General features: G+C 25.9%; 105 protein-coding genes and 1 other annotated feature. Of the genes, 73 read left to right on the forward strand and 32 right to left on the reverse strand.

All coding sequences use genetic code 11. From position 1 onward, the window contains the following. Positions 1-157 precede the first annotated feature (157 nt). From thiD to thiE, 3 genes are read left to right on the forward strand one after another with little or no spacing between them, the layout of a single operon-like run. On the forward strand, positions 158-943 hold the full coding sequence (thiD, locus tag ACYUE0_RS04735) for a bifunctional hydroxymethylpyrimidine kinase/phosphomethylpyrimidine kinase (protein WP_460269683.1): 786 nt from the start codon (positions 158-160) through the stop codon (positions 941-943). Between the two features lie 10 nt (positions 944-953). Continuing rightward, entirely contained in the window at positions 954-1,754 is an 801-nt protein-coding gene (gene thiM / locus ACYUE0_RS04740) for a hydroxyethylthiazole kinase (RefSeq protein WP_460269684.1), read from the forward strand. Then, on the forward strand, positions 1,747-2,382 hold the full coding sequence (gene thiE, locus ACYUE0_RS04745; RefSeq protein ID WP_460269685.1) for a thiamine phosphate synthase: 636 nt from the start codon (positions 1,747-1,749) through the stop codon (positions 2,380-2,382). Before thiM ends, thiE begins: the two co-directional genes overlap by 8 nt. Before the next feature lie 48 nt (positions 2,383-2,430). On the opposite strand, the gene ACYUE0_RS04750 is transcribed toward thiE, so the two are convergent. The 3 genes from ACYUE0_RS04750 to ACYUE0_RS04760 form a co-directional block, all read right to left on the reverse strand. Next, positions 2,431-2,577, reverse strand: coding sequence for a hypothetical protein (locus tag ACYUE0_RS04750; RefSeq protein ID WP_155844767.1), 147 nt, complete (start codon positions 2,575-2,577; stop codon positions 2,431-2,433). Positions 2,578-2,767: 190 nt separating this feature from the next. Beyond that, complete coding sequence (locus ACYUE0_RS04755) at positions 2,768-3,010, reverse strand: AbrB/MazE/SpoVT family DNA-binding domain-containing protein (RefSeq protein WP_010296157.1); 243 nt, start codon at positions 3,008-3,010, stop codon at positions 2,768-2,770. 566 nt (positions 3,011-3,576) lie between these two features. Next, positions 3,577-4,068 (reverse strand): YajQ family cyclic di-GMP-binding protein, encoded by a 492-nt coding sequence (locus tag ACYUE0_RS04760; RefSeq protein ID WP_061996041.1) that lies wholly within the window; start codon positions 4,066-4,068, stop codon positions 3,577-3,579. A 249-nt stretch (positions 4,069-4,317) separates the two neighbouring features. Here ACYUE0_RS04760 and ACYUE0_RS04765 point away from each other — a divergent pair, with 249 nt between their 5' ends. The 7 genes from ACYUE0_RS04765 (at position 4,318) to ACYUE0_RS04795 (ending at position 12,145) form a co-directional block, all read left to right on the forward strand. Next, entirely contained in the window at positions 4,318-6,822 is a 2,505-nt protein-coding gene (locus tag ACYUE0_RS04765; RefSeq protein ID WP_460269686.1) for an ABC transporter permease, read from the forward strand. 14 nt (positions 6,823-6,836) lie between these two features. Then, a complete protein-coding gene (locus ACYUE0_RS04770; protein ID WP_460269687.1) occupies positions 6,837-7,532 on the forward strand; it encodes an ABC transporter ATP-binding protein in 696 nt (231 codons plus the stop codon). 210 nt (positions 7,533-7,742) lie between these two features. Further along, entirely contained in the window at positions 7,743-8,678 is a 936-nt protein-coding gene (locus tag ACYUE0_RS04775; RefSeq protein ID WP_460269688.1) for a dipeptidase, read from the forward strand. A gap of 125 nt (positions 8,679-8,803) precedes the next feature. Beyond that, on the forward strand, positions 8,804-9,259 hold the full coding sequence (locus ACYUE0_RS04780) for a DUF1499 domain-containing protein (RefSeq protein ID WP_061996037.1): 456 nt from the start codon (positions 8,804-8,806) through the stop codon (positions 9,257-9,259). 153 nt (positions 9,260-9,412) lie between these two features. Continuing rightward, entirely contained in the window at positions 9,413-10,294 is an 882-nt protein-coding gene (locus ACYUE0_RS04785) for a polysaccharide deacetylase family protein (protein ID WP_460269690.1), read from the forward strand. Positions 10,295-10,345: 51 nt separating this feature from the next. Next, positions 10,346-11,689 carry a CCA tRNA nucleotidyltransferase gene (locus ACYUE0_RS04790; protein ID WP_460269691.1) on the forward strand — a complete coding sequence of 448 codons (1,344 nt, stop codon included), beginning with the start codon at positions 10,346-10,348 and terminating at the stop codon, positions 11,687-11,689. 195 nt (positions 11,690-11,884) lie between these two features. After that, positions 11,885-12,145 (forward strand): DUF1292 domain-containing protein, encoded by a 261-nt coding sequence (locus ACYUE0_RS04795; protein ID WP_010296135.1) that lies wholly within the window; start codon positions 11,885-11,887, stop codon positions 12,143-12,145. A gap of 49 nt (positions 12,146-12,194) precedes the next feature. On the opposite strand, the gene pdaA is transcribed toward ACYUE0_RS04795, so the two are convergent. The 11 genes from pdaA to rsxC form a co-directional block, all read right to left on the reverse strand. Further along, positions 12,195-12,974 carry a delta-lactam-biosynthetic de-N-acetylase gene (gene pdaA / locus ACYUE0_RS04800; protein ID WP_460269773.1) on the reverse strand — a complete coding sequence of 260 codons (780 nt, stop codon included), beginning with the start codon at positions 12,972-12,974 and terminating at the stop codon, positions 12,195-12,197. Positions 12,975-13,273: 299 nt separating this feature from the next. Further along, entirely contained in the window at positions 13,274-14,761 is a 1,488-nt protein-coding gene (locus tag ACYUE0_RS04805; protein WP_460269692.1) for a Na+/H+ antiporter NhaC family protein, read from the reverse strand. Positions 14,762-15,128: 367 nt separating this feature from the next. Further along, entirely contained in the window at positions 15,129-16,631 is a 1,503-nt protein-coding gene (locus ACYUE0_RS04810; RefSeq protein ID WP_157450898.1) for a Na+/H+ antiporter NhaC family protein, read from the reverse strand. A 709-nt stretch (positions 16,632-17,340) separates the two neighbouring features. After that, positions 17,341-18,009, reverse strand: a complete 669-nt coding sequence (deoC, locus tag ACYUE0_RS04815) for a deoxyribose-phosphate aldolase (protein ID WP_061996031.1) — start codon at positions 18,007-18,009, stop codon at positions 17,341-17,343. Positions 18,010-18,183: 174 nt separating this feature from the next. After that, on the reverse strand, positions 18,184-18,603 hold the full coding sequence (locus tag ACYUE0_RS04820; protein WP_061996030.1) for a SoxR reducing system RseC family protein: 420 nt from the start codon (positions 18,601-18,603) through the stop codon (positions 18,184-18,186). A gap of 308 nt (positions 18,604-18,911) precedes the next feature. After that, the gene (locus tag ACYUE0_RS04825; RefSeq protein WP_082761233.1) at positions 18,912-19,739 is read right to left on the reverse strand and encodes an RnfABCDGE type electron transport complex subunit B; all 828 of its coding nucleotides are present in this window, start codon (positions 19,737-19,739) and stop codon (positions 18,912-18,914) included. A gap of 24 nt (positions 19,740-19,763) precedes the next feature. Further along, positions 19,764-20,339, reverse strand: coding sequence for an electron transport complex subunit RsxA (rsxA, locus tag ACYUE0_RS04830; RefSeq protein ID WP_061996028.1), 576 nt, complete (start codon positions 20,337-20,339; stop codon positions 19,764-19,766). Between the two features lie 19 nt (positions 20,340-20,358). Next, the gene (gene rsxE / locus ACYUE0_RS04835) at positions 20,359-20,976 is read right to left on the reverse strand and encodes an electron transport complex subunit RsxE (RefSeq protein WP_010296115.1); all 618 of its coding nucleotides are present in this window, start codon (positions 20,974-20,976) and stop codon (positions 20,359-20,361) included. Positions 20,977-20,978: 2 nt separating this feature from the next. Then, a complete protein-coding gene (locus ACYUE0_RS04840; RefSeq protein ID WP_061996027.1) occupies positions 20,979-21,539 on the reverse strand; it encodes an RnfABCDGE type electron transport complex subunit G in 561 nt (186 codons plus the stop codon). Beyond that, on the reverse strand, positions 21,540-22,481 hold the full coding sequence (locus ACYUE0_RS04845) for an RnfABCDGE type electron transport complex subunit D (RefSeq protein ID WP_061996026.1): 942 nt from the start codon (positions 22,479-22,481) through the stop codon (positions 21,540-21,542). It abuts the gene before it with no gap. Between the two features lie 15 nt (positions 22,482-22,496). Further along, on the reverse strand, positions 22,497-23,813 hold the full coding sequence (gene rsxC, locus ACYUE0_RS04850) for an electron transport complex subunit RsxC (RefSeq protein WP_061996025.1): 1,317 nt from the start codon (positions 23,811-23,813) through the stop codon (positions 22,497-22,499). Positions 23,814-25,147: 1,334 nt separating this feature from the next. Between rsxC and ACYUE0_RS04855 the strand changes: the two genes are divergently transcribed. The 3 genes from ACYUE0_RS04855 to ACYUE0_RS04865 all read left to right on the forward strand — a co-directional run bounded on the left by ACYUE0_RS04855 (position 25,148) and on the right by ACYUE0_RS04865 (position 28,762). Continuing rightward, the gene (locus ACYUE0_RS04855; protein ID WP_460269693.1) at positions 25,148-26,245 is read left to right on the forward strand and encodes a PfkB family carbohydrate kinase; all 1,098 of its coding nucleotides are present in this window, start codon (positions 25,148-25,150) and stop codon (positions 26,243-26,245) included. Between the two features lie 53 nt (positions 26,246-26,298). Further along, positions 26,299-27,216, forward strand: coding sequence for a pseudouridine-5'-phosphate glycosidase (locus tag ACYUE0_RS04860; RefSeq protein WP_061996023.1), 918 nt, complete (start codon positions 26,299-26,301; stop codon positions 27,214-27,216). 184 nt (positions 27,217-27,400) lie between these two features. Next, positions 27,401-28,762, forward strand: coding sequence for an MATE family efflux transporter (locus ACYUE0_RS04865; protein WP_061996022.1), 1,362 nt, complete (start codon positions 27,401-27,403; stop codon positions 28,760-28,762). Between the two features lie 161 nt (positions 28,763-28,923). On the opposite strand, the gene ACYUE0_RS04870 is transcribed toward ACYUE0_RS04865, so the two are convergent. After that, the gene (locus ACYUE0_RS04870; protein WP_061996021.1) at positions 28,924-29,151 is read right to left on the reverse strand and encodes a DUF378 domain-containing protein; all 228 of its coding nucleotides are present in this window, start codon (positions 29,149-29,151) and stop codon (positions 28,924-28,926) included. A gap of 163 nt (positions 29,152-29,314) precedes the next feature. Between ACYUE0_RS04870 and purB the strand changes: the two genes are divergently transcribed. Then, positions 29,315-30,745: an adenylosuccinate lyase gene (gene purB, locus ACYUE0_RS04875; protein WP_460269694.1), complete on the forward strand. Its 1,431-nt coding sequence runs from the start codon at positions 29,315-29,317 to the stop codon at positions 30,743-30,745. A 90-nt stretch (positions 30,746-30,835) separates the two neighbouring features. On the opposite strand, the gene ACYUE0_RS04880 is transcribed toward purB, so the two are convergent. Beyond that, positions 30,836-31,552: a nuclease-related domain-containing protein gene (locus tag ACYUE0_RS04880; RefSeq protein WP_460269695.1), complete on the reverse strand. Its 717-nt coding sequence runs from the start codon at positions 31,550-31,552 to the stop codon at positions 30,836-30,838. Positions 31,553-31,810: 258 nt separating this feature from the next. Between ACYUE0_RS04880 and ACYUE0_RS04885 the strand changes: the two genes are divergently transcribed. The 4 genes from ACYUE0_RS04885 (at position 31,811) to ACYUE0_RS04900 (ending at position 37,026) form a co-directional block, all read left to right on the forward strand. Then, positions 31,811-32,416 carry an acetate uptake transporter gene (locus tag ACYUE0_RS04885; protein WP_061996018.1) on the forward strand — a complete coding sequence of 202 codons (606 nt, stop codon included), beginning with the start codon at positions 31,811-31,813 and terminating at the stop codon, positions 32,414-32,416. 262 nt (positions 32,417-32,678) lie between these two features. Beyond that, positions 32,679-33,389 (forward strand): hypothetical protein, encoded by a 711-nt coding sequence (locus tag ACYUE0_RS04890; RefSeq protein WP_460269696.1) that lies wholly within the window; start codon positions 32,679-32,681, stop codon positions 33,387-33,389. A gap of 77 nt (positions 33,390-33,466) precedes the next feature. Continuing rightward, the gene (locus tag ACYUE0_RS04895) at positions 33,467-34,366 is read left to right on the forward strand and encodes a glycoside hydrolase family 73 protein (RefSeq protein ID WP_460269697.1); all 900 of its coding nucleotides are present in this window, start codon (positions 33,467-33,469) and stop codon (positions 34,364-34,366) included. 92 nt (positions 34,367-34,458) lie between these two features. Beyond that, the gene (locus ACYUE0_RS04900) at positions 34,459-37,026 is read left to right on the forward strand and encodes a 3'-5' exonuclease (RefSeq protein WP_460269698.1); all 2,568 of its coding nucleotides are present in this window, start codon (positions 34,459-34,461) and stop codon (positions 37,024-37,026) included. A gap of 508 nt (positions 37,027-37,534) precedes the next feature. Here the strand turns inward: ACYUE0_RS04900 and ACYUE0_RS04905 are convergent. Then, entirely contained in the window at positions 37,535-37,690 is a 156-nt protein-coding gene (locus tag ACYUE0_RS04905) for a hypothetical protein (RefSeq protein ID WP_010296079.1), read from the reverse strand. A 183-nt stretch (positions 37,691-37,873) separates the two neighbouring features. On the opposite strand from ACYUE0_RS04905, the gene ACYUE0_RS04910 reads away from it, so the two are divergent. Both ACYUE0_RS04910 and ACYUE0_RS04915 read left to right on the forward strand, forming a co-directional pair. Next, positions 37,874-39,103 (forward strand): hypothetical protein, encoded by a 1,230-nt coding sequence (locus ACYUE0_RS04910; RefSeq protein WP_460269699.1) that lies wholly within the window; start codon positions 37,874-37,876, stop codon positions 39,101-39,103. A 37-nt stretch (positions 39,104-39,140) separates the two neighbouring features. Next, a complete protein-coding gene (locus tag ACYUE0_RS04915) occupies positions 39,141-39,680 on the forward strand; it encodes a flavodoxin family protein (RefSeq protein ID WP_061996013.1) in 540 nt (179 codons plus the stop codon). A gap of 553 nt (positions 39,681-40,233) precedes the next feature. Here ACYUE0_RS04915 and ACYUE0_RS04920 read toward each other — a convergent pair. Continuing rightward, entirely contained in the window at positions 40,234-41,418 is a 1,185-nt protein-coding gene (locus tag ACYUE0_RS04920) for a dicarboxylate/amino acid:cation symporter (RefSeq protein ID WP_061996011.1), read from the reverse strand. Positions 41,419-41,818: 400 nt separating this feature from the next. Between ACYUE0_RS04920 and ACYUE0_RS04925 the strand changes: the two genes are divergently transcribed. Both ACYUE0_RS04925 and ACYUE0_RS04930 read left to right on the forward strand, forming a co-directional pair. Continuing rightward, entirely contained in the window at positions 41,819-42,316 is a 498-nt protein-coding gene (locus ACYUE0_RS04925; protein ID WP_061996010.1) for a TspO/MBR family protein, read from the forward strand. 118 nt (positions 42,317-42,434) lie between these two features. Then, on the forward strand, positions 42,435-42,851 hold the full coding sequence (locus tag ACYUE0_RS04930; protein ID WP_061996009.1) for a hypothetical protein: 417 nt from the start codon (positions 42,435-42,437) through the stop codon (positions 42,849-42,851). A gap of 51 nt (positions 42,852-42,902) precedes the next feature. Here the strand turns inward: ACYUE0_RS04930 and uvsE are convergent, their stop codons facing one another. Further along, a complete protein-coding gene (uvsE, locus tag ACYUE0_RS04935) occupies positions 42,903-43,865 on the reverse strand; it encodes a UV DNA damage repair endonuclease UvsE (RefSeq protein ID WP_460269702.1) in 963 nt (320 codons plus the stop codon). 151 nt (positions 43,866-44,016) lie between these two features. On the opposite strand from uvsE, the gene ACYUE0_RS04940 reads away from it, so the two are divergent. The 7 genes from ACYUE0_RS04940 (at position 44,017) to ACYUE0_RS04970 (ending at position 50,151) form a co-directional block, all read left to right on the forward strand. Next, positions 44,017-44,661, forward strand: a complete 645-nt coding sequence (locus tag ACYUE0_RS04940) for a protein kinase (protein WP_460269703.1) — start codon at positions 44,017-44,019, stop codon at positions 44,659-44,661. 70 nt (positions 44,662-44,731) lie between these two features. Beyond that, a complete protein-coding gene (locus ACYUE0_RS04945) occupies positions 44,732-45,223 on the forward strand; it encodes a hypothetical protein (protein WP_061996006.1) in 492 nt (163 codons plus the stop codon). A gap of 521 nt (positions 45,224-45,744) precedes the next feature. Next, a complete protein-coding gene (locus tag ACYUE0_RS04950; RefSeq protein WP_010296053.1) occupies positions 45,745-46,008 on the forward strand; it encodes a metal-sensing transcriptional repressor in 264 nt (87 codons plus the stop codon). Positions 46,009-46,109: 101 nt separating this feature from the next. After that, positions 46,110-48,551, forward strand: a complete 2,442-nt coding sequence (locus tag ACYUE0_RS04955) for a heavy metal translocating P-type ATPase (RefSeq protein ID WP_460269705.1) — start codon at positions 46,110-46,112, stop codon at positions 48,549-48,551. A 56-nt stretch (positions 48,552-48,607) separates the two neighbouring features. Then, positions 48,608-48,823, forward strand: coding sequence for a heavy-metal-associated domain-containing protein (locus ACYUE0_RS04960; protein ID WP_460269706.1), 216 nt, complete (start codon positions 48,608-48,610; stop codon positions 48,821-48,823). Positions 48,824-48,996: 173 nt separating this feature from the next. Beyond that, positions 48,997-49,140, forward strand: coding sequence for a hypothetical protein (locus tag ACYUE0_RS04965; protein ID WP_157450857.1), 144 nt, complete (start codon positions 48,997-48,999; stop codon positions 49,138-49,140). 351 nt (positions 49,141-49,491) lie between these two features. After that, complete coding sequence (locus ACYUE0_RS04970) at positions 49,492-50,151, forward strand: peptidylprolyl isomerase (RefSeq protein ID WP_460269707.1); 660 nt, start codon at positions 49,492-49,494, stop codon at positions 50,149-50,151. Between the two features lie 544 nt (positions 50,152-50,695). Here the strand turns inward: ACYUE0_RS04970 and ACYUE0_RS04975 are convergent. Further along, positions 50,696-50,965 (reverse strand): DUF1294 domain-containing protein, encoded by a 270-nt coding sequence (locus ACYUE0_RS04975; RefSeq protein WP_061995163.1) that lies wholly within the window; start codon positions 50,963-50,965, stop codon positions 50,696-50,698. Positions 50,966-51,204: 239 nt separating this feature from the next. Between ACYUE0_RS04975 and ACYUE0_RS04980 the strand changes: the two genes are divergently transcribed. From ACYUE0_RS04980 to ACYUE0_RS04995, 4 genes are all read left to right on the forward strand, one after another. Beyond that, positions 51,205-52,890, forward strand: a complete 1,686-nt coding sequence (locus ACYUE0_RS04980; protein ID WP_460269709.1) for a flavin monoamine oxidase family protein — start codon at positions 51,205-51,207, stop codon at positions 52,888-52,890. Between the two features lie 229 nt (positions 52,891-53,119). Beyond that, a complete protein-coding gene (locus ACYUE0_RS04985) occupies positions 53,120-54,880 on the forward strand; it encodes a methyl-accepting chemotaxis protein (RefSeq protein WP_460269710.1) in 1,761 nt (586 codons plus the stop codon). A gap of 130 nt (positions 54,881-55,010) precedes the next feature. After that, positions 55,011-55,760 carry a M15 family metallopeptidase gene (locus ACYUE0_RS04990; RefSeq protein WP_460269711.1) on the forward strand — a complete coding sequence of 250 codons (750 nt, stop codon included), beginning with the start codon at positions 55,011-55,013 and terminating at the stop codon, positions 55,758-55,760. Between the two features lie 269 nt (positions 55,761-56,029). Then, positions 56,030-57,241: a redoxin family protein gene (locus ACYUE0_RS04995; protein WP_460269713.1), complete on the forward strand. Its 1,212-nt coding sequence runs from the start codon at positions 56,030-56,032 to the stop codon at positions 57,239-57,241. A gap of 112 nt (positions 57,242-57,353) precedes the next feature. On the opposite strand, the gene ACYUE0_RS05000 is transcribed toward ACYUE0_RS04995, so the two are convergent. Further along, on the reverse strand, positions 57,354-58,082 hold the full coding sequence (locus ACYUE0_RS05000; RefSeq protein WP_460269714.1) for a trimeric intracellular cation channel family protein: 729 nt from the start codon (positions 58,080-58,082) through the stop codon (positions 57,354-57,356). Between the two features lie 151 nt (positions 58,083-58,233). Between ACYUE0_RS05000 and ACYUE0_RS05005 the strand changes: the two genes are divergently transcribed. Further along, positions 58,234-58,296, forward strand: a complete 63-nt coding sequence (locus tag ACYUE0_RS05005; RefSeq protein ID WP_460269774.1) for a hypothetical protein — start codon at positions 58,234-58,236, stop codon at positions 58,294-58,296. A gap of 279 nt (positions 58,297-58,575) precedes the next feature. After that, positions 58,576-60,528: a YgiQ family radical SAM protein gene (locus tag ACYUE0_RS05010; protein ID WP_460269715.1), complete on the forward strand. Its 1,953-nt coding sequence runs from the start codon at positions 58,576-58,578 to the stop codon at positions 60,526-60,528. A gap of 46 nt (positions 60,529-60,574) precedes the next feature. On the opposite strand, the gene ACYUE0_RS05015 is transcribed toward ACYUE0_RS05010, so the two are convergent. Continuing rightward, a complete protein-coding gene (locus ACYUE0_RS05015; RefSeq protein ID WP_460269716.1) occupies positions 60,575-61,426 on the reverse strand; it encodes a hypothetical protein in 852 nt (283 codons plus the stop codon). A gap of 117 nt (positions 61,427-61,543) precedes the next feature. Next, positions 61,544-61,978, reverse strand: a complete 435-nt coding sequence (locus ACYUE0_RS05020) for a DUF2691 family protein (protein ID WP_460269717.1) — start codon at positions 61,976-61,978, stop codon at positions 61,544-61,546. 295 nt (positions 61,979-62,273) lie between these two features. On the opposite strand from ACYUE0_RS05020, the gene ACYUE0_RS05025 reads away from it, so the two are divergent. From ACYUE0_RS05025 to ACYUE0_RS05065, 9 genes are all read left to right on the forward strand, one after another. Further along, the gene (locus ACYUE0_RS05025) at positions 62,274-62,786 is read left to right on the forward strand and encodes a DUF2179 domain-containing protein (protein WP_061995171.1); all 513 of its coding nucleotides are present in this window, start codon (positions 62,274-62,276) and stop codon (positions 62,784-62,786) included. Positions 62,787-62,954: 168 nt separating this feature from the next. Next, on the forward strand, positions 62,955-66,206 hold the full coding sequence (locus tag ACYUE0_RS05030; protein WP_460269718.1) for a DEAD/DEAH box helicase: 3,252 nt from the start codon (positions 62,955-62,957) through the stop codon (positions 66,204-66,206). A gap of 355 nt (positions 66,207-66,561) precedes the next feature. Continuing rightward, positions 66,562-67,068 (forward strand): GNAT family N-acetyltransferase, encoded by a 507-nt coding sequence (locus tag ACYUE0_RS05035; protein WP_061995173.1) that lies wholly within the window; start codon positions 66,562-66,564, stop codon positions 67,066-67,068. 346 nt (positions 67,069-67,414) lie between these two features. Next, entirely contained in the window at positions 67,415-68,311 is an 897-nt protein-coding gene (locus ACYUE0_RS05040) for a glycoside hydrolase family 73 protein (protein WP_460269720.1), read from the forward strand. Positions 68,312-68,609: 298 nt separating this feature from the next. Then, positions 68,610-70,061, forward strand: coding sequence for a catalase (locus ACYUE0_RS05045; protein WP_460269722.1), 1,452 nt, complete (start codon positions 68,610-68,612; stop codon positions 70,059-70,061). A 1,138-nt stretch (positions 70,062-71,199) separates the two neighbouring features. Further along, entirely contained in the window at positions 71,200-72,504 is a 1,305-nt protein-coding gene (locus ACYUE0_RS05050; RefSeq protein ID WP_460269724.1) for a Na+/H+ antiporter family protein, read from the forward strand. Between the two features lie 203 nt (positions 72,505-72,707). Further along, positions 72,708-72,968: a binding site (T-box leader), on the forward strand. Positions 72,969-73,112: 144 nt separating this feature from the next. Further along, a complete protein-coding gene (locus tag ACYUE0_RS05055) occupies positions 73,113-73,658 on the forward strand; it encodes a tryptophan transporter (protein WP_061995176.1) in 546 nt (181 codons plus the stop codon). A gap of 225 nt (positions 73,659-73,883) precedes the next feature. Further along, positions 73,884-74,516, forward strand: a complete 633-nt coding sequence (locus tag ACYUE0_RS05060; protein WP_199870922.1) for a superoxide dismutase — start codon at positions 73,884-73,886, stop codon at positions 74,514-74,516. Between the two features lie 128 nt (positions 74,517-74,644). Next, positions 74,645-75,805 (forward strand): MerR family transcriptional regulator, encoded by a 1,161-nt coding sequence (locus ACYUE0_RS05065; protein ID WP_460269725.1) that lies wholly within the window; start codon positions 74,645-74,647, stop codon positions 75,803-75,805. 229 nt (positions 75,806-76,034) lie between these two features. Here the strand turns inward: ACYUE0_RS05065 and ACYUE0_RS05070 are convergent, their stop codons facing one another. Both ACYUE0_RS05070 and ACYUE0_RS05075 read right to left on the reverse strand, forming a co-directional pair. Beyond that, the gene (locus ACYUE0_RS05070; protein ID WP_460269726.1) at positions 76,035-76,367 is read right to left on the reverse strand and encodes an SdpI family protein; all 333 of its coding nucleotides are present in this window, start codon (positions 76,365-76,367) and stop codon (positions 76,035-76,037) included. Between the two features lie 155 nt (positions 76,368-76,522). Next, positions 76,523-77,632, reverse strand: a complete 1,110-nt coding sequence (locus ACYUE0_RS05075) for a Coenzyme F420 hydrogenase/dehydrogenase, beta subunit C-terminal domain (RefSeq protein ID WP_460269728.1) — start codon at positions 77,630-77,632, stop codon at positions 76,523-76,525. Between the two features lie 227 nt (positions 77,633-77,859). Between ACYUE0_RS05075 and ACYUE0_RS05080 the strand changes: the two genes are divergently transcribed. From ACYUE0_RS05080 to ACYUE0_RS05110, 7 genes are all read left to right on the forward strand, one after another. Further along, complete coding sequence (locus ACYUE0_RS05080) at positions 77,860-78,267, forward strand: GNAT family N-acetyltransferase (RefSeq protein WP_460269729.1); 408 nt, start codon at positions 77,860-77,862, stop codon at positions 78,265-78,267. A gap of 87 nt (positions 78,268-78,354) precedes the next feature. After that, on the forward strand, positions 78,355-79,476 hold the full coding sequence (locus tag ACYUE0_RS05085) for an oligosaccharide flippase family protein (protein WP_460269730.1): 1,122 nt from the start codon (positions 78,355-78,357) through the stop codon (positions 79,474-79,476). 51 nt (positions 79,477-79,527) lie between these two features. Next, complete coding sequence (locus ACYUE0_RS05090; protein WP_460269731.1) at positions 79,528-79,941, forward strand: CGGC domain-containing protein; 414 nt, start codon at positions 79,528-79,530, stop codon at positions 79,939-79,941. A gap of 83 nt (positions 79,942-80,024) precedes the next feature. After that, a complete protein-coding gene (locus tag ACYUE0_RS05095; protein WP_460269732.1) occupies positions 80,025-80,573 on the forward strand; it encodes a GNAT family N-acetyltransferase in 549 nt (182 codons plus the stop codon). Between the two features lie 464 nt (positions 80,574-81,037). Then, on the forward strand, positions 81,038-82,351 hold the full coding sequence (locus ACYUE0_RS05100; RefSeq protein ID WP_460269733.1) for an HAD family hydrolase: 1,314 nt from the start codon (positions 81,038-81,040) through the stop codon (positions 82,349-82,351). A 549-nt stretch (positions 82,352-82,900) separates the two neighbouring features. Continuing rightward, positions 82,901-83,434 carry a GNAT family N-acetyltransferase gene (locus ACYUE0_RS05105; protein WP_460269734.1) on the forward strand — a complete coding sequence of 178 codons (534 nt, stop codon included), beginning with the start codon at positions 82,901-82,903 and terminating at the stop codon, positions 83,432-83,434. 439 nt (positions 83,435-83,873) lie between these two features. After that, complete coding sequence (locus ACYUE0_RS05110; protein WP_460269776.1) at positions 83,874-84,695, forward strand: alpha/beta fold hydrolase; 822 nt, start codon at positions 83,874-83,876, stop codon at positions 84,693-84,695. 129 nt (positions 84,696-84,824) lie between these two features. Here the strand turns inward: ACYUE0_RS05110 and ACYUE0_RS05115 are convergent, their stop codons facing one another. The 4 genes from ACYUE0_RS05115 to ACYUE0_RS05130 form a co-directional block, all read right to left on the reverse strand. Further along, positions 84,825-86,774: an FtsX-like permease family protein gene (locus ACYUE0_RS05115; RefSeq protein WP_460269735.1), complete on the reverse strand. Its 1,950-nt coding sequence runs from the start codon at positions 86,772-86,774 to the stop codon at positions 84,825-84,827. Further along, a complete protein-coding gene (locus ACYUE0_RS05120; RefSeq protein ID WP_460269736.1) occupies positions 86,761-87,528 on the reverse strand; it encodes an ABC transporter ATP-binding protein in 768 nt (255 codons plus the stop codon). The genes ACYUE0_RS05115 and ACYUE0_RS05120 overlap by 14 nt, the downstream gene beginning before the upstream one ends. Before the next feature lie 174 nt (positions 87,529-87,702). Then, complete coding sequence (locus tag ACYUE0_RS05125; RefSeq protein ID WP_460269738.1) at positions 87,703-88,755, reverse strand: sensor histidine kinase; 1,053 nt, start codon at positions 88,753-88,755, stop codon at positions 87,703-87,705. A gap of 21 nt (positions 88,756-88,776) precedes the next feature. Beyond that, the gene (locus ACYUE0_RS05130; RefSeq protein WP_061995191.1) at positions 88,777-89,472 is read right to left on the reverse strand and encodes a response regulator transcription factor; all 696 of its coding nucleotides are present in this window, start codon (positions 89,470-89,472) and stop codon (positions 88,777-88,779) included. A 501-nt stretch (positions 89,473-89,973) separates the two neighbouring features. Between ACYUE0_RS05130 and ACYUE0_RS05135 the strand changes: the two genes are divergently transcribed. From ACYUE0_RS05135 to ACYUE0_RS05180, 10 genes are all read left to right on the forward strand, one after another. Continuing rightward, the gene (locus ACYUE0_RS05135) at positions 89,974-90,519 is read left to right on the forward strand and encodes a GNAT family N-acetyltransferase (protein ID WP_199869453.1); all 546 of its coding nucleotides are present in this window, start codon (positions 89,974-89,976) and stop codon (positions 90,517-90,519) included. 320 nt (positions 90,520-90,839) lie between these two features. Continuing rightward, positions 90,840-91,565: an HAD family hydrolase gene (locus ACYUE0_RS05140; protein ID WP_460269739.1), complete on the forward strand. Its 726-nt coding sequence runs from the start codon at positions 90,840-90,842 to the stop codon at positions 91,563-91,565. Positions 91,566-91,768: 203 nt separating this feature from the next. Next, positions 91,769-92,482, forward strand: coding sequence for a GNAT family N-acetyltransferase (locus ACYUE0_RS05145; RefSeq protein WP_460269740.1), 714 nt, complete (start codon positions 91,769-91,771; stop codon positions 92,480-92,482). A gap of 528 nt (positions 92,483-93,010) precedes the next feature. Further along, entirely contained in the window at positions 93,011-93,436 is a 426-nt protein-coding gene (locus tag ACYUE0_RS05150; RefSeq protein WP_061995194.1) for a GNAT family N-acetyltransferase, read from the forward strand. A 493-nt stretch (positions 93,437-93,929) separates the two neighbouring features. Further along, positions 93,930-94,355, forward strand: coding sequence for a GNAT family N-acetyltransferase (locus ACYUE0_RS05155; RefSeq protein WP_061995195.1), 426 nt, complete (start codon positions 93,930-93,932; stop codon positions 94,353-94,355). 250 nt (positions 94,356-94,605) lie between these two features. Continuing rightward, the gene (locus ACYUE0_RS05160; RefSeq protein WP_061995196.1) at positions 94,606-95,301 is read left to right on the forward strand and encodes a response regulator transcription factor; all 696 of its coding nucleotides are present in this window, start codon (positions 94,606-94,608) and stop codon (positions 95,299-95,301) included. 88 nt (positions 95,302-95,389) lie between these two features. Continuing rightward, the gene (locus tag ACYUE0_RS05165) at positions 95,390-96,313 is read left to right on the forward strand and encodes an ATP-binding cassette domain-containing protein (protein ID WP_061995197.1); all 924 of its coding nucleotides are present in this window, start codon (positions 95,390-95,392) and stop codon (positions 96,311-96,313) included. After that, a complete protein-coding gene (locus tag ACYUE0_RS05170; protein WP_199869448.1) occupies positions 96,306-97,046 on the forward strand; it encodes an ABC transporter permease in 741 nt (246 codons plus the stop codon). Before ACYUE0_RS05165 ends, ACYUE0_RS05170 begins: the two co-directional genes overlap by 8 nt. A gap of 15 nt (positions 97,047-97,061) precedes the next feature. Beyond that, positions 97,062-97,961, forward strand: coding sequence for a sensor histidine kinase (locus ACYUE0_RS05175; protein ID WP_460269741.1), 900 nt, complete (start codon positions 97,062-97,064; stop codon positions 97,959-97,961). A 312-nt stretch (positions 97,962-98,273) separates the two neighbouring features. Beyond that, positions 98,274-99,200: a transposase gene (locus ACYUE0_RS05180; RefSeq protein WP_460269777.1), complete on the forward strand. Its 927-nt coding sequence runs from the start codon at positions 98,274-98,276 to the stop codon at positions 99,198-99,200. A 486-nt stretch (positions 99,201-99,686) separates the two neighbouring features. On the opposite strand, the gene ACYUE0_RS05185 is transcribed toward ACYUE0_RS05180, so the two are convergent. Beyond that, positions 99,687-100,172 (reverse strand): GNAT family N-acetyltransferase, encoded by a 486-nt coding sequence (locus ACYUE0_RS05185; protein WP_460269742.1) that lies wholly within the window; start codon positions 100,170-100,172, stop codon positions 99,687-99,689. A gap of 147 nt (positions 100,173-100,319) precedes the next feature. Here ACYUE0_RS05185 and ACYUE0_RS05190 point away from each other — a divergent pair, with 147 nt between their 5' ends. From ACYUE0_RS05190 to ACYUE0_RS05200, 3 genes are all read left to right on the forward strand, one after another. Then, positions 100,320-100,817: an LURP-one-related/scramblase family protein gene (locus ACYUE0_RS05190; protein ID WP_460269778.1), complete on the forward strand. Its 498-nt coding sequence runs from the start codon at positions 100,320-100,322 to the stop codon at positions 100,815-100,817. Positions 100,818-100,940: 123 nt separating this feature from the next. Further along, positions 100,941-101,375 (forward strand): MarR family winged helix-turn-helix transcriptional regulator, encoded by a 435-nt coding sequence (locus ACYUE0_RS05195; protein ID WP_061995203.1) that lies wholly within the window; start codon positions 100,941-100,943, stop codon positions 101,373-101,375. Between the two features lie 49 nt (positions 101,376-101,424). Further along, positions 101,425-102,264, forward strand: a complete 840-nt coding sequence (locus ACYUE0_RS05200) for a DUF6544 family protein (protein WP_460269743.1) — start codon at positions 101,425-101,427, stop codon at positions 102,262-102,264. A 381-nt stretch (positions 102,265-102,645) separates the two neighbouring features. Here ACYUE0_RS05200 and ACYUE0_RS05205 read toward each other — a convergent pair whose 3' ends face one another. Continuing rightward, on the reverse strand, positions 102,646-103,299 hold the full coding sequence (locus ACYUE0_RS05205; RefSeq protein WP_460269744.1) for a glycosyltransferase: 654 nt from the start codon (positions 103,297-103,299) through the stop codon (positions 102,646-102,648). Positions 103,300-104,004: 705 nt separating this feature from the next. Between ACYUE0_RS05205 and ACYUE0_RS05210 the strand changes: the two genes are divergently transcribed. The 6 genes from ACYUE0_RS05210 (at position 104,005) to ACYUE0_RS05235 (ending at position 109,555) form a co-directional block, all read left to right on the forward strand. Next, a complete protein-coding gene (locus tag ACYUE0_RS05210) occupies positions 104,005-105,042 on the forward strand; it encodes a S66 family peptidase (RefSeq protein WP_460269745.1) in 1,038 nt (345 codons plus the stop codon). A 124-nt stretch (positions 105,043-105,166) separates the two neighbouring features. Continuing rightward, positions 105,167-106,213 (forward strand): MerR family transcriptional regulator, encoded by a 1,047-nt coding sequence (locus ACYUE0_RS05215; protein WP_460269747.1) that lies wholly within the window; start codon positions 105,167-105,169, stop codon positions 106,211-106,213. A 163-nt stretch (positions 106,214-106,376) separates the two neighbouring features. After that, positions 106,377-107,123 (forward strand): DUF5694 domain-containing protein, encoded by a 747-nt coding sequence (locus ACYUE0_RS05220; RefSeq protein WP_460269748.1) that lies wholly within the window; start codon positions 106,377-106,379, stop codon positions 107,121-107,123. A gap of 156 nt (positions 107,124-107,279) precedes the next feature. After that, positions 107,280-108,011 (forward strand): flavodoxin family protein, encoded by a 732-nt coding sequence (locus tag ACYUE0_RS05225; protein WP_460269749.1) that lies wholly within the window; start codon positions 107,280-107,282, stop codon positions 108,009-108,011. Further along, entirely contained in the window at positions 108,008-108,532 is a 525-nt protein-coding gene (locus ACYUE0_RS05230; protein WP_460269750.1) for a GrpB family protein, read from the forward strand. Before ACYUE0_RS05225 ends, ACYUE0_RS05230 begins: the two co-directional genes overlap by 4 nt. A gap of 201 nt (positions 108,533-108,733) precedes the next feature. Continuing rightward, positions 108,734-109,555, forward strand: coding sequence for a hypothetical protein (locus tag ACYUE0_RS05235; protein WP_460269752.1), 822 nt, complete (start codon positions 108,734-108,736; stop codon positions 109,553-109,555). 51 nt (positions 109,556-109,606) lie between these two features. On the opposite strand, the gene ACYUE0_RS05240 is transcribed toward ACYUE0_RS05235, so the two are convergent. Further along, positions 109,607-111,025 (reverse strand): oligosaccharide flippase family protein, encoded by a 1,419-nt coding sequence (locus ACYUE0_RS05240; RefSeq protein WP_061995211.1) that lies wholly within the window; start codon positions 111,023-111,025, stop codon positions 109,607-109,609. A gap of 239 nt (positions 111,026-111,264) precedes the next feature. Between ACYUE0_RS05240 and ACYUE0_RS05245 the strand changes: the two genes are divergently transcribed. From ACYUE0_RS05245 to ACYUE0_RS05255, 3 genes are all read left to right on the forward strand, one after another. Continuing rightward, entirely contained in the window at positions 111,265-111,402 is a 138-nt protein-coding gene (locus tag ACYUE0_RS05245; protein ID WP_010295694.1) for a clostri-philic family protein, read from the forward strand. A 243-nt stretch (positions 111,403-111,645) separates the two neighbouring features. Further along, a complete protein-coding gene (locus tag ACYUE0_RS05250) occupies positions 111,646-112,644 on the forward strand; it encodes a leucine-rich repeat domain-containing protein (RefSeq protein ID WP_460269754.1) in 999 nt (332 codons plus the stop codon). A gap of 158 nt (positions 112,645-112,802) precedes the next feature. Beyond that, the gene (locus tag ACYUE0_RS05255; protein WP_460269755.1) at positions 112,803-115,253 is read left to right on the forward strand and encodes a M6 family metalloprotease domain-containing protein; all 2,451 of its coding nucleotides are present in this window, start codon (positions 112,803-112,805) and stop codon (positions 115,251-115,253) included. Positions 115,254-115,343 lie beyond the last annotated feature (90 nt).

The following is a 115,343-nucleotide window of genomic DNA, read 5'->3' on the forward strand; positions in this document are numbered from 1 at the left end:
TAAATAGATACTTATATATGTACCGTTGGCTAAATGGGAATTTAAGCCTGTGGAGTGCTATATAAACCAAAGTAGCTTCGGCAAAATGGAGTACATTGAAACAGGAAAAATCTCAATATGGGTATTTTTGTCCATATTTTGAGTAGCAGTGTTGAAAATGAAAAAAGTACTTACAATAGCAGGATCAGATAGTGGTGGAGGTGCAGGAATACAAGCGGACTTAAAGGCTTTTTCTGCTAACAGAACTTTTGGTATGAGTGTTATAACAGCAGTTACAGCCCAAAACACATTAGGAGTAAAAGCTATACATGATATACCAGCAGATATTGTAGAATCTCAGATTGAAGCTATATTTGATGATATAGAAGTATCTGCTACTAAGATAGGAATGGTTTCTAATGAAAAAATTATAAGAAAAATAGGAGAAAAGTTAAGATTTTATAATGCAAAGAATATAGTAGTTGATCCGGTTATGGTTTCTACAACTGGTTATGATCTTTTAAAAATGGAATCTAAAAGAGCACTTATAGAAGAACTTTTTCCAATTGCAAAAATAGTAACGCCTAATTTAAGAGAAGCAGAAGTTATATGCGATATGAAAATAGATAATTTAAAGGAAATGGAGCAGGCTGCTTTAAAAATATTAGATATGGGACCAGAATATGTACTTGTAAAAGGTGGTCATCTAAAAGGAAAAGCTACTGATTTACTTATGAGTAAAGACTCTACAATAATTTTAGAAAAAGAAAGAATAGATAGTAAAAATACACATGGAACAGGATGTACTCTTTCTTCTGCAATAGCAAGTAATTTAGCTAATGGTTATGATGTTGAAGAGGCAGTAAAGTATGCAAAAGAGTACATAACAGAAGCGATAAAGAAAAGTTTTGATGTTGGGCATGGAAGTGGTCCAGTAAATCATTTTTATAAATTTTATAAATAGAGGAGATATTATGAATTCAATATATAACTATTTAGAAGAATTAAGAGAAAAAAACCCACTAGTGTATCATATAACTAATATGGTCACAATAAATGATTGCGCTAATATAACATTAGCAATAGGTGGATCACCACTTATGAGTTTTAACGAGGAGGAACTAGAAGATATTTTGAAGTTTTCCTCAGCATTAGTTTTAAACATAGGGACTATGGATAATTCTATGATGAATATAGCTATTAAAGCTGGACAAATAGCAAATAAATTAAAGGTACCAATAGTTTTAGATCCAGTAGGTGTAGGTGCTACAAAAGAAAGAGTAAAATTTGTTGAAAAGCTTATAGAAATGGTTAAGTTTTCTGTTATAAAGGGAAATATGGGAGAAATTAAAACATTAATAGGTGATAGTGCAAAAGTAAAAGGTGTAGATTCCAATGAAGATATGAAAGATGGAAAATATATTGGATGTAAACTTTCAAAAAAATTAGGATGTACAATTGTAATTACAGGAAAAGAAGATTTAGTTTGTTATAAAGATAATATATATACTATAAAAAATGGACATAAACTTATGAGCAAAGTAACAGGTACTGGATGTATGACGGCATCTTTAATTGGAGCCTACTTAGGGGTTACAAAAGATAGTTTTACTGCTGGATTCTTAGGAACATTATCTATGGGAATATGTGGTGAAAAAGCAGTAAAAAATTTAAGAAATGATGAAGGCACTGGTACTTTAAAAGTAAAAATTATAGATAATATATATTTATTAAATAAAAATGATTTAAAGTTAGGGGATGTTATTTTTGAATAAAAATATAGATTATAAATTATATTTAGTTACAGATAGAGATGTTTTAAAAGGTAGGGATTTAAAACAAGCAGTTGAAGATGCTATTTTAGGTGGAGTGACTTTAGTTCAAATTAGAGAAAAAAATTGTAGTGGAAAAGATTTTTTAAAATATGCATTAGAGGTGAAATCTGTTACAGATAAATATTCAATACCACTTATAGTAAATGATAGAGTGGATATAGCTTTAGCAATAAATGCACAAGGTGTGCATATAGGACAAAATGATATGGATGCTAAGGCGGTAAGAAGGATAATAGGGGATGATATGATACTTGGAGTGTCTGCATCAAACAAGGAGGAAGCTATAAAGGCTGTTAAGGATGGTGCTGATTATTTAGGAATAGGTGCTATGTATACTACAAATGTAAAGAAAGATGCTATTAATGTAAATTTGAATAATTTAAAAGAAATAGTTGATAATGTATCAATTCCAATAGTAGCTATAGGGGGCATAAATTTCGAAAACTCTTCGGAAGTATTAAATGTAGGAATTGATGGGATAGCAGTTGTATCATCTATATTGGCCAATGAAGATGTTAAAAAAGCAGCTAATATTCTTTTAAATGAATGCAATAAATATTTAAAGTAAAAAATTAAAGGGAAAGGATTTAAAAACCCTTTCCCAATATACTTTCTATTAACACCAGTCGCAATCCCAACAGTTATTGCAACCACAACAATCATCATCAAAGTCCCCGCATAAAAGAAGTAGTATGATTATGCCACAAGGACCTATAATTGGCCAGAATAATAATAATAATACTAATAAACAAAGTTCATCCATTTTATAACCCCCGATTGTTAATTTGAAATAATTAACATATTTTTGCTGTTAATACTTAAGCTAAGATTTAAATTGTTAGCTATATTGTATATTATGAAAAAAATATATAAAGGGTTACTTTTCATAACAATAAAGAAAAAATATTCTAAAAGATAATTTAAATGTTATTAGTATATATTAAATATTATATTTATTTTGAGCCAAGATCTTTAAGACAGTCTTCACATATATTTTTTCCTTTATAATTTGTAACGTCTCTAGCGTTTCCACAGAAAATACATGCTGGTTCATATTTCTTTAGAATAATTTGATCACCATCTACATAAATTTCTAATGCATCTTTAATCTCGATATCTAAAGTTCTTCTTAGTTCTATAGGTATTACTATTCTACCTAATTCATCTACTCTTCTAACTATACCTGTTGACTTCATTTTTATCCTCCTAATTGCTTTTATAAATTTATAAACACCTTATAAAAAATGTTTATAGTACATATTATCAAAACTAACATGATTAAGTGTTAGTATTTATATGAAAAATATAGAAAAATTTTATAACTTAAAACATATTATTAAATTATCCAATTAATCTAAAAATATACATAATGTATATTTAAATTAAAAAAATTTTCAAATTTATATAGTTATTTTAATAATCTCTTAGAATAATATTATATGTAAGAAATTATTAAATGGCACTCAACTTCTTACAAAAAATATATATAAACAAAGTTACAGTTTAATGACATTTTGTCAAAAAATAAAAAATAACATAAAATATTGATATGAAAATAGATAAAATCTTAATTTGTTTATAAGTTTTATAAGAGGTTTATCTAGATGTATTGTAAAATTTAAGTTGAATTTTAGCATATAATTAAATTTGAGCTTGTTTCCCTATAAAGGTTCCCAATATGTAAGTAAAAGATAAGTTTTAAAATTTATATTAAAAAATAAAAAACTTAATTTTATGTAAAATTAAGTTTTTTAAAATATTATTATCTATAATTTGTAAATTGAAGGTCTATATCAAAATCTTTTGATTTCAATAGTTGTATAGTTTGTTGAAGATCATCTTTGTCTTTTCCAGTTACCCTTAATTGATTATCTAGTATTTGAGTTTGAACTTTGATTTTACTAGATTTAATTTCAGATACTAATTCTTTAGCTTTTTCTTTTGAAATTCCATTAATTATTTTAGCGTTAGCCTTAGCAGCACCTAAAGAACCATTTTCTATTTTACCAAGTTCTAAAGCCTTTGGTGAAACACCTCTTTTTATAAATTTGCCTTTTAAGATATCTATTACAGCATTTAACTTATATTCATCATCAGAAACTATTTTAATTTCATCTTTTCCAAGTTCTATAGCTGTTTTACTTCCTTTAAAATCATATCTTTGAGATATTTCTTTTAATGCTTGATTTATAGCATTATCTACCTCTTGCATATTAACTTCTGACACAACGTCAAATGAATAATTACTTGCCATTTTAAAAACCTCCTAAATTTAAAGTCTAAATTTAACACATTCTATATAATTATACACTAAGGGAAATATAAAACAATAATTTAGTAGCTTTTTAAATAATAGTAAATGAAATTATTTAAGAAATTTTATAAAAATTTTTAAGAAACAATAATTATTTTAAAGAAAAATTAAAAAAATATACACAATTTTGATTTTTAATACTTTAATATGATAAAATTAATGAAAAATATAACAATAAGGAGAAAAATAATGCATATTTTATTCAAATTTATGATGAAAAATATATTTGAAAAGAAATTAAGGTTTGTTTTAATTGTATTTTCTATTGCAGTGGCCACAGCTATGACTTTTGCATCTATGGGAGTATCTAATTCGTACAATGAAATGATACTTGAAAAAATGAAAGCAAAAGTTGGGGATGCAGATTTAATTATTTATAGCAATGATAAAAATAAAAGTACATTCTTAGATAGAACAGAAATTGAAAATGAAATAACAAATAATAAAGCAGCCTATATTTTTGATGGTGAAGGGATTTATAAAAGTGATAATAATATTTTAAAATTAAATATTAAAGGATGTGAAATTGAAGATTTAAATAAAATAAGTTCTATAAAATTGATTGGTAGTAGTGATGAAGGTTTAAGCTTAAAAGATAATGAGGTTATTATTTCTAATAATATTAGTAAAAAGTTAAATTTAAGTGTTGGAGATAATATAAATTTAAAAGTTGAAGGGAAAGACATAACTGCAAAGGTGAAAAACATTGCTATAAATAAAGGTCCTTTTTTAGAGAGTGCAGGTGAAATGAATGTAATTATAGATAATAAGGGACTTTCGAAGTTATTATCTAGAGAAAAATTAATAACATCTGTACTTGTTAACGTTGATAATAAGGAAAAAATTGAAGAATATAAAAGTCAATATAAAAATAATTTACCTAATTATGATATTAAAGAAACAATTAATAAAGAAGATCTACAAAATCGTGTAAAGCAATTTACATTGCCATTTTACCTTATGTTAATAATTGTATTAATAATGGCAGGATTTATAATATATTCTGCATATAAGGTGATAATAATTGAAAGAATGGCAGTGATAGGAACATTTAGAAGTATAGGAGCTACTAAATGTTCAACTAATATAATTTTAATAATTGAAAGTCTTATTTATGGCATATTAGGAGGCGGTATAGGTCTAATACTAGGAATACCAATTTTGAATTATTTATGTGATTCCACTAATGTTTTAAAAAGCTATGGGGTAGAAACTATAGTTAAAATAAATAATATAAATTATATATATAGTTTTTTATTAGCTATAAGTATTTCTTTTATAAGTTCAATTATACCTATAATGAATTCATCTAAAATATCAGTTAAAGAAATTATACTTGGTACTTTTAGTGAAAATAAAAGGTTAAAATTAGAAAACTTAGTACTGGCATTAATATTTTTAATTATACCTACAATATATTTATACAAATATAAATTTACAGGAGTATTTTTAATATCGATTTCATGTCCATTTTTAATTTTTATAGGTGCAGCATTAATATGTCCATATTTTATGAAGATATTTTCTTATTTGTTTAAAGAATTATATAGAGTATTTTTAGGTAATTTAGGTGCTATAGCTTTAGACAATATATCAAGTTCTAAAGCGCTTATAAATAATGTTGTATTACTTATGAGTACGTTATCTGCTGTTATTGCAATATATGTTGCATCTAACAGCGTCAGTGGCTTAATTATAACTCAGTATGAAGATATGAATTATAATTTTAAGATACAGGGAAGTAAATTAAAATATGCAAAGGATGATATTTATAATTTAGATTATGTAAATAATTATATGGAAGAGATTATCTTAAATGGTGTAGAGGTTAAAGATAAAGATTTTGATATAAAAAGGCTAGAAGGGATTGAGGAAGATAAATTTTTGGATTTTTATTCTAATGTAGAGATTTATGATGATAAAGGTGGATTACAAGATGAAATTTTGAAAAATTTACAGTCAGGAAACAACATAATAATAAATAACATTCTAGCTAAGAAGAAAAATATAGAAATTGGAGATAAAATTCAATTAAAAATAGAGGATAAAGAAATAATTTATAATGTAATAGGTTTTGTAAAAGGAGATTATATAAATAATTTAGGAGTAGCTTTAGTTGATAAAGAATTATTAAAAGAATATATTAGCATAGGTTATGAAAATAATGTACTAATAAAAAATAATAATACTTATGATGTTACAAGTAATAAGTTGAAGGAAGATTTGGAAAGTTACAATTTAACTATAAGTAGTAAAGAAGAAGAACTAAAAGTGGATTTACAGGAAAATGAAGGGCTTATGAATTCATTAGAAAGTTTTTCACTTATGGCACTATTAATAGGCAGTCTTGGTATTATGAATAACCTTATGGTTAGTTTTATGTATAGGAAAAAAGAACTTGCTGTCTTATCATCAGTAGGTATGAGTAGAGTTCAACGAGGTTATCTTTTACTTATTGAAGGGGCAACCATTGGAATAATTGGTGGAACCTTAGGAGCTTTGGAAGGAATTTTTATATCTAACTTTATAGAAGATATAACTTATTCACTTGATGCGTATTTAAAAGTAGAAATTTCTATTAAGCTAGTAGTTTTACTTGGAGCATTAGGTGCAATATTAACAATGTTGGCATCAATAGTGCCTATAATAAAATCATCCAAATTATCAATAGTTGAAGAAATAAAATATGAATAGAAGGTGTACATAAAATGGAAACAATAATAGAAATTAAGAATTTACATAAAAGTTTTAAAGTTGGTAGTGAGGATATAAAAATATTAGACAATATAAATTTGAAAGTTGCAAAAGGTGAATTTTTGTCTGTTATGGGTCCATCAGGCTGTGGTAAAAGCACATTGTTATACTTGTTAGGAGGACTTGATGCTCCAACATCTGGTGAAATATACATAAATAATAGAGAAATTTCAAAACTTAAAGATAAGAGTATAAGTAAAATAAGAAGAAGAGAATTGGGATTTGTATTTCAATTTTATAATTTAGTTCAAAACTTATCAGTAGAAGATAACATATTACTTCCCATACTATTAGATGGTGGTAAGCCTAAAAAGTATGAAAAACAATTAAAAGACATATTAAATATAATAGAAATGCCAAGTAAAAGAAAAGCACTGCCAAGAGAACTTTCAGGTGGCCAACAGCAAAGGATAGCTATAGCAAGAGCTCTTATAAACAATCCTGAGTTAATACTTGCAGATGAACCAATAGGAAATTTGGACTCTAAAACTGGTAATGAAATTATGAAACTTTTTAAAAAAATAAATAAAGAGAAAAATGTAACAATTGTAAATGTAACACATTCTAGGGAATCAGCTAATTATGGTACTAATTTAGTTAATTTAAAGGATGGGAAAATATTAAGTTGTGAAAAGATATTTAATCTTTAGCTATACAGCTTTTAGGAATAAGTGGTAAAATTATATGGATACAAGCTCAAATTTAGAGTTATTTAATAACTTGAAAATATTTTTATAAAGTTAAACACTAAATTCATTTGTTTAGAAGCCTGTATCACTCTTTAGATTATCCAAATTTAAAAACGCAGGTAAGGTGAAACCTTATAATTAAAATTATTTTAAAAGAAGGGGATGGATTATATGGCATTTATTGATTTACATTGTGATACAGCAAGTAGAATGTTATATGAAGGTTTAGATTTAAGAGAAAGTGAATGTAAAGTAAGTATAGAAAAATTAATAAAAGGTGGCGGACTAGCCCAATTTTTTGCCTTTTTTGTAGAATTAAATAATAAAAAAGATCCATTTTTAGAATTCAAAAATCAGTATGATAATTTTATATATGAAGTAAGTAAAAATAAAGATAAAATTGAGATAGTTACTAATCTTAAGGAATTAGAAAATTGTAATTTAGAAAATAAGGTAGGGGCTTTCTTGACTATAGAAGAGGGTGAAGTTCTAAAAGGGAATATCGATATGGTAGAAGAGGTTTATAAGTTAGGAATAAGACTTATAACTCTTACATGGAATTATAAAAATTCCTTAGGATATCCTAATTTTGAATTTGTATATAAAGATAATGGATTAACAGATAAAGGAAAAGAAGTTGTTGAGGCTATGGAACACTTTGGTATTATACCAGATTGTTCTCATTTATCTGATAAAGGATTTTATGATTTAGTAGATATATGTAAAAAGCCATTTATAGCATCACATTCTAATGCAAGGTCTATTACTAATCATCCAAGAAATTTAACTGATGATATGATAAGAAAACTTGCTTTAAAAGGTGGAGTTATGGGAATAAATTTTTGCAGTGTTTTTTTAGGAGAAAGTGAAGAAGCTAAAATATCTCAAATGGTAAATCATATAAAACATATAGTAAATATAGGAGGAATAGGTATAGTAGCACTTGGTTCGGATTTTGATGGTATAGAAAATGAAGTTGAAATAAGAAATACAGGTGAAATGAATAATTTAGCATATGCTCTTAAAAAAGAAGGATTAAAAGAAAGTGATATTGAAAAAATATTTTTTGAAAATGTAAAAAATGTTTTAAAAGAAACTTTAAAATAATATTATAATTAACTGAATATAGCCAAAAATATATTTTTGGCTATATTCAGTTATTTTTTTATAATTTTTAAATAAATGAGCACATTAATAGATATATATATTTTTTATTAAAGGTGTGATATTAATTGAAAAAAAGAAATTTAATTTTATTAGGATTAGGTGTAGCATCAGTGTCAACAATAATAAGTCGAAATATAGTAAAACCTAAAAATTTAGGTGTAGTTAAGGGTAGATTACATGAGATACCTAATAGGCCAAGTGCAGTATCAACAGAAACGATTTACCATAATAAAAGGGTTGAAACTTTGCCCTTTAAAGGAGACTTAGAAGAGTCAAAAGAAAAAATAGTAAAGGTATTAAACTGTATAGGAGGGATATTGGTATTAAGGGTTGAATATGATTATATTTATGCAGTATCAACAACACCACTATTAAGATATCATGATGATATAGAGTTCTATTTTGATGAAAAATTACAATGTATTCATTATAGATCTTGTGCTAGAGTACCATATTATGATTTTGGAACAAATAAAAACAGATACTTAAAGATAAGGGATTATTATTTTCATTTAGTATAGTCCATAGAAAGTTATTTAAGAATAAAAGTAAATTTATTCTTAGGTAACTTTTTATATTATTAAGCATATATGAAAAGAATAAATTAATATAAATTAGGTAAACTAAAAAAGAATATTTAATATACAAAATAAAAATTGAAAAGAAGGGATTATATGAGAAGAAAAGATTATAATATTTTAATTATTGCTATAGCATTTTTAGTAACTTTATTTGGAATAATAAATTATAAAAATTTAGATGAAAAAAGGTTGAAAACCACTAAAGTTTTTAATAATGATTTATATAAATATAATAAAGAGATATGTAAACCTAAAAATAGCAAAGAAATTATACAAGCTATAAAAGCAAAGGATGAGGACAGAGCTGTTTCATATTATATATGCAATGAAAAGGATGAAAAAATTGTATATCTAACTTTTGATGATGGTCCAAGTGATAATACATCTAAAATATTAGATATATTAGATAAATATGATGCTAAAGCTACATTTTTTGTTATTGGTCACGAGGATGAACCATCTATAAACACATATAATGATATAATAAAAAGAGGTCATACTATAGGTAATCATACTTATAGTCATGATTATAAATATATTTATAACTCTGTTGAAAATTTTTCTCAGGATTTTGATAAAATGCAATGTTTTATTAAAGATAAATGTGATTACGATATAGAAATAGCTAGGTTTCCAGGAGGAAGCAATAATACGGTTAGTAATAGATATCATAATGATATAATGATAGACCTTAGTAAATGTTTAATAGATAAAAATATAACATATTTTGATTGGAATGTTGATTCTGGTGATGCTAATGGAACTACAATGGATGTAGATTACATAATTAAAAGAACTTTAGAAGGAGCAAGAAAATTTGATTCTCCAATAATATTAATGCATGATGCACCTACGAAAAAAACAACAGTATATGCATTATCCTACATAATAGAAACCCTTAAAAATGAAGGGTATGAATTTAGGGCTTTAAATTGTGATGAATATGTAATACAATTTTTAAGAGCAAAATATTAGTAAATAATCAGTAATAAAATATATAGTTATTGATTAATAGGGGGGATTTTTTTGTTTTTACCTAAAGATGTAGAATTTATAATAGACACTTTATATAAAAAAGGATATGAGGCTTTTGTTGTAGGCGGTTGTGTTAGGGATGATATTTTAGGGAAAAAACCTAATGATTATGATATAACCACTAGTGCTAAACCTAATAAAGTGAAAGAAATTTTTCAGAGTTTAAAATTAAAAGTTATAGAAACTGGTATTCAGCATGGAACAATTACTTTAGTTTTAAATAATATTAATTATGAAATTACAACTTATAGAATTGAAGGGGATTATTTAGATAATAGAAGACCTAGTAAGGTATTCTTTACAGAAAATTTGAAAGAAGATTTAAAAAGAAGAGATTTCACGATAAATGCAATGGCTTATAATAATTATGTTGGATTAGTAGATTTTTTTCATGGTAGAGAAGATTTAAATAAAGGTATAATAAGAGCTATTGGTAATGCAAATGATCGTTTTGATGAAGATGGGCTTAGAATGTTAAGGGCAATTAGATTTAGCACCCAGCTAAATTTTAAAATAGAAGAGAAAACTAAGGATGCTATATTGAGTAGAAGCTCATTAATAAAAAATATAAGTATAGAAAGAATTATAGAAGAATTAAAGAAAATTTTAATAAGTGCTATACCATCTAAAGGGATAAATGAATTAGTTAACTTAAAACTAATGGAATATATTATACCAGAGATAATAAATCTTGTAGGGTTTAATCAACAAAGCAAATATCATGATAAAGACATTTATTATCATACTATGGAAGTGTTAGATAATGTAGAAAATAATATTTCTTTGAGATTAGCAGCATTACTTCATGATATAGGTAAGCCTAATACATTTACTTTAGATGAAAAAGGTGGACATTTTTATTTTCATGAGGCTGAGGGAGCAAAGATTTGTAAAAGTATATTAGAAAGGTTAAAATTTGATAATAAAATTAAAGAAACAGTAGTAATTTTAGTGAAAAATCACATGAGAGTTATAAAAGGGAATAATAAATATAAGATTAAGAAATATATAAATGAAGTTGGACAAGAAAATCTGAATTTAATTTTTTCACTAATGATAGCAGATAGGTTAGCATCACATAAAGATTATAGAGGATATGATGACATCTTAAATATGAAAAGTATGTGTAATAAAATTATAACATCAAATGAACCGCTTAAAGTTAAGGATTTACAGATAACAGGAGACGATATTATACAATGTGGTATAAAGCCAGGAAAAGAAATAGGAAATATTTTAAATAATCTTTTAGAAAAGGTTTTAAAGGATCCTTCATTGAATGAAAAAAACATATTAATTAATGAAATATTAGTTTATACAAATAATAATAAGTAGATAGAGGATTTAACATAATTGTAATAAACTCGTTGTTAAATAAATACTAATAGTATATAATTGTTACTATGATTTAAAAAGAAAGTTAGGCATGAAAAAGTAATAGAAGGTTATAGAATCTATAAGTGATTTAATCTATTATTTCATTGAAATTGTCTTATATTCAAATTATATATACATAAAGGAGAAATAAAAATGGAATTAAAAAAGAGAATGAAATTCATAGACCCAGAGACAAAGGAAGTTGTGGAATTAGAAGAGGTAGATAGAATAGAATTAAATGGCAATACATATTTATTATTAGCGCCACTAGACAACTCAGATGATGCTTACATATATAAAATTGTAAATATGGAAGGTGAGAAATACGAGCTTACTGAAGTTGAAGATGAAAAAGAATTTGAAGCTGTAGTAGCTGAATATGATAGATTATTTGATGAAGAAATGAACGAATAATAAAAAAGATGCCTAGGAAAATGAATAAACATTTTTAGGCATCTTTTTTCTATTCTAAAAGTTCAAAAGTATAACCTTGTTGTTTTGCTTCTTTTATAACATCTCCTAAAATTTCATTATTTGTTTTAGAAACAGCATGTATAAGCATTATAGAACCATTATGTAAACCATCTAAAATTTTTTTCTTTGCTTTTTCAGGTTCAGGTTGATTATTAATATCCCAATCATGATAAGCAAAACTCCAAAATACAGTTTTATAACCTAAATTTTTAGTCATAGCTAAACTACGTTGTGAATATTTACCCATTGGTGGTCTGAAAAATTTAGGCATTTCAGTTCCTGTAATTTCAGTAAATAACTCTTCTACATCAGTGAACTCTTTATTGAATTTACTTTCATCAGTGGCTACTTCAGGCATAGAAGGGTGGTGGTTAGAGTGGTTTCCAACAATATGACCTTCATCTACCATTCTTTTTATGATATCTTGATTATCTCTGATATAAGGTAAGGTAACAAAAAAGATTGCTTTTACATCATTTTCTTTTAAAGTATCAAGAATTTTATCAGTATAGCCATTTTCATAACCTTCATCAAAGGTTAAATATAAAACTTTTTTAGAAGTATCTCCAAGGCAATGTGCATCATAATCTTCGAATTTGAAAGATAATTTATCATTCAGACGTGGAGTTTCATGATTTCCATTGGGAACAAACCACCAGTCAATACAGGTGTTGTCTACACTAGTATCCATCTTTTCAGCTTTTTTTTCTTTTTTCTCAAGTGGTTTATTATTTTTATCCTTTTCTGCTTTTATGGTTTGCATTACCATTTCATATTTTTCATTATTCTCAGGTAAGTATTGTTTACAGTATGAAAAATATGAAAAAGCACAAGAACCAATAACTGCAACTGAAAGGGTAAGTGGCAGTAATTTACTTATTTTTTTCATTTAAGTACTCTCCTTTCTACACAATATAATATTAGTTTACACAGATTTAAAGAATTTTATTACAATGAGAAAATATTAAGCTTTTACAAGTAGAAAGTAGAGTATAGTTTATTTTTTATATAAAAAGGTACTTGAACTTTTAATTTCAAGTACCTTTTTAAAAATATTATATTTAAATTTTAATTTATTGAAATTGAATTATCATTATTCAATGATTTTTTTTTTAATTTAACTTCAGGTTCACGTGGTAATTTAAATAATGGTATAAATCTATCAAGGCCAGTAAGAGTAAGTAAAAGTATAGAGATTACTGCAACAAAGGCCATAATGTTATATTTTATAAAATCAGTTGCTGCAAATTGACGAAGAGGATATACAGCAGATGCTATGCCAGCATAAAAACTTAAATATACATGCCATGGTATTAGTTGAGATCCAAAAACACCTAATGCATCAGAAAAAGTAGCGTTTCTTAAACGAAGCTTGTACATAGCTTCTTCATCACCTTCAACATTCTCTTCAACTAATCCTTTAATAATAGGTCCAATAGTAACTATTTGTGCCATTTCATCTGCAAGAAGTGCATTACCAGCTATTGAAAGAACACCGTTCCAGAACATAAGTTGGCGTACATTTCTTGAAAATAAAACTATAAGTTTTGATAGAGGTTCAAAGGCTTTCATTCTAGCCATTATACCACCGAAAGCACCAACCCACATCATCATTACAATAACCCATTTTCCAGCTTCACCAAATCCACCTTCTACTAAAGCTAAGAAGTCTGTTAAATTTGTAGTTCCAGCAAATAATCCGAAAACTAAAGAAGATATAATACCTATAGATAAACAAGCGAGCGTTGGTATACCTTTAACAGCTGCTGCTATAACAAGGATTAATGGTATTATCATATAATATGGAACTCCAGATTTAACTTGGTTTAGTAAATCTACAGCTTCTGGTTTTTGTGCTTCTAAAACACCCCAAACTTCATTAGGAATTGCATTTATAGCAGCACTTCCTGAAGATACAGTTGTAGGTAATTTTAATGAAATTATATAAAATAAGATTGCTGTTACAACTAAACAACTTAAAGACCAAACCCCTTGATGTTTAATTCTATCAATAACTTCAACATTTTGTATACCTGAACTAACAACAGTAGTATCAGATATAAGACCAATATTATCACCAAAACAAGAACCACCGGCTATAGCTGCCACTGTTATAAGTATATTGCCATCAACAATGTGAGAAAGCCATAAAAATATAGGAGCACAGGCTGCAAAAGTTCCCCAAGAAGTACCTGTAGCAATTGAAAGTATTGCAGTAACTAAAAATCCTGTAACAGCAACAGTTCTAGCAGTAAGACCAAGTTCTAATGCTAAGTTAACTATTGATGCACCAACACCAGTAGACATAAATGCAGATGCCATAGCGTAGGCAAACATTAAAATAAAGAAAACAAGTTGCATTGATTTTACATTATCTACAGCACAATCAACAAGTTCATCAAATTTAATTTTTTCTGTTATTGTGGCAATTATAGCTGCATAAAGAGTTGAAAGCGGTGCTGCCATTAAGGCATTCATTTTCAGCATCATTAAACCAGCTAAAAGAAATACTGGAGATAATTTTAAAAAACCAATTATAATTTTTTTAAAAGTCAATATAAACTCCCCCTTTTTATAACGTCAAAGTTTGGTTAAAGCGTATATTTGTTTTAGAATTAAAAGTAGAGTTAAAATATTTCATATATTTTATGTTAAATATATATTAATATTTATAAACTAGTCATTTAATGCTAAAACAAGGTTTGGTTATAAGTAGATTATAATGCCATACAAAAAATAATTCAATATCTTTAGAAAATTCTAACAATTTGTTAATAAAGTTATAAACCTATAATTAATAGGGGAGATTTATGTTGAAAGTGAATTTTTATATGTAATTTTATAATGAAATAAGAGGGAAAAGTTATATATTAAAATAATAAAAAAGCTAGCATTTATATAATGCTAGCTTTACATACATATATTATGAAGTTGCTTCTAACTCATTGTTATAATTGTCATCTGTAGAAGCAGATTTCTTTTTAAGTCTAACCTGTGGCTCTCTTGGTATACCGAAATAAGGTATAAATCTATCAAGGCCAGTAAGGGTAAGAAGTAATAATGAGAATACTGCAACAAATGCCATTACATTAAATTTTATAAAATCAACTGGTGTAAAAGTATATAATGGATATACGGCATTGGCAATTGCTACATAAAAGCCTAAATAAACATGCCATGGAATTAATTGAGAACCAAAAACTCCTAATGCACTTGAAAAACTAGCATTTCTTAAACGTAATTGATACATATCTTCTTCACTAGCTTCAACATTTTCATCAACTAATTCTTTAATAATAGGTCCAATAGTAACTATTTGTGCCATTTCATCTGCAAGTAATGCATTACCGGCTATAGAAAGTACACCATTCCAGAACATAAGCTGACGTACATTTTTTGAAATATAAACAACTAACTTAGAAATAGGTTCAAAGGCTCTCATTTTAGCCATTATACCACCAAAAGCACCAACCCACATCATCATTACAATTACAGTTTGTCCTGCCTCAGAGAATCCACCTTTTACTAACTCTAAAAACTCAGGTACAGAAGTAGTTCCTGCAAATAATCCTAAGATTAGTGAAGAAATAATTCCTAAGAATAAACAAGATAATGTAGATAAACCTTTTATAGCAGAACCTATAACAAGTATTAAAGGAATTACCATGTATATAGGAACACCTAATTTAACTTGGTTTAATAAGTCTACAGCAGCAGGTCGTTGTTCTTGTAATACACCCCATACTTCTTTAGGAATTGCATCTATAGCTGAAGCTGCATTGGTAGAAGCAACATTTGAAAGTCCAAAATATGCACTTAAGAAATAGAATATTATAGCAGTTATAACTAGACATATAATAGACCAAACACCTTGGTTTTTAAGCCTGTCTATAACTTCTACCTTTTGAATACCTGAACTAACAACGGTACAATCAGATATAAGTCCAATATTGTCACCAAAGCAAGAACCACCTGCAGTGGCAGCAACTGTTAATAAAACATCCCCACCAACTATATGAGAAAGCCATAAGAATATAGGTGCACAAGCGGCAAAAGTACCCCATGACGTTCCAGTAGCAACGGATAAAATACAAGTAACTAAAAAACTTGTAACAGCAACTGTTCTAGCTGTTAATCCTAATTTTAATGCAACGTTAACTATAGCAGCACCTACGCCAGTAGCCATAAATGCAGCTGCCATAGCATATGCAAACATAAGTATAAAGAAAACAAGTTGCATAGATTTTACATTTTCAACTGAGCAATCAATAAGTTCATTAAATTTAATTTTCTCTGTAAAGTATGCCATCAATGCTGCCCAGCAAGTTGCAAGTGGAGCAGCGATTAAAACATCCATTCCAGACATCATTAAACCTACAAGAACTCCAACCGGTGAAAGTTTTAAAAGTCCAATTAAAAAAGTCACTATAAATTCCCCCTCTACGTTAACCATTTTATAATGGTAACTAAAAAAATAAAATAATAAATAAAAATTAAAAAAAAGTAGATTTATAAGTTTTTTGAAATAATTTTGTATGTTTAAGTAAATTATAGAATGAAAAAATAAACAATTCAATGTTTTGAGAAAATTCTAATACTTTATTAATAATTTATATACATATATTAAAAAATCTACTTATATATTCAATGAAATTTTAATCGAAATTTAAATTTATTTAAATTTTAAACCTTTTAAATTTATTATATCATATTTTTTTATATATATTTAAAATAAAAAACAATAAAATATATACCAAATCTAATAATATAAGCCATTTGGTTTAAAATTGTCAAGGAAAAACTAGTTTAGTTAAATGAAAATGTAAAAAAATTAACAAAATTAAGATATAAAAAATATAAAATTAACACTTTATTAACGTAATGTTCATAAATAAAGCTTATTTGTTGAAATCTTTTTTTATTATAAATAATAAAGTCAAAATTAACAAGGCATTTTTACAAAAAAATTAAATTACTTTTAACAATGTGTAAAATAAATGAATAACATACAGTTATTTTAAATTGTTGTCAAAATAGATATAATTGCCTATATTTTATAGTAAATATAAGTATTAAAAAATAAAAATGGTGTGTTATTTTTTAATACTTAATAAAATAACACACCATTTAAGATACTAATAATCAGATTTTACAGATTTATCATCATTTACAATTGCAACAGAAGCACTAGCTCCAATTCTATTAGCACCAGCTTCGATAGCATTTAATACATCTTCTTTGGTTCTAACTCCGCCTGATGCTTTAACTCCAACATTTGGACCTACAACTTTTCTCATAAGCTTTAAATCCTCGACATTAGCACCACCAGTACTAAAACCAGTTGAAGTTTTAACAAAATCAGCACCAGCTTCTACAGAAAGCTCACAAGCTTTAATCTTTTCATCATCAGTTAAAAGGCAAGTTTCTATTATAACTTTAACAAGTGCTTTTCCTTTTGCAGTTTCAACAACTTCTTTAATATCATTTAGAACTAAATCATAATTTTTATCCTTTAAGGCTCCTACATTGATAACCATATCAATTTCATTAGCTCCAAGTTCTATAGATCTTGCAGTTTCAAAGGCCTTTGCTTTAGAGTCCATAGCACCTAAAGGGAACCCAACAACAGTACAAACTAGAACTCCGGAATCTTTTAATTGTTCCGCAACAAATTTTGTGTAACAAGAGTTAACACATACAGATTTAAATTTATATTCTTTTGCTTCATCACATATTTTTTTTACTTGATCTAATGTAGTATCAGCTTTTAATATAGTGTGATCGATCATTGATGCAATATTCATATTGGTAACCTCCAAAAATTATATATTTAAATAATAATTAATATAACATATTAACTATATAAATATTTATATTATATTAAAAAACAAAAATATACTTTATTTATACAGTATATTTGAAAATATATTATATACTGTAAAGAAAAATATGTCAATTAAGTATATCTCAAAAAGATATTAATTTTTTTTAATCATTTTAAAATCATAGCTTCCATCTTTAGATTTTTTATTTAATTTTGATGAAAGTAAAAATGAAACTACTAAAAATACTAATCCAATTATAGCACCAAAAAGTTCATAGTTTGATATATTTAGTGCTTTGAAAGTAAAAACTCCTCCAAACAAACCGATAAGGGTCATTATTGTTGGAAATACATAAGCCCAAAAGGTCATACTAGAAAATGCTTTGTTGTTAACTGAAACAGTTATTGCATCTCCAACATTAGCGTCTAACGTGTTTTGTACAGGAATTATAATAGTATCAGAAGGGCAAGGTGATTTACAACTACCACAATTTCCTCCACATCCAGATTTCTTTATAAAAGCAATTTCAGCAATATCGCCATTGATTCTTTTTACAACACCATTTTGTTCCATAACTTTCGCCTCCTTAATTTAATATTAAATTAAATATATGTAAAATACAAATACAATTAGTTATAGGGTTCCAAGTTAACTTCTAAAATTATTTATCCACAAAATTGGATACCCGAAATAGTGAGACATGCTCCGAATCACCTAAAATTCAACTTATACATCAAAAACTAGCCAATTAGAGCTATATATATAAGTTGAATTTTATGTAAAATAAAAGATTTAAATTAAAACCATTAGAGAAGAATACATCTTCTCTAATGGTTTTATAAGTTTTATTATCTAAAATTTTAAGCTTTAATAGTTTCAGTTTATTTAGGTTCTACTTTGTTAGTGTTTGCAGGTTTACGTAAATTTTCAATGCAATGTTTTGGACATTTATTAGCGCATATTCCACAGTTAACACACTTAGAATAATCAATTACAGGTAAATTGTTTACCATAGTAATTGCTTCCTTAGGACAGTTTTTAGCACATAAGCCACAACTAATACATCCTACAGCACAAGCATCCATAACATCTTTTCCTTTATTATTAGAATTACATTGTATACGTACTTTAGATTCTTTAGGTACAAGGGCAATTACACCTTTAGGGCAAGCAGTAACACAAGCGCCACAAGCCACACAGTTTTCTTTGTTAACCTTAGCAATTCCATCTACTATTTCTAAAGCATCAAATTTACAAGCTTTAACACAACTTCCTAAGCCTAAACATCCAAAATCACAAGATTTATCACCTGTACCAGGAGTGTTCATAGCCATATTACAATCTTTTACACCATAGTAAATAGATTTTGTTTTAGCTTTATCACAAGTTCCGTTACATTTAACATAAGCAACTTTTGGATCAGAAGTTTCAACGGATACACCTAAAATCTCAGATATACCAGCAGAAGCTGTAGCACCGCCAGGATTACAAAGATTTGGTTTAACACCATCATTAACAACTGCTTCTGCATAGGCATCACAGCCAGCAAAACCACAAGCACCACAGTTAGCACCAGGTAGACAATTACGAACTTTAGGTATTCTATCATCTACCTCAACTTTAAATTTATCATTAGCATATCCAAGTAATAAACCAAATAAAAGACCGAGGCCTCCAAGGCTTAATACAGGAAATAATATTTCTTTAATTCCAATGTCCATTAAAATGCCTCCTTATATAAGACCACTGAATCCAAAGAATGCTATAGCCATAATTCCTGCTGTAATTAATGCAAGAGGCAATCCTTTGAACGCTTCTGGTATATCGGTATTTTCTTCCATTCTTTCTCTAAGACCTGCAAGTAAAACTATTGCAAGCATATAACCAAGTGCCGCACCGGCAGAATTAACGATAGATTCTATTAAGTTATAGTTATTATCCATGTTTAAAACAGCAATACCTAAAACAGCACAGTTAGTTGTTATAAGTGGTAAGAATATACCTAATGCTTTATAAAGACTAGGATTAGTTTTCTTTACAACTATTTCAACAAATTGAACTAATGCAGCTATAACTAATACGAATGCTAGTGTAGATAAATACCCAATATCAAGAGGTATTAATATACACTTATTAACTATATAAGTAATTGTTGAAGCAAGTATCATAACGAATACAACAGCAAGCCCCATACCTTTAGCAGTTTCAGTTTTTTTAGAAACTCCTAGGAAAGAACATATTCCTAAGAACTTTGATAAGATTACGTTATTAACAAGTAACGCACTTATAAATATTGCAAAAAGTCCCAAAATTATTCACCTCTTTATATTATTTTGAAAGTTTAGATTTTTTAGCACTAGAAATTTTGTATTGATTTAATATGGCTAGTAGTACTCCTAAAGTTATGAAAGCACCAGGTGCAAGAAGCATAATTCCTGCTGGCTCATAAGCTTTTGGTAGCACTTGTAATCCATAAAAAGTTCCAGCTCCTAATATTTCTCTTACAGAAGCTAATACAGTTAATGCTAAAGTAAATCCAAGACCCATACCAATAGCATCAAATATGGAATCAATAACTGTATTTTTAGAAGCATAAGCTTCAGCTCTTCCAAGAATTATACAGTTAACAACTATAAGCGGTATGAATAATCCTAATTCTTTATATAAATCAGGTAAATATCCTTGTACTAAAAATTGAATTAAAGTAACAAAGCTAGCAATAATAACTATAAATGCTGGTATTCTGATTTTATCAGGAATACATTTTCTAAGTAGTGCTATAACTGCATTTGATCCTATAAGAACTGCAGTTGCTGCAAGTCCCATACCAATGGCATTTTTTACGTTGCTTGTAGTAGCCAGGGTAGGACACATAGCTAAAACTTGTATAAAAACAGGGTTTTCAACAATTATACCCGCTTTTAATCTTTCTGTAAGTTTACTCATGATTACTGCGCTCCTTTCAGATTTTCATTAAATAGTTTAACAGCATTATTAACTCCAGCTGTAACAGCTTTAGATGTTATAGTAGCACCAGAGATTGCTAAAACTTTATCATCAGAACCACTTTCTTTATCTACAGATAGTTCAGTCGCTTCTTTATCTTTAAATTGATCTATAAACTCAGGTTCTTTAGCCTTACTACCAAGACCTGGAGTCTCGCTTAGTGATAAGATTTGTACACCTTCAATTTTACCATCTTCAGATATACCAATCATCATATTAATAGGTCCGCCATATCCTTTGCTAGATACATTTATACAGTAGCCAACGTTTTTACCATTTTTAGTTCCAGCTTCAACGCCAAGAATTTCTTCTGTTATTTCAACATCTTTTACAGTTGCAAAATCTTCAGCTTCAGGCAATATAACTTTCATAGCGGCAACTTTTTCTTCTTTTTCTTTAGCTAAAATAGGTCCCATAGTAACTGAATGGGCAACAGATAATATAAGTCCAGCGATTGCTGTAATTATAAGAAGTATTCCACCTAATTTAAAATTTTCTTTCACTTATTTTACCTCCCCAAAAGCACGCGGCTTAACATATTTATCGATTATAGGTACAAACAAGTTCATGATTAGTATTGAATAAGATACACCTTCAGCATATCCACCAAATATACGAATAACTGTAGTTAAAATACCACAACATACACCAAAGATTACTTGTCCTTTTTTAGTCATAGGAGATGTAGTGTAATCTGTAGCCATAAATATTGCACCAATCATTAATCCACCTGAGAACATTTCAATAATTGCTTGGTTAACAGTAAAACTATCTCTACCTATAAATCCTAATATTAATGTAAGAATTAATGTAGTTCCTATATAAGCTACAGGAATATGAAAAGTAATAACTTTTCTATATAATAAATAAGCAAAACCTATAAGTAGTGCTAATGCAGAAATTTCACCAACACAACCACCTACATTACCTAAAAATGCATCTGCAATTGAAGGCATTGAGCCGCCGCCATATTTAGCGATAGCAAGAGGTGTTGCTGTAGAAACTCCATTTAGCGTCCATTCTGTCATATGACCAGGATATGCAGATAATAAGAAAGCTCTACCTAATAGTGCAGGGTTTACTATATTTTGTCCAATTCCTCCAAAGAAGCATTTAACAACTATTATAGAAACAGCACTTCCTATAACACAAATCCAAATAGGAGCAGTTGGTGGAAGGTTATAAGCTAAAAGTATTCCGGTAACAACTGCACTTAAGTCTTTTATAGTAATAGGGCGTTTTGTTATTTTTTGAAATAGATATTCAAAAACTACGCAAGAAACTACACAAGCAATTGTAACTACAAGTGCTCCAATTCCTAAATATATAACTCCTGCAATTAGAGCAGGCATTAAAGCAATAACAACATCTCTCATTATAGTGTTTACAGAGTCCTTAGACTTTATATGAGGAGATGATGATACTGTAAATAACTTTTCAGACATATTTTTTCACCTCAATTATTTACTTTTCTTTCTATTGTTCATTATTACTCGTTTTCCTTCACGACAAGATTGAGTTAAGTGTCTTTTAGCAGGACAAATATAAGAACAAGCACCGCATTCTATACAAGATAGTCCACTATTTTTTTCAAACTCTTCAAACTCTCCTCTTAATACTAAACTATTTAATTTAGATGGTATAAGCCACATAGGACATGCTGTTACACATCTACCACATCTTATACAATTAGATTCTTCAGAAAGATCTGCTTGATCTTTTAAAAGTGCTAATACTCCAGATGTACCTTTAATTGAAGGGACTTCTAATGATATAAGTGACATTCCCATCATTGGTCCACCAGATAAAACCTTAACTGGATCTTCTTTGAATCCACCACAAGCATCTACAAGTTCAGTTAATGAAGTACCAAATTTAACTTGTAAGTTTTTAGGCTCTTTAACTGCCTCACCAGTGATAGTAACAATTCTATCTGTTAGAGGTCTTCCGTTTATAACAACATCACGTATAGCGTAAATTGTCGCTAAATTTTGAACTATACATCCTACATCAGCTGGAAGTTTTCCAGTTGGAACAGCTCTTTTAGTAAGGGCATATATAAGTTGTTTTTCAGCACCTTGTGGATATTTAGTTTTTAAACTTTTTACTTCAATACCTTTATATTCTTCAAGTGCAGATTGAAGAATTGATATTGCATCACTTTTGTTATCTTCTATACCAATATAAATATTAGCATTAGGGAACATATGTTTAATAATTTCTAAGCCTTCTATAATTTCTGCATGTTTTTCAAGCAGTAATCTATAGTCACAAGTTAAATAAGGTTCACATTCAGCACCGTTTATAATAATTGTGTCTATTTCTTGCTTTGGTGAAAGCTTTACATGAGTTGGGAAACATGCTCCTCCAAGTCCTACAATTCCACCTTCGTTTATAATTTTTAGCAGTTCATCTTTTGAAAGTGATTTATAGTCTGCATGAGGAGTGAATTCACATTCTTCATATAAACCATCATTTTCAATTACAATTGACATAATCTTTTTACCGCTAGTATGAAGCATTGGTACAACATTTTTAACTGTACCTGATACACTTGAATGAATTGGAGCGGATACAAAACCTGTAGCCTGTCCAATTTTTTGACCAACTAGAACCCTATCACCTTTTTGTACTATTGGCTCACAAGGTGCACCGATATGTTGGCTCATTGGAAATACTAAGTCTTTTTTAGGTAGTAAAGGTTCAATTGCTTTGTCTTTACTTAGAGTTTTTCCATGTGGTGGATGAATACCACCTTTGAAACTAAAAAGTCCCATAAATAATCCTCCTTTTTGTATTCTGAAAGTTAAAAAAATTAACATTTATAAATTAAATGTATGTATACAATTAAAATTATAAGACAAATTGTGCGATTTGTAAAATATTTAACCTAATATTAAAAATTTAACAAATTTATATAAATTATATAAATTAATGTTCAATATTTTAAAAGAAATATTAGTAATTTTTTTTAAAAAAAATAGTAGAAAATTTAATATATTTAAAATAAATCTATTAAATTTAAAAGAAAAACACATGATAAATAAAAAAAGAGAAACATTAAAATTCTTACCAAGTCTTTAAAATTCAGTGTAAAGACTATGAAATATGTGGTAAAAATATGAACAATATAGAAAGTAGATGAAAAATGTCGAAAAATACGAAAAGTCTTTAATTTGAATTATAAGCATCATTTTTAATCATAATTTCAAAAAATATTTTTAAGAAAAATTAAAAAAATATTTTTAAAATTAAAAAAATTTGTAGTAAAATTAACAATCATAGAGAAAAATATATATTATTTGGTAAAAAAGTAGGATGATTTCTAAAAAAATATACTTTAATTTTAAAAAAATATTAATAAAATTATATTAATTTTAAATAACATTAAATAATATATTTAATTATTAAATAAAAATTTGTCAAAAAAGCTATTTAAAAATGTGAAAAAATAAATTTGTATGAATATTTATGTAAAATGAAAAGTAAAAATTGTAACATTATTATGTGAAGAAAGTTCAAATTTTTATTTATTCATGAAGTATAAAAAATTTCATTTAAATAATATTATAAAATTTAAGATGTATAGGTTAACCTAGAATTAGTATAATTATGTTGATGGAAAATTTCAATGAATAAGATGAAAGAAAATAATTAGGGTAAAATTAAAAAATATGTTTTACATGAGATAAAAATTTATGGTTACAACAATAATAATTCTATTGTTATAGGGAAACAAGCTCCAATTTTAATTTATTCAATAGTTTTAAAATATTTTCATACAAAATATAATGTTGAATTTGAATGATTCGGAGCAGGTCTCACTATTTTAGGTATCCAAGTTTTGAAATGTATAATTTAAAAAATCAATTGAAACTTATAGTTAGAAATTATATAGAATCATTGAAAATAGATAATTAATTTAAGATATTATTAAATTTGAATATGACTAAATAAAAAACAGAATATAAATATTAAAAAAAGCAAATTTTAAGTATGTAAATAAAATAAAAAACATTTATTTTTTTAGTTGCATTTATAAAAAAAACGTGATATTATTTAAACAAGCTAAACAAATGCTTATTAAATAAGCAGATATGTAGGTGAAAAGATGACGAAAAGAGAAGAAGAAATATTAAACTTAATAAAAAAGAATCCTTTGATATCTCAAAATCAGTTAAGTGATGTGCTAGGAATAACAAGATCGTCTGTAGCTGTACATATAACTAATCTAATAAAGAAAGGTTATATAAAAGGTAAGGGTTACATTGTAAATGATGAAGATTTTGTTGTTGTAATAGGAGGAGCTAATGTAGATATCTTAGGAATAGCCAAAAAAAATTTAATATATAAAGATTCCAATATAGGAAGAATAAAAATGTCATTAGGTGGAGTTGGAAGAAACATTGCTGAAAATTTAGTAAGGCTTGGAATTAATACAAAGCTTATAACTACCATAGGTGATGACCTTTATGGGACAAAAATATTAAATGAATGTAGAGATTTAGGTATAGATTTAGAAAATAGTTTGATGCTTAAAGGATATAATTCATCTGTATATATGTCTATCTTAGATTCTAAAAACGACATGCATGTTGCTATATCTGAAATGGAGATATTAGACAATATGTCTATAGATTTTATTAAACAAAAGAAAAATATAATAGAGTCTTCTAAAATGGCTATTATAGATACTAATATACCTAAAGAAATTATAGAGTATGTTGTAAATAATTTTAAAGATACCAAATTCTTTTTAGATACAGTATCTACAGAAAAAAGTAAAAAAGTTAAAGATATAATAGGAAAGTTTCATACAATAAAACCTAACAAATATGAAGCTGAAATTTTATCAGGAATAGAAATTAAAAATAAAGAAGACCTAACAAAAGTTAGTGAGTTTTTCTTAAATAAAGGTGTTGAAAGAGTTTTCATATCTTTAGGAGAAGAAGGAACTTATTATAACGATCAAAAGGGAAATGAAAAAATTGTTACACCAAATAAAGTTGAAGTTAGGAATGCTAATGGAGCAGGGGATGCTTTTGTATCTGGGCTAGTTTATTCATATCTGAGAGATTATTCCGTGGAAGATACTATAAATTTTTCAATGGCATGTTCTGCAATGGCGTTAAGTCATGAAAATACTATAAATCCCAATATAAATCCAGAGGATGTTAATTTATTAGTTGAACAAAATAAAAAAAGATAAAAATTGTAATTAATTTATAAATGAAAAGGTTTATTTAAAAGGAGTGTAATTTTATGTTAGAAAAATATTTAGAAATAAATGAAGATGTTAAAAAAGCCCTAGAAGAAGGAAAGCCAGTAGTTGCATTAGAATCTACTATAATTTCTCATGGCATGCCGTATCCTAAAAATGTAGAGATGGCTTTAAAAGTAGAACAAATAATAAGAGAAAATGGAGCAGTTCCAGCAACTATAGCTATATTAGGTGGGAAATTAAAAGTTGGATTAACTAAAGATGAAGTTGAATATTTAGGAAAAGCACCTAATGTTATAAAAACAAGTAGAAGAGATATACCTTTTATAGTTGGTAAGAAGCTTGATGGGGCAACAACTGTTGCGTCTACTATGATAATAGCAAATCTTGCAGGTATAAAAGTATTTGCAACAGGTGGAATTGGAGGAGTTCATAGAGGAGCTCAAGAAACTTTTGATATATCAGCAGACCTTGAAGAATTAGGAAATACAAATGTTGCTGTAGTTTGTGCAGGTGCAAAATCTATACTAGATATAGGATTAACTTTAGAATACTTAGAAACTAAAGGAGTTCCAGTTATTGGGTATAAAACAGAGGAATTACCAGCGTTCTATACTGTGAAATCAGGATTTAAAGTAGATTATAAAGTTGAAGATGCGAAAGAATTAGCTGTTGCATTAAAAGCAAAATGGGATTTAAGTTTAAAAGGTGGAGTTGTTGTTGCAAATCCAATTCCAGAAGAATATGCAATGGATTATGACATGATAACGAATGCTATAAATAATGCAGTAAAAGAAGCAGAAGAAAAAGGTATAAAAGGCAAAGAATCAACACCTTTCTTACTTTCAAAAGTAAAAGAAATAACTAAAGGACAAAGTTTAGAAGCTAATATAGAACTTGTTTACAACAATGCTAAACTTGGTGCTGATTTAGCTGTAGAATTAAGTAAATTACAATAATATATAACTAAAATATATTTTAGTATTAGCTGCCTTTAAATAGAATTTATTTTCTATTTAGAGACAGCTTTTTTATGTGTATTTTGCTAAATAAATAATATTTTTTAAATATATAGTTGAAAATAAAAAAATATGATAATATTCATAATGTAGAAAAAATATAAAAAATAGGTTAAGGAGGAATATGGAAAAGGGAGTTTTACGTGATAAAAGATTTTATAAGAAAATGTTTGCAATAGCTATTCCAGTAATGATTCAAAATTTAATATCATCATCATTAAACATGGTAGATACTATAATGATAGGTAAATTGGGGGAAACACAAATTGCTGCAGTTGGTCTTGCAAATCAGTTCTATTTTTTATTCTCACTATTTATTTTTGGAGTTAATAGTGGATGTTCAATATTTACTGCTCAGTTTTGGGGGAAAAATGATAAAAGTAATATAAGAAAAATATTAGGGATTTGCTTAATTTTAGGATGTGCTGGAGGATTAGTATTTAATGTATTAGCTTTTTTTGCTCCAGAGTTTGTAATGCGATTTTTTACCAAAGATCCATTAGTAATAAAATTAGGTGCAGATTATTTGAAAATAGTAGGATGGAGTTATGTAATAACAGCTATAAGTTATGCTTTTGCTTTTTCTTGCAGAGGTATAGGACAGGCTAAATTACCTATGATAACAAGTGCTATTGCTCTTTTGTGTAATACAGTATTTAATTATATTCTTATATTTGGAGCATTAGGTTTTCCAACTTTGGGAGTTGAAGGGGCAGCTATTGCTACGCTTATTGCAAGAATAATAGAAATGGCACTTATAATAATTGTAATATATAAAAGAAAAGGTCCATTAGTTGGAAAAATAAAAGAATTCTTTGATTTTAATAAAAAATTCTTTTTTGGAGTTGTAAAAACAATGTACCCAGTTGTTATTAATGAACTTTGTTGGTCCTTAGGAATGACTATGTATTCAGTAATATATGCAAGGATAGGAACTGAGGCTGTTGCAACATATCAGATAGCAAGTACTATACAAAATATATTTATAGTAGCTGGGTTTGGACTAGCTAATGCATGCGCAGTTATGATAGGAAATGAAATTGGTGCTGGTAGGGAAGAAAATGCTCAAGTATATGGAAATCGGTTTGTAAAGATTACATTTGTTATTGGGTGTATAACTGGTACACTATTATTTTTAGCAACTACGCCAATAGTAGAGATGTATAATGTTTCACCACAAGTTTTACATGACACTAAAATTATATTACGTGTGTTTAGTTTTATAACACCGTTTAGAATGCTTACAAGCATATTCATAGTAGGAATCTTAAGAAGTGGAGGAGATGTAAAATATTCATTTATATTAGAGATGAGTGGAGTTTGGATAGTTGGAATACCTGTTGCTATAGTATGTGCGCATGTTTTAAAATTACCAATATATTTAGTTGTATCAGTAGTATATATACAGGAAATTTTAAAGGTAATGTTAGCGTTCCCAAGATTTAAATCTAAAAAGTGGATAAGAAATTTAGTAAGTAATATGTAGTAAAAATATTTTAAACCTATTGAATAAATTTAAATAGGAGATTGTTTACCTATATAGTTATATTTAAATAAAAAATTATAATTTGCCTTTAAAAAAAATTGAAATTAGTATAAAATAATGAAGTCTAAACATAATATGTTTAGACTTCATTATTTGTTATGTTAATTTTTACCTTTAATGCATGTTATGGTTAATCTTATTAAATTAACGGCAGCTAGTCCAACTAAAATGTACACTAACCTAGATAAAACTATGCTTAAACTTTCAGGAAAAACTGAAAAAATTGTTGTAACAAGGTTGAAATTAAGTAAACCTATTAATCCCCAATTAAGTCCACCAATTATAAGTAAGATTAAAGAGATTTTGTCTAATAAATTAAAGTGATACATATTATTCCCCCCAATGATATATTATATATTTCTAATTAAATATATGAGTGCAAAGTTAATATTAGAACTTTAAAAAAACGAATAAATATATTACTTTTTGAAAAATAATATGCTATAATATGAAATATAATGTAAAAATTTTTTGAAATATACGGAGGAAGCTATGAGAAATTTATATAATTCACCATTTAATAAGAGATATTCTTCAAAGGAAATGTCTTTTATATTTTCAGATGAAATGAAATTTAAAACTTGGAGAAAGCTTTGGGTTGCTTTAGCTAAAGCTGAAAAAGAACTAGGCCTTAATATAACAGATGAGCAAATAAAAGAACTTGAAAGTAATATAGATAACATAGATTTTGATATTGCAGAAAAAAAAGAAAAAGAGATTAGACATGATGTAATGAGCCACGTTTATGCATATGGATTAGTGGCACCAAGTGCAAAAGGAATAATTCATTTAGGGGCTACTAGTTGTTATGTCGGAGATAATACAGACCTTATAGTTATGAGAGAGGCTTTAAATTTAGTAAAGAAAAAAGTTATAAATATAATAAATAATTTATCAAATTTTGCTATAAAACATAAAGATATTCCTACTCTTGGATTTACACATCTTCAGCCTGCACAGCTAACGACAGTAGGAAAAAGAGCTACACTATGGGCTAATGAGCTTGTTATGGATCTTGAAAATTTAGAATTTGTTATAGAAACAATGAAATTTAGGGGCGTGAAAGGAACAACTGGAACGCAAGCAAGCTTTATGGCATTATTTAATAATGATGAATCAAAAGTAAAAGAACTTGATAAAATGGTATGTGCAGATATGGGTTTTAAGAAATCTTATCCAGTAACAGGTCAAACATACTCAAGAAAACTTGATTCTATAATATTAAACACTTTATCTGAAATAGCACAAAGTGCTTATAAATTTAGTAATGATTTAAGAATACTTCAGAGCATGAAAGAAATGGAGGAGCCTTTTGAAAAAAATCAAATAGGTTCATCAGCTATGGCATATAAAAGAAATCCTATGAGAAGTGAAAGAATTGGAGCTCTTTCAAGATACATAATAGTAAATTCTTTAAATCCTGCTATAACAGCAGGAACTCAATGGTTTGAGAGAACTTTAGATGATTCAGCCAACAAAAGAATTGCCGTATCTGAAGCATTCTTAGCATTAGACGGTGTTTTAAACTTGTATTTAAATGTAACTGAGAATATGGTTGTTTATCCAAAAGTTATAGAAGCACATGTCAACAGTGAATTACCATTTATGGCTACAGAAAATATATTAATGGAAGCTGTAAAAAGAGGAAAAGATAGACAAGAGCTTCATGAAAGAATAAGAATTCACTCTATGGATGCAGCAAGAAGAGTAAAAGAAGATGGATTAAATAATGATTTAATTGAAAGAATAATAAATGATGATAATTTTGGATTAACAAAAAAAGAAATAGAAGCTATTATAAGTCCTAAAAACTTTGTTGGAAGAGCTCCAGGTCAGGTAATAGACTTTGTAGAGGAGTATGTAAAACCAATATTAGAAGAAAATAAGGAACTTTTAGGAGAAAGTGCTCAAATAACTGTTTAATTATAAAAAAATAACCTTGGCTTAGCAAAATGTACCCTATAGAGTAGACAATATAAAAAAAGTCTACCTATTGGGTATTTTTGTTTATAATTATAAATATTTTTTTAATACATTAATTACTAGACTCTGCTCTTTTTTAGTCAAATTTTTACCTTTATTAGAATTAGATATATAGTTAAGCATGTCATAACCACCGCTTGTCTTATGTAAAAATATTTTTAAAGGAGTACTCTTAAAAATTACGTTAGCATTTGGATTAGTAAAATAGATAATACCATCTACATTACAATCAACATTAAGATTTTTTAAGATTTTGTTTATCTTTTTTATATGAGTTTTAACTTGTCTGCACGGATTGTACATCTTAAAGTTAGTTTTTCCATTACTATAATATTTATTAGAAATGGAAATAGTTTTATCATTTCCATTTCCACAAATAAATCCAAAAATATTTTTAGTTTCTATTATAAAAACACCATTTTTACCAATGACTATAGTATCAATTTGCGCAGAATTATGGTCTGACTTTATTTTTAAATCTGATAAAACAGTATAACTGTTTTTAAGTTTTTTTAGTACTTGTAAAGTTGTATCTTCACCTTTAATACCAGAGTTTAATTTTTTTATTTTCTTATTTAAAATATAAATAAAAAATGTAGATGGAAAAATTAATAAATATAATAAAAAGTGTATATTAGTACCTAAATATAAAAACAGATATATAAAAATAATATTAAATAGAATATTAAAATAATGTATAAGTCTATGTCTCTTTAATCGATTTTTCTTTTTTAGTATAGTAGCCAAAATTTTCTCCTTTGTAAATAAAAGATTTCTATAATAAATATATTTATTATATGTTTATTATAGAAAAAATAAGATAAAATTACAATATTCGACATAAGAAAAAAGATACAAAATTAATATATAGTTAACAAATAGAGACAAAAAATATGTTGACTTTATTTATTAAATATAATAATCTAAATAGGCGTTTGTAAATTTATATAAAATTTTAATGGAATTATAATATAGCGCGAAATTATATTTAATATGGAGGGACTTATGAGTAATAATAAAGTACAAATCGTAACAGCAGATCCTTCAGCTTTAGGATTGTTTGGACTTGCTGTAATAACATTAGTAGCATCTTCACAAAAACTTGGGTTAACACAAGATGTATCTTTTGTTTTACCATGGGCAATATTTTTAGGTGCATCTGCTCAATTGGTTGCATCAATAAATGATTTTAAACATAATAATACTTTTGGAGCAACAGCTTTTGGAGCCTATGCATTCTTTTGGTATTCTATGGGGCTTACTTGGTTAATTCAAAATGGTGTGTTTGGAGAAGCTCTTGCATCAAAAGCAGATCCAAAACAATTAGGATTCGCTTTTTTAGCATATTTAATATTTACAATATATATGACAGTAGGAGCGATGGAAACACATAAAGTTTTGTTTACAATATTTTTCTTTATAGATTTCCTATTCCTAGGGTTAACTTTAAGTTCATTTGGAATTATAGCTGAACCTGCACATATGATGGCAGCATATGCAGAACTTGGAATAGCTATAGTATCATTTTATGGTAGTGCAGCAGCAGTATTAAACACTCACTTTGGAAAAATCGTATTACCAGTTGGAAAACCCTTTGGAATATTTAAATAGTTATTTTACATAATATTGATTTAGAATTACATAAGTTTTAACTAATAGAAAAGGCTAGTAAGTGATAAAATTAACTTACTAGCCTTTTGTTTATTATATATAATTTAAAAATTTAATTTATATATCTAATTTTTAATGGGTAACTTATTTGAAATTTTAATTATAATAAGATATAGTAATTCAAAAATGCAAAAAATAATTTTGTTTGGATAAATATTTTTAAAAGTCAACTTTGAACTTTATATAAAAGAAAGGAGACAAAATGAAAAAAAATAAGTTTTTAATCTTAGTATATATTACAATATCTATGATATTAGTTGGATGTGGCAAGATTAATTTAACAACTATAACAGAAATAAATAAAGACGGTAGTGGATATGTTATGGGAAAAATGAAATATGATAGCATTTCAGGAAAGGTCTTAAACCCAATATTAGAAAAGAATATAAGAGGAGAAGAAGAGGGGTTCAAAATTAAAAAATATGAAGAAGATAATATGGAAGTGATTGAGTATAAATATAGTTTATATGACTTTAAAACAGTTAGTAAGGAAGATTTAACAAAATACATAAGCATTCACAAAAGTATAAAGCCAGGAATACTAAAAAACAGGGTGTATTTAGATATAAAAGTTAATAAAGACATTCTAAAGGAAATAATATCTCATGCTACGGATAAACAATATAAAGTTATAACACCATCACTGATTAACTTTATTAAAGATATTAATTATGAGAATCAGATGAAGGTTCCTGGAAAAATAGTAGAGTCCAATGCAATGACTATAGACAATGATGTAGCAAAATGGAACTATAAACTTAATGAGATAAAAAGTGGAACTACTATGTCTATTGTTTATGTTCAAAATCAATTTTTATATGTAATTTTATTATATGTATTTGTATTAGGCGTTTTAATGGCTTTAGTATGTTATAAGTTCATAAGAAAACATAATAAACAAAGAATATATTAAGTATTCAAGTTTTAGATAAATTTAAACGATAATTATAATGCAATAAGTTGAAATTTTACTAGAAAGTAGGGGAATGGATGAAACGTGTATCCATTATAGTAGGGTCTATTATATTATTTATAATTATGGTTTTAGTTTTTGAAACATCTTATAGATTTGGAATAAAAAAAAGTATTAAAATAGATGGGTTAGATACTTTAAGATACATAGAAATAACAAAGGAAGTATGTGACAATAAATTTAATTTAAATTGGAAAGAAATAGCCGCTATAGTTGTTGTTGAAAATAATAATTCATTTTTAAATATAAAAAATGAAGATATAGAACATATAGCAAAAACATTTATAAAAACATCAACTAACGAGATTTTTTCATTAGAAGAAGTATTAAAAAAGTTAAACTTCACAGCTAAAGAAAAAAGAAGAGTTTATAAATACATAGAAGATATTAAGAATTGTAAAATCAATCTACCTAAAGATATAAAGGGAGAGGCTTATCAGATAAGCTTTATAGATGAAATTTTGGAAGGTGCAATATCTAATTACGAAAAATATAACATAATGCCATCAGTAACAATAGCACAAGCAATAATAGAGTCTGATTGGGGAAAATCAGAACTTGCTATTGCTGGAAATAACTTATTTGGAATAAAAGCAGACGGTAAGTATAAAGGTGAAACTGTTACCTTTAAGACTAAAGAATTTTACAATATGGTAATAGATGGGGCCTTTAGAAAATATAAAAATAAAAATCAATCTATTGAAGATCATGGTACATTTTTAAATGAAAATGAAAGATATAAAGACCATGGATTTTTTAAAGAAAAAAATTATAGAAATCAATGTTTATCATTAGAAAATGCCGGCTACAGTACTGTAGAAAATTATAATGGTGAAAAAATTTATGCTGATGTTTTAATAGAACTAATAGAGAATTATAAATTATACCTTATAGATATTCAAGTTGAAAATAAATAATTAACATAAAAAATCAATTTTTTATTTAATGAAAAGTTAGGCACTTTTCTGTTACAATAAAACTATTAAAAAATTTAATTAGGGAGTATTTTATGAGTGAAAATAAATTTAATGAAAAACAAAAATTAGTTATTGAAACATTAGATAAAAATATATTACTTTTAGCTGGTGCAGGTACAGGGAAAACTAATACATTATCATATAGAATTTCAAATATAATAAAAAAGGAAAAAGCTACAGCAAAAGAAATTTTATGCATTACCTTTACAAATAAAGCGTGTAAAGAGATGAAGGATAGAATACTTGAAAATATGGGGAGTTGTGGAGAGAATATTACTGTAAGAACTTTTCATAGCTTTTGCTTTGATATTGTAAAGAGTGAAGCTAAAAAAAGAACTGATATATTTACGGATTTTACAATATATGATGAAAATGACTGTGAAGAAATTATAAAGAAAGTAAATTACTTCAATCATCCAATACAATCCCTTCAAAACTTTATAAATTTAGTAAAGGAGCATAGGGCAGTATATAACATTTATAGTGAAAACTCTATAGAGGATTATAAAAATGTTATATCCATATTAAAAACTGAAGAGCCTTATAAATTAAAAAGAGTTTCGGTGGAAAAATATAAATTTTCTCAAAGCATATATGATAAGCTCTTAGAGCATGGACAAGATATGGTAGAAGCATATAATAGGATTTTATATGGTAATCATGGATTAGATTTTACAGACCTTATAGTTAAGGCAAAGGAATTATTTAATCAGCCTAAAGTAGTTGAAAGGTTATGTGAAAAGTTTAAATACATAAACATAGATGAAATTCAAGATACAAGTGTTTTAGAATATAGCATCATAGAGAAGATATTTAATAAAAATAATATATTGCTTTGTGGAGATAGTTTTCAAACAATTTATGAGTGGAGAGGATCTACGCCAGAAAATATATTTGAAAGATATTTAAGAAAGTATAATCCTTTAAAAATTAATTTTGATAAGAATTATAGATCAACAAAAGTATTAACTAATGCATCTTGTAATTATTTAAAAAATGCATTTAAGGATAAAACTGATAATTTTAATATTGGTGATGTTAAGGCTTATTCGAAGGATCTTGGAGAAAAAATAAAATATTTAAAAACTGAAAATATAAAAGAAGAAGCAATATGGATATTTAATGAAATAAAAAAAATAAATAAAGAGTGTCCTTCTAAAATTTGTGTTTTAACAAGAAGTAATAAATACAATATAGAGTTAAGTCAAGAATTAGCCATGGCTTCATTGAAAGAGAAAAATGAAGTGAAATTTATACTTATAGATCAATTCAAATTTTTTAGAAGACAGGAAATAAAAGATATATTAGCATTTATGAAATTGATAGTTAATAAAAATGATAGTAATAGCTTATCAAGAATATTAAGAAGGCTAAAAACAGGTGTAGGTGAGAGAACTTTAAATGAAATACAATCTAAAGAATATAAAGAAGTAGGAATAAGTTTATCGGATTTTATAGATTTAAATACCTTTAAATATGGTGATAAGTTTGGTTTTTTACATAGTGAACTAGAAAAAAATAATGTAATAGTGTTTGATGTAGAAAGTACTGGTGTGGATACAACAGAAGATGAAATAATACAAATAGCTGCAATAAGAATAAATAATAAAGGGGAAGCTATAGAAGTATTTGAAAGGTTTTTAAAAAATAATAAATCTGTGAAAGATTCAGAGTATGTTCATGGATTTAGTGATGAATATTTAGAAAACCATGGGAATGATAAAATAGAAGTATTAAAAGAGTTTTTAGAGTTTTCTAGAGGAGCTGTAATAGTTGGACATAATGTTCAATTTGATATAAGCATATTAGCTAGTGAACTTTCAAGAAATAAATTAGATGAGGCAGAGTTTATAGGCGTTTATGATACGTTAGACATATATAGAAGGTTTTATCCTAATATGTGTAATCATAAGCTGGAAACATTAAGTAAAGCATTTAATACTAACCACAAACCAAGTCATAATGCTATGGATGATATATTAGCAACTGGGGAACTTTTAGTAAAGGGAATTTATGATAAGATTCTTCCTACAACTTTAAAAAGACAATCTTTAATACTAAAGCATTTAAAAAATTTTGAAAAAATAAGTATAAAGTTAATTGATTTTATAAAAAAATCAGAAGGTTTAAGACCGCAAGATATTGTAGCACTTGTGGTAAATGATTTTAGAATAAAAGAAATATATATAAATGAACCTAATAGAATAAATAACTTAAGAGAATTTTATTTAATAGCAAAAGAACTAGATAACAAGGAAAAAAACCATAGGGATTCATTAATGGACTTTCTTCAAATCACATCATTATCAAATGGAGAAATGGAAAGACTTATGACAAAGGGGAAAAGAATACCTATAATAACAGTTCATCAAGCAAAGGGTTTAGAATTTGAATATGTGTTTTTAAGTGGGTTATATGAGCCAAATTTTCCATCATATCAATCAATAAAAGAAAAATATTTTGAAGAGGAAAAAAGAATATTTTATGTAGCAATGACAAGAGCTAAAAAAATGTTGTATTTAACAAGCCCTTCAAGTAATATATCTATTCCAAGTAGATTTATAAAATATATAGATAAAGAGTTTATAGAAGAAATTTAAATATAGTTTGTTAAAAATGATAAAAACAGTATTAATACTGTTTTTATCATTTTATAATGTGTGCTATAGGGAAACAAGCTCCAACTTAAATTTATTGAATAACCTTAAAATATTTTCATACAAGATGCAGTGTTAAATTCTAAGTGATTCTGAGCATGTCTCACTATTTTAGGTATCCAAGTTTTTAAATGAATAAACTTGAGAGTCAACTTAAAATCCTATAGTAAGTACAACAATTCAGTTTACATAATTAAAATTAAGTATTTAAAAGAAAAAGTAAACTATGTGAATATAAATTAAAGATTAGCTTGTATATTAATTTTAAATATTAATTAAAGAATTTATAAGATTCCTATCTTGTCACTATGTAAGATTATAAAATTTATTATGAAATAAAAATAATCCGTATAAAATACGGATTATTTTTATTTATGCTAACTGAGCTATGTTATATTTAAAATTAAGAAATTTGCGTATAGTTTGATACAAGGGGGTAATTTATAGTTTTTTAGTTTATATGATCACTTTGAAAACCCTGTCTTTTAATAGAATGTTTTTTTGCTGTTCTATTATTATTTTTACCTTCTTCGCTAGTTATAGGTGTTTGATAATTACATTTTCTCATTCTAGCTTCTTTATTGTCTGGTTGACTATCTTTTGGCATAAAAACACCTCCTTTTGCAATATACTTAAATTGATTATTATAGATTTTATAGTTATGATAATATCTTGTGTTATATTTATAAATTTATTAACTTAATTTAATGGTTAAAATGGATAATTTTGATTAAGGAAGCTATATATTATATAATTTGATTATGTATAGAAGGGATGGTGCCGCTTAATTATGTGCCTTTACAATAGAGCAAAGGATTTAAACTTATTTTATAAAGAACTATGGTGGAAAAGTAATTGCAATTTATGTTTAGATATAGATTATGTTGATTATTTTGATAAAAAGCGAAATGAAAAAGAATTCAATCTATTTTTAGATGCTTTTTTAAATAATATAATGGAACATCCAAAAGATGATGAGGAAAAGTTTAATTTGAAAAATAGATGTACGAAGAATATAAAGGATTTTTTAAGTAAAGTAGATTTTTATAATGCTAAATATATTGAAAATCATATTGATGAAAAGTTTTTTGAAAGTACAAAATTTTTTATCGAAAATTGTAAAAGTTTTGATGATAAATTAACTTTTGAAGATATAGGGCAAGCTATGCGCAATTTATGGATAGTAAATATACTTCAAAAGGCCTTTGGGTATAACGTTCAGTTTACAAAAGCTATATTTGGTTATAGTATGTTATACCCTTATACTGATAATTATTTGGATAACCCTTCAATTTCAATTGAGGAAAAATCTGATTTTAATAAAAGATTTTTAAAAAGATTGGAAGGGGAAAAACTTAATGGAAATTGTGATCATGAAAATAAAGTTTATAAATTGATAGAAGAAATTGAAAAGGTATTTAAAAGAGAAGATAATGAAAAAGTTTATGAATCTCTTGTTATAATTCTTAATGCACAACAACATGGATTGATAAATCAAAGTGAAAAAAGTATACCTTATGAAAATGATATTCTAGGAATATCTATAGAAAAAGGAGGGGCTTCTGTACTTGCAGATGGATATCTTATGAATGGAGCTTTAAATGAATCACAAGAAGAGTTTGTATATGGTTACGGATTTTTGCTTCAGCTTTGCGATGATATTCAAGATATAGAAGAAGACTTAAAAAATAATCATATGACAATAATAAGCCAAATAGCTGGGAAATATCCATTAGATTTGATAGTAAATAAGCTGATAAACTTTACATGTGAGTTTTTAGATGCAAGTGAGTGCTTTAACTGTGAAAAGGAAGATGAATTAAAATACATCATAAAGACTAATTGCTTAATGATGATATTTTTTGCTATAGTTAAAAATAGAAAGTATTTTTCAAAAGAGTATGTAAAGGAAATAAAAAAATATGTGCCATTTACTAACAGATTTATAGATAAGTTAGAGATAAATACAAAAAAAAAGGTGAAAAAATTAAAAGAAGATTTAAATGTAGATAAATATTAATTTTTATATATTATTTTTGTATTGGAGGATTTTATTTATGAAAATTGGAGCATTTATGGGAAGTCCACATAAAAGTGGAAACACAGCTATATTGTTAAATAAATTTTTGAAAGGAGTTAGTGATAACCATAAGGTAACTATAGAAAATATATTCTTGCAGGAATATAAAATATCACCTTGTATGGCGTGCAACTATTGTAAAAGAGAAGGTGAATGTATTCAAAAGGATGATATGGTGAAGTTATATGATGTTTTTAAACAATCAGATATTTTAGTTTTTGCAACACCTATTTATTGGTGGAGTATGTCTGCACAGTTAAAGACTTTTATAGATAGAACATATGCATTGGAGGAAAAAGATAGGAAAGGAAAAAAGGCATATCTTCTTATGACATATGGAGGAGCAATGCCAAACTCTGGACCAGAGCTTACAGAAAAAATGTTTAAAGATATATTTGATTATGTAGGAATAGAGCTTTTAGGAGTTTATGGTGTATGCACTGATGAGAATGTACCAGTGAAAGATAACACTTTAGCACTAGAAGAAATATATAAGATAGGAAAAGAGTTAATATAAAAAAGTAAAGTGCCTTAAAAAGTTTTAAGGCACTTTACTTTTTAAAAATAAATATATTTTTTATATTTACAATAATACATTAAAATAAAATTTATTCCATATATTATTAAAGGACATAACAGTATAGAATACCAAGGTAGAAATTTTTTAATTAGTGTTACACCTAGAATGATATTTAGAATAAAAATTGTTATAGATCCATAAAATTGTATTTTGAAAAAGGATACTTCATTGTTGAAAGAAAGATTAGTATACCTGTTGTGAATTAAAACTATATTTTGGCCAAGATAACCATAAATAATATATATAAATGCAATTATTATAAGTAATATACCTAAAAATTTCATAAAAGACCTCCATAAATATGTTTTAAAAGATAATGTAATTTTTTATCCTTAATATATTTTATAATTTACAAGATATAAAGTTACAAATATTTATAAAGTGATGTTATGAAAATAAAAAAAAGACTATAACTTATGATGATAAATAAAATATCACTATAAGTAATAGCCTTTAATATTTAAATTAGGTTAGTTTACTTATCTAAAAGCTATTCATCTATAGAAGACGGTTTGAAATTTTTTCTTTCAGCTATCCCTGTGAGCATTAAAGCTATAGCACCATCTCCAACTATGTTACAGGCAGTACCAAAACTATCTTGTAATGCAAATATTGTAAGTATTAATGCAGTACCTACTTCATTAAAACCTAGTACACTAGTTATAAGTCCTAAAGATGCCATTACTGTTCCACCAGGAACCCCAGGTGCACCTATTGCAAATACTCCAAGTAGTATTATAAATAATGATATACTACCTAAAGATGGAAGATCTCCATAAAGAATTTTTGAAACTGTCAATACAAAAAATACTTCCGTTAAAACAGATCCACATAAATGAATGTTAGCACATAGTGGGATAGCAAAATCAGTTATATCCTCTCTTAATGTTTCTGTAGACTTAGCACATTTAAGAGCTACTGGTAATGTTGCAGCAGATGACATAGTACCTACAGCAGTTAAATATGCTGGGCCATATTTTTTTACAACTTTAAGAGGGTTAGTTTTAGAAATAGCACCAGCTATAAGATAAAGAAATGTAAGCCAAATAAAGTGTCCAATTAATACAATGATTATGACTTTAATAAAAACTGGTAAGTGATTTGTAATACTACCTTCATATGCAAGCTGTGCAAAAGTAGTTGCTATAAAAACAGGTATTATAGGTATAACAACTTTTGTAGCTATACTAAGAACTATATTTTGAAATTCTTCTAAAAGTTTTTCTACTGTTTCAGACTTTGTCCATGCTGTTGCAAGTCCAACTAGAATTGATAATGCTAGTGCACTCATAACACTCATAATTGGAGGTATATCTAAATTAAATATCACCTCAGGAATTTTTTGTAATCCATCTGTAGTAGAAATAATATTGAGATGTGGAATTATTGTGTATCCTGCAATAGCAGAAAATGCAGCTGCTCCAACTGAGGATAAATAGGCTATTAAAACAGCATATCCTAAAAGTTTTGTAGCATTAGACTTTAATCTTGCTATAGAAGGGGCAATAAAACCAATTATAATTAATGGGATTGTAAATAGAATAATTTGAGATAATATTTTTTTTATAGTTACTATTATTGCGATTGTAGGTGAAGAACACATAAAGCCTAATAAAAGACCTATGGCTACAGCTACTATTAGCTTAAAAATTAAGCTGTTAAAAAATTTTTTCATTGCAAATAAACCTCCATTGTATAAAATTTTTGTCTACCCATATTTATAATTAGACAAAGAAAACCAAAATACCTTTTAATTTGCAAAATATTTTTAAAACAAATATATAAATAAAATCTATTATAAAAACAAATACAAGATGAAAATAATGGTTGCTTTTATAATAGATTTTATTTATTAACTGTAATTATTGATAAGTTTAAAGAGCTTTTTAAATTTAGCTATATTAATTTATAAAAATTTAAGGATAGAAAGTTAATTAAGTTTTATGTAAAAAATATATAATTTGAAAAAATGAATATTTATATGTGAAGTTAAATATATAAATACCATAGATGTATTACATAATATAGTTACTATATTTAAATATCTATAAATATAAATTAAATGGGGGTAAAAAATGAAATCTATTTTAAAAGTAAAAGGTAAAAAAGACTGTTTTCTTTTAATAATAAGTCTGATTTTTACTTTAGGACTTCCTGCAATTATAAGTATTGTTACAAGAAATGCACCGGCAATTTATAAAGTATTGGTAAAACCAAGTTTTTCTCCACCGCCAACAGTTTTTGCTATTGTTTGGCCTATATTATATTTTATGATGGGACTAGCTTTTTATAGAATATTAATGCTAGGTAAATTGGGTTATGATGTAAATAAGGAAATAATATTGTTTGTAATTCAATTTGTATTAAATCTTTTATGGTCAATTATTTTTTTCTATTTTAATTTAAGATTTTTAGCTTTTATAGAATTGTTTATATTGATTATATTTATTATTTTTACAACTATAGCATTTTATAAAAAAGACAAAATTGCTGGTTTTTTGCTTTTGCCATATCTTATTTGGAGTAGTTTTGCGTTAATTTTAAATTATCAAATATATAAGTTAAATAAATAGAATTTAAAAGATTAGTTTTTGCTTAGAGTTGAATTATATAAAAAAGTTTGATAAAATATAGTGCTAGTTAATTAAAATGCTAAATGGAAAAATAAGAATAGTAAAGAAGGTTGTAAGTATGAGCAAAAACTGTATCTTTAATGAAAATAAATTGTGCAATGATTGTAAAGAATGTGAGTTATGTGAATTAGATAGAAAAAAAATTTGCAATAACTGTGGAAAATGCTTAGAATTAGAAGGTTATGATATTAGAGCTATAAAGATAGATGAAGTCTTTGAAAATAAAGAAGATGAAAAAGAAAAAATCAACATAGATATTGAAGAGTTTAGTGATTTTGATTTGGAAGATGATAATTTAGAAAATGATTCATATGACTTAAAGGAAGAATCTACTGAGTATGTAGACGTATTTGATAATGAAGAAAACTTAAGCTATATAGATGATGTTGAAGAGTTAAAAGAATTATTAGATGAAGGTAAAGAACTTGGTGATGAGGTATGCCCTGGATTAATTACTTACAAAAGAAATAAATAAAATATAAATAAAGAACCTAGATTGTATTAATTTATAGTATCTAGGTTCTTTTTATACTAAAAATGTAGAATTATCTATCCATTTCCAATTAGGTTTCAAAGTTTTTATATCTTTTGTTAATTTAAATAGTGCTAAATCTTTATTTTTTGCTTCGAGCATAACATCCAAGCTATCATATCCTAAGTAACTACATAGTTTTATAAAATTCACAAATTCTATTGGATTTATATAATCTGCATGTTTTCTATCCAATTTATGATTACGTGGACTAGAATAATGGACTTTTGCAGGAAAAGGCTGATTTTCCCATGTTTTAAAAAAGTCATTTAAAATTTCAATTAAAGATTCCTTATTATTATTACATTTAAAGTGATGTATGTCTAATACCATAGGTATACTTAAACTATTACAAATTTTAAGTGTATCTGTTGCAGTAAAGCTTTTATCATCATTTTCAAGTATTACTTTTGATTTAATTGATTCAGGCATAGTGTTATAATTTTCAATAAAACGTATACTGGCTTTTTCTATACCATCTTGTTTTCCACCAACATGTAATATCATTTTACCATTTTCATATTGTAAATCTTCAAATAAATTCACATGAAACATAAGATTTCTTATGGTGTTTTTTACTGTAGTCTCATTAACACTGTTAATAACATTAAATTCATTGGGATGAGTATCCACACGAAAATTATTTAATTTAATATATTCTCCAATCAAATTGAAATAATCATAAAATAATTCTCTAAAATTCCAATTCAAAACTTCAGGATGAGTTGCAAGTGGAACTAAAGAGGAGGTGATTCTATAAAAAGAAATTTGGTTTTTTTTATTATATTTTAATATAGTATATAAGTCATCTAAATTGGATCTAGTGACGGTTATAAGCTTTTGTAGTCTTTCTGATTCAGTAGTAAGTTTATTATAATAACTATAAGTTACATTACTAGAACTAGATATTTTAGGTAGATTAAGTGATATTGAAACATATCCTAAACGAACTTTCATAATAAGACATCCTTTTCTATATATTTAATCATTATATATTATTAAATATAATTAATAGATTTATGCACAAAAACAATATTATAAAAATTAAGGCTACTTATTTACTATGATGCATAGAATAATATTAATAGCTATGTATTTTGGAGGAATTATGACAAGACCTTTTAATAATCCAATTTATTTGAGTAGAAGAATAGAAGAAATGATAAAAACCTCAGAGTATTTAGGAAAGGGTAATAATGGTGTTGTTTATTTATTACCAGATAATAAAATAATAAAAATATTTAATTGCACAAAGGTTTGTAAAATGGAATATGAAACTTTAGTAAAGTCACGAAAAAGTAAATACTTTCCTAAAGCATATGAACATGGTGGTCACTACATAATAAGAGATTATGTAGGTGGGGTAAGATTAGATAAGTATTTAAGAAAAAACCCTATAAATAGAGAAATTGCAGAACATATAGTAAATCTTTATAAAGATTTTAAAAAATTAGGCTACAAAAGATTAGATATAAGGTGTAAGGATTTATATGTACAAGAAGATTTTTCATTAAAAGTAATAGATCCTAAGAATCAATATAAGAAACGAGTAAGTTATCCAAGACATTTAATGAAAGGAATGGATAGTAGAAATAGATTGGAAGAATTCTTATCTTTTTTAAAGGATATAGACAAAAAACTTTATGATGATTGGAGTTCAAAGATATATATTTATCTTGAACAAAAGGAAAAAGAACATCAAGATAGATTAATAAGAAAAGCTATGAGAGAATTAAATAATAAGAATAAATAATAAGAAGATAGTAAAAAATAACTATAATCTAAATGTAGATTATAGTTATTTTTATTGAGGAGGGATTTTTTTGAGTAAAATTTTCGTAATTTTAATTGCTTTTTCAATGCTTTTTTCTTTAGTAGGATGTACTAATAAAAATGAAAAAGTTGTTAAAAGTGAATTAAATCAAGAGATTGAGGAAAAAGTTAAAGATGAAATAGTTACTTACCCTAAAGATTTTAAAGAAGAGTTGGGAGAAGGAACTATTATAGTATCAACACCAGATGGAAATGGTGAAACAGGATTAATACCTATAGTACATACGCAAGCAGATGTTAAAATAATGCAAATAGATTTAACAACTTCTAATTTTGATGAGAAAAAAACAAGCTATATATTTATAGATGAAAAGTTAGTTGAAAAAGGAAATTTCGGAGAAAGTAAAGTTTCTTTAAATCTTACTGATGAGAATCTAGTTAAAGGAACTCATAAAATAGAGGTTATTCAATTTGAAGATAATGATGCTAGTAAAAAACCTATAGTTTATAAAAGTGCAAAATATGAGGTAAAAGAAGCTTAAATAATTAGAAAATGGTAAATTAAAATTAGTTTAGTAGTGTAGTATTTCAAGCATGGACGTAAAGTTAAGCCTAAAAAATTATAGCGCTAAAAAAGTAATAATGAAAAGATATATGAGAGTGTCTAAATGAATTTTCAATGGATAGCTTATTTAAATTCTTTATTATGAAATGTATAGGGAAACAAGCTCCAATTTAAATTTATTCAATAACCTTAAAATATTTTCATACAAAATGTAGTGTTGAATTCTAAGCGATTCAGAGCATGTCTCACTATTTGGGATATCCAAGTTTTGGAATAGGTAATTTTAAAAGTCAACTTGGAACCCTATAGCAATAAATTTAAAAAAATTTAGTGGAATAACGGTCATAGCTTTGCGTACATGTTTGTATACCTATAGACTTGAGGATATATTATTAATTAATTAAAAGTCAACTTGCAACCTATAGTATTGACAAAATAAAATAAAAGTATTATATTAAATTCATACCCCCCCGGGGTGGGGTGGAAAGGAGTAGTTTTATGAATCAAGAAAAGAAAAATGCTGTAAAGTATTTAAAAATTGCTAAAGGGCAAATAGAAGGAATTATAAGAATGATTGAAGATGAAAGATATTGTATTGATATATCTAATCAAATAATCGCATCTCAGTCTTTATTAAAGAAAGCTAATTCAGAGATAATAAAGCAACATCTTACTCATTGTGTGAAAAATTCTTGTTGTGAAGGTGACTTAGATACAAAATTAGAAGAAGTTATGATGATTATTGAAAAGTTAGCTAAATAGTTGCAATACAAAGCATTAATATTTAGATTATAAAAAGATATAAATAGTTTACTAAAGCTAAAGTTTAATTTTAAAACGCTATATTGCGAAGGGAGAGGGTTATGGATAATAAAAACATTAAGATAGAGGGAATGACCTGTGCAGCTTGCTCAAAAGCAGTTGAGAGAATAACAAGAAAACTTGACGGCGTTGAAAGTTCAAATGTAAATTTGGCAACAGAAAAATTAAACATAACTTTTGATAAAGAAAAAGTTATGTTAGAAACTATAATAGATGCTATAGAAAAAGGTGGTTATAAGGCAAAGTTAGATACTGTAATTAAAACAGTAAAAATTGGAGGTATGACCTGTGCTGCTTGTTCCAAAGCTGTTGAAAGAACAGTAAAAAGATTAGATGGGGTAGTTGATGCTAATGTAAATTTAGCAAATGAAAGATTGACAGTAGAATTTGAAAAAGATAAAGTTCATATATCTAAAATAAAAGAATCTATAAAAAAAGCTGGATATTTAGTAATAAGTGCAGAAAATGATTCTATAGACAAAGACAAAGAAAGAAAAGAAAAAGACAGTAAGAATCTTTTTAATAGATTAGTAGCATCTGCAGTAATAACAATACCGTTACTTATAATATCAATGGGGTCTATGTTTGGATTGAAGTTACCTAGCATAATAAATCCTATGGGAAATCCCTTTAATTTTGCTTTAATACAATTTATATTAACAACATTAGTAATAATTATAGGGAATAAGTTTTTTATAGTTGGATTTAAGTCATTAATTAAAGGGAATCCTAATATGGATTCACTTATATCAATTGGCTCTTTAGCATCTTATTTGTATAGTATATATGCAATGATTGAAATTTATAATGGAAACGTACATGCTGTTCATGAAAAATTATATTTCGAATCAGCAGCAACAATATTAACTTTAATTACTCTTGGAAAATATTTAGAATCAAAAACAAAAGGAAAAACATCAGAAGCTATAAAAAAACTTATGGGACTTACACCTAAAACAGCAACAATTGAGAGGGATGGAAAAGAAATTGTAATCCCAATAGATGATGTTGAAGTTTCTGATATAGTAGTTGTAAAACCAGGTGAAAAACTTCCTGTAGATGGAATTGTCGTTTATGGAACAACTTCTATAGATGAAAGTATGTTAACTGGAGAAAGCATACCAGTTGAAAAAGCTAAAGGAAGTAATGTTATTGGCGCTAGCATAAATAAAAATGGTCATATTAAATATAAAGCAACTAAGGTTGGTAGTGATACAGCTCTTGCTCAAATAATTAAGTTAGTAGAAGAGGCACAAGGGTCGAAGGCACCGATAGCAAGGCTTGCAGATGTAGTTTCTGGATATTTTGTACCTACTGTAATAATACTTGCATTAATATCTTCTATAGGTTGGTATATATATGAAAAGGATTTTGTATTTGCACTTACTATATTTACTTCCGTTCTTGTAATAGCTTGTCCATGCGCTTTAGGATTAGCTACTCCAACAGCTATTATGGTTGGTACAGGAAAGGGAGCTGAAATGGGAGTTCTCTTTAAGAATGGAACTGCATTAGAAGAAACTCATAAAATAGAAACTGTAGTTTTTGATAAAACAGGAACAATAACTGAAGGTAAGCCTAAAGTTACAGACATAATCAGTAAAAACATTAGTGATGAGAACTTATTATCAATTGCAGCATCAGCGGAAAAGGGATCAGAACATCCATTAGGAGAAGCTATAGTTTTAAAGGCTAAAGAGGAAAAGTTAGAATTTAAGACTATTGATAAGTTCAAAGCTATACAAGGCAAAGGGATTGATTGTGAAATAGAAAATAATAATGTTTTACTTGGTAATGATAAACTTATGATTTCAAATAATATAGATATAGAGGATTTTAATGATGATTATAAAAGGTTAGCACAGCAAGGTAAAACGCCTATGTTTATTGCAATAAATAGTGAATTAAAAGGAATTATAGCTGTTGCAGATACTGTTAAAAAAAGTAGTAAAGAAGCTATAGAAAAGTTACATTCTATGGGTATAGAAGTAGCGATGCTTACAGGGGATAATAAAATAACGGCTAGTGCAATAGCTAAAGAAGTTGGTATAGATGTTGTAGTTTCAGATGTTCTTCCTAATGAAAAAGCTTCAGTTATTGAAGAATTTCAAAATAAGGGAAAGAAAACTGCTATGGTTGGAGATGGAATAAATGATGCCCCAGCACTTGCTAAGGCTGATATAGGAATAGCAATTGGATCAGGAACAGATGTAGCAATTGAATCAGCAGATGTAGTTTTAATGAAAAGTGATCTTATAGATGTTCCTCTAGCTATTAAATTAAGTGATAAAACAATAAAAAATATTAAAGAAAATTTATTTTGGGCATTTGGGTACAATACATTAGGATTACCAATAGCTATGGGTGTACTTCATATTTTTAAAGGTCCACTTTTAAATCCTATGATTGCAGCTTTAGCTATGAGTTTTAGTTCAGTTTCAGTGCTTTTAAATGCATTAAGACTTAAAAATTTCAAGGAGTAAATTAAAGTTTAAAACTATAAAACTTTATATAAATTATAATTAAAGGAGAAAAAATTATGAAAATGAAAATTAAAATAAATGGAATGAGTTGTATGCACTGTGTTAAACATGTAAATGAATGTTTAAGCGGATTAGAAGGAGTAACTTCAGTAGAAGTCAATTTAGAAGGTAAAAGTGCTATAATAGAATGCAATAAAGAAATTGGTGAAAATATAATAAAAAGTGCATTAGATGAATATGGATATGAAGCTGTAAACTTTGAAAGAATTTAATAAATAAAAAGTAAAAGGGTATTTTCTTAAATTTTAAATACCCTTTTACTTTTTAAAAGTTTTTATAAGTAATGAAATTATATAATTTTTGGACTAAATTTTAAAATTGAAGTATAATACATAAAGTTTGATTTATATGTTGATAATATAATTATATATGTTTAAAGAAAGGAATGAGAAAAATTTATACTAAAGAAAAAGAAGATATAGAAATATTATATGATTATGACTATGATACTTTTAACAAGGTAGCAACAAGTGAATATCCTAAATATGAAGAAATTTTAAAATGGTCTTTAGAAAAAAATAATAATTAAGAATAAACCATGGGTTTAAGCATAGAATATATTGCTTTGATACAATCCATGGTTTTATGTTTTAAGTAAATATATATGACAGAAATAATAGATTGAAAAGTTGAAAATTATATTTTATGAAGTTAAGGGATTTTATGTATTACTTAATTTAATATGTATGAGTAAAGATATTTTACAGTCGTCACAGCTTTGTAATAAACATTAGATATTATTAAATTATTAAGATTTTAAGCAAATAAAATACTTTCTAAGTAATAAATTATCTTTATTTTAATTTAGATTAAATATAAATATTTTACTTCATTTATAAATATGGTAAAATTTAATCAAAACTCAAGAAAGGAGATTTTTATGAGCAAAAAATACATAGCACTAATATTATTAATTATAATTGGGGTTACAGTTGTACTTTCTGGATGTACTAAAAAAGAAGAGGACAAAGAGGAAGTTCCGACTGTAGTTAAAAGTGAAAAGGGAGAAAATGGAAAAAATCCAATTGCCAAAATAGAGTTAGAGGATGGTTCTGTTATAAAGGCAGAATTATATCCTGATTTAGCACCAAATACTGTTAGAAATTTTATATCATTAGTTAATTCTAATTTTTATGATGGTTTAATATTTCATAGAGTTATAAAAGGATTTATGATTCAAGGTGGGGATCCACAAGGTGATGGAACTGGTGGCCCAGGATATACTATTAAAGGCGAATTTAAAGAGAATGGATTTGAGCAGAATGTGTTAAAACATGAAAAGGGTGTGTTATCCATGGCAAGAGCACAGGATCCTGATTCAGCTGGTTCTCAATTTTTTATAATGCATGAAGTTGCACCACATTTAGATGATCAATATGCTGCTTTTGGTAAAGTGGTAGAGGGTCTTGAAATTGTGGATAAAATAGCAAATGTAGAGACAGATAAAAATGATAAACCAGTAAAAGAGATTAAAATTAAAAAGGTAACAGTAGATACTTTTGGAGTTCAATACAATGAACCAGAAAAAGTAACTCAATAGAATGAAAAACAGGATTCTAAGTAAAATTAGAAATCCTGTTTTTTATTATATATTTATATATTTATATAAAATATATAAATATATAATAACAAATAATAAACCTGAAATTTATTATTTGGAGGTGTAGTTCATGTTTGAACATAAAAAACAATTACTCCAACTCCACCTTCATTTGAAAATCCAAGAAAATAAAAATATATACGTAAATATTTTTAAAAGAACACTTGTTCAGTGATGAATAAGTGTTATTTTAATTTATAAAAAAGATTCATAGAAAATATTATAATTTCTCTGGAAAAGGAGTATTTTTCAGCAATTGAAAGATGAATGAGATTAAGAATTTTACTTTTGAATAGTTATAGGATTCCAAGTTGACTTTTAAAATTATCCATTCCAAAACTTGGATACCTAAAATAGTGAGACATGCTCCGAATCACTTGAAATTCAACACTGTATCTTGTGTGAAAATATTTTAAAGTTATTGAATAAATTTAAATTGGAGCTTGCTTCCCTATATATTAGGTAAAAGGAGTGATTATTAAATTTATATTTTGTATATTGTATAGTATAAAAATATAATTTGAATTATTAATATTAAAGGAATTCCTAAGGTAAACTTTGCATGTTTAGTTTTGTGTCTAAATGTATACATACTTATAAGAGAACCTAATGCACCACCTAAAATTGCAATGAAGAGTAAAGTATTTTCTTTAATACGCCATTTATGTTTTTTAGCTTTAATTTTATCTATATACATTAATAAGAATCCAAGTATGTTCATGGTAATTAGATAAAATATAAATATATTAGTCATAAAAACCTCCTAAATTATATATATAGGATTCTAACCTAAAATTTTAATTTATATATTATATATAGTACATCATAAAATATCAGAATGAAAAGCTTTTTAGCTTTTTATAAAAATATATTAAAAAAAATAATAGAAATCATAAAAATAATAAATATACTCATTTTCTATTGATTTGAATAATATGTTTATTATAGAAAGGAAAAGGAGCTGTATTTATATTGTATATGGAAGAAAGTTATATGCAACCTAATAACCCTAGTAATGAAGAGAGATATAAAATGTTAAAAAGAGCTTTAGAAGTTTTAAATAGACCAGAGGATTTGGAAAACATTATAGAGATGATGTCGCCTCCAAGAGATATTACAACAATACTTCCAGCAGGAAGTTGTAAAGGAATTAAAGTTGGTATAATAGGTGCAGGTCTTGCTGGTTTATCATCTGCTTTTGAGCTTAGAAAACTAGGATTTGATATTACTATATTTGAAATGCAAGAAAAACGCATAGGTGGTAGAATATATACTCATTATTTTGATAAAGATGAAGGGCTATATGCTGAACTAGGTGCTATGAGAATACCTGTTAGCCATGAGACTACATGGCATTATATAAATACATTTGATTTAAAAACAAGTCCTTTTATTCAATCAGATGAAAATACTTATATATATATAAGGCATAAACGAGCAAAAAATGATTTGTTAGGAAAAGATGTAATGAAAAAAATTTATCCAGAATTTAAGTTGACTCCAAAAGAAAGAGTTACTCCATGGCAAAAACTTATAAGTTATGTATTAACAACACCACTATTAAATATGAGTCCAGAGGTAAGAAAAGAAATTTTAAAAGTACAGCAAGAATATCCTTTAGAAATTGACTACTTAGATAATTTTAGTACAAGAAAAATGATGGAAAAATTGGGGTTAAGTGAAGGTGCTATAGAGTTAATTTCAGGATTAGAGCCCTTTATAGGTATGGCATATTATAATAGTTATTTTGAACCATTACAAGAAGAATATAATGTGGAAAATTTATACAGGTATAAAATAGATGGAGGTTTTGTAAATCTTTCAAATTCATTTTATAAATCATTGATGTCTAAAAAGCCTAGAGAAGTTTTTAATATTAAAGAAAAAAATTTAGGAAAGGTTACTTTAAAGACTGGTAGCACTGTTGTAGCATTATCTAAACATAATAAAGATGATAAAGTAATAGTAGAATATAAGCAACATAATAAATCACAGGAAAGATTTAATCAAACTTTTGATTTTGTTATTTGTAGTATTCCATTTTCAAGTCTTAGAAATGTAGAATTATTCCCTATGTTCAGTAATGAAAAAATGCAGGCTATTAAAGAAGTGAATTATATGTGTGCTCAGAAGGTATTTTTCCTTTGTAATAAAAGATTTTGGGAAGAAGATGGTATATATGGAGGAGCATCAAGTACTGATTTACCTATAGGAAAGGTATGGTATGTAGATCAGAGATATAATAGTAAGATTAATAAGGATGATTGCTATAATAAGAAAAAAAACAAATCTAATGATAAAGGTGTTTTGCTAGCATCTTATATTGTAGGACAAGATGCATTAAGATTGGGTAATTTAGATGAAAAAACAAAAATTGAGTCAGTAAAAAGACAAGTTGAGCAAGTGCATGGGCTTAAAAGAGGGTATCTTGATTCTGTAGTTGAAGATGTGAAAATAATACAATGGGAAAGAGAACAAGGATTTTATGGAGGGTATTGCTATTTTATGCCATCGCAACATAGACTTTTTTCATACCCTATGATAACACCAGAGTATGATAATAGAGTATATTTTGCAGGGGAACACACTTCTGTATTACATGCTTGGTGTCAAGGCGCCTTAAGTAGTGGCATGAAAGCTGCAAATGAAATAGCACAGTACTGCAAATTTATAATGTAAGATTTAATTTTATCTTTTAAAAGGACAGTATGTAGATTAGTTATATATAAATCTATATACTGTCCTTAAAATTTATAATAAAAATTATATAAAAATAGTATTATTTTTATAACAAAACCTACGATAATAATTATTAGGAGATAATTAATGGAAAATGAAATCAAAAATCTTTTGATAATTATTTTCAATTAATGAATATTATGCTAATATATTATGGGGAGGGATTTTTATGAATTTAAAAGGAATGTTTAATTTAAACTCAGTTAAAAAGAAAATAATATTAGGGTTTTTATCTGTAATAATTATAAATTTGATTGTTTTTTTAACAGTTGAATTTGTTAATGGATATAAAGAATTTGAAGAACAATCATTAGATAAAAGCTATGCTTATGCAGAGCATATAGAAAAGGTTATATCACCAATTGGTATAGAAAGTCCAGAAAAAATTCAGCTTAAAATAATTGATCTATTAAAATCACAGTATGAATTAGCTTCTTATATTGGAGTTCTAGATAAAAATTTTAATTATATTGCTAATACAGATGAAAGTAAGATAGGTATTAATTTTAACAATGATAATATAGATAAATTAATTGATGAAAATAAACCAGCAAGCTTTAAGTTGAAGTTTAATGGTAAAAATGAATATTTTTCAGTAGTTCCATTATATAATACAAAAATTAATGGCTTACATAATAAGGATAAATCAGATGTTATAGCATCAGCTAGTGTTAAAGCAAAAGAGGAGGTTATAAGCTCGGCTAGTATTAATTTGGATATACCTGGTTTAGTGGTAGTAAAAATGGATAATAGTAAAATGTTTAGAGGAGTAAAAGAAAGAATTTATATTACAATTTTAATTAGTATAATAGTATTTTTTGTATCAATAGTAATAGCCTTGATAATATCATCTAGTATAACCAAGCCACTACTAAAGATAAGAGATTATTTAAGAAATATGTCAAATGGAGATTTAACAAAGGTAATTGATATAAAATCTAAGGATGAGATATTAGCTTTGGCCAAAGATATTGATGGAACCAATATATCATTGAAAAATATTATATGGAAAATAAGAAATGTATCGGAGAATTTAGAAGGTTATTCAAAAGAAGTGAATATGTCTTCTAAAGAAATAGCAGCTGTAAGTGAAGAAATATCAAGTTCAGTAAATACAATTGCAGAATCCAGTAATGTTCAAAGTGAAAATTTAATAGAAGCCACAGGTAAAATTAAGGAGTTTTCACTTAATTTAAATGGAATAAATAAAAAAATAAATTCAATAGAAAATAATAGTAATGAAATTAAATCATTTGCAGACAGAGGGTCCCAAGGAATAAGTGAAGTAATACTAAGTATAGATGATTTAACTTTTAACTTTAAAGGTTTTATAGATGAAATAACAAATCTTACTAACAATATTAATAATATAAGTTCAATTACCAAAACAATTAATAATGTAGCAAGACAAACTAATTTGCTGTCATTGAATGCATCCATAGAATCAGCTAGATATAGTGGAGAAGGTAGAGGGTTTAAAATAGTTGCAGAGGAAATTAAAAAGCTTGCAGGACAAACTTTAGAGTCATCGGAGAATATAACTCAATTGATTGGAGAAATATCAAAGGCTACTACTTCTGTTGGGAAAAGAGCTAATAATATTTCTATGGAATTTTCAAATCAACATGAAGGAATTTTAAAAAATATAAATATATTTAAAGATATAGTTAATAAAATGAATACTATAATACCTGAAATTAAAGAAATAGCTGCTCTTACTAATAATTCTGTGAAAATGAAAGATGGAATTTTAAATAATATTGAATATGTAACATCCACTTCAGAAGAGCTTGCATCTTCTATGGAAGAAGTATCTCAATCAATTGAGCAACAATCATCGACTATAATTAATTTATCTAATTTAGCAGAAGTGTTAAATTCTATATCTAATGATATGGTTGGCATGATAGAAAAATTTACTCTTGACTAGAACTTAATATTAAAAGTTAACATAAGAATTTTCTTTGTATTTTTATAGAATATAATTAATTTATGGTAAAAAAAGGAAAAAACATCACCTGTGTAGTATTTATATATAGTTAGAGAAACAGGGGGTGTGTATGAATAGAAATAATAAAAAAATTATAATCTCATTACTAATGATATTAATTGCAGTATTTACAGTTGAATTAAAGAATAATGGGTTATCACATTTTATAAAAGAAAAAGAAGATAGTAGTGCAAATGATGTATATAAAAATATATCTATAGCTTCTATAAATAACAAAAAACATAAAATTCTTATTGTAAATAGAGACTATTCATTAGACAAAGATTTTATTCCAAAAGAGCTTGTAAAGCCTAATATAAAATTTTTGAAAGGTTCAAATGAAAATGTAAAATTATTAGATAAGCCAGCGGCTTTAGCATTAGAGAAAATGTTTAGTTATGCTGAAGATGATGGAATATATCTTTTAGGGGTTTCTGGTTACAGAGATTATTACTATCAAAAGCTTCTTTACGATAATGAAGTCAAGTCTGTTGGAAAGAAAGAGGCAGACAGAGCAGTAGCTAAACCTGGTGAAAGTGGACATCAAACAGGATTAGCAATAGATATACTTTCAGAAGAGCATACCACATTAGATGAAGGGTTTCAGTACACTAAATCATATAAATGGATTACAGAAAATAGTTATAAATATGGTTTTATAATTAGGTATCCTAGGGATAAGGAAAATATTACAGGCTATGAGTATGAGCCATGGCATATAAGATATGTAGGAGAAGATGTGGCAAAAGAAATGTTTGATAAGAATATAACATTAGAGGAATATGTAGAAGAAAAAAAGAGCTATTATGAAGCTAATTAAAAGTTCTATATGATCCCATTGTGATAGATAGATAAAATAATAAAACTGTTTATCATAATGGGATTATTTTTATGTGTAATTTGCATAGTAGATGATTTAGGGTAATAAAAAAAAGAACTTAGTAAACAATAATATAAATTATAATTGTACTATTATTAAAATACTGATATAATGGAAAAAATACATATACCAATATATTCAAATATATTGGTATATTGGTGGAAATATGCAAGTTAAATGATATTAAAAAAATATATAGGAGGCTTCAAATGGAAAATGTAAACTTATTAATTGTTTTTATACAAGGGTTATTATCATTTTTTTCACCATGTATATTGCCCATATTACCTATTTATTTAAGTATATTATCCAATAGTAGTGTGCAAAGTTTAAAAAATGGAGAAGATAAATTTATAAAAAGTTCTTTATTTAAAAATACAATATTTTTCACCTTAGGAATATCAACTACATTTTTTATATTAGGTTCATCAGTAAATGCATTAAGTAGTTTTTTTAATACAAATAAAAATATGATAATGTTTATAGGTGGAATTATTATAATTATAATGGGATTATTCTATATGGGGATACTAAATTTTTCTTTATTAAATAAAGAAAAAAGATATAATATGGAAGTAAAAGAAATGAAAGCTATATCTGCATATCTTTTAGGTTTTACCTTTAGTTTTGGATGGACACCTTGTGTTGGACCAATACTAGCTTCTGTATTAATAATAGCCTCAAGTTCTAGTAGCATGCTAAAAGGAAATGTTTTAATAGCTGCATATACTATAGGTTTTATATTACCATTTATAATTACAGCATTATTTTATAATAAATTATTTGAAACACTAGATAAAATAAAACTATACATGGATATTATAAAGAAAATAGGGGGCTTAATTCTTATAGGAGCCGGTATGTTTATGGTGATTAATGGTTTTGGCGGAATAAATAATCAAATAAATAATGTAGAAAACTCTGAAATAGTAAAAGAAAAGAATGAGAATAGTGATAGCCAAGTAGAAAAAGAGAATGTTACAGAAGATAGCAGTAGTGCTATAGATTTTATTTTATATGATCAATATGGAAAAGAACATAAACTTAGCGATTATAAAGGAAAAACTGTTTTCTTAAATTTTTGGGCTACTTGGTGTCCTCCGTGTAAAGGGGAAATGCCTCATATTGAAGAATTATATAATGAATACAATAAAAATAGCGATGAAGTTATAATACTAGGTGTTGCTTCACCTGAAATAGGCTCAGAAGGATCTAAAGAAGATATAATAGAATTTTTAAATAAGGAAGGATATACATTTCCAGTTGTTTTCGATAATAGTGGGAATTTATTATATCAATATGGAATAAATGCTTTTCCATCAACGTTTATAATTGATAAAGATGGTAAAATAGTTCAATATATTCCAGGTGCAATGGATAAAGATACAATGAAGTATCTTATAGATAGCTCGAAAAAATAGATAAATTCTGAAAAGAACTATAGAAAATGTAGTAAAAACAAATAATATTAATAGATGAAATTAAAAAATAAGTTATCTCATTTTTGTTTTGAGATAGCTTATTTTTAGAGCTTTATTTTAAAATTTCTATTGTTAATTTAGGCAAATTCCAGTTAAAATGCAGAGACAATATTCTAAAAGAAAATGTTACAAAAGCAGAAATATATAAGCAATGTATAATTGATATATGCTTATATAGGAACCAAAAGGCAAAAGCACCTAAAATAGAGGCTATAGCATAAAGTTCTTTTTTAAATACTACTGGTATATCCTGTACAAATATATCTCTTAATATACCACCACCTATTCCAGTTATAGACCCCATACAAATTACTAAGAATAAATTAGAAAATTTATTTGAAATGGCTATGTTTGAACCAACAGCAGTAAAAATACCAAGGCCTATAGCATCAAAAATAGCATTGAATTTCTTTAAAATAGCGGTTCTCTTTCTTAAAAAATTTATTCTATGTTTGATATTTTCACTATTATAATCTTTATCAAAAATATCAATTTCATATTCTTGTAAAGCTTTTTTATATGTAAATTTTGATATGAAAGAGTATAAAGAAATAGTTATTATTGATGTTAATATACTTATAAAGCAAAAAAAAGGATTTTTAAAAGCCATAGGTGGAGTAGTTCCAATGATTATATCTCTAAAAATCCCACCACCTACAGCAGTTACTATAGATAGAGTTAGAATGCCGAATAAATCTAGTTTTTTTTGTATTGCAATAAGAGTTCCAGAGATAGCAAAAACAACAGTGCCTATAAACTCAAAAATATTTAATAAAAACATAGTAAAATCTCCTTAAAATAAATAGCATAAATTAAATTATTAAATAAAAAATAATTATAACATTTTTATAAATGCTTGAATTCTAATATTTAATTGACCGATGTCTGCTGTCTCTATTTTTGTATAAGGTAATCTTTCCTCCATCTTTCAAATTTTTAATATTTACAAAAACATTTCTACGAGTTTGAGCAAACTAATCAAAAAAATTAGGTAAATCTTTCATTTAAAATCTCATTACTTAAATAAACTACAAATGGATTATAGTATATAAAGCATATTTATAGTAATATTATTGAAAAATAATATAATAGTATATAAATTTATAAAAAATACAAATAAATATACAGATAAAAAATTGAGACTTAAATTACATGATTATAAAACTAAATTTTAATTTGGTTCACTATTTAAAGTTCTATAAAATATTTGCATTATACTAAGTTAGAATGTAAAATAACAAAGTAAATTAAATAATAAATTAGCAGGTGATTTAATGACAAATAATAAATTTTTACCTATTTGTAAAAAAGATATGGAAGAAAGAGGATGGAAGCAGTTAGATTTTATTTTAGTTACGGGAGATGCATACATAGATCATCATAGCTTCGGAACTGCTATAATTTCAAGGGTTTTAGAGAATTCAGGATATAAAGTTGGGATTATAGCTCAACCGGATTGGAAAAACATAGATGAATTTAAAAAATTAGGACGACCAAGGTTAGGGTTTTTAGTAAATGCAGGTAATATGGATTCTATGGTTAATCATTATACAGTAAATAAAAAGTTAAGAGAAAAAGATTTCTATTCACCAGGCGGTAAGATGGGGTTAAGACCAGATAGGGCTACTATTGTTTATTGCAATAAAATAAGAGAAGCTTATAAAGATGTTCAAATAGTTATTGGTGGTGTAGAAGCTAGTTTAAGAAGATTTGCTCATTATGATTATTGGAGTGACAAAGTAAGAAAATCTATGCTTATAGATAGTGGAGCTGATTTATTAGCGTATGGAATGAGTGAAAAACAAATTGTCGATATTGCAGATAGATTAAACCTTGGAATGGAGGCCAAATACATAAGGGACGTAAATGGAACTTGCTATGTTGTAGACGATTTAGAGGAAGTCTATTCTGATTACATAGAGATTCCTTCTTATAAGGAGGTTTCACAGGATAAAATCCAATATGCCAAAGCATTTAAGGTTCAATACGACGAACAAGACCCAATTAGAGGAAATGTTATAATACAAAGACATGGAAGTAAATATTTAGTACAGAACAAACCAGAAATGCCATTAACAAGAGAGCAACTAGATAAAGTATATAACTTGCCTTATAAAAGAACGTATCATCCTATATATGAAAAGGATGGGGGCATAGACGCTATAGAAGAGGTTCAATTTAGTATTGTTAGTTCAAGAGGATGTTTTGGAAGCTGTTCATTTTGTGCTATAACTTTTCATCAAGGAAGAATTGTACAAAGTAGAAGTGAAGAATCTATAATAAAAGAGGCAGAAGAAATTACAAAACTTAAAAACTTTAAAGGATATATACATGATGTAGGTGGACCTACAGCAAATTTTAGAAAACCTGCCTGTGAAAATCAACTTAAAATAGGTGCATGTAAAAATAAGCAATGCTTATATCCAAGACCATGCAAAAATTTAGATGCAGATCATAGTGAATATTTACAGGTTATACAAAAAGTTAGAGAAATACCTAAAATAAAAAAAGTGTTTATACGTTCAGGATTAAGATATGATTATATAATGGCAGATAAAAATGATATTTTCTTTAATGAACTTGTAGAGCATCATGTTAGTGGTCAATTGAAAGTTGCGCCAGAGCATACTTGTGGTGAAGTTTTAAAATATATGCAAAAACCAGCAGGAAAAACATATAGTGAATTTATGGATAAGTTTTATAAAATAACTAAAAAAGTTGGTAAAAAACAGTATATAGTACCATATTTAATGTCTAGTCACCCAGGAAGCACACTAAAATCAGCTATAGAGCTTGCAGAATATTTAAGAGATATTAAATATCAACCAGAACAAGTGCAAGACTTTTATCCTACACCAGGAACTTTATCAACAACGATGTTTTATACAGGATTAGATCCAAGAACAATGAAAGAAGTCTACGTTCCTAAAAGTAAGGCAGAAAAAGCTATGCAAAGAGCATTACTTCAATTTAGAAACCCTAAAAAATATGATTTAGTATATGAAGCCTTAAATCTTGAAAATAGAACAGATCTTATAGGATTTGAAGAAAAATGTTTAATAAAACCTAAAAATAAAAAACAATCACAATATTATAGTAAAGATAAAAATAATTGTAGTAAAAAAAGTGATAAGAATAAAAATTTTAATAAAGATAATAAAAAAAGTAAAAAAGAGATAGGTGTTATTAAAAATAAAAAAAAGGCTGGAAAGAAAAGAAGACAATGAAAAATGTGAAAAGCTACACTTTATTAAAGTGTAGCTTTTATAATAATTACATTCTTGAAAATTTAGAGTGTAAATAAGAGTCTTTTTTTATAAAGGTATGATTTGCACTTCCAGTATGAAGTTGCCACATATACCAAAATAGGTATGGAATTATAAGTATAAGATTTACTATTCCCCAATACTTCCAAAGGGGTTCATTATACCAAGAGGATGCATCCATAAGTGTTATAAACATTGGGCCGAAGCATGAGCGAAGAATCATATGAGTTGCTAATGTGTAAACTCTTGCCATAATATATAATTCTGGTTTTCTTTTTATAAATGGATATAATTCTGCTGCGAGAAGTATACATATTGAGCTGGCAAAATAATTAGGGCTTTCACCAAAAACAAAACAAAGATTCCAGGTAGTATATAAAAAATTCCATCCAATTGTTGTGTAACAAATTAAATCCCCAACACCTTGTTTATCATATTTCCAATATTTAGGCGCAAATGGAATTGTTACACATAGTAAAAAACCACAACCTGCATTGGCATAATTACCCAGAGCAATATCTTTAAGGGTAGCCTCTAATATATTTAAAAATAATATTCCATAGGTAAACCAAAGAATCCAATTTTTCTGAAAAAATCCCCAAAACTTCCCTTCGCGTTCTTCAAAATTTGAAATTCTACAAAAGCCTACTATTATTGTTGGTAATATAACACTTAAAATTTTTGCCCAACGAAACCATCCTGAAACTCCACCCATAATCCAAAGTGGAAAAGTTAAAAGAGAACAAATCCAAACCATATTAGCTAGTTTGCAATGTTTTCTCATAAGTTCTACTATACATATTAAAACTGCAAAGTACATTGTCATAGACAGTGCATATTTTAAAATAGTAAAATTCATTTAAAAGTCCCCCTTATATCAAATAATATATAAAATACGATATAAGTATAGTATAAAGTCATTTACATATTATGTAAATAAAAATGAGAAACATTTACATGATACTTTATATAATTTTTAATTTGTACATATAATTTCAACATTTTCATTTGTGAAAGAGTGGACTGCATTCCGCACTATATTAAGAGAATCATTATTTTTAAAATATAGGTAAACATATTCAAAGTCATATATAAAAAGCATAAATCTACAATTACTAATTAAAAAATCATCAAAACTTTTAATATCATAAACATCGGATTCTTTTAGATATGCTTTTAAATCTAAATACTTATTTTCATCTATAGAACTAGAAATAAAGTTAAATAGTTCAAAGGTGGTAGGTTTATTTTTTTTAGGTTTATCGATTTTATCGTTTATAATTTCAAACCAAGTATCAATAACCCAAATAAGCCCTTTGCAATCTAAAGTTTCTAGTATATAAATGAGTAATTCATCATACTCTAATGGAATTTTAAATCTTATGCCAATTGGTGTATTTATGTTGATCACTCTCCAATTTTAGATTTTGCAGATAACGTAAAGTAAACTTATAGTTTGCTTATTTACATGAAAAATTCTCACTTGATAAAAAAATGCCATCTTGGAATTTATATATTATATAAATTATCGTAATAAAATTACGAATATTTACATGAAAGAATAAAATGATATAATGTATAAAAATAGTTTTAGTAAACTTCTTAATATTTAGTTAAGAATTAAAAAAAAGTATTTTTTATAGTTAATAATATGGTTTAATTAATTTAAGGGTTATTTAAAATTATAAGTGAAGAGGTGACGTCATATGTGGATGTATTTATTCATATTTGTATGCAAAATAATTGAAGTATCTTTTACTACTGTAAGGACTGTACTTATAACTAGAGGAGAAAAATTATATGCAGCAACAATAGGTTTTTTTGAGGTTATAATTTGGTTGCTAGTAGTTGGAAACGTATTAAATGGAATACAAGAAGATCCTATAAAAATAATTGTATATGCTTTAGGTTATGCCTGTGGTAATTATGTAGGATCTATTATTGAAGATAAATTAGCAATAGGAATGATAACTATGAATGTTATCGTAGCACAAGAGGATGGAGAAAAGCTTATAAATACTTTAAGGGATGCAGAAGTTGGGGTAACCTCAATTGAAGGAGAAGGAAGAAGTAGCAAAAAATTAGTACTTCTAATCCACTTAAAAAGAAAGAGAAAGCTAGAAATTATGAAGCTTATAGAGGAAACAGAAATTAAATCGGTTATTTCCGTAACTGATATAAAAACTGTATACGGTGGTTATGGGATGGTTAGAAAATAATTATAGAAGATAGGAGTATAATTCGTTATACTTCTATTTTTTAATATACATAAGAATATTTTACTTAAAGTATAAAGATTTAAAATTATACAGATTATAAGTACTATAACAATTACAGCTTTATGTTATAATTAAAAGATAGACTTTATTTTTAGGTTAGGAGAAATTATGTTAAGTAAGGATATTTTATTACAAAGATTTAATGAAAACACAAGTGGTAAAAATCATATAAGTGGTGAAAGAATATTTAACAATGATTTAGTATCAAAATTAGATATTGAATCAGATGAACATTTAGTGTGTATAAAAGGTAATGTCATCTCAGAAAAGCTATTTAGTGATTATGATACAAATATAGAGATAGATACAGAAACTAAGTTGGTTATATCAACTTATTGTACTTGTCCAGATTATGAAAAGAAAGAGTTTTCAAATGATAACTATTGCTGTAAACATCTAATAGCTACATTTTATAAATCCCTAGATTCACTTGTAGCTAATCCGTTGCTTTTTAAAAATGATGTAAAATCTAATGTAGTTTTTAAAAAAGAAAATAGTATATTAGATTCACTTTTAGAGGATAGTGATAAAGAAGAATTAAGATTAGATGTGTATATAAATAAAAGAGAATGGGATAATCTTATTACTGCAGAATTTAAAATAGGGTTAAAGGCTAATGGTAATAAGGGATTATATACTTTAAAGGATATAGAACAATTTTTAACAGCTTACTATAATAAAATTGCTATAAGATACGGCAAAAATTTTACTTTAGATATAAAAAATCAAAAGTTGAGTACAAAAGATAAAAGACTTTTAGATTTTATAGAGTTATTAAAAGTTATGGATAACTCAAATTCTTTTAATAGAAAATATAATAAAAATATAGATGGTAAATTTATAAAAATACCAAATCATTTAATAAGAGAGTTTTTTCAACGAGTTAAAAATCATAGAGTTTATTTAAATGAAGGCTTTTTCTACAGAGCAGTAGAAACAGAAATAGTTAATGATTTTCCATCTATGGAGTTTGGATTAAAGGACATTAAAAAAAGTAATGAATATATTTTAAGTTGCATATCAGGTGTACCAACAGTATTAAATGATAAGTGTGATGTTTTTCTTTTTGGAACAATAATATACTTACCAGATTATGAAAATTGTTATAAAATAGAACGTTACTTAAATGTTTTTAATGGAGCTAAGTCGGTGGCTATAAGCAAGGAAGAAGAAGATAGGATACTTAGAAAATTAATACCAGATTTAAATTTAATCTCACAAAAACTAACATTAAGTAAATCTATAAAGGATAAAATTATAATGGAAGATGTAAAATTTAAATTTTACTTTGATATGGAAGGTAAAGATGTAGTTTTAAATTTGAAAGTTCAATATGGAGAATTTGAATTTAATATTTTTCAAGACATTAGTGAAAAAGTTATATATAGAGAGAAGAAAAAGGAACTAAGGGTTATATCAAAATTAAAGTCTTTAGGTTTTGATGAAATTAAAGAAAAATTTTATCTATTATATGGTGATGATTATAAATTTAAATTTTTTAAAGAAGATATATGGCAATTGGAGGATTTTGGAGAAATTTATTATTCTCAAAATTTTAAAGGTATAAAGTCTATAGGTTCTAAAGGTATTAAAGGTCAAATACATTCAGGAAAACACAATTATTTTGAAATAGATTTTAAAGTTGGAGACATTCCGGCGGAAGAAACAATATCTATATTAAGAGCTTTTAAAGAAAATCTTAAATATTATAAACTTAAGAGTGGAGAATTTTTAGATTTGGAAGAATTAGAACTCAAAAAGTTTTTAAATTTATTAGATATTGTATCATATGAAGATAATATAGAAAATAATATTGTGAAAATTAGCAATAGTAAAGCTATGTTCTTAGATAATTATTTAAAAGAAAATAGTATTAGATATGTAAAAGGCAAAAATGAGCTTAAGGAAATTAAAGATAAATTTAAAAATATAGAAAAATTAAGTTTTAAAGAACCGAAAGAATTAAATGCAACTTTAAGACCATATCAAAGAATAGGATATAACTATTTGAAGACATTGGAATATTTGGGGTTTGGAGGTATATTAGCTGATGAAATGGGACTTGGAAAGACTCTTCAGGTCATTACCTATATTCTTTCTAATAAAGGTAAAAAATCTTTAGTGATAGTGCCTACATCTCTAATTTATAACTGGAAAGAAGAATTTTCAAAATTTGCACCATCTATAAAAATAGTAGTGATAAATGGAGATAAGAAGTCAAGAGAAGAAATTATAAAAAAGAAAGAAAATTTTGATGTGATAATAACCACATACAATCTTTTGAAAATAGATTTAGAGTTTTATAAAAAGCAGTCTTTTCATACTGTAATATTAGATGAGGCACAATATATAAAAAATCCTAATTCTCAAAATGCAAAAGCAGTAAAAGATATAAATGGTGATATAAAATTTGCATTATCAGGAACGCCTATTGAAAATTCACTTATGGAACTATGGTCAATATTTGATTTTATTATGCCTACTTATCTTTATGATGAGAATAAATTTTCAGTAAGATATCATAAAAGACTAAAAGAGGGACCAGAAGTTTTAGAAGAATTAAATAAACTTATAGCACCTTTTATACTAAGAAGAAAGAAAAAAGATGTTGTAAAAGAACTGCCTAATAAACTTGAAAAGAAACTGTTGGTGTCTTTAAATGATAAACAAAAGAGTGTATATAAAACTTATGCTAATCATGCAGTAGAATTAATAGAAAATAAGGTTAAAAATGATGAGTTTAGAAGCAGTAAAATAGAAATTTTAGCTTACATAACAAAGCTTAGACAAATATGTCTGGATCCATCGTTAGTATCTAAAGATTATACATATGGAAGCGGGAAAATAGAGGCTTTAGTAGAATTGCTACAGCAAAGTATAGAGGGTGGACACAAGGTTTTAGTATTTTCTCAGTTTACATCAGCACTGAAGAACATACAAAAGAGACTAGAAACGGAAGATATGTCTTTTAGTTACTTAGATGGCAGTGTAAAAGCTGAAAAACGAATGGAGATGGTTGGAGATTTCAATAATGGAGATAACTCTATATTTTTAATAAGTCTAAAAGCTGGTGGTACAGGACTTAACCTTACATCTGCAGATATAGTAATTCATTTTGATCCTTGGTGGAACCCAGCAGTTGAAGATCAAGCAACGGATAGAGCACATAGAATAGGTCAAAAAAATGTTGTTCAAGTAATAAAGTTAATAGCTGAGGGAACTATTGAGGAAAAAATTGTACAGCTTCAAGATGAAAAAAGAAAGTTAATTTCACAAATAATGGACAATGAAAATGAAAAAGGAAATGATTTATTGTCGTTAAGTGAAGAAGAATTGTTGTCATTATTTGAGTTGAATTAGTTTATGAAATATATATTAGTGATGATATTTAAGTATTTTATATAAATACTTAAATATCATCATTTTTTTATTATATAAAAAATGTTTTTGCTTTTAAAAAGCTATTATGGTAGATTTATGGAGCAAAATAGATATTTCCAGTAGAATACCAATACAAATGCTCCCAACCATGTTTTTAGACAGGTGGACAAGATTGAAAAAAAAACTATTCATGATATCATTTACATTGTTTGAGTAAACTTGTTACAAATAAGTAATAAGTTTTTATTATTATGCAAAAAAGTATTTAAGAAGGGCTAAACAAGGCTAATGAAAAGTTAGTCATTTTATAATAAGTTACTTTGGAGGGTTAAAAATGAAAAATAATGATTTAGAGCTACGTCAAGAAGTTTTTAAATCGGATGCTATAAAAATTTTACAATGGATGGAGGATGAAGAGATTACTAGATATTTGAACGAAAGTCCTAATGTATGTAGCAGTATAAGGAATACGCTGAATTCAATTAATTTACCTGTTTTAACGCATCTGTTTAATCAAAATGGAAGTTTCTATATGATTACAAAGAAAGACGAATCAATAGGTTTTTTAAAGCTTATACCAAAAGGAAAAGCAGTAGAGATAGTTATTGTAATAGGTGATAAGGAAAAATGGGGAATGGGATTAGGTAGTAATGCTATTTTTCAAGGATTGAAGGAAGCATTTTTTTACTGGAGAGTAGATGAAGTAATTGCAAAAATTAATTTTGAAAATGAACGCTCAAAAAGAGTTTTCAAAAAAGTTGGGTTTGATGTTGATAGAGAACTTAAAAAAGAAATTCAGTATAATATGACTATGAACAAATTTTTAAAAATAGCTGCATAAATGAATTTGATTTAGAAGCAATATACTGAATATTGAAAAAATAATTACCAATACAATAAAAATAAAATATAGAATACATAACTACTTAAGCTTATATTAAAGAATTTGAAAAATGATTTATGTAAGTTATTAAATAGTTAAAATTTATAGCAATCCATATAATCAGCTTTAAAAAAGTTGAATATATTTAATTATATAATGTAGAATATAGACAAAATACTATTATAAAAATATAGATATTTTGTCTATATTTTTTTATGTAACAAATATGTAACATTATCAATGTATAATTTATATGTATTTAAGTTATACGGTGAAAAACAAGTATTTGGTGAGGGGTGAATAGATGAAAAAAATTTTAATAATAAGCTTAATAGTGGTATTTATCATTTTAGGTATGATTTGGGGGATTAACTATAGAGCTCTTAAGGAAATAGATACATCTAAGTTAGATGCATTGGAATATACCAATTATGCAGATGATATTGGAGAAGGAAAAGTTCAATTAAATTGGAAGTACATAGCAGCAATAACTGCAGTCCAAAGTAAAAACAAGATTGAACAGGTAACAGAAGAACAAATTAAACAAATAGGACAAGCTTTTATAATTAAAGAAGATAATGGTTATAAATTAAAGTCTTTAGAAGATGTATTGACTCAGTTAAATTTTAATAATAGAGAAAAGAAAAGAGTACATACTTACTTAGAACAGTTAGAGTATTTTGGTATAGTTCCAGAAAGTGTTGCAAAAGATTCAGAACAAATGAATTTTATAAATAACATAAAAGCAAGTGCAATAGAAAATTATAAAAAGTATGGTATTTTACCATCTATAACAATAGCTCAAGCAATTTTAGAATCGGACTTTGGAAGATCTGATTTAGCAATAAAGGGTAGTAATCTGTTTGGTATAAAAGCAGATGCTAATTATAGTGGGGAAAAAATAAAATTTGAAACTAAAGAGTTTCATGATTTAGTAATAGAAGATGATTTTAGAAAATATGATAATTCAAATCAATCTATAGATGATCATGGCAAATTTTTATATTCTAATGAAAGATATAAAGAAAATGGATTATTTGAGGCTAAAACTTATATAGGTCAAGCTAAGGCTTTAGAAGTTGCAGGATATAGTACAGAAGAAGACGAAAATGGTGAAAAAATATATAGTAAAAAACTTATTCAACTTATAAAAGAATATAATCTTCAACTTATAGATAGTCAGTTGAAGGAAAATTCCTAAAATAGTCTCCATATTATATGGAGGCTTATTTTTTATTGTAATAAAATAAAAAATTAAGAAATATAATTTATAGATGGGCATATTATGTATTTTAAATTTTATGAATCATATAGGGAAACAAGCTCAAATTTAAATTTATTCAATAACTTTAAAATATTTTCATACAAGATTCAGCATTGAATTCTAAATGATTCGGAGCATGTCTCACTATTTGGGGTATCCAAGTTTTGGAATGGATAATTTTAAAAGTCAACTTGGAACCCTATAGTATAATAATTTAAACATATTGGAGGGTGTTATGAAGGAGAAAAAAATAGAATGTAATAAGTACATGACAACAAATCAAGGGGCACCAATTTATAATGACAGTAATTCATTAACAGTAGGTGATAGAGGACCTACATTACTTCAGGATATACAATTAATAGAGAAGCTAAGTAATTTTAATAGAGAAAGAATACCAGAAAGAGTTGTACATGCAAAGGGTGCTGGTGCATATGGTGTTTTTAAAGTTCATAATTGTATGAAAAAATATACGGAAGCTAAATTTTTACAAGGTCAGGGTACAGAGACGGCTACTTTTGTGAGATTCTCTACAGTTATAGGCTCAAAAGGATCAGCAGATACCCTAAGAGATCCTAGAGGATTTGCTGTCAAGTTTTATACAGAAGATGGAAATTATGATTTAGTGGGGAATCATATACCAGTATTTTTTATAAGGGATGCTATGAAATTTCCAGATATGGTTCATTCTTTTAAACCTTCTCCAGATACTAATCTTCATGATCCGAATAGGTTTTGGGATTTTATAACAAACAGTCCTGAGTCTACTCATATGATTACATGGCTATTCTCAGATAGAGGAACAATAAAAAGTTATAGAAAGATAGAAGGATTTGGTGTAAATACTTATGTTTGGGTTAATAATCAGGGAGAAAGACATTTTGTTAAATATCATTGGAAGCCACTAGCAGGGCTTGAAACAATAACAAGAGATGAGTCAATGATTCTTGCTGGTACTGATCCAGATATAGCAACAAGGGATTTATACGATACTTTAAATAATGGTAAAACTATTGAGTATGACCTTTTTGTTCAACTTATGAAGGAACATGAAGAATTAGATAATGATTTTGACCCATTAGATGCAACAAAAGTATGGCCAGAAAGACTTTATCCACTTATTAAGGTTGGAAGACTTACATTAAATAGAGCACCGAAGGATTTCTTTACAGAAGTTGAACAAGCAGCCTTTTGCCCAGCAAATTTAATTCCAGGTATAGAAGCATCAAATGATAAACTTTTACAAGGAAGATTATTTGCATATCATGATAGTCAAAGATATAGAATTGGTAAAAATTTTGAGCAATTACAAGTTAATAAGCCTAAAGTTCAAGTTAATAATAATATTGAAGATGGTGCAATGAATTACCATATAAGAGAAGGAAAAGTAAATTATAAACCAAATTCTTTAAATGATAATAGACCTATTGAAAATAAAGAACAAAATAAAAATATGGTTTTTATAGAAGGAAAAATACAAAGAAATAATATACCAATAACCGATGATTTCAGTCAAGCTGGAGATAGGTATAGAGCTTTCTCTAAAATAGAGCAAGATAATTTAGTTGATAATTTAATTGATGATTTATTAAAAGTAGATAAATTCATTCAAAAAAAAGCTGTAATTAATTTTATGAAATCAGATAAAGAATTAGGTACAAGGGTAAAAGATGGATTAAAGTTATAAAGTATAATATTTGTTTAATTATTAAATAGATTTAAAAATATTGTAGTATCATAATTTAAAAAACAGTAATAAAATAAATATATATAATAAGGTATCTAAATTGATATCTTATTTTTATATGTTTTTTATGGAAATATTAAAAGTAAAAATACAAATGATATAAAAAACTTAGAATTAATAATTGGACAAGAGGAAATACTTTTATACAACTTTGAAATGAATTTTAAAATAATACAAAATAAAAATAAACAGTTAACAAAGTGTAAATAAATACATATTAAAACAGAAATTAGTTGCAAAAAATCAAAAGATGTAATATTCTGAAAAAGATAGAAAAAATAAAATAGCTATATCTAAAAAGTTAACTTGAAGAGAAGATTATGGAATAAGCTAAAAATAAATATTTATTAAAACTAATACAAATATTAAAAGTTAATGTTTATAATGTATTATATAAAGTTTTTAAAAATGAAAAGGTTTTCCTAATAATGCAAAAAAATATTGTCAAGTAAAATTTGAAATTTAATTTGAACTGGCGTAAATGATTAAATTTTCAGCAAATTGAAATTTTACTTTATTTATAGATTAAAATTTGGTATTATTATTTAAAATAGTTTTTTAATTTAATTAACTTATTAAACTTAATATACTATTTTATTAATGCTTTAGCTTATTAGCATAAGATAACTAGTGTTTAGAATATATTACTAACATAATTTAGATAAGCTATATATTAAGTTATAGTCAGTGTTTAAATGATTTCATATAAGACTAAGAATAACTGGATATGAAGGTGATAACTAATAACTAATAACTAATAAGACGCACTTGTAACTAAGAAATCCTAAGATTATAAAATTATTTTAATGAAAAATAAGGTGTAAAGTTCTAAAATTAAATACTTTATTTTCAGAAAAGTCTGTATATAATTTCGAGGTTCATAATTATACGTAATAGTTTTTATATGAATACACTTTTATAATATAAACTCAGTATATGTACCAGGATAAACACTATGTTAGTTTCAACAAACATCTTAGAAAAAGTCGCTATAGACAAATCTTTTATATATTATTATGAGACAGCTTAAAAATTGAAATTATTAACAACCTAAATTTATATAAAGGAGAATGATGTTATGAATTTACTTAATCCTGTTGTCATTTCTATTGCAGTAATGATAATTTTATGTTTATTAAAACTGAATGTTATATTGTCTTTATTGATTTCAGCTATAGTTGCTGGAATTGCAGCTAATCTAAGTATTGAACAAACTATGGGGTTGTTGGTAGGTGGAATGGGTGACAATTCTCAAACGGCACTTAGTTATTTATTGTTAGGAGCTCTTGCTGTAGCCGTAAATAAAACTGGACTTGCAAGTATATTAGCTAAGAAAATATCTACGGTAGTTAGAGGTAATAAAATTGCTTTTATATTAATTATAGCATTTATAACTTGTTTTTCTCAAAATCTTATTCCAGTACACATAGCATTTATACCAATTTTAATTCCAGCACTTATACCAATTATGAATAAACTAAAAATTGATAGAAGAGCTGTTGCATGTGCTTTAACTTTTGGGTTAAAGGCTCCCTATATAGCTATTCCAGTAGGTTTTGGACTTATATTTCAAAATATTATAAGAGACCAAATGATAGCTAACAATATAGAAGTTACGACCAGTATGGTAAGTAAAGTAATGTGGATGCCAGGAGTAGGTATGATTATTGGGCTTTTAGTAGCTGTATTTTTTAGTTATAGAAAACCTAGAGAATATAAAGATGTAATTTTAGAAGAGTTTTCAAAGGATAATGAAGATTTAAAAATGACTAGAACACATTGGCTTGTATTAGTTGCTACTATAGTTGCGTTTATAGTTCAAATTTTAACAGAGTCATTACCACTAGGTGGGTTGTGTGCGATTATAGTATTAATTGTAACGAGAGCTATTAAGTTTGATGAAGTTGATGATTTGATGAATGGCGGAATTAAAATAATGGGTTTTATAGCCTTTGTAATGCTTGTAGCTGCTGGATATGGAAATGTATTAAGGCAAACAGGAGCTGTAGAATCTTTTGTAAACTCTATAGTTTCTTTAGTGGGACAAAATCAGTTTATTGGGGCATTATTGATGCTTTTAGTAGGACTTCTTATAACTATGGGAATAGGAAGCTCCTTTGGTACTATTCCAATATTAGCAACTATATATTGTCCACTAGGAATTAAATTAGGGTTTAGTCCTTTAGCTATAATTATATTAATTGGTGTAGCTGGAGCATTAGGTGATGCAGGTTCTCCAGCATCAGATAGTACTCTTGGACCAACATCTGGGCTTAATATAGATTCTCAACATGACCATATCTGGGATACTTGTGTACCAACATTTCTACATTATAATATACCATTATTAATTATTGGTATGGTAGCAGCATTAATGCTTTAAGAAACTCTTGGACAAGTTCTATATACTTAGAAGGTTTAAAGGAACTATCTTAAAATAGAATTAAAATTCTATTTTGAGATAGTTTTTTATATATGCAATTTATATTTCAAAATTTATTGTATGTATAAAAATAAGCATTAAAAAATATTTTTCTTGACATTTTAATGCATACCTAATATTATTATTTATAAAATAAATAATGTTTTAATCCTTTGATAAGGGGGAGTAATTAAATTTAGGTTCGTTAAAGAGAGCTGGGAATGGTGGAATCTTAGCATGAAAAAATTTAATGAATGGGCCTTTGAGGAATAAAGGGAAATCTTTTTAGAGAGTACTGGTTATCGTGGGCTGCACGTTATAGCAGATAGAGTATGTTAGTACTTGAAATTAAGGGATATAGTTTTATTAAATTTATAAAATTATATAATTTAGGTGGCAACGCGGATAATATCTCCGTCCTATTAATTTAGGACGGAGTTTTTTTATTTAAAATTAAAAATCAGATGAAGGTGGTGATTTATATGAGGTGAAGGTATGGCTCTTTAATAAACAAAATTTATTTAGAAATACAATTAAGAAAAATAATTAGTATAAGGAGAGTTATAAATATGAAAAAAATTAATAAAACAGAAATATTAACAATGAACTCAATTTTATTAGCAATAGGTGCTATACTACATCAAATCACTCCAGCCATAGGATTACCAATGCAACCAGATTTTGCTTTAACTATGATGATTATAATAATAGTAATTAATAAAGATGACTATAAAACTATATTGGTATCAGCTATAATAACGGGAATATTTACTGCTATGACTACGAAATTTCCAGGAGGTCAGTTGCCTAATTTAATAGATAAGTTAGTTACAGCACATATAGTATATATATTAACAAATTTTATATGTAAAATAAGAATTTTTAATAGGATGAATAATAACTCTTTTTTAACAACAATTGTTTTATCTATAGGAACTTTAATAAGTGGAATAATATTTTTATTATCAGCTGAAATAATAATAGGATTACCAGCATCATTTAAAATACTTGTATTAACAATTGTATTACCTACTATTGCTATAAACACAATAAGTGGACTAGCTTTATATAAAATAATAAATTTGGCTTTTAAAAGAGTAAAAACTTTTAATTAAAAATTATACAGTATTTAAGCAAAAGGTATAGAGAGTTTAATTAATGGCAAACTATATTTACATTAAGTAAATTTTACATAGTTAGTTTTTAAGAGTAAAGAGATAGGTTAATTATATAAATAGGCACATTAAATCTTTATTACATATTATGTAATAGAGTGTACAAAAATAAATAATAACATTCTAGCTTTTTAGATAATTAAGATATTTTATAGAGGTGATTTAATGTATAATATGAAACCAGAAACTTTTAATCTCAATTCAGTTGAAGGTATATCCATAAGGCAACTAGAAGAACATTATAAATTATATGTAGGGTATGTAAATAAATTAAATGAAATTTGGAGCGTACCTTATATGTCTAATGATTTTACTGGTAGTAATCCAACTTATTCAAAAATGCGTAGTTTAAAACTTGGAGAAACATATGCATTGAATGGTGTGAAACTACATGAACTTTATTTTGAAAATATGACTAATGGAAATAATAACCCAAATGGTGTTTTGCTTGACGCTATAGAAAATCAATTTTCATCATATGAAAATTTTATATCATATTTTACTAATGTAGGATTGGCAGTGAGAGGATGGGTAGTTCTTTGTATTGATCCAATAGATAATAGATTGCATATAATTGGAAGCGACCTTCATGATCAAGGTGCAGTATGGCTTTCTTACCCAATATTAGTTATGGATGTTTATGAACATGCATATTTTATGGATTTTGGAACGGATAAGGCAAAATATATGGATACATTTATTAAAAATGTAAATTGGGATGTATTAAATGAAAGATTACAAAGGTATGTTGCTTCAATGAAGATTATGGAAATGAAAGAAAATAAAAGGTATGAGTAAAAAATTAAAATAGAAAATATAAGTGAAATCCCACTACTTTCTTTAAATATAGTAGTGGGACTTTTAAATTAATATTGACTCTAACCTAAGAGGAGGAATTATAATGATATAAGAGAGGTGATGATAACTTGAAAATTAGTAAGTTTGCAAATTTAACAGGTGTAACAATAAAAACACTACATTATTATGATGAAATCGGATTATTAACACCATCAAGGAAAACAGATTCAGGTTATAGAATTTATTGTGATAAAGATTTTTTAAAGTTACAACAAATTAATACTTTAAAATTTATTGGATTAACACTTAATGAAATAAAAATATTTTTAGATAATAAAGAATATGATATTGAAAATTTGATTCATATACAAAAAAAGGAATTAGGAGAAAAAAGGAAACATATAGATTCAGTTATAGAAGCTCTTAATAATGCTGAAAATCAAATAATAGAAAATAAAGTTTTAGATGTTGAAAATCTTATAAAAATTATTAAGATGACGAACATAGAATCTAAAGTAAAAGAGCAGTATGAAACGTCGGAAAATTTTGATAAAAGAGAAGACTTGCATAGTTATAACATTAATAAAACTGATTGGAATACGTGGTGTTTTGATAATATGTCATTTACAAAGAAAGCACGAATATTGGAATTAGGATGTGGAACAGGAGGGTTATGGTTAAAGAATATAAATAAAGTAAATAAAAATTGGAATATAACTTTGTCAGATTTTTCTACTGGTATGCTTGAAAAAACTAGAGAACAGTTGAAGTGCGTAGGACATAATTTTAACTATAAAGTTATTGATGCACAAAATATTCCTTATAATGATGAAAGTTTTGATATAGTCATTGCAAGACATATGTTATATCTTGTTCCTGATATAGAAAAAGTTTTATCAGAAGTGAAAAGAATTCTTGTTAAAGGTGGAGTTTTTTATGTAACTACTAATGCACCAGAAGCTATGAGTGAACTAAATGAGATTATGGATGGCTTTGACTGTAAAAGTGGGTTAGGTAGTAACGGTATGTGTGAAAGATTTGATATTATAAGTGGTAAGATATTATTAAAAAAATATTTTGCTAATGTGAAGTTAAATACTCTTTCAGGAAAAATTATAGTTGATAAGGCCAAGCCTATAGTAGATTATAAGGCATCAACAATAAAAGGTAGGAATATACTTATGGGAGAGAAAAAACAAGAATTTATAAAGTATATAGAAGATTATATTGATGAAAATGGAGCAGTATCTATAACGACAAAAGGATGTATTTTAAAAGGCGTAAAATAATTACTATTAAGTAAATCCTTATTATTAATGTAAGTTATAATTCTTATAATAAGTTTCCTTTACTTTTTTAAAAACTAGTATGAATACGGTAGTTGTTATGATATATATGTTGATATAGTGGTACTGTTATGTTTAGGGAAAGTAAATAGTGGTTTTATATTTAAAAGTTAGGCTATGTTTTTTTATATTGTTAAAATATTTATATAAATTAAAGGAGGAATAACCTCCTTTATAATTTCCTATTTCCATCATTATTAAAAATTTTTTTTAGGTGCATTTCATCAAGAATAATCATAATAACCAAACCTATTAAAATTATTATATTTTCATAACTTACGTTAATAGTTTTGGATAGTTGATTTAAAATAAATTCTAAAGCAAGATAAATGAAACCTAATATAATAAAAGTATTGGCTGAATATTTTTGTGCTACATTCCATGTATCTTCATTTTTCATTGATAATTTGGTTCTATAACCATATATACGATTGATTTTTCGCGGTGGAAAAGCTTTAAATATAAAACCAATGAATATACATATTATTCCTATAAGAGCTATCATAATTACCTCCTAAATTCATTCATAATCTAAAAATTCAATAATAAATTAATATTTCTTTCAATATTAAATTATAACATAAATTACAATATATTTATATAATGTATATAAATATAAAAGCATAACTTATATAAATATTAGATAAGTTATGCTTTATGTTATTTAGTTAATTCTTCAATGATATACTCAAAACCATATTTTCGATAATCATGCCAAAATTTTTCTCGTTTTTCTGGGAACTTTATAGATTCACTTAAACGTTGTTGTTCTGCAAGTGATTCTTCCATTGGACGGGTTTCATATTTTAATTCTTCACTGCATTTTTTAAGAAGATTAGAACCTTTTTCATTATTGATTAAAATTAAAGAAACACCTTTTTTATCATTCCATTCAGGGGAATACTTTTCAATTCCCCAATAATCTGCAATTGTAATATCAGATGCACGGTGTATGTCTGTAAATGGGCATTGCTCACAAGAAGGGCGCATAATAGTTTTGTTACCAAAGAAAAGTTGATAGAACCTTTCGTCGGTATGTATTTTTTCACTATGTGAAGTTGTAAATAGAAATGTTTTATTACTATTTTCTCTACTCCAATCAATTGTCTTGGAACGGAATTGAATACTGGTTAATTTTCCTTTATATTCTTTTTCTAATAGTCTTTTGTAATCTTCCCAAACTAAAGGGCTAGGAATACTATGACAAATCACATCACATAGGTATAAGTTTTCAACCAACGATGAATCTCCCATATACCCTCTTAATCCTGCGTTTTGACAAGGGGTTCCAGTAAATAGTACTTTTCTTTTATTCATTAAGTCTTTTTTTACCTGCTCAAAGGTATTCCCCATGTTACTTTGCACATATTTAGATATCCTCATTCGGTCTCGCTGTTCGTAATTTTCTGCTCTCTTATGTAAAACATGGAATTCATCATCAAAATCAACACCATAGACTACTCCACCTTCTTTAAGTATTGCATCAGAAATTGCTGTGAACACTCCTCCAGATGTGGAATTCATTAAAACTTCTTCACGTTTGTGTTTAGCCACTAAAAAATTAGGCACAGTCTTTTCTTTGTAATTCCCATCATAGATTATAGGGCAAATGTTTACGCAACTATGACAATCTATGCATAGTTTTTTGTCTATGACAGGATACAAAAATCCTTCTTCATCTGGTTTCATAGAAATTGCCTGTGTAGGACAAGTATTGTAACAAGCACTACAATTACAACAGTCTTCTTTTCTTAAATAAACGTTCTCCATGATAAATCTCTCCTTAGTTTTGTTAAAAACATAAATTGATTGCTAAAAATACTTATTAATAGTCATAATTTTATGTTAATATAAATTATTATACTAGGCAAATAAATTATTTATATAAATGCATAATGGAATATACTTATATTGTTTTTTTACTGTGTGGATAAGTATTTGGTATAATATGCTAATAAGTTATATAACTAAATTATTTATGTAAAGTGGAGGAGAAAATGAATATTATATATGAAAAACCAACTGCTGAGGATTATGTGAGTTTAAGAATTCGTTCTGGTATGGGAAAGAAAGATATAGAAAGAAGTCGTATTGCTATAGAAAATTCATTGTTTACAGCAAGTATTTATGATGACGATAAATTAATAGCTTTTGGGAGAGTTGTAGGAGATAATGGAATAACCTATGTTGTAAGTGATGTTATGGTTGATGAAAATTATAGAAGAAAAGGATATGCAAATAGAATAATGGATGTAATTGATGAATATTTAGATATGAATACATTTGAAGATAGTTACGTTTCTCTTATTGCAAATTCGCCTGCTGATTGTATTTATAGTAAACATAAATTTGAATATTTATCTAAAGGTAAATGTGGAATGCTACGTAATCAAAAAAAAATTTAAAATTAAAAATATTAGTATAAATGCTATTTTGTATATTTATGTAATTATGATATAATCCACCTATATATTACAATTAAGGATAATATTATGCAAAGCAGCAGTTTATTAGATTTGAAAGTAGCAATCAAAAATGGATTTTTACATATTTTTGGATCTAGTTTTATAAATAAAGTTATTGGATTTGGTGTAGGTATAATTTTACCTAGAATAATTGGAACGGATTTATTTGGTAAATATACATACGCTCAAACTATTTTAAATATGTTTTTATTATTACAGGGATTAGGGGTTGTACCAGCTATTCTTCAATATTGTAGTGGAAATTATGATAAAGATCAAAAATTATCATATTTAAAATATGGAATTAAAATAGGTATGATAAGTAATTTAGTTATATCTATTTTAATGGTATTATTTTCTGTATTTGGATCACTGCCTATTAAAGGAAGTATAACTATTTTACTATATCTAAGTGCAATACCTGTATTTTCTATAATTTTTGATATTATTCAAATTTATTTAAGAGTAATTTATGAAAATAAAAAATTTGCTATATTAAGCAATTCAAAGGTTAAATATCCAGATAAAGCTAATAAAAAGGAGTTTTTAAAATTTTCTATAGTTTTATTTCTAACCAATGCTATTTCACAATTACTTTTTCAATTAGATGTACTTTTAATTGGTAATATAATTAGAGATGCGTCTATCGTTGCAATATATAAGGCAGCTACATTAATTCCAATGAATATGCTTTTTTTACCATCATCTGTAATGATTTTTGTTTATCCTTATTTTGCAAAGCAATGCAATGATAAAAATTGGATTAAAGTAAAATATATTAAATTACAAAGATACTTAGCTATTATAAATGGTGCAATTAGCATAATTTGTATTGCGTTTGCTCCAATTATTATAAAAATTATATTCGGAAGTAAATATTTAAATTGTATAAGTGCTTTTAGGGTTTTATGGGTTGGCTATTTTATAGCAGGTACATTTAGAGTACCTAGTGGAAATGTATTATTTGCTATAAAGAAAGAAAAAGTTAACTTGTTTAATTCAATTTTTAGTGGGCTTTTAAATATAGTATTAGATATTTTGTTAATTTTAAAATTTGGATATAATGGAGCTGCAATAGCAACAGTTATTACATTTGCAATATCATCCATAATATCTAATACTTATTTATATAAATATCTGAATAGTTAATTTAGAGAAACTTAATTTTAATACTTATTTAGTAAAAAGATGGAGGAAAATATGGAAGTTAAATACGTTGTTATAATTCAATGCGATATTGCACATAAGAGGTGTAGTGGTTTTGCTTGTACTGATGCATTTTATAATAAGGATGAAATGTTTAAAGAATACGATAATAATGTAAGATATATTTCATTTACTTGTGGAGGATGCTGTGGAAAGGGAGTTGCTTCTAAATTAGAGCATTTTTCTAAAAAAGTATATAAAAAATATAATATTAATAAAGATGAAGTTGTGATTCACTTATCCTCTTGTATGGTAACTGATAATCATCATTATGATAGATGTCCCAACGTAGACTATATAAAAAATATATTGATAAAAAAAGGTTATAAAAATATAGTTGAAGGATCTTATATTAGTACTAATGCTAAAAGAAAAAGAGAAGAAAACAAGTATAATTGTTATAAATAAAGTTAATATATGCTTATATATAAGTATTATATGATGAACAAGTATTGAATAAATCGAAAAATTATTTAATGGGGGAAATAAATATGGGGTTATTGAATGAATTTATGAGTGAGAGATTGGTACTTAGAAGGTTTAGGGAGGATGACTGGAAAGATATACATGAGTATTTATCAGATGAAAAAGTAGTTAGGTTTGAACCTTACAATCCATTTTCAGAAGAAGAAAGCAAAGAGGAAGCTATTTATCGAACTAAGGATGAAGCTTTTATAGCTGTATGTTTAAAAGAATCTGGAAAAGTAATTGGTAATCTTTATTTTTCGAAGCAGGATTATGGGACTTATGAATTAGGATATGTATTTAATGCTCACTATTGGCATCAAGGTTATGCAACAGAAAGTGCAAATACTCTTATTAGTTATGCATTTGAAAAATTAAATGTTAGAAGAATTATTGCAATGTGTAATCCGGAGAATAAACCATCATGGAAGCTACTTGAAAGGGTTAATATGAGACGTGAAGGGCATTATCATCAGAATATATATTTTAAAACTAATGTTGATAATCAACCTATTTGGCAAGATACCTATGAATATGCAATTCTTAAATCAGAATGGAATAATGCTGTGAAATAGAGAATATGTGATAAATTTTAAAATACTAATTTTTTATACAATATAAAATGTAATTTAGAAAAAATTTATAATAAGGTTGAAATTAATAAAGAGTTGCTTTTATAATAAAAGTAACTTTTTTGTTTTACTTGAAAAAATATACAACTTTACAAAAAACTTAAAATATATATTATGTGTTTTATTATAATAAAATAATATATATTTATGTAATAATATATAATTTAATTTAAAAATATGGTACAATTGGTATGTATTACAAAAGAAATAAAAAATATAATTAGTAAAGAAATTTTTTATATTATAGTTAAAAAATATAAAAATAAGGTGTTTAATTAAATATTTACATCGCAAGTAATTGATATAATAAAAAATAATTTAAATTTATTTTTAAACATTCTATTTAAACTGCTAAAGTAAAAAATGCAAAAGATTAAAAAGTTTTGTAAAGAAGGGGAGTAAATAAATTGAAAAATAAAAGAATTTTAGCATTATTAATGGTAACTTGTTTAACAGTAGGAACTTTAGTGGGATGTGGAAAAAATCAAAACACAGAAACTCAAGAAAATAAAAATGTAGCAAGTGATGTGAAAAAAGATGAGGTTAAATTACAAAAATTAAATTGGTCAGAAAATAATTTTAATGCATTAAATAAGCTTATTGAAGAAAATGGAGTTAAAGGTAAAAACTATGATGCAAATAAAAAACCATATATCGTAGTAGATTGGGACAATACATCAATTTATAATGATGTAGAGGAAGCTTTATTAATATATCAACTTGAAAATTTAGAATTTAAGATGTCTCCAGAGGAATTATCAAAAGTACTTAGAAAAGATATACCTAAGGATAATTTTAATGAAAAATGTAACAATAAAGATGGACAACCTGTAAATATAGATTTAATAGCTGAGGATATAGATTCAGATTATAAATTTATTTATGAAAATTATAAAGGAATGAAGGGTGATAAAACTCTTGAAGATATGAAAAAAACTTCAGAATATAAAGATTTTATTGCTAAAACAAGATATCTATATGATTCTATAGGAAAAACATTTTCAGCAGATATAAGTTATCCATGGGTTACATATTTATTTGCAGGAATGAATGAAAACGAAGTTAAAGAATTAGCAGAAAAAGGCATTGATAATGCATTAAATGAAAAAATAGGGGTAAAAAATTTAACAAGTCCTGAAGAATTACCAGGTAAAGCAGGGGTTGTATCAGTTTCTTATAATAGTGGATTAAGAACTTTAGAAGAACAACAAAATTTATACAATACATTAATGGAAAATGGAATAGATGTATACGTGTGCAGTGCAAGTTTTGTTGATATTGTTAAAACATTTGCTTCTAACCCTAAGTATAAATATAATGTACCAGAGCAAAATATAATGGCTATGGAGCTTCAAAGAAAGGACAATGTTATAGTTCCTGAATTTAAAGAAGGATATGATCAAACTCAAGGAGCAGGAAAGACTAAAACAATAAAAAGATTTTTAGCTTCTGAAAAAGGTTATGGACCTATTCTTGTAGCTGGAGATAGTGCTGGTGATGTAGCTATGCTAAAAGATTTTGAAGATACTAAAATTGGGTTAATAATCAATAGACTTAAAGATGGTGAAATAGGTGAATTAAGTAAACTTGCTTCTGACAGTATTGGTAAGGAAGATGTAAAATATTTACTACAAGGAAGAGATGAGAATACTGGAACTTTTAGACCTTCTGAAAAATCAATAATGTTTGAACAAACTGAAGAAGGATTACTACACAAATAATTTTTAAATAAAAGGTAAAAGTAATACTAAAAATATTTAAAATATTATAAATGTTGTACAATACATGTAGATTTTTATTTAATGATGTGGTTTAAGAGAATGTTTATATTGTATCAATTTCTAGGGAGATCATTTATGATCTCCCTTAATTTATATTTCAAGTTAATTATTAATAAGGAAATAAAAGAACTTGTAAATGAAAATTCTGCAGTGGGTGTTGGTGATTCTATAACACTTTACGAAAAAAGTATTATAAATTTTATTCATAAATGAAATTGAATTTTTTATGTAAATATGAGAGGATATTACAAGTGAAAAGAAAATATATACAGAAATTATGACAATGGAAGTAGAATTATACCAATGATTTACGGTCCTAAGTAGGTTGTTTTAATATCTGGGGTAAGTAAGATTATCAAAGATAGGATAAAAGTAATTATTATAGAAAAGCATTTATGCTATTAGTACTTTACATAATATGATAGAAGGATAAATTATAATAGAGGTCTAATATAATAACTACATATAAAAATGATTTGGAGGATGAAAATGATTAAAGGAAAGAATATCAATTTAAGACCAATGACAGCTGAAGATCTTGAACTATTCTATATGTGGAATACTACACAAGAGCATATGGGACTTTATATGAATGCAGAGTTAATATATAAGGATTTATTTATTGAAGAAATGAAAAAGGCTTTAAGAACTAATTCACCATTTTATATGATTATAGAAGATAAAGATGGTATGCCTATTGGAGTGATAGATTATTTTAATTCAATAGCAAGCAAAGTTTCAATTGATTTTGGAATATTAATTGCAGTGCCTTCAAATAGGGGGAAAGGAATAGGAAGTGAAGCTATAAGTATACTGATTAATTATTTATTTAACACAAAAAGCATAATGAGAATTCAATTTATGACTAGAAGTGATAATGAAAGCATGAATTTCCTTGGGAAAAAATTAGGTTTTAAACTAGAAGGAACGTTAAGAAAATACAGCTTTGATTATGGTGAATATAGAGATTTGAATTTATTTGGAATAATAAGAGATGATTGGTGTAAGGAAAATTTAAAATAAAATTATATTTTATTGTTTTAAAATGCCTATACACATAGTTTTCTTAGTAAATTTAGGGCAATATAAGCTTTTATAATTTAGATTATGATTGATTCCCAAAATATCTTCACTAAATGTAATTTCAAAAGTTTCTACGCATTCATCACATATCCATTTATAGCTAAATGTACTTCAATGCATTAATAAAGCAATTACTGTAAAAAACAAATTAGGCTGACAACAAACAATGTAAAATTTAATATAGCTCCTACAAATAATAAAGTTAATGAAAATATTATTAATAAAATGTTAAAAATAAAATAATTTTTATGTTTCATATGAATCCAACCTATGATTTTATGACTATATTTTGCCATATATCAAAATGAAATATAGTTATAATTCACATATTTGATTTGGTGGAATAAAATGTTAATGGAAAATAGTTATTAAGAGAGGTATTTCAGTGGGATATTATGTTGAAGTAGAAGAAAATGTAAAGGTCTATGTGGAAGATCTTAATCCAAAAGGTAAAAAGACAATTGTATTTTTACATGGTTGGCCTGGAAGTCATAAACTATTTGAATATCAATTTGATCAACTTCCTAAAATGGGATATAGATGCATAGGTATAGATCAAAGAGGATTTGGTAAATCAGATAAACCTTTTAAAGGGTATGACTATAATAGATTAGCAGATGATGTTAAAGCTGTAATTGAAGCCTTAGACTTAAAAAATGTTATATTAGGAGGACATTCTACAGGAGGAGCAATTGCTATAAGATATATGGCTAGACACAATGAAGCAAGAGTGTCTAAGCTTGCACTTTTCGCAGCAGCAGCACCAAGTCTAATAAAAAGATCATATTTTCCATATGGATTAGAAAAAAAAGATGTAGATGACATAATTAAAGGAACTTATGATGATAGACCTAAGATGTTAAGAGATTTTGGAAATATGTTTTTCTTTCAACACATAACTGAAGCTTTTTCAGATTGGTTTTTCCAATTGGGGTTGGAAGCTGCAGGATGGTCTACAGCATCAGTAGCTAATTCATGGTTAAACGAAGAAGGGTTATTTTCTGATTTGGAAAAAATAAATGTTCCAACATTAATATTACATGGCATTCATGACAAGGTTTGTCTTTTCCCATTAGCTCAAGCTCAAAATCAAGGTATTAGAAACTCAAAGCTTATAGCATTTGAAAATAGTGGGCATGGATTGTTTTATGATCAGAAGGAGAAGTTTAATAAAGAATTGATACAATTTATAGAGGAATAATAATCCTAATTATTAATAAAACACCGCATTATTATATTTTAATTATACGGTGTTTTATATTTTATAAAATTAATAAAGATTAAATAATGAATTTATTTTCTTTAATAGGGTATAAGTTAACTTTAAAAATTATAACTCCCAATTATTAATTTGCTTTGTATATATTGATCTTGAAAAGAAATAGTAAATAATTTGAAGGAGTAAGTATATGCCTACTATAGTTAATAAATATATGCTTAAACTTTCACCAAGAAGATTACTTAAGGATTTTATAGCAAAGAATGTATGGCTAAAGGCTACTACAAAAGGTAAGAAAAACATTATAAAGCATTGAGTACTTATAATAGTTTTTACTTCATCCTTTGACATCCCCATTTTTTTTAGAGAGATAAACTCTTGTTTATCTTTTTGAATTTCAGTAAACATTTTAAAATATAATATGCTTCCTGTAGCTATGAAAAATAATATTGCAATGAACGTTCCTATAAAGAAAAATAATGACATACCGTTCATAAATTTAAGAAATCCTATTACTCTTTCGTTAAACATAGTTTCTTTGTCTTTAGGAACCATAGATTTAATTTGTGATACGATATCTGATGAATTTATCCAATCATTTATATTGTATCCATAGTAAACATACTTACTTTCGTCAGGAATTCTATTTAAGATTTTCTCATAATCACTATCGTTAATTATAGCCATATTTGCGTTTTTCTCATCAGAATTTATAATTCCTCCAATAATTTCATCTTTAATCTTAAATTTTTCATTTAATCCTTCTATATCTAAGTTTAAATATTCTATATTAGAAAATAATTTTTCATTTTTAGGATTCATGTTGCTATAGGAATGTATAACTATATCATCGTAATTAAGATTAAGTGGAGTTTTTCCAAATTCAGTAGCTAATATGTTATATTCACTATTAGACATAATGTAAAAGTCTTTCTTGTTACTGAAACCATTATTCATAGAATCATCTGTATTTAAGGCTTTAATTAAAATAACTTTACTTTTAAAAATTATATTATGGTCACTAGAATTTAATATAGACTCAATTTCTTCAGGTATTATTATATCATGAGAATTTAATCCACTTTCAATAAAACTTATATCTTGGGGAGAGTTTAATTGAATTTCCTTTTGCATACTTTTTTGCAAAGAATATATACAGGATGATGCTGTTAAAGTGACACTACTTAGTATTGATACAATAAATAATATTTTTGCATTATCTTTCAATTTATATATAATTTGAGATAAAGTTATCATATTAATACCTTTATAATAAATTAACTTGTTTTCTTGCAACTTATTTGTAAAATATACACTGAATTGAGAATACAATAAATAAGTTCCTGTAACTACAAGAATTAAAATAGGGAACATAGTTAAAATTATTAAAGTACTTGATGATGCAGCTATAATATATCCTAGAAAAATAAGTATTATAGATAAAATTGCTTTATATTTAGAAAACGCTGGGGAAGGCTTTGCTATCCTTGAGCCTTTTAGAAGTTCTATTATGTTATTATTTTTTACCTTATGACTTGCTACAAATCCAATCAATTGAAATAATATAATAAAGCATACTAAAGTTATAATAAGGGCCTTAGTAGATATAGAAAATGGTATTTCTAAATTAAGCTTTAAAATAGCAGAAATTGACATGAAAAATAACTTTGAGAATAATGCTCCAAATACAATCCCTGTTGCTATAGAAGCTAGAGAAACTATTAAGTTTTCAAACATAATATAGTTTCTTATTTCACTTTTAGTAAGTCCAAACATTGAAAGTAGTCCAAATTCTTTTGCTCTTGATTTTAAAAAGGTTGATATTGAATACAGAGTAAATACTACAGTGAATGTTAATATTATAAATTCGCAAAGATACATTATTTGTATTGATAGTAGTCCTAAGTTACCCATAGTTTTTATATTTTTAACTTCAGGATTAAATATAAAATTTGCAAATATAAAAAATACCATAACAACTAAAGTATTACTTAAATAGTACATTATATATTTATTTAAGTTGCCTTTAATATTTTTATAAGCAATACTACGCAAGGTCATTATATTTTCCTCCTAACATAGACAATGAATCAATAATTTCTTTGAAAAATAATTCTCTGCTACCACCTCGTACAATTTCTAAAAACTGTTTTCCATCTTTAATCATTATAATTCTTTTGCAAAAACTTGCAGCAAAAGGATCATGAGTAACCATCATAATTGTAGCATTTTCTTTATTATTTAAATTGTTTAAAGACTCCATTACATCTAAAGAAGATTTTGAATCCAAATTTCCTGTAGGTTCATCTGCAAGAATTATAGAAGGGTTATGGATAAGAGCCCTTGCACAGGCTGCCCTTTGTTGTTGCCCACCAGATGTTTCATAAGGTTTTTTGTTCAAAATATTTTTTATTCCTAAAAGTGAAGAAATTTCATCAACTCTTTGTTCTATATCTTTTAACTTAATTTTGTCTAGTACTAATGGGAGTATAATATTTTCTTTGATAGATAAGGAATCTAAAAGATTAAAATCTTGAAATATAAATCCTAATTCTCTTCTTCTAAATAAGGCAATATTTTTTTCATCTAGCTCGGTGGGATTTGTACCATTTATAAGCAATTCTCCTGAAGACGCTGTATCTATAGTAGCAAGAATATTTAATAAAGTGCTTTTTCCACTACCAGAAGGTCCCATTACACCAACAAATTCTCCTTTTTCTATATTTATATTGAATCTATCAAGGGCTTTTACAGTTAAACCACCTTTATTATTTCCATATATTTTAGTTATGTTAACACCTTTTAATAAAGACATATTTTAAACTTCCTTTCTGTTTTTCATATTGATAAGTTATTTATTAAAATAAGCTTATATATTTTAAAGTAATTAAATTTTGTCATAACCTTTATGTTTATTATAAAAAAAATAGGAAAATCAAGGTATCGATTTCCCTTTCATGCCATATTTTAGTCTTACAATATTGAAAGATTATAGTTTAAACATATTTTTACCAGGATAAAAAATAATAGAAAAAGTTGTACCTTGGTTTTCTTGGGATTCAACAAGTAAATCATGTCCAAGCTCATCACATATTTTCTTAGATAAATACATGCCCATGCCAGTTGATTCAGCGATTTTTCTGCCGTTTTTACCTGTAAAGAAAGCGTTAAATATTCTGCATAGGTCTTGGGGAGGAATACCAATACCATTGTCTGAAACTGCTAGAATAACTTTTGTTGGCTCTTGGTTTATTTTAAAGGTTATATATTTTTTATCTTTTGGGGTATCTTTAGAATATTTTATAGCATTAACAAAAATTTGATTTATCACAAATAAAACCCATTTTTTATCTGTTTCTACAATAATATCTTCATCACCAATAATTTTAGGAAATATAAAATTACGTATCAATGATTTTTTATTATGATTAATTACATTTCTGACAATAGATATAATATTAAAACTTTCTACATTAAAATCTAGATTAAACTCATTAAGTCGAGTGTTATAAAGTATCATTTCAATGCAATGGGATATTTTTTCATTTTCCTCTGATATACTATCAAATATTGTTCTGTATTCTTCGTTTTTTTGATCTTGAAGGATAAGATTTATTACAGATACAGGGGTTTTTATCTGATGTACCCATTGATTAATAAAATAGATGTATTGCTTACGTTCTTCTTCATATTTTCCAATCTTATCACCATATGTCTTATATATTTTTAAAAGAAGATTTCTATATAATCGTTGTTCTATTGTTCCAGTGCAATCTAAGTTTAGCATGTAATCTAATCCATCTTTTGAATTAATCATAAGACTCAATTGGATGTAAAAAGATTTATTTTTAAAATAATCATATAATAAAAAGATTATAAACAATACTGTTGAAACTAAAAAGGCATAAAATATATTAGTTTTAGGAAGGTTTATTTTGTTAATAATTAAAGTTAAATACATTATTAAAATAACTATTGATGTACTTACAAAGTAAATAAGTGCATATCCTATTCTATCTTTAAAAAAATCTTTTAATTTCATATTTGTCACCTACCCAAAAAATTAAATCTTCCAATTATCTATTATTCTATATCCTTGTCCTCGTTTTGTTTCAATTACATCTATAATATCTAATTCTTCTAATCGTTTTCTTAATCTTGTAATATTAACAGATAAAGTGTTATCATCTACAAAATCTACATCATTCCATAATACTTCAAGTAAAGTTTCTCTTGAAACAATTTTATTTACATTTTTAAGTAAACAATATAAAAGTTGAAATTCTTTTTTGCTTAATTCTATGTTTTTTTTATTAAACTCTACAACGTTTTGATTTATATAAATAAATAATCCATTAACTTCAAACATTTCATTGTTAGTACTTTCAGAATAACTGCCATAAACTCTTCTTATAACGCTTTTTATTTTTGCTATTAAAAGATCATAGGAGAATGGTTTTGTTATATAGTCATCACCACCATTTTCTATTGCCATAACTTGGTCCATATCTGATTCTCGTGAAGATATGAAAATAATGGGTACATTAGAAAGTGTTCTTATGTCTCGACACCAGTAAAAGCCATCATAGAAAGGGAGATTGATATCCATAAGAACAACCTGTGGGTTGTTTTTTATAAATTCTCCTTTTATATTTAAAAAGTCATTTACTACACATACTTCATAACCATATTTTTCAATGTGATTTTTCATCAAAATACCAAGTTTTACATCATCCTCAACTATCATTATATTGTACATACCCATATACCTCCTTTGGTCATTTTATATTAAATTATATAAAAAATCATAAATACTTTAAATAACATAATACTTTCCAATATTATTCTCCTATGTATAAATATACTTTTTATAATCAGTGTTTTCAACTATTTTCGTTATTTAAGTAGTTTTAAATTGCCTACAACAAATGTTAATAGGTTAGTACAGCTAGTACTTATAGGGGAAAAATGCTAAAATGTTTTAATTTATGGATGGTCATAAAAAATTACATATGAAATTTTAAGTTTTCACTAATATATAAAATTACTTTAGTTATTAGACCTTGAAATCAATAATTTAAAAAGCTAACTTGAAATCCATATAATATGATATAATTTTTAAAAACAATGATTTGTAATTAAATTAAATATATGTAAATTAAAAGTCTAAATAAATTATATATATAAATTTTAATAAATATTTAACTAATAAAATTCTTTAAGTTTTAAGGTGAGAATTGAAATATAGGCGATGGAGAATATGAATATATTTACTGATAGATTATGTTTAAGAGAGTTTGTAGCAGAAGATTATGATTTCTTTTTTGAATTAGAAACTAGCGAATTTATTCAAAAATTTGAATCAGATACCATACCTACAAAAGAAGAAATTGATGAGAAATTTTCTAAAATACTTAAATGCATAAATGAAATACCAAGAAATAGATATTATTTGGTTATCACAAAGTTACCTGACTTTCAGCCAGTAGGAAAACTAGGGTTTTGGGAGATAGATTCTTCTATTAGAGAATGGGAGATTGGTTGGGATATTCATATAGATTACATTGGTAAGGGTTATGCTCCAGAAGCAGCAAAAGCATTGATGAAATTTGGATTTAATAAATTAAATGCTCATAGGGTACAAGCGTTATGTAATGATAAAAATATTAATTCAGAAAAAGTTATGATAAAAATAGGAATGAAAAAAGAGGGAACATGTAGAGCAGTTAGATTATTAAATAATAATTGGTATGGAAGTCATATTTATTCCTTATTGGATACTGAAATAAAATATATAGACAAGTGAAAAGTAAAAATATAATATATTATTAAAATTTATTGGTACACTCAATTTGAATAAAAACATATAAACTATAATTTATAAAAAATTAAAATAGAAGGAGATATAAAATGGATGAAGATAAGAAAAAAGAAGAAGATTGAATATGTATTTGCATATCATGTGAAATGTGTATAGGAGTAACATTTGGAGTTATTTTTAATAATATTGGTTTATTTATAAGTTTTGGTACGTTTATAGGATTATTGGTTGGATATATAATAAATTCAAAGAAAAATAGATAATTTAAATTTAATATATAGATGTTATTGTTAATGGAGGAATTTATGAAAAATATTAAGGTAATATTTTTTGATATGGGAAATACTTTATTACATTTTCATTATGGACAATCAGATGATGAGAAAGATATGCAAGGTCTAGTTTATTTAACTGAGTATTTAAATAGATTTGATGAAAATATTACATTTGAAGATGTGAAGAATAATTTTTATAAAATTTGGATGGATGGAATAAAAGATAGAAAAAGTAAAAGAATAGAATATCCAATTGAAAGTTTTTTAAATGGGTTTCTTAAAAAATATGATTTGACTTTTAGTTTAGAACAATGTATACAAGCTATTCATTGTTTTTACAAAGAATATAGAGAGCAAGTTAGGTTTGAAGATAATATATATGAAACTTTAAAAAGTATAAAAGAAAAAGGTTATAAAATAGGTGTTATATCTAATACTTGTTATTATGACGAGGTTATGAAAGAGTGTTTTTCAAAGGCAAAAATTTATGAATTAGTAGATAATTTTATTTTTAGCTATTCATTAAAAATAGGAAAACCTAACAAAAAAATTTTTGAAGCAGCTATAGAACAAATGGGAATTTCACCTAAAGAAGCAATAATGGTTGGAGACAGTTTAGAAAGTGATATTAAACCTGCTTTACAATTAGGTATGAAAACCATATGGCTAAAGAATGATATAATTAATGATACTAAATTAGAAATAGTACCACATGGGAAAATATCAACTATAAAGGAGCTATTAAGTTATATATAATAAACTAAATATATTAAAAATTAATATAATAATATATAAAACGCTTATTAGGCAATTTAGTAGGTGTTTTTATTATATCTAAAATTTTTTGGTGACAGGCATTAAACTTATATAGGTATATATATTTATAGAAAACTAATGTTCTAAATAAAATTGTATTAAAAATAAATTAAGAAAATAAATTAAGGGTAGGAGAATAAAAAATGAATGATATAAAAGATGTATTGAAATTTTTATATAAAGATAAAATTAGAAATATAAATGTTATAAATTTCATTGAAAATTATCCAATAAGCTATATAGAACAAATAGGAGAATCAATTATAGTTAAAGGGAAAAGTGATAAAAAGTGGATTTATATAAGTTCGAAATCAATAGATGAATTGAAAATAATAAAAAGCAAAATAGATTATGATGATAAAAATTTTGCAGCAGTGGAAGAATGGATGATGCCTATTATAATTAAAGGGTATGAAATCAAGTGGCGATTATCTACTATGAAATTAATATTAAAAAATGAAGTAAATATAAACGAGGCTGAAAATATTATGGATAAACTAAATATTAATGATGCTAAGTTTATCTATGAAAACTCAGATTATAAGGATGTTATATCTATTGATTATATAATTAATAGAATAACTAAAGGGGTAAATTCTTGTATACGTCATATGGATAAACCAGTAGGATGGGCAATTACACAGGATGATGGTGCCATAGGGTTTTTGAATGTTTTGCCTCAATATAGAAATAATGGATATGCTCATGATATCACTATGGATTTAATAAATAAAGTTCGTAATAAAAATAAAATTCCATTTGTCCATATTGAAGAAGATAATTTGGAATCTATGAAATTAGCAACTAGTTTAGGATTTGAAAAGTATAAGATAGTGAATTGGTTTGAAAGAGAATAATAAATATAAAAAATAATATTGGTTAGAATATTAAAAAAATTTAGAATTGTGTTATAATTATGGTATAATTGTAAAAAATAAACAATTAGAAAGATTAAATGTAGAATGATAATAGAATTGGAGAAAAGAAAAATATTCACAGCTTTATAAATACCGTTCCATATATAATTTAAAAAATTAAAATGATAGCACTAATGAAAAATAGTATTTTGCTAAATTTATAATGATTTTACAGAGTATCAAAATGTAAAAGAAATGTGATATATAAAATTCTTAAGTGAAAAGTGTGATTCGTATGGACAAGGTGTACAAATCAGTGAGGGGGAGTTTGTGAACCTTGAGTATGGTAAAAAAGTGCTATATTCTTATTATAAAAAGATACTGAGTTTAAGAATATTTTGGAAAAAATGAAATTTTTTATTCATAAGAAAAATTGGATAATCAAAAAATAGAAGGCAAGGAATATATTTTTACATATTTTTATTATGTATTAATGAAAAGTTAATAAGAAGAAAGGTGGTAATTATTATGAAATATATAATGACAGATAATCCCAAGGAGCAAGATGTTGATATAGTCTTAAATAATTTAATAGAATATAATATTTCTCATATAGAAGAAAAAGAGGTTAAACCATTAGCTATTTTTGTTAATGATGAAAATGAAAATAAGATAGGCGGTATTATAGCGGAAACTCACGGTAACTGGTTAGAGATATCCTCATTATGGGTAGATGAAAAAGTTAGATATAAGAAAATTGGTTCAAAGTTATTAAAAAATGTTGAGGCAGAGGCCATAATAAGAGGTTGTAAGTATTCATTTCTTGATACTTTTAGTTTTCAAGCAAGAGATTTCTATTTAAAGTTAGGGTATAAGGAAGTTTTCACATTGGAAAATTATCCAATAACTAGTAAACGTCATTATTTTATTAAGCAACTAATAAAAAGTAGGTAAGATAAGAATGAGATGAAAAAATGATAATACGTGAGTTAACCCAGGAAGAGTTAAAATGGATATAGAGTTAAATTGCAAATGCTGAAATGAGAATTTTTAAATATTATAGATCATGATAATATGAGCATAGAAGAGGAAATTTCATTTATATATAATTAGTTAAATGATACAGAGTATTAAAACGTTAGATAGGTTTTTAGGATATATAGGTACAAGTTTAGCAGAAATAGAAGATGTTTTATGAAAAAATATGTGATCTAATTACATTGATTATATAGTGAACCAAGCCTAAGATTTAACTTTTTAGAATGTATTTAATAAACTAAGTAAACGATTAAATACACTGTAAATTGTAAATAATGTTTAAAAAATAAATAGTAATTTAAATTGAGAGGTTAAATTGTAATGATAAGACATGGAATTTTTGTTAGAAGAAAGCGGAATGATTATTAGATAAAAATTAGAAGAACATTTATTTTAAGGTGGAGGGTTTATGAAATTTGTGATAACTGATATTCCAAGGGAAAATGATATTAATGGAATTGAAAGTAATTTAAAAAAATATAATTGCTCTAATCTAGGGATAAAAGCAGCCAAGCCTTTAGCTATTTTTGTTAAGAATAAAAATAATAATAGAATAGGTGGTATTACAGCACAAATTAATGGTAATTGGTTAGAAATATCATTGCTATGGGTTGATGAAAGGTTCAGAGGTAGAAAAATTGGTTCTAAATTATTGAAAACTCTTGAGGCAGAAGCTATAGTAAGGGGATGTAAATATGCATTTCTTGATACTTTCAGTTTAAAAGCTAGAGATTTTTATTTGAAATTAGGATATAAAGAAGTTTTAAAATTAGATGAATATCCTGCAACAAGTAAACGTTATTATCTTTTGAAACAATTAATAGAAAATAAATAAATTGTTAAGTTATAAAAATATCGTATTTATTCAGAGATGGATTTTACGATATTTTTATTTAAAGATAAGAGATAATGATATTGTGAAAATGCTAGCAGATTTTAATATATTTAATAAAAATTATTATTAAAACAACTAAGGATTTTTTGTTTTTTCTATAAGAATATAAAAGTGGGTTTATAATAAAATTTTATTAATATAAAAAGTATTGTATAATTATTGTATAAAATATTTAATGGAGGTATTGAATATGGATAGAAATGTAAATATTTTAGTTGTAGAAGATGATGAAGATATAAATAGAATTATAAGAAAAATTCTTGTGAAAGAAGGATATAATGTAAAATCAGCTTATTCAGGAACGGAAGGTAAGTTATATATAAATATGGAAGATTTCAAACTTATAATATTAGATTTAATGTTGCCAGGAATGACAGGAGAAGAACTTATTTCATATATTAGAGAAACTAAAAATATGCCAGTTATAGTTATATCAGCGAAAAAATCTCAAGATGATAAAATAAATTTACTTAAACTGGGAGCAGATGATTTTATATGTAAACCTTTTGATATAAATGAAGTTTTAGCAAGAGTACAAGCACAACTAAGAAGATATACTAAATTTAATAGTATAAAAGAAAATAATGAACCTTTAATTTACAAAGAGTTAGTTTTAGATAAGGAATTAGTAGAAGTAAAAGTAAAAGGGAAAAAGATAGCATTAACAGCTAAGGAGTTTTCTATTTTAGAGTTACTTTTAAGTTATCCTAAGAAGGTATTTACTAGAGCAAATTTATTTGAGAAAGTTTGGAATGATGATTTTTTAGGTGATGATAAAACTATAAATGTACATATAAGTAATATAAGATCTAAAATATCAGTAGTAGATAATAGAAATGAATATATAAAAACAGTATGGGGAATAGGTTTTAAACTTGGAGAGTAACTTTATAAATTCTTAATATTTTCTTTAACTTATCTTGACCATTTTATTTTAATATAGACACATAGAGAGTTAAGAAAGGGTGAGTTAAATGGAAGAAACTATTTTGGCTACAAGAAATTTAACTAAAAGATATAAGAACAATGTTGTAGTTAATAATGTTAATATGAATATTAAAAAGGGTGATATATATGGGCTTATTGGAAAAAATGGAGCAGGAAAAACCACTATAATAAGGCTTATATTATCTTTAATAGGTGAAACTGATGGGGAAATAGAATTGTTTTCAAAAACCTCTACAAAAGAAAAATTAAAAGAGCTTTCTCGTGTAGGTTCAATTGTTGAAACTCCAAAGTTTTATCCTTATTTTACTGCTGAGCAAAATTTAGAATATTATAGAATTCAAAGAGGCATTGTAGAAAGAGAAGTTGTAAAAGAATCATTAGAATTAGTAGGATTAGGGGATGTAGGAAATAAGAAATTTAAAAAATTCTCTTTAGGTATGAAACAAAGATTAGGAATTGCTTTAGCTATCATGGGAGATCCAGATTTTCTTGTTTTAGATGAACCTACTAACGGGTTAGATCCTATGGGAATTGTAGAGATTAGAGAAATACTTTTAAAGCTTAATAAACTTAAAAATACAACTATACTTATATCAAGTCACATACTGGGAGAAGTCGCACAATTAGCTACATGCTTTGGATTTATTGATAATGGAATGTTAATTGAAGAAATTTCAGCTAAAGAAATGAATGAAAAATGTAGAACGTGTTTGGCTATTAAGGTTAATGATATAGAAAAAACATCAGCTATATTGGAAAATAAAGTTGGATGTAAAGAATATGAAGTACTACCTGATAATAATATAAAAATTTACGCTCATTTAGATGAACCAGAAATTATAAATAAGTTATTAGTTGAAAATGGAGTAATGGTTTATTCATTAGAAAGGTTAGGCGCTAATTTGGAAAACTATTTCATTGATTTAGTAGGGGGAAAAGCACATGTTTAATTATATAAAAGCAGAGATGTACAAATGGTTAAGAAGACCTTTATTATATGTAAGTTCTTTAATTATTATGGCTTTAATAGTATTTATTTTTTTAGTTGTTTCAGATAATGCTCCTATGGAAGCTAGAGGTGTGCTTATAAGTATTGCTAATGAGTTTTTAGCAGGGATATTGATATTTGTAGTAATACTTACATCAATATTTTTAGAAGAATTTAAAGAAGGAACTTTAAAGAACATAGCTTCTTATGGATTAAGTAAAGAAAAAATATTTTTAGGTAAAATAATTATAGAGAGTATAATTTTTATAATAATTTGTATAGTGTGTTTGATAACTTTTATAACATGTATATACACATTTACAATTCCTTATGAAGGCTATTCAAATGCAAGTTTATTGCTATTATTAGCTAAGTTTTTAGTTGGATTACCTTTATATTTAGGAGGCATAGCTCTTGTAAATATATTAATGTTATTTTGTAAAAAAGATTTTCTATTAGCAATTTTATATATTATTGTATTGAATTTTCGTCAAATTATATTATATTTGGAATATAAAGTTTCAAAGAGTTTCATTTATGTATACAAGTTATTACTTACATCGCAACTATCTAAGCTTCAAATAATGGAAAGTATTAATAGTGAAATGATAAGTATAGCGTTAATAGGGGCTGTATATACAATAGTATTTAGTTTAATTGGTATGAAAATTTTCAGAAAACAAGAAATTAAATAAAGAAAGGGTTAATTGATGCATTATATATTAATAGTAATTCTTATTGCATTATTGAGTATTACAAGTTTAAAACTTTTTCTAAACAGAAAAGAAATTAGAAATATAAAAAAAAATCTTAATAAAATAAATTCAAGTGATACTAATGAAAAAATTAAAATCTCTGTTTCTGATAAGTATATTGAAGAATTGGCTATAGAAATAAATAGTTGTTTAAAATTAAAACAACAATTAGAAAGAAACTATAAAGAACTAGAGGTGGAATTAAGGCAAGCTATTGCAAACATGTCACATGATTTAAGAACTCCACTTACATCTATTAAAGGATATATTCAGTTAATTAAAGACGAGGGTATATCAAAGGAAGAAAAAAATGAATATATAAATATAATTGAAAAAAGAGCTAATTCATTACAAATGTTAATAACTAGTTTTTATGATTTATCTAGATTACAAGCTAATGAATATAATTTTAATTATGAAAAAGTTAATGTTGGTAATGTTTTATGTGAGATAATATCGGAGTTTTATGAGGAGTTTATATCAAAGGGAGTAGAGCCTAATATAAGTATAGATGAAAAAGTGGAGTGTGTTATATCAGATAAAAATGCAATAAATCGGATTTTTATTAATTTGATTCAAAACATCTTAAAACATTCTAAAGGAGAAGTTAGTATTTCTTTAAAAAGAAAGGGCGACTATATGGATGTTGAATTTAAAAATTATGCACCAGAATTAACACTATATGATGCATCACATATGTTTGATAGGTTTTTTACAAGGGATAGGATGAGAACAGGACAGAATACTGGATTAGGATTAGCCATAACTAAATCACTTGTGGAAAAATTAGGAGGTAATATTACATCTAAGTTAGAAGATAAGTATTTGTATATAAATATTTTGATAAAGATATGAAGTTTATAGTGGGGGATATTGTTATGGTAAAAAGTCATTGTTATGCAATTATATTTGGAACTTTAGTTGTATATATTTCCGTAAGATATAAAGATTGGAAAATAAAAAAACTTAATAATAAATAGTTATAAGAAGACACAAAACAATAAGTTATTAAGTGTCTTTTTTTATTAGTGACAGTCATTAAATTATTAAAGTTACTAACTTTTAATAAAAATATTTTATAATTATAATTTTGATTAACTATATTTTTATTGTCAAAGCTTTAGATAAGGATAATTGTTAGTAGGAGGTAATTTAGCTTTGGCTAGAATGGCAAGAAAAAAAACAGAAAATGCTATATACCATGTAAGAATAATAGGATGCAAATCAAAACCATTGTTTAACAATGAATATGATAAAAAAATGTTTATGGAAAAATTATCTGAAAGTATACAAAAATATAAATTTAARRTATATGCTTAYTGYTTAATGGATACKCATGTWCATCTTATAGTGGATTCATATGGTRSWGATATMTCAGTTATTATGAAAAGTATAAAAGAGAGATACTCAAAGTATTATAACAGAGAACATGATTCAAATGGATCATTGTATAAAGAAAGATTTGAAAGCACAATAATAGAAAGTGATGGGTATCTAGTAGCAGCATCACTATATATTCATAGGAATCCAAAGGATATTATAGGATATAGAAATACACCTGAAACTTACAAGTTTTCAAGTATAAAGGCATATGCAGGAGGTATAGATGAATTTGATATAGTAGATAGTGAATTTATATTAAGTATACTAAATAGATTTAAATACTTTGCGGTAAAAGATTATGTAAAACTATTTAATGAAACGATGAATATTCAAAATAATAAATTTAAGGAAGTAGAGATAAAATTAGATATGGAATTTAAAAATGTAGAATATGTAAATAATAGGGAGATACTAAAAAGAAATTTTTCTGTTGGCAAGTTGGCTCAGTTTATAGTAGAAGAAATAGGKTTAGAAGTWGAAGAKYTATTAATAAAAAATAGAAGYTATAATAAAGAWRKRAGAGSAATATTTGCWTTAATGGCWACATCATTATGTGRTATAAGTTCTCTTAAGATAGGAAAAGTGTTAGGGGGGATAACAACAAGTAGAGTGTGTACTTTAACCAATTATGGAATAGAACTTATAAGATATAATAGCAACTATAAGAATATATTTAAAAAGTTCATGGAAAAAGAAGAGTATGTAATATAAATAAAATTTAAAAAAATATAAAGAGAGCTTTATAAAATTAAATAAGAATATGTACAAACCTTAAATATAAGTAAAGGTAGATTTTTATAAATTTAAAATATGATAGTTTTTATTTAGTGACAGTCATTATTATTTAATAAAAGTGCCAGCCAGTTATGATATTTAACAAGGAACATTTCAAATAATCGGATGAGGGTAAAACTAGCACTTCTTTTTATAATACCTATTTGGATAAGCTAAATTTTAAAAGATTGGTAATTTTAAAAGGTCATAATTATTTACATTGGACATGCTATAAAGAAATAAGTGGGGATGTTAATAATTTTATAAATGATTATTGTAAATAGATAAAATGTTTAAATAAATAGAGATTTAGAGTGTTTTTGTGCATTATTATATTTAAGTTTGAACTTTAAATATAAAAGTGTATATTTATTATATTTTTTAGTGACAGTCATTATATAAATTACAATATAGTACATTAATTTAGTGACAGTCATTATAAAATGTATATTTCATTTTAACAAATTCTCCATTGCCAAGAGGGGTTTTAGTTTTATAAGTATCTACTATATTAAAACCTGCTTTAGTGTAACATTTTATTGCTCTTTTATTAAATGAACGAACTTGTAAAAAAATAGGTTTGTTTGGATATTCATACTTGCATTTGTCTTTTACTAATTTCATTATTATAGATCCAAATCCTTTTCCACATAAAGAAGGTTTAAGACCAATACCTATAACAATGTAGTTAACCTTATTTACTAATCTTATATGTCCACATAGATTATTGAACTCATCAATGATAGAATTAAATTCAGATTTTCTTTTTTCTTCCTTTGTAATACCCCAATTTTCGTTACACATTTTACTCCAACTTGGATAGTTATATATATAATATTCATTATCATATTTCCAGCTGCAAATTTCTTTTGCATAGTCTTCAGTTAAAACATCTAATTTAAAATTCATCATGTCCCTCCTAAAATTTTAATATATTAATAATACAAATATTATTACATTATTTTCCATAATATTATACCATATAAATAGTCAAAAAAATATTAATAAATATAGTTATTGAGTAAATATATGTTAAATTATATACTTATATGTGAGGTGATAATATTGAGCAAAAGCTATTTTATAAAAGAAAGACTGATTGCATTAGGTGCTAAGTTTGATGTTTTTGATGAGAATGGAAAAGAAATATACTTAGTGGAAGCTGATAAGTTTGATATTGGTAAAAATATAAATGTATATACTCCTAATAAAGATGAGAGAGTATTATATATGGAACAAAAAATAAGAATAGGTGCACATAAATACGTTATGTATAATGTAAGTGGTAAAGAAATTGCATTAATAGAAAAAGAATTTATGATTCCTAAATATAATATATCGAGCATATATGGTGATATAGAAATGGAAAGTGAAAATATACTTGGAAGGTCATATACCATACGTAAAAATGATTTAGATATAGGATATATAGAGAAAGAATTTAATTTTATTGGTAGAGATAAATATAATTTAAAAGTTATAGATGAAGAATATACCTTGTTTTTAATAGGACTTTTAATAATGATAGATATGATAAGATTTCATGACAATTAGAATGTGCGGCAATTACTGTCGCATTTTTGTTTTTGCATAAATTAAAATATAATTAAAAAATTGACAACAAAGAGAGCTTATTATAAAATATAGGTAACTAGTTACTTAATTTGAGGTGATAATTTGGAAAATAAAAAGGCATATATATTTGGAGCTATATTTCTATTTTCAAATAAATTACAAAATGCAGGAGATAAATTGTTTGATGAAATTTCAATGAAACAATGGCTTTTATTAATTTCAATAGGACAAAGTAAAATTAAAAATCCAACACTTACTCAAGTTTCTGAAATTATGGGATATAGCAGACAAAATGTAAAAAAATTAGCACTGCATTTAGAACATAATAATTTTGTTAAACTAGAAAAAGACTCAGAAGATAATAGAGCTATTAGAATATGTCTAACAAAAAAATGTTTTAATTATTTTAAAGGTAGAGAAAACATAGAAGAAGAATTTATTGAAAATTTATATAAAAACATTACTGATGATGAAATAGATTCTATGTTTTCAATTATGAAAAAACTTGAAGATAATATACTAAATTTGGATATATAATAAGTTAGTGATAGGACGAAATATATATCTATATGAAAGAAGGAATCATATGAAAAGGAGAAAAAAATTAAAGATGCTTTTTTTAGTTACTATTTTAGCAATAATTGCAATCATAATTTATCTAAATATACCATATTCTCCAGTGAAGACTGAATACTGGAAAAAGATAAATAATATTGAAAAAAAACAAGCTAAGGAACAAGGAATAATATCTAAGGATGATTTAAGGGTTTTACCAGAAGCAATACAAAAATATTTTATAAACAATGGTTATTTAGGTATAGAAAAAACTTCAAAAGTAATATTTAGTTTTAAAAATGTTGATTTTTCAATGGGATTAAATAAACCTAATATGAAAATTGATTATATAGTTTATGATTTTACAAATAATCCAAGTAGATTGGCTTTAATTGATACAAAGATGTTTAAAATACCATTTCAAGGCATTGATATTTATGAAAATGGACAAGGTTCAATGAAAGGAGTTATTGCAAAGAATGTTACGTTGTTTAATGAAAAGGGAGATGATATGAATTCAGGGGCATTAGTTACATATCTTTCAGAATGTTTAATGCATCCAAGCCTAGCATTACAAAAAAATATAAAATATAAAGAAATTGATAAATATACGGTTGAAGCAACAATAGTAGATAATGATATAAAGGTTAGTGGTATATTTTATTTTAATGAAAGTTATGAAATGACAAGTTTTCAATCAAAACGATTTGCTGAAGATACTGATTCTTATGAAAATTGGTCTGCAGTTGCATCAAATTATAAAAAAATTAAAGGGATTAATACTCCAACAACATTACAGGCTATATGGCATTATGATAAAGGAGATTTGATATATTTTGATAGTAAAAATATGGAGATTTATTATAAATAAATTTTAAGTATTGGCTTTTAGCTTACATACATTATTATATTTAAGTTGAAATCTAGAAAGAGTAATATATAGGTATATGACTTAAAGTTTTTGGAATTATTGCTGATGAATATGTAGTATGGTTGGTATTTGCAAAAGGCTACTAAAACTATAAAAAGCTTAGGTAGTATTATAATTAATAAAGAAATAGCAGAGGGGATTAAGTTAAAGTATTTAAACAAACTGTACAATTTCCTAATACAAAGAAGAATGTATATCAGAGAAATTAACAAAGCTTTTCCCGGGAAATATTAGGAAAATATTAGAACTTTGTAGTAAGAATTATTATTAAAATAATTAATAACATACAAAAAGGATGCAGAATAGCATCCTTTTTGTATGTTATTTTGAAAATTTGTTCGGAAATTGTTTTATAATTCCATTAGTAATAGCATCCGATAAGATTAGGATATGTTTTTCACCTTTATCAAAGCTTTGAACATCAGCGTTCCAATCTTTATTAATTCTTGCAACTACTTCATCAGTAGTTAATTTTAAATGCATATGTAATATATCTTTTAATTCTTTATTTGACCAATTGGGATTAGCTGCACTTAAAAAATCAGCAATTTTATCTGCATTTTCATACCATAAAATGTTATATTTATCCACGTCACTTTTATTACCTTCTTTAGCAGCATCAACAATTTGTCCAGCTATAGAAATATGTTCTCTTAAAAGTTTAGAAAGTTTATTTCCAGCTATATCCCCATAGTAAGGTTTGATAGAATTTCCAATGTCATCTTGATTTTTTAAAAGTCTATCTAGTACAGTGTCTTTATCTTCAAGGGAAGCTAAATCACTAATAATAAAATTTCTAGTCCAGAGTACATGCTCTATCCAAAGTCTTTGTTCTTCCATTTTAAAATTTGCCATGGACTGAGTAAAAGGTAGTTTATCAGAAGAACTATCTATAGTAGCTTTAACTTCAGATGGTACTAAAGAAAAAGATACTAAAAGCATACATGTTAAAAAAATTGATAATAGTTTTTTCATTTTACATTCTCCTTTATTTACAAAATATAACTTAGGGTTTCCTAAAAGATATAAATATATTCAGTGATGTAATGAAGTTTAAATAATATTTGCTTATGAATATTGTTTTAGGTTTAAATTTAAGCATTGTTAAGAGTATAGTAGTATAGGCTAACTTTTATATTTCATTTTAAAATTTAAAGGTAAAAAGGTGTTGAAATATACTGAAGTCGATAAAAAACTAATCTTTAAAATTTTTAATTAATATTAGAAAAAGTAATATTATATTAATATAATTAAAATAGCACTTACTATTTTAATTAGTAAGTGCTTATTTTTGTTATTGAAGAAGTGGAAAGGTTTTTGAATATATCCAAATTAAAGGATGTATTTTTAGGGTTTGAAAAGTATAAAATGAAGTAGATTATCAATAAAATTATAATTAAAATTGTGGTCTTACTATATTTTTTCATAATAAACTAAATCAATCCTCCTTTGATATATTATAATGTGAGTTACATGTAAATATGCGGCATATAAGTTAAATTATTTTGAATAAATGAAAAATATTTAATAAACACTAATAATTCTATATAGTGATTCAGAGCAATACTATACTTACAATAGCTATATTTTATTTAAAGTTAATGGTATTTTAATTTATATGTTTATATAAGCTTATAAATTCGTTATTATATATTTATATAAATTATGGGGGGATTAAAAATGAAATTAATAAAACCATTAGCATTAAAAAAAGGTGATAAAGTGGCAACTATTAGTTTATCTTGGGGTGGAGCAGGTGATAGTGATATTTTATGGAGATATGAGCAAGGGAAAAAACGTCTAGAAGAAGAGTTTGGTTTAAAGGTTATAGAAATGGAAAATACGTTAAAAGGAAGTGAGTATTTATATAATCATCCTGAAAAAAGAGCAGAAGATTTAATGAATGCCTTTAAAGACAAATCTATAAAAGGTATTTTTAGTTGTATTGGAGGCGAGGAAAGTGTAAGGATTTTACCTTATATAGATTTTGATATTATTAAAAATAATCCTAAGGTTTTTATAGGATATTCTGATACGACTATCTCACATATGATATGCTTAAAAGCAGGATTATCTACTTTTTATGGTCCATCAATTTTAGCAGAGTTTGCTGAAAATGTTAAAATGTTTGATTATACAAAAGAATGGATTTACAAAGTATTATTTAATAATTCATCTATAGGCAAAATTAATTCATCTTTAATTTGGACAAGTGAATATTTACCATGGGTTTATAGCAATAAATATAAACAGAGAAATACTTATAAAGATGAAGGATATGAACTTTTACAAGGAGAAGGTATAGCCAAAGGACATTTAATCGGAGGATGTATAGATGTTTTAGAAATGATTAAAGGTACAAAACTTTGGCCAGAAAAGGAATTATGGAATGATGCAATTATATTTTTTGAAACATCAGAAGATATGCCAAAGCCAAAGTATTTAGAATACTGGTTAAGAAATTATGGATCACAGGGAATCTTTCAAAATGCAAAAGGTATAATATTTGGAAAACCTTATGATAATAAATATTATGATGAATATAAAAAGATTATTTTAAAAGTTATAAATGAAGAACTAAAATTAAAAGATTTACCTATAATATATAATATGAATTTTGGTCATACAGCTCCAATGATAACTATTCCTTATGGAGCTATAGGTGAGATTGATTGTAATAAAGTTGAATTTTCAATATTAGATTCAGGTGTTATTTGATTATGCCTTAATTATAAAAGTAGAATATTTGTTTTAGAATGAAAAGTAGGCTTAAGCCTACTTTTTTATGTTGACTTTAGTCTAAGGTGAAAGTTTAAAATTATATATGAAAGGTGTTGATATTATGAATCATAGTTATAGTATAAGTGAAGTTGCAAATATTTTTAATATAACTACTAACAAAATTAGATATTATGAGAAAAAGGGACTATTAAAACCATTAAGAGATAGTAATAATGAATATAGAAAATTTAATGATGAGGATATAATGACATTACAATTGATATTACTATATAGATCTATAGGTTTATCAATTAGTGATATAAAAGATATAATAGAGAATAAAACCAATAAAAATTATTTAAATCATTTTAATGATCAATGGGAAATAGTGAATGATGAAATTCAAAGATTGACTATAGTTAGAGATTCACTAGAGAATATATTGGATAAGCTTTATATGAAGGATGAATGTGGATTAGATAGTGATATATTAGATGTTATAAAAGGAGCTAATAAAATAAGCGATGTTAAAAATAATTGGAAAGATAAATGGAACTTTAATGATTGGGCTAAAAATTATGATAAGGCTATAGTAGAAGATAGAGGAGAAGTTAAAATATACAAGAATTATAATTTAATATTAGACAAGGTATACAATTTGGCAAGTGAAAATAATAAAAAAGGGTTAAAATTTTTAGAAATAGGTGTAGGAACAGGAAATTTAAGTAGCAAGTTTTTAAAAAATAATTGTGATATTGTAGGAATAGATCAATCTAGAGAAATGTTAAAAATAGCAAAGAAAAAGTATCCTAAGTTAAAAGTAAGATTAGGAGAGTTTTTAAAAATACCATATAGTGATAAGAGTTTTGATATTATAGTTTCAACTTATGCTTTTCACCATCTAAATGAAAATGAAAAGGTTATAGCTATAGAAGAAATGATTAGAGTATTAAAAAATGATGGAAAAATAATTATTGGAGATTTAATGTTTAAAGATGTAGATGATAAAAGATTTATATTTAAAAGTTTGACAAAAGGGCAAATGGAAGAAGTGGAAGATGAATATTACTCTAATATTGATTTTTTGAAAATGGAATTTAGAAGGTTTGACAAAAACTTAAGCTATGAAAGGATAGATATGTTTAATTATATAATTAAGATTATTTAAACTAAAGTATATGAAAATTTACTAAAACTGTGTATGGACTATGAAATATATAATTTTACACAGTTTTAAATAAATAGTAATAATAACTAATAATGAATAGGTTTGTTATATTTTATTCAACTATATTGTAAAATAAGTTTAATAGTAAAAAGGGGGAAGCATTATGAAAGCTAAAATACTTATGTTAGGAACATATCATTTTGGTAGCTGTGGGGAGCACCTGATAGAAAATAATCCAAAGGATATTATGAGTGATAAAAAACAAAAGGAGCTTAAAGAGTTAATAGATAGATTGCTAAAGTTTAAGCCTAATAAAATAGCAGTTGAAAAAGATAAAGATAAAGAAGATGAATTAAATAGAATATACTCTAAGTATTTAAAAAGCGGAATGGTTATAGAAAATACTATTTTAGAGGAGAGAAATGAAGTAGTTCAAATTGGATTTAGACTAGGCAAGACTTTAAGCCATGAAAAGATTTATACAATAGATAAAGGGGTAGATTTACCAATGAAATGGTTAGAATATTGCAAAAATAATGAACCCCAAATTTATAAAAATTTTATGAATATAATTAATAAATTAGATAATGAAGATAAAGAAGACTTTGAAAATTTAACTGTATTAGAAATGTTTAAAAAAATGAACAACCCTACAAATATAAATAATGAGCATAGTGATTTATATTTATATCCTAATCAAGTTGGCGAAGGGAGCAATTATTACGGTGTAGATTTTCTTGTTGAATGGTATAGAAGAAATCTATATATTTTTAGTAATCTTCAAAAAATTGCTAAAGAAAATGATAGAATATTAGTTATATATGGAGCGGGGCATTGTAAAATTTTAAGAAATTTTATAGAAGATTATAATGAGTTTGAACTAGTAGATGTATCAGAGTATTTAAAATGATTTACTTAAAAATTTTAAATTTAAATGAAGAGGCATGTAAATCTTTTATTGATTATAGAATTAAATATATACCTAAAATAGTATAATTAAGCTTATTATAAATTTTAAGATTAATACATTAGAATAAAGATAATTATTTGTAGGAGGAAATAAGTTTTGAAGATAACTATAATACATGGAAGTCAAAGAAAAGGAAATACTGAAAAAACTATTGAAATAGTAGAAAAAAAGTTAAATTCTATTGAAAATAATGAGTTTTTTCATTTTTATTTGCCAAAGGATTTACCATTATTTTGTTGCGGCTGTTTTAGATGTTTTGAAGAAGGAAGTTTTGGTGGAGAATTTTGTCCTCATAGTAAATATACACATCCTATTTTAGATGCTCTTAAAAAGTCAGATGGAATTATTATAGCATCTCCAGTTTATTCTCTTAGTGAAAGTGGACAAATTAAAGGGTTTTTAGATCATTTTGCATGTATTTTTATGCCACATAGGCCTTTAAAAGAAATGTTTTCAAAGTCAGCTTTTATAATTTCAACAACAGCTGGGGCAGGGACGAAACATTCTATAAGACCAATAGCTAGAAGTTTGAAATTTTGGGGAATTCCTAAAATGTATAAATGTGGATTTAATCTTTGGGCCAAAGAATGGAGTGAAATGGCTATTAGAAAACAGAATAAATACGAAAAAATTTTAAAAAAGAAATCATATGCTTTTTATAAATCAATGAACTGTAAACAAAAGTATATTCCAGTACAAACAAAAATATTATTTAATATATTTAAAAGATTTATTAATAGTTGTCCAGATGGTAATACAGATAAAGAATATTGGAGAGAAAATGGATGGTTACAAGGAAATAGACCTTGGAAAAGGAGTAGAAGATGATTGGGTTAAAAAGGGGAGCTGTAGAATTAAGCGATTATAAAAGTGAATGGAAACAATTATATGATATAGAAGAAAAAATAATATTATCAAAAATTAAAAAATATGTTGTAGATATACAGCATATTGGAAGTACAGCTATATCCAATATTACTTCTAAACCTATTATTGATATACTTATAGGAATAAAAGATTTTAAGGAGTTACCTAATATTATTAAAATTTTAGAGGAAAGTGGATATATTTATAGACTTGAGGCTTCTAATAATGAGAGATGTTTTTTTGTAAGAGGAACTGAAAATAGTAGAACTCATCATATACATATTGTTCAGTGGAATAGTGAGGAATGGAATAATAAGATACTGTTTAGAGACTACTTAATAAACCATGACGAAGTTGCAAAGGAATATTGTAATTTAAAGAAAATGTTAGCTGAAAAATATAAGGATGATAGAAATAATTACACTGATGGGAAAAGTAATTTTATTAAAACCGTTATTATGAATAGGAAAGAAGGATTATAAATTCTATGAAAGTAAATACTAACGTGGTAGTTTAGAAACTTACTCTAAATATATTTATTGAAAAGATATAAATAGAGTCAATATAATAAATAAAAAAATTTATATTTTAAAATTATAGAAACTTTTGTCGAAACCATATACAATTTAATGAAAAAAAGGTAATATTTTTATGAAATATTTATGACAAAGGGGAGAGTAATTTTGAAAAACAAAAAAGGACTTATAGCTATAATAATAATTTTAATAATAAGTTGTTCTGTTATTAACAGTAGCCATAAGGAAAAGCAATTTAATAATTATATGTCTCAAGTAGATAAACTTATAAGTGAGAAAAAATATGATGAGGCAAAAAAAGAGTTGGATAGTGCTAAAAATATAAAAGATACTGATGCAGTAAAAGAAAAGCAAAAATTAATTAACTTTAATCAAGATCAATTAAAGATTTACAATGAAAGTTTAGATTTAATAAAAAAAGAAGATTATGATTCAGCATTAAAAAAATTAAGTGAAATAGATAAAAAAGCAGAAGATGTTAAAAAGAATGCTGATGAACAAATTGTAATTTGTAAACAAAAGTTAATACCAATAAAAATAGATGAGGCTAAAAACTTTTTAGATAGTAAAGAGTTTGATAAGGCATATAGTAAAATAAATGAAGCTGTATCTATAGATGGTAATAATAAACAAGTACTTGATTTTAAGAACAGTATAAATACTAAAAAAATTGCATATGAAGAAGAACAAAAACAAATTGCTGTTGCTAAAAAAGAAGAAGAGGAAAGAATAAATAAAGAAAAAGCAATAGAAGATGAAATAGCAAAACAAGAGCAAGCAAGAGAGGAACAAGGAACACAACAGGTGCTTAGTAATAATGTTAGTGATGGAACTCATGTATATTGGACACCAAAAGGAAAATCATATCACTCATCACCAGGATGCCCAACATTATCAAGAAGTAAGACTATATATGAAGGAAGTATTCAAGAAAGTGGAAAGTTTGATCCTTGTGATAGATGTATGTAATTTTTCATAGTATTTAAAGATGAAAAGAAAGTAGTTTGATAAGAATTCAAGCTACTTTCTTATTTTTATGTTCTTAATATTTTTAACTAAAAAATAAACAACATCTTTATATAAAATTGTTACTATAGATAAAGATATTAATGAAAGAATAGCTATAGTTGTATTAAATTTATAAAAGCTAGAGTATATAGCTAATATATAAATAGATACTATAGATATAAAAAATCTTTTTAAATTGTAGTTTACCTTATAATATTTATTTGAAAAATATGTTCTTGCTATAAAAAATATTATATAGGATAGACCTGTTGATATTGCAGCACCCTTTGCTCCATATATAGGTACTAATATAAGGTTCCCTATAGTATTAGATATTGCTGCAACTAATGAAATATATATATGATTTTTAGTTTTCTTTTTAAAATTAATTCCTACAACTGTAGTTTCTGAAATACAGTTCATTATAGGCATAAAAACTAAGAATGGAAAAATAAAAACAGCATCTTTATAATCTTTTCCTAAAAACAATATTATAAAATCTTTAAATGCAATAATTAATATAGAAATAACTAGCATAGAAAATGATACTACTTTGTTCATATTTGAAAAAAAGTCCGTATTATTTGGATTTTCATTGTATTTTTCATATGCAACAGGAGTCCAAAAAGTATTAAAAGTACCTTGAATTAAAGTTAAAGGAACAATAAGAAGTGTAGCACCGCTATATAAACCTACTTGCGTTGAATTAGTGAATGCATCAATACAAATTTTATCTATTGATTGAAAAAGCGATGTAACAGTTTGAGAAAATATAAATGGAGCTCCATATTTAGCTAGTTTATTTTTATCAATAGAATTTATAGTAATGGATTTTTTAAACCAAACATCTTTTTCAATAAATAAAGCAATTAGAGTAAGTATTACTTGTGAAATTACTGTGGCAAGTACAACAGTTAAATAATTGTTTTTATATATAAAGAAAAAAATAACAACAAGTAGTAAATAAGAGATTTTTAAAATTACAGTTAAAAATGAATATACCTTAGATTTTTGCCTCATCCTTACTTCTAGTAGCGCAAAAGTAGATAATATTCCGAAAAATAAGTATATTATTAATAAAACTATTATAAATAGTGATTGTTTTTTTACCATCCATAAGGAAAGTGGTTTGTAAAATATTAAGAGAATTATACTAATTGCTAAATTTGCTTTTAGCGGGGTTTTCAAACAAATTTTCAGCAGCTCAGACCTTTGTGCTGGTTCTTCTTCCGAATAATATCTAACATAGGCATGATTTAAACCTAATAATACAAAACCTAAAATTAAATTAAAGGTGGTATTAAACATAGCCAAATGCCCCATGTTAGTAGTATCAATAATTCTAGTTATAATTGGTGCTGAAATAAGACCTAGTATAGTAACAATAACAGTTCCTACAGAAAAGCCTAATAATTTTCTTAGTAAAGCCATATATATACCTCTCATACAAAAATAAAATTAACAATATTATTGCATAAAGAAGAAAAAGAATCAAATATAGTATCTAAGTAGGGTTTTATTATGAATAAAATTATATATGAAAATAAAGGAACTTTTAAAAGGGAATTATTTTGAATTTTTTAGATAGAATATTTAATGTAGTATTTTAAAGTGGATTTAATTTAATTTAAATTTTTATCATTTATTATAAAAGATAAGGAGTGAATAATATGTCTAAAAGTAATAAAACTAATAATTCTCCACAAAAGGGAGAAAGAAGACAAAGACTACATAAAAATCAAAATAACAGAGGCGATGAAAAGAATCCTACAGAATACACAAATTTTGAAGGAAAACCTGTAGATTAACAAAAAATGCAGTGCTTAAGTATGGCACTGCATTTATTTTTTTGCAAAAAATATACTATAACTTTCATAATAAAAATAAAATAATATTCATACATTTAGAATTAAGTTAAGGATAAAATTCAACAATATTCTATAAAAATATACATTATTTCAAAAATATGTTTAAAAAATGTAAAGTGTTAGGTGATTCTAACGATAACAAAAAATAAAAGGGAGAAAAATATAAAAATAGGGGGTGAAGGGATGAAAAAAAGTACAATATTTATAATGATGTGTGCAATTATAAGTATCGCTATAGTTGTAGTATATAAATGTAATCAAGGAAAAGAAAGTAGTAAAACAGAGCCTAGCCCAGGGGTAGAATTAGAACAAAATTTAGGAAAAAATAGTAAAAAAAATGAAAAAGAGACTTCTAAAAATAATCCTGAAATTAAAGAAGAACAGTCAGAAAGTGAATTTCAAAATACTGAGGAAGTGAATGAAGAAGCAAAAAGCACAGTTATTAAAAATAACAATATTAAGAGTTTAAATGATATAAAAAATTTAGATGAAATATCATCATTAGAAATAATTGATAGTGGAATAGAAGATATAAATCAGTTAAATGAAAAAAATAACATCACAGTTTTAAAAATAGTGCATTGCAATATAAATGATCTTAAAGTCATATCAACATTAAAAAATCTTAAAAATTTAGAAGTTATAGATTGTAGCTTAAAAGATATATCAATAATTAAGGATTTGAAAAAGCTAGAAAGATTAGATATAAGTAGCAATGAAATAACTACTCTAGAAGGAATTGAAAACCTATTAAATTTAAAAGAACTTTATGTATCAAACAACAACATAACTGATATAAATTCCCTTTCAAAATTAGTTAATTTAACTAATTTAGATGTTAGCAATAATAAAATTAGTGATATAAAACCATTAAAAACTATTAAAGGTATTAAAGAACTTAATATTTGTAATAATGATATATCTTCTTTAGAAGGAATTGAGAATATGAATGAAATCACAGGGCTTTGGGCTAGCAATAATAAAATAAATGACATTTCTATACTTTCAGCTAAAAGTAAAATAATTAATTTAGGATTAGATAGTAACAAAATATGCGATATATCAGCTATAAGTGACTTGAAAAAACTGAAATTTCTAAGGTTAGATAAAAATAATATATCAAGCTATAGCTTACTAGAAGATATATATCAAAATTTAGTCGATCCAGATTTTTCGATATAAGAAAAATTTAAACACTACTAGTTTAATTTATTATAGCAAGTCAATTACAAATGATTAGTTATAATGTTTAATAAATAAGTATTCACAGTTATACCACGTTAAAAAATGGGAGGTTTAGTATGGTTATAAATGTGATGAACTAAAAAGGGGGATTAAAAATGAAAAAAGGGTTTTTATCTAAGCTAGGATTAGCAACTTTAGTTGCAATGGCTAGCGTTTTAGGGACAAGCCAACCACAAGTTAATGCGGCACCAATGAAGGATGCACAGGTAAATTTAACACAACCTGATGGACAAGTTATTCAGTGTTATGCATCAGGAGATGAGTTTTACAACTATTTGCATGATGTAAAGGGAAGAGCAATACTTAAAGATGAAAAGACAGGATATTATGTTTATGGAAAATATGTAAAGGATGAAATATTACCATCAAGAGAACGGGTAACTAAAGAAAAAACTGAAAGTTTGCAAGATATTGAAAATGATAGCAGAATTAATATAAATGATGTGGAATATCCAAAAGATGAAATTGAAAAACAAAGAGAGATGCTTAATGCAAATGTTTCAACTAAAAGCACAAAAAATATTGGAAAGCTTAATAATATAGTTATTTTCATAAAATTTAGTGATCAATATGAAATAACAAGAAATTTTTCCACATATGATAGACAATTTAACTCGGAAAATCAAGCGTCCTTAAATAATTATTATAAAGAAGCGTCTTATAATAAATTAGATATTAATACAACTTTTTATCCAAAACCTCAGGGTGATAAAGTTTTAAGTTATACTGATAGTCATCCAAGAAGTTATTATGCAAATGTTCCAGACAATGAAAGAGGAATGAGAGAACAAACATTACTTAAAAATGCAGTTGATTCTGTTAAAAATCAAATTCCACAAGATTTAAATGTGGATTCAGACAATGATGGTAAGGTTGATAATGTTTGTTTTATTATAAAGGGTGCAACAACTGGATGGTCATCACTTTTATGGCCTCATAAATGGAATATGTTTTATCAAGATGCAAGAATAAATGGTAAAAAAATAGATACTTACAATTTTCAATTAGAAGATTTCATTGGAGATAATGGTATTGGTGTTTTAAGCCATGAGATGTTTCATACATTAGGAGCACCAGATCTTTATCATTATAATTATGATGGTAAAGTTGCTGTTGGACCATGGGATGTAATGGATCAAACTAAATCTATTCCTCAATCAATGGGAACATACATGAAAATGTATTATGGTAAGTGGATGGATAATATACAGGAAATAAATAAACCAGGAAAATATTCAGTATCTAAAATAGGTAACTCCAATAATAACAGCTATATTATTAAATCACCAAATTCAAATAAAGAATATTTTGTAGTAGAATATAGAAAAAAAGAAAGATTATATGAATCGAATTTACCAGGAGAAGGTTTATTAGTATATAGAATAAACACAGCTTTTCAAGGAAGAGGTAATGCAAGTGGTAATGATGAAGTATATCTATATAGACCATATGGAACTTTAAATGCAGTTGGAGATTTATCTAAAGCAGCTTTAGGTTATACAAAGATAAATATTAATTCCAATGAATTATTTTTATCTAATGGAATGGATAGCGGAATAAGTTTACAAAATGTAAATGTATCAGGAGATACTGCTAACTTTAATGTTGTTATAAATGGAGAAACTGGCGATGGGGATAACAAAGAAACTGCTTATTTAGGTGAAAAATTTAATTTTACTTTTAAAGGTTATGCAGATAAAGTTTTTGGAGAATTAGGTTTAGACTTAGCTAATAAAAATGCAAAATTTGATATTAAAGGAATTATGCCACATTACTATTTTGAAGATAGTTATGCATCACTTCTAATTAGGGATAGTGAAGGAAATACTGTTTATACAAAAGATTTTACTGGAAATGAAGTAAATGAAGCCTTAGTTGAAGATATTCCTATTCAAATAGGTGATTATATTACAGTTAAGCATAGAGAACCGGATAATAGACTACTAATAACAAATACAGAAAACAAATTACAATTAGAAAAAGGTAGCAATATAACTTATAAAATCACTAATACTGGACTTGAAAAGACTTCAGAAGATGAAATAGAAAAGTTACCACTTAAATATGCAGTTAATTTTGATGATACTAAAACAATAACAGGTGACATGGAAATAACAGGTGAATGTGTAAGTGGTAAAAAGATAACTAATATAGAGTTATATGTAAATGGTGGAAAATATATAGATGCTGAGCGTAGTGCTCTAAACGATACTCAAAAAAAATATGTAGGATATGATTTATCTCAAGGGGCATTTAAACTTAAATTGTATTGCTCAGCTTGGGCTGATTATAATTACTCATACAAAATAATTGCAACAGAAGAAGATGGTCAAAAAACAACTCTTAAAGAAGGAACACTGATAGTTAAAAAACAAACTGGCGGTACAGATACTGAGAAAGTTAGCGAATGGAAGCCAGGAACAACTTATAAAGTAGGTGACTTAGTTACTTATAAAGGAAATAAATATAAGTGTCGTCAAGCTCATAGAGCTATAGTTAGTTGGGAACCAGAAATAACTTTAGCACTTTGGTCAATAGTCTATTAGATAAAAACATTTATGAGCTGATAATTTAATTATAAAAATTGATAATTTAAAATAATATGACCCCTAAAAATACATAAAGGGGTCATATTA

It is taken from the genome of Clostridium sp. CTA-19 (assembly GCF_054767855.1).

Bases quoted from the DNA above. Each gene is read 5' to 3' on its own strand.
- thiD (WP_460269683.1), top strand. From the start codon at position 158: ATGAAAAAAGTACTTACAATAGCAGGATCAGATAGTGGTGGAGGTGCA.
- thiM (WP_460269684.1), top strand. From the start codon at position 954: ATGAATTCAATATATAACTATTTAGAAGAATTAAGAGAAAAAAACCCA.
- ACYUE0_RS04750 (WP_155844767.1), bottom strand. From the start codon at position 2,577: ATGGATGAACTTTGTTTATTAGTATTATTATTATTATTCTGGCCAATT.
- ACYUE0_RS04755 (WP_010296157.1), bottom strand. From the start codon at position 3,010: ATGAAGTCAACAGGTATAGTTAGAAGAGTAGATGAATTAGGTAGAATA.
- ACYUE0_RS04760 (WP_061996041.1), bottom strand. From the start codon at position 4,068: ATGGCAAGTAATTATTCATTTGACGTTGTGTCAGAAGTTAATATGCAA.
- ACYUE0_RS04765 (WP_460269686.1), top strand. From the start codon at position 4,318: ATGCATATTTTATTCAAATTTATGATGAAAAATATATTTGAAAAGAAA.
- ACYUE0_RS04770 (WP_460269687.1), top strand. From the start codon at position 6,837: ATGGAAACAATAATAGAAATTAAGAATTTACATAAAAGTTTTAAAGTT.
- ACYUE0_RS04775 (WP_460269688.1), top strand. From the start codon at position 7,743: ATGGCATTTATTGATTTACATTGTGATACAGCAAGTAGAATGTTATAT.
- ACYUE0_RS04785 (WP_460269690.1), top strand. From the start codon at position 9,413: ATGAGAAGAAAAGATTATAATATTTTAATTATTGCTATAGCATTTTTA.
- ACYUE0_RS04795 (WP_010296135.1), top strand. From the start codon at position 11,885: ATGGAATTAAAAAAGAGAATGAAATTCATAGACCCAGAGACAAAGGAA.
- pdaA (WP_460269773.1), bottom strand. From the start codon at position 12,974: ATGGTAATGCAAACCATAAAAGCAGAAAAGGATAAAAATAATAAACCA.
- deoC (WP_061996031.1), bottom strand. From the start codon at position 18,009: ATGAATATTGCATCAATGATCGATCACACTATATTAAAAGCTGATACT.
- ACYUE0_RS04820 (WP_061996030.1), bottom strand. From the start codon at position 18,603: ATGGAACAAAATGGTGTTGTAAAAAGAATCAATGGCGATATTGCTGAA.
- rsxE (WP_010296115.1), bottom strand. From the start codon at position 20,976: ATGAGTAAACTTACAGAAAGATTAAAAGCGGGTATAATTGTTGAAAAC.
- ACYUE0_RS04845 (WP_061996026.1), bottom strand. From the start codon at position 22,481: ATGTCTGAAAAGTTATTTACAGTATCATCATCTCCTCATATAAAGTCT.
- rsxC (WP_061996025.1), bottom strand. From the start codon at position 23,813: ATGGGACTTTTTAGTTTCAAAGGTGGTATTCATCCACCACATGGAAAA.
- ACYUE0_RS04855 (WP_460269693.1), top strand. From the start codon at position 25,148: ATGACGAAAAGAGAAGAAGAAATATTAAACTTAATAAAAAAGAATCCT.
- ACYUE0_RS04860 (WP_061996023.1), top strand. From the start codon at position 26,299: ATGTTAGAAAAATATTTAGAAATAAATGAAGATGTTAAAAAAGCCCTA.
- ACYUE0_RS04865 (WP_061996022.1), top strand. From the start codon at position 27,401: ATGGAAAAGGGAGTTTTACGTGATAAAAGATTTTATAAGAAAATGTTT.
- ACYUE0_RS04870 (WP_061996021.1), bottom strand. From the start codon at position 29,151: ATGTATCACTTTAATTTATTAGACAAAATCTCTTTAATCTTACTTATA.
- purB (WP_460269694.1), top strand. From the start codon at position 29,315: ATGAGAAATTTATATAATTCACCATTTAATAAGAGATATTCTTCAAAG.
- ACYUE0_RS04885 (WP_061996018.1), top strand. From the start codon at position 31,811: ATGAGTAATAATAAAGTACAAATCGTAACAGCAGATCCTTCAGCTTTA.
- ACYUE0_RS04890 (WP_460269696.1), top strand. From the start codon at position 32,679: ATGAAAAAAAATAAGTTTTTAATCTTAGTATATATTACAATATCTATG.
- ACYUE0_RS04895 (WP_460269697.1), top strand. From the start codon at position 33,467: ATGAAACGTGTATCCATTATAGTAGGGTCTATTATATTATTTATAATT.
- ACYUE0_RS04900 (WP_460269698.1), top strand. From the start codon at position 34,459: ATGAGTGAAAATAAATTTAATGAAAAACAAAAATTAGTTATTGAAACA.
- ACYUE0_RS04905 (WP_010296079.1), bottom strand. From the start codon at position 37,690: ATGCCAAAAGATAGTCAACCAGACAATAAAGAAGCTAGAATGAGAAAA.
- ACYUE0_RS04910 (WP_460269699.1), top strand. From the start codon at position 37,874: ATGTGCCTTTACAATAGAGCAAAGGATTTAAACTTATTTTATAAAGAA.
- ACYUE0_RS04915 (WP_061996013.1), top strand. From the start codon at position 39,141: ATGAAAATTGGAGCATTTATGGGAAGTCCACATAAAAGTGGAAACACA.
- ACYUE0_RS04920 (WP_061996011.1), bottom strand. From the start codon at position 41,418: ATGAAAAAATTTTTTAACAGCTTAATTTTTAAGCTAATAGTAGCTGTA.
- ACYUE0_RS04925 (WP_061996010.1), top strand. From the start codon at position 41,819: ATGAAATCTATTTTAAAAGTAAAAGGTAAAAAAGACTGTTTTCTTTTA.
- ACYUE0_RS04930 (WP_061996009.1), top strand. From the start codon at position 42,435: ATGAGCAAAAACTGTATCTTTAATGAAAATAAATTGTGCAATGATTGT.
- uvsE (WP_460269702.1), bottom strand. From the start codon at position 43,865: ATGAAAGTTCGTTTAGGATATGTTTCAATATCACTTAATCTACCTAAA.
- ACYUE0_RS04940 (WP_460269703.1), top strand. From the start codon at position 44,017: ATGACAAGACCTTTTAATAATCCAATTTATTTGAGTAGAAGAATAGAA.
- ACYUE0_RS04950 (WP_010296053.1), top strand. From the start codon at position 45,745: ATGAATCAAGAAAAGAAAAATGCTGTAAAGTATTTAAAAATTGCTAAA.
- ACYUE0_RS04955 (WP_460269705.1), top strand. From the start codon at position 46,110: ATGGATAATAAAAACATTAAGATAGAGGGAATGACCTGTGCAGCTTGC.
- ACYUE0_RS04960 (WP_460269706.1), top strand. From the start codon at position 48,608: ATGAAAATGAAAATTAAAATAAATGGAATGAGTTGTATGCACTGTGTT.
- ACYUE0_RS04965 (WP_157450857.1), top strand. From the start codon at position 48,997: ATGAGAAAAATTTATACTAAAGAAAAAGAAGATATAGAAATATTATAT.
- ACYUE0_RS04970 (WP_460269707.1), top strand. From the start codon at position 49,492: ATGAGCAAAAAATACATAGCACTAATATTATTAATTATAATTGGGGTT.
- ACYUE0_RS04975 (WP_061995163.1), bottom strand. From the start codon at position 50,965: ATGACTAATATATTTATATTTTATCTAATTACCATGAACATACTTGGA.
- ACYUE0_RS04980 (WP_460269709.1), top strand. From the start codon at position 51,205: ATGCAACCTAATAACCCTAGTAATGAAGAGAGATATAAAATGTTAAAA.
- ACYUE0_RS04985 (WP_460269710.1), top strand. From the start codon at position 53,120: ATGAATTTAAAAGGAATGTTTAATTTAAACTCAGTTAAAAAGAAAATA.
- ACYUE0_RS04990 (WP_460269711.1), top strand. From the start codon at position 55,011: ATGAATAGAAATAATAAAAAAATTATAATCTCATTACTAATGATATTA.
- ACYUE0_RS04995 (WP_460269713.1), top strand. From the start codon at position 56,030: ATGGAAAATGTAAACTTATTAATTGTTTTTATACAAGGGTTATTATCA.
- ACYUE0_RS05000 (WP_460269714.1), bottom strand. From the start codon at position 58,082: ATGTTTTTATTAAATATTTTTGAGTTTATAGGCACTGTTGTTTTTGCT.
- ACYUE0_RS05010 (WP_460269715.1), top strand. From the start codon at position 58,576: ATGACAAATAATAAATTTTTACCTATTTGTAAAAAAGATATGGAAGAA.
- ACYUE0_RS05015 (WP_460269716.1), bottom strand. From the start codon at position 61,426: ATGAATTTTACTATTTTAAAATATGCACTGTCTATGACAATGTACTTT.
- ACYUE0_RS05025 (WP_061995171.1), top strand. From the start codon at position 62,274: ATGTGGATGTATTTATTCATATTTGTATGCAAAATAATTGAAGTATCT.
- ACYUE0_RS05030 (WP_460269718.1), top strand. From the start codon at position 62,955: ATGTTAAGTAAGGATATTTTATTACAAAGATTTAATGAAAACACAAGT.
- ACYUE0_RS05035 (WP_061995173.1), top strand. From the start codon at position 66,562: ATGAAAAATAATGATTTAGAGCTACGTCAAGAAGTTTTTAAATCGGAT.
- ACYUE0_RS05040 (WP_460269720.1), top strand. From the start codon at position 67,415: ATGAAAAAAATTTTAATAATAAGCTTAATAGTGGTATTTATCATTTTA.
- ACYUE0_RS05045 (WP_460269722.1), top strand. From the start codon at position 68,610: ATGAAGGAGAAAAAAATAGAATGTAATAAGTACATGACAACAAATCAA.
- ACYUE0_RS05050 (WP_460269724.1), top strand. From the start codon at position 71,200: ATGAATTTACTTAATCCTGTTGTCATTTCTATTGCAGTAATGATAATT.
- ACYUE0_RS05055 (WP_061995176.1), top strand. From the start codon at position 73,113: ATGAAAAAAATTAATAAAACAGAAATATTAACAATGAACTCAATTTTA.
- ACYUE0_RS05060 (WP_199870922.1), top strand. From the start codon at position 73,884: ATGTATAATATGAAACCAGAAACTTTTAATCTCAATTCAGTTGAAGGT.
- ACYUE0_RS05070 (WP_460269726.1), bottom strand. From the start codon at position 76,367: ATGATAGCTCTTATAGGAATAATATGTATATTCATTGGTTTTATATTT.
- ACYUE0_RS05075 (WP_460269728.1), bottom strand. From the start codon at position 77,632: ATGGAGAACGTTTATTTAAGAAAAGAAGACTGTTGTAATTGTAGTGCT.
- ACYUE0_RS05080 (WP_460269729.1), top strand. From the start codon at position 77,860: ATGAATATTATATATGAAAAACCAACTGCTGAGGATTATGTGAGTTTA.
- ACYUE0_RS05085 (WP_460269730.1), top strand. From the start codon at position 78,355: ATGCAAAGCAGCAGTTTATTAGATTTGAAAGTAGCAATCAAAAATGGA.
- ACYUE0_RS05090 (WP_460269731.1), top strand. From the start codon at position 79,528: ATGGAAGTTAAATACGTTGTTATAATTCAATGCGATATTGCACATAAG.
- ACYUE0_RS05095 (WP_460269732.1), top strand. From the start codon at position 80,025: ATGGGGTTATTGAATGAATTTATGAGTGAGAGATTGGTACTTAGAAGG.
- ACYUE0_RS05105 (WP_460269734.1), top strand. From the start codon at position 82,901: ATGATTAAAGGAAAGAATATCAATTTAAGACCAATGACAGCTGAAGAT.
- ACYUE0_RS05115 (WP_460269735.1), bottom strand. From the start codon at position 86,774: ATGACCTTGCGTAGTATTGCTTATAAAAATATTAAAGGCAACTTAAAT.
- ACYUE0_RS05120 (WP_460269736.1), bottom strand. From the start codon at position 87,528: ATGTCTTTATTAAAAGGTGTTAACATAACTAAAATATATGGAAATAAT.
- ACYUE0_RS05125 (WP_460269738.1), bottom strand. From the start codon at position 88,755: ATGAAATTAAAAGATTTTTTTAAAGATAGAATAGGATATGCACTTATT.
- ACYUE0_RS05130 (WP_061995191.1), bottom strand. From the start codon at position 89,472: ATGTACAATATAATGATAGTTGAGGATGATGTAAAACTTGGTATTTTG.
- ACYUE0_RS05135 (WP_199869453.1), top strand. From the start codon at position 89,974: ATGAATATATTTACTGATAGATTATGTTTAAGAGAGTTTGTAGCAGAA.
- ACYUE0_RS05140 (WP_460269739.1), top strand. From the start codon at position 90,840: ATGAAAAATATTAAGGTAATATTTTTTGATATGGGAAATACTTTATTA.
- ACYUE0_RS05145 (WP_460269740.1), top strand. From the start codon at position 91,769: ATGAATGATATAAAAGATGTATTGAAATTTTTATATAAAGATAAAATT.
- ACYUE0_RS05150 (WP_061995194.1), top strand. From the start codon at position 93,011: ATGAAATATATAATGACAGATAATCCCAAGGAGCAAGATGTTGATATA.
- ACYUE0_RS05155 (WP_061995195.1), top strand. From the start codon at position 93,930: ATGAAATTTGTGATAACTGATATTCCAAGGGAAAATGATATTAATGGA.
- ACYUE0_RS05160 (WP_061995196.1), top strand. From the start codon at position 94,606: ATGGATAGAAATGTAAATATTTTAGTTGTAGAAGATGATGAAGATATA.
- ACYUE0_RS05165 (WP_061995197.1), top strand. From the start codon at position 95,390: ATGGAAGAAACTATTTTGGCTACAAGAAATTTAACTAAAAGATATAAG.
- ACYUE0_RS05170 (WP_199869448.1), top strand. From the start codon at position 96,306: ATGTTTAATTATATAAAAGCAGAGATGTACAAATGGTTAAGAAGACCT.
- ACYUE0_RS05175 (WP_460269741.1), top strand. From the start codon at position 97,062: ATGCATTATATATTAATAGTAATTCTTATTGCATTATTGAGTATTACA.
- ACYUE0_RS05185 (WP_460269742.1), bottom strand. From the start codon at position 100,172: ATGAATTTTAAATTAGATGTTTTAACTGAAGACTATGCAAAAGAAATT.
- ACYUE0_RS05200 (WP_460269743.1), top strand. From the start codon at position 101,425: ATGAAAAGGAGAAAAAAATTAAAGATGCTTTTTTTAGTTACTATTTTA.
- ACYUE0_RS05205 (WP_460269744.1), bottom strand. From the start codon at position 103,299: ATGAAAAAACTATTATCAATTTTTTTAACATGTATGCTTTTAGTATCT.
- ACYUE0_RS05210 (WP_460269745.1), top strand. From the start codon at position 104,005: ATGAAATTAATAAAACCATTAGCATTAAAAAAAGGTGATAAAGTGGCA.
- ACYUE0_RS05215 (WP_460269747.1), top strand. From the start codon at position 105,167: ATGAATCATAGTTATAGTATAAGTGAAGTTGCAAATATTTTTAATATA.
- ACYUE0_RS05220 (WP_460269748.1), top strand. From the start codon at position 106,377: ATGAAAGCTAAAATACTTATGTTAGGAACATATCATTTTGGTAGCTGT.
- ACYUE0_RS05230 (WP_460269750.1), top strand. From the start codon at position 108,008: ATGATTGGGTTAAAAAGGGGAGCTGTAGAATTAAGCGATTATAAAAGT.
- ACYUE0_RS05240 (WP_061995211.1), bottom strand. From the start codon at position 111,025: ATGGCTTTACTAAGAAAATTATTAGGCTTTTCTGTAGGAACTGTTATT.
- ACYUE0_RS05245 (WP_010295694.1), top strand. From the start codon at position 111,265: ATGTCTAAAAGTAATAAAACTAATAATTCTCCACAAAAGGGAGAAAGA.
- ACYUE0_RS05250 (WP_460269754.1), top strand. From the start codon at position 111,646: ATGAAAAAAAGTACAATATTTATAATGATGTGTGCAATTATAAGTATC.
- ACYUE0_RS05255 (WP_460269755.1), top strand. From the start codon at position 112,803: ATGAAAAAAGGGTTTTTATCTAAGCTAGGATTAGCAACTTTAGTTGCA.